At 40.0% G+C, this 115343-nt stretch carries 113 protein-coding genes and 2 tRNA genes (1 of these 115 running past the window's edge); 59 read left to right on the top strand and 56 right to left on the bottom strand.

Annotated features, from left to right (window positions below):
• The 3 genes in view from LPB86_RS20670 to LPB86_RS20660 are tightly spaced (at most 31 nt apart) and all read left to right on the top strand, a layout consistent with a single transcriptional unit that may run on beyond the window.
• On the top strand, positions 1-59 hold the final stretch of the coding sequence (locus LPB86_RS20670; RefSeq protein ID WP_230693328.1) for a PKD-like family lipoprotein. It extends 1474 nt beyond the left edge of the window; 59 of the gene's 1533 nt are visible here — the last part of the coding sequence; the start codon falls outside the window, past its left edge; it ends in the stop codon at positions 57-59.
• A 31-nt stretch (positions 60-90) separates the two neighbouring features.
• Positions 91-1395, top strand: a complete 1305-nt coding sequence (locus LPB86_RS20665; RefSeq protein ID WP_230693327.1) for a TlpA disulfide reductase family protein — start codon at positions 91-93, stop codon at positions 1393-1395.
• Positions 1396-3444 (top strand): TlpA disulfide reductase family protein, encoded by a 2049-nt coding sequence (locus LPB86_RS20660; protein ID WP_230693326.1) that lies wholly within the window; start codon positions 1396-1398, stop codon positions 3442-3444. It begins immediately after the preceding gene.
• Between the two features lie 84 nt (positions 3445-3528).
• Here LPB86_RS20660 and LPB86_RS20655 read toward each other — a convergent pair whose 3' ends face one another.
• Together LPB86_RS20655 and LPB86_RS20650 are read right to left on the bottom strand one after the other, a co-directional pair.
• Positions 3529-3954, bottom strand: a complete 426-nt coding sequence (locus LPB86_RS20655; RefSeq protein ID WP_230693325.1) for a thioesterase family protein — start codon at positions 3952-3954, stop codon at positions 3529-3531.
• Between the two features lie 98 nt (positions 3955-4052).
• Complete coding sequence (locus LPB86_RS20650) at positions 4053-5342, bottom strand: LruC domain-containing protein (RefSeq protein ID WP_230693324.1); 1290 nt, start codon at positions 5340-5342, stop codon at positions 4053-4055.
• Positions 5343-5574: 232 nt separating this feature from the next.
• Here LPB86_RS20650 and guaB point away from each other — a divergent pair, with 232 nt between their 5' ends.
• On the top strand, positions 5575-7044 hold the full coding sequence (gene guaB, locus LPB86_RS20645) for an IMP dehydrogenase (RefSeq protein WP_230693323.1): 1470 nt from the start codon (positions 5575-5577) through the stop codon (positions 7042-7044).
• Between the two features lie 49 nt (positions 7045-7093).
• Here the strand turns inward: guaB and LPB86_RS20640 are convergent, their stop codons facing one another.
• Complete coding sequence (locus LPB86_RS20640; protein WP_230693322.1) at positions 7094-7441, bottom strand: GNAT family N-acetyltransferase; 348 nt, start codon at positions 7439-7441, stop codon at positions 7094-7096.
• A gap of 87 nt (positions 7442-7528) precedes the next feature.
• Here LPB86_RS20640 and msrB point away from each other — a divergent pair, with 87 nt between their 5' ends.
• The 4 genes from msrB to LPB86_RS20620 all read left to right on the top strand — a co-directional run bounded on the left by msrB (position 7529) and on the right by LPB86_RS20620 (position 11451).
• Entirely contained in the window at positions 7529-7969 is a 441-nt protein-coding gene (gene msrB, locus LPB86_RS20635) for a peptide-methionine (R)-S-oxide reductase MsrB (RefSeq protein ID WP_230693321.1), read from the top strand.
• A 77-nt stretch (positions 7970-8046) separates the two neighbouring features.
• Positions 8047-9675: an acyl-CoA carboxylase subunit beta gene (locus LPB86_RS20630; protein WP_230693320.1), complete on the top strand. Its 1629-nt coding sequence runs from the start codon at positions 8047-8049 to the stop codon at positions 9673-9675.
• 67 nt (positions 9676-9742) lie between these two features.
• A complete protein-coding gene (trxB, locus tag LPB86_RS20625) occupies positions 9743-10705 on the top strand; it encodes a thioredoxin-disulfide reductase (RefSeq protein WP_230693319.1) in 963 nt (320 codons plus the stop codon).
• A gap of 128 nt (positions 10706-10833) precedes the next feature.
• Positions 10834-11451, top strand: a complete 618-nt coding sequence (locus LPB86_RS20620; protein WP_230693318.1) for a hypothetical protein — start codon at positions 10834-10836, stop codon at positions 11449-11451.
• Between the two features lies 1 nt (position 11452).
• Here the strand turns inward: LPB86_RS20620 and LPB86_RS20615 are convergent, their stop codons facing one another.
• Positions 11453-12052 (bottom strand): hypothetical protein, encoded by a 600-nt coding sequence (locus LPB86_RS20615; RefSeq protein WP_230693317.1) that lies wholly within the window; start codon positions 12050-12052, stop codon positions 11453-11455.
• A complete protein-coding gene (locus tag LPB86_RS20610) occupies positions 12039-12536 on the bottom strand; it encodes an RNA polymerase sigma factor (protein WP_230693316.1) in 498 nt (165 codons plus the stop codon). The genes LPB86_RS20615 and LPB86_RS20610 overlap by 14 nt, the downstream gene beginning before the upstream one ends.
• A gap of 143 nt (positions 12537-12679) precedes the next feature.
• Here LPB86_RS20610 and LPB86_RS20605 point away from each other — a divergent pair, with 143 nt between their 5' ends.
• The 4 genes from LPB86_RS20605 to rpmA all read left to right on the top strand — a co-directional run bounded on the left by LPB86_RS20605 (position 12680) and on the right by rpmA (position 15478).
• On the top strand, positions 12680-14065 hold the full coding sequence (locus LPB86_RS20605; protein WP_230693315.1) for a dicarboxylate/amino acid:cation symporter: 1386 nt from the start codon (positions 12680-12682) through the stop codon (positions 14063-14065).
• Between the two features lie 21 nt (positions 14066-14086).
• Positions 14087-14593 (top strand): hypothetical protein, encoded by a 507-nt coding sequence (locus tag LPB86_RS20600; RefSeq protein WP_230693314.1) that lies wholly within the window; start codon positions 14087-14089, stop codon positions 14591-14593.
• 107 nt (positions 14594-14700) lie between these two features.
• The gene (rplU, locus tag LPB86_RS20595) at positions 14701-15012 is read left to right on the top strand and encodes a 50S ribosomal protein L21 (RefSeq protein WP_230693313.1); all 312 of its coding nucleotides are present in this window, start codon (positions 14701-14703) and stop codon (positions 15010-15012) included.
• 55 nt (positions 15013-15067) lie between these two features.
• The gene (gene rpmA / locus LPB86_RS20590) at positions 15068-15478 is read left to right on the top strand and encodes a 50S ribosomal protein L27 (protein ID WP_230693312.1); all 411 of its coding nucleotides are present in this window, start codon (positions 15068-15070) and stop codon (positions 15476-15478) included.
• Positions 15479-15559: 81 nt separating this feature from the next.
• Here the strand turns inward: rpmA and LPB86_RS20585 are convergent, their stop codons facing one another.
• Positions 15560-16528, bottom strand: coding sequence for a polyprenyl synthetase family protein (locus tag LPB86_RS20585; RefSeq protein WP_230693311.1), 969 nt, complete (start codon positions 16526-16528; stop codon positions 15560-15562).
• A 42-nt stretch (positions 16529-16570) separates the two neighbouring features.
• Entirely contained in the window at positions 16571-18706 is a 2136-nt protein-coding gene (gene rnr / locus LPB86_RS20580) for a ribonuclease R (RefSeq protein ID WP_230693310.1), read from the bottom strand.
• A gap of 87 nt (positions 18707-18793) precedes the next feature.
• Between rnr and LPB86_RS20575 the strand changes: the two genes are divergently transcribed.
• A complete protein-coding gene (locus LPB86_RS20575; RefSeq protein WP_230693309.1) occupies positions 18794-19669 on the top strand; it encodes a mechanosensitive ion channel family protein in 876 nt (291 codons plus the stop codon).
• Between the two features lie 3 nt (positions 19670-19672).
• Here the strand turns inward: LPB86_RS20575 and LPB86_RS20570 are convergent, their stop codons facing one another.
• A complete protein-coding gene (locus tag LPB86_RS20570; RefSeq protein ID WP_230693308.1) occupies positions 19673-21388 on the bottom strand; it encodes an ABC transporter ATP-binding protein in 1716 nt (571 codons plus the stop codon).
• Between the two features lie 61 nt (positions 21389-21449).
• Between LPB86_RS20570 and LPB86_RS20565 the strand changes: the two genes are divergently transcribed.
• The gene (locus LPB86_RS20565; RefSeq protein ID WP_230693307.1) at positions 21450-22766 is read left to right on the top strand and encodes a nicotinamide mononucleotide adenylyltransferase; all 1317 of its coding nucleotides are present in this window, start codon (positions 21450-21452) and stop codon (positions 22764-22766) included.
• Positions 22767-23172: 406 nt separating this feature from the next.
• Here LPB86_RS20565 and LPB86_RS20560 read toward each other — a convergent pair whose 3' ends face one another.
• Complete coding sequence (locus LPB86_RS20560) at positions 23173-23664, bottom strand: YajQ family cyclic di-GMP-binding protein (protein WP_230693306.1); 492 nt, start codon at positions 23662-23664, stop codon at positions 23173-23175.
• A 48-nt stretch (positions 23665-23712) separates the two neighbouring features.
• Here LPB86_RS20560 and LPB86_RS20555 point away from each other — a divergent pair, with 48 nt between their 5' ends.
• From LPB86_RS20555 to LPB86_RS20545, 3 genes are all read left to right on the top strand, one after another.
• Complete coding sequence (locus tag LPB86_RS20555) at positions 23713-24168, top strand: hypothetical protein (protein WP_230693305.1); 456 nt, start codon at positions 23713-23715, stop codon at positions 24166-24168.
• 100 nt (positions 24169-24268) lie between these two features.
• Positions 24269-26326, top strand: coding sequence for a polyphosphate kinase 1 (gene ppk1 / locus LPB86_RS20550; protein WP_230693304.1), 2058 nt, complete (start codon positions 24269-24271; stop codon positions 26324-26326).
• Positions 26327-26332: 6 nt separating this feature from the next.
• On the top strand, positions 26333-27217 hold the full coding sequence (locus LPB86_RS20545) for an exopolyphosphatase (protein ID WP_230693303.1): 885 nt from the start codon (positions 26333-26335) through the stop codon (positions 27215-27217).
• Here the strand turns inward: LPB86_RS20545 and LPB86_RS20540 are convergent, their stop codons facing one another.
• From LPB86_RS20540 to LPB86_RS20465, 16 genes are all read right to left on the bottom strand, one after another.
• Positions 27218-27688 carry a 4'-phosphopantetheinyl transferase superfamily protein gene (locus LPB86_RS20540; RefSeq protein ID WP_230693302.1) on the bottom strand — a complete coding sequence of 157 codons (471 nt, stop codon included), beginning with the start codon at positions 27686-27688 and terminating at the stop codon, positions 27218-27220.
• Entirely contained in the window at positions 27685-27936 is a 252-nt protein-coding gene (locus LPB86_RS20535) for a phosphopantetheine-binding protein (RefSeq protein WP_230693301.1), read from the bottom strand. Before LPB86_RS20535 ends, LPB86_RS20540 begins: the two co-directional genes overlap by 4 nt.
• Complete coding sequence (locus tag LPB86_RS20530; RefSeq protein WP_230693300.1) at positions 27929-29206, bottom strand: beta-ketoacyl synthase; 1278 nt, start codon at positions 29204-29206, stop codon at positions 27929-27931. The genes LPB86_RS20535 and LPB86_RS20530 overlap by 8 nt, the downstream gene beginning before the upstream one ends.
• The gene (locus LPB86_RS20525; protein ID WP_230693299.1) at positions 29199-29648 is read right to left on the bottom strand and encodes a 3-hydroxyacyl-ACP dehydratase FabZ family protein; all 450 of its coding nucleotides are present in this window, start codon (positions 29646-29648) and stop codon (positions 29199-29201) included. The genes LPB86_RS20530 and LPB86_RS20525 overlap by 8 nt, the downstream gene beginning before the upstream one ends.
• Before the next feature lie 15 nt (positions 29649-29663).
• Positions 29664-30458 carry an enoyl-ACP reductase gene (locus LPB86_RS20520; protein WP_230693298.1) on the bottom strand — a complete coding sequence of 265 codons (795 nt, stop codon included), beginning with the start codon at positions 30456-30458 and terminating at the stop codon, positions 29664-29666.
• The gene (locus tag LPB86_RS20515) at positions 30452-31504 is read right to left on the bottom strand and encodes a type III polyketide synthase (RefSeq protein WP_230693297.1); all 1053 of its coding nucleotides are present in this window, start codon (positions 31502-31504) and stop codon (positions 30452-30454) included. The genes LPB86_RS20520 and LPB86_RS20515 overlap by 7 nt, the downstream gene beginning before the upstream one ends.
• The gene (locus LPB86_RS20510; RefSeq protein WP_230693296.1) at positions 31501-32235 is read right to left on the bottom strand and encodes a methyltransferase domain-containing protein; all 735 of its coding nucleotides are present in this window, start codon (positions 32233-32235) and stop codon (positions 31501-31503) included. The genes LPB86_RS20515 and LPB86_RS20510 overlap by 4 nt, the downstream gene beginning before the upstream one ends.
• A 4-nt stretch (positions 32236-32239) precedes the next feature.
• Positions 32240-33379 (bottom strand): NAD(P)/FAD-dependent oxidoreductase, encoded by a 1140-nt coding sequence (locus LPB86_RS20505; protein WP_230693295.1) that lies wholly within the window; start codon positions 33377-33379, stop codon positions 32240-32242.
• A 62-nt stretch (positions 33380-33441) separates the two neighbouring features.
• Entirely contained in the window at positions 33442-34422 is a 981-nt protein-coding gene (locus LPB86_RS20500; protein WP_230693294.1) for a type IX secretion system membrane protein PorP/SprF, read from the bottom strand.
• A gap of 17 nt (positions 34423-34439) precedes the next feature.
• On the bottom strand, positions 34440-35378 hold the full coding sequence (locus tag LPB86_RS20495) for a gliding motility-associated C-terminal domain-containing protein (protein ID WP_230693293.1): 939 nt from the start codon (positions 35376-35378) through the stop codon (positions 34440-34442).
• 38 nt (positions 35379-35416) lie between these two features.
• Positions 35417-36169: a hypothetical protein gene (locus tag LPB86_RS20490; protein ID WP_230693292.1), complete on the bottom strand. Its 753-nt coding sequence runs from the start codon at positions 36167-36169 to the stop codon at positions 35417-35419.
• 49 nt (positions 36170-36218) lie between these two features.
• Positions 36219-37871, bottom strand: a complete 1653-nt coding sequence (locus LPB86_RS21015) for a hypothetical protein (RefSeq protein ID WP_230693291.1) — start codon at positions 37869-37871, stop codon at positions 36219-36221.
• Between the two features lie 306 nt (positions 37872-38177).
• The gene (pgl, locus tag LPB86_RS20480) at positions 38178-38906 is read right to left on the bottom strand and encodes a 6-phosphogluconolactonase (protein ID WP_230693290.1); all 729 of its coding nucleotides are present in this window, start codon (positions 38904-38906) and stop codon (positions 38178-38180) included.
• Positions 38906-40417: a glucose-6-phosphate dehydrogenase gene (gene zwf, locus LPB86_RS20475; protein ID WP_230693289.1), complete on the bottom strand. Its 1512-nt coding sequence runs from the start codon at positions 40415-40417 to the stop codon at positions 38906-38908. Before zwf ends, pgl begins: the two co-directional genes overlap by 1 nt.
• An 86-nt stretch (positions 40418-40503) precedes the next feature.
• A complete protein-coding gene (gene gndA / locus LPB86_RS20470; protein WP_230693288.1) occupies positions 40504-41916 on the bottom strand; it encodes an NADP-dependent phosphogluconate dehydrogenase in 1413 nt (470 codons plus the stop codon).
• Positions 41917-41925: 9 nt separating this feature from the next.
• Positions 41926-42684 carry an ROK family protein gene (locus LPB86_RS20465; RefSeq protein ID WP_230693287.1) on the bottom strand — a complete coding sequence of 253 codons (759 nt, stop codon included), beginning with the start codon at positions 42682-42684 and terminating at the stop codon, positions 41926-41928.
• A 449-nt stretch (positions 42685-43133) separates the two neighbouring features.
• On the opposite strand from LPB86_RS20465, the gene LPB86_RS20460 reads away from it, so the two are divergent.
• Together LPB86_RS20460 and LPB86_RS20455 are read left to right on the top strand one after the other, a co-directional pair.
• A complete protein-coding gene (locus LPB86_RS20460) occupies positions 43134-43604 on the top strand; it encodes a TlpA disulfide reductase family protein (RefSeq protein WP_230693286.1) in 471 nt (156 codons plus the stop codon).
• Between the two features lie 18 nt (positions 43605-43622).
• A complete protein-coding gene (locus LPB86_RS20455) occupies positions 43623-44234 on the top strand; it encodes a thioredoxin family protein (RefSeq protein WP_230693285.1) in 612 nt (203 codons plus the stop codon).
• Positions 44235-44255: 21 nt separating this feature from the next.
• On the opposite strand, the gene LPB86_RS20450 is transcribed toward LPB86_RS20455, so the two are convergent.
• Complete coding sequence (locus LPB86_RS20450; protein WP_230693284.1) at positions 44256-45098, bottom strand: transglutaminase family protein; 843 nt, start codon at positions 45096-45098, stop codon at positions 44256-44258.
• The gene (locus LPB86_RS20445; protein ID WP_230693283.1) at positions 45095-45838 is read right to left on the bottom strand and encodes a peptidase; all 744 of its coding nucleotides are present in this window, start codon (positions 45836-45838) and stop codon (positions 45095-45097) included. Before LPB86_RS20445 ends, LPB86_RS20450 begins: the two co-directional genes overlap by 4 nt.
• A 301-nt stretch (positions 45839-46139) precedes the next feature.
• On the opposite strand from LPB86_RS20445, the gene LPB86_RS20440 reads away from it, so the two are divergent.
• From LPB86_RS20440 to LPB86_RS20430, 3 genes are read left to right on the top strand one after another with little or no spacing between them, the layout of a single operon-like run.
• Positions 46140-47588, top strand: coding sequence for a circularly permuted type 2 ATP-grasp protein (locus tag LPB86_RS20440; RefSeq protein WP_230693282.1), 1449 nt, complete (start codon positions 46140-46142; stop codon positions 47586-47588).
• A gap of 38 nt (positions 47589-47626) precedes the next feature.
• Positions 47627-48559 carry an alpha-E domain-containing protein gene (locus LPB86_RS20435; protein ID WP_230693281.1) on the top strand — a complete coding sequence of 311 codons (933 nt, stop codon included), beginning with the start codon at positions 47627-47629 and terminating at the stop codon, positions 48557-48559.
• The gene (locus LPB86_RS20430; RefSeq protein ID WP_230693280.1) at positions 48513-49553 is read left to right on the top strand and encodes a transglutaminase family protein; all 1041 of its coding nucleotides are present in this window, start codon (positions 48513-48515) and stop codon (positions 49551-49553) included. The genes LPB86_RS20435 and LPB86_RS20430 overlap by 47 nt, the downstream gene beginning before the upstream one ends.
• 2 nt (positions 49554-49555) lie before the next feature.
• Here the strand turns inward: LPB86_RS20430 and LPB86_RS20425 are convergent, their stop codons facing one another.
• The 3 genes from LPB86_RS20425 to LPB86_RS20415 form a co-directional block, all read right to left on the bottom strand.
• The gene (locus tag LPB86_RS20425) at positions 49556-50284 is read right to left on the bottom strand and encodes a superoxide dismutase (RefSeq protein ID WP_230693279.1); all 729 of its coding nucleotides are present in this window, start codon (positions 50282-50284) and stop codon (positions 49556-49558) included.
• A 50-nt stretch (positions 50285-50334) separates the two neighbouring features.
• Positions 50335-50829 carry a DUF892 family protein gene (locus LPB86_RS20420; protein WP_230693278.1) on the bottom strand — a complete coding sequence of 165 codons (495 nt, stop codon included), beginning with the start codon at positions 50827-50829 and terminating at the stop codon, positions 50335-50337.
• A 101-nt stretch (positions 50830-50930) separates the two neighbouring features.
• The gene (locus LPB86_RS20415; protein WP_230693277.1) at positions 50931-51485 is read right to left on the bottom strand and encodes a ferritin-like domain-containing protein; all 555 of its coding nucleotides are present in this window, start codon (positions 51483-51485) and stop codon (positions 50931-50933) included.
• 213 nt (positions 51486-51698) lie between these two features.
• Between LPB86_RS20415 and LPB86_RS20410 the strand changes: the two genes are divergently transcribed.
• Genes LPB86_RS20410 through LPB86_RS20400 form a run of 3 tightly spaced genes read left to right on the top strand, consistent with a single transcriptional unit; the run spans position 51699 to position 54231 of the window.
• On the top strand, positions 51699-52508 hold the full coding sequence (locus LPB86_RS20410; protein ID WP_230693276.1) for a mechanosensitive ion channel family protein: 810 nt from the start codon (positions 51699-51701) through the stop codon (positions 52506-52508).
• A 2-nt stretch (positions 52509-52510) separates the two neighbouring features.
• Positions 52511-53137, top strand: coding sequence for a hypothetical protein (locus LPB86_RS20405; protein WP_230693275.1), 627 nt, complete (start codon positions 52511-52513; stop codon positions 53135-53137).
• 32 nt (positions 53138-53169) lie between these two features.
• Positions 53170-54231, top strand: coding sequence for an AI-2E family transporter (locus tag LPB86_RS20400; RefSeq protein ID WP_230693274.1), 1062 nt, complete (start codon positions 53170-53172; stop codon positions 54229-54231).
• Between the two features lie 25 nt (positions 54232-54256).
• Here the strand turns inward: LPB86_RS20400 and LPB86_RS20395 are convergent, their stop codons facing one another.
• On the bottom strand, positions 54257-54919 hold the full coding sequence (locus LPB86_RS20395; RefSeq protein ID WP_230693273.1) for a hypothetical protein: 663 nt from the start codon (positions 54917-54919) through the stop codon (positions 54257-54259).
• Positions 54920-55126: 207 nt separating this feature from the next.
• On the opposite strand from LPB86_RS20395, the gene LPB86_RS20390 reads away from it, so the two are divergent.
• The 4 genes from LPB86_RS20390 to LPB86_RS20375 are packed head-to-tail and all read left to right on the top strand — an operon-like array spanning position 55127 to position 59563.
• Positions 55127-56599 carry an ankyrin repeat domain-containing protein gene (locus tag LPB86_RS20390; RefSeq protein WP_230693272.1) on the top strand — a complete coding sequence of 491 codons (1473 nt, stop codon included), beginning with the start codon at positions 55127-55129 and terminating at the stop codon, positions 56597-56599.
• Positions 56600-56615: 16 nt separating this feature from the next.
• On the top strand, positions 56616-57617 hold the full coding sequence (locus tag LPB86_RS21010; protein WP_370632874.1) for an ankyrin repeat domain-containing protein: 1002 nt from the start codon (positions 56616-56618) through the stop codon (positions 57615-57617).
• 15 nt (positions 57618-57632) lie between these two features.
• On the top strand, positions 57633-58130 hold the full coding sequence (locus LPB86_RS20380) for a hypothetical protein (protein WP_230693270.1): 498 nt from the start codon (positions 57633-57635) through the stop codon (positions 58128-58130).
• Positions 58127-59563 (top strand): ankyrin repeat domain-containing protein, encoded by a 1437-nt coding sequence (locus LPB86_RS20375; protein ID WP_230693269.1) that lies wholly within the window; start codon positions 58127-58129, stop codon positions 59561-59563. The genes LPB86_RS20380 and LPB86_RS20375 overlap by 4 nt, the downstream gene beginning before the upstream one ends.
• A 59-nt stretch (positions 59564-59622) precedes the next feature.
• On the opposite strand, the gene LPB86_RS20370 is transcribed toward LPB86_RS20375, so the two are convergent.
• Positions 59623-59928 carry a hypothetical protein gene (locus LPB86_RS20370; RefSeq protein WP_230693268.1) on the bottom strand — a complete coding sequence of 102 codons (306 nt, stop codon included), beginning with the start codon at positions 59926-59928 and terminating at the stop codon, positions 59623-59625.
• 134 nt (positions 59929-60062) lie between these two features.
• Here LPB86_RS20370 and LPB86_RS20365 point away from each other — a divergent pair, with 134 nt between their 5' ends.
• From LPB86_RS20365 to LPB86_RS20355, 3 genes are all read left to right on the top strand, one after another.
• Positions 60063-60410, top strand: a complete 348-nt coding sequence (locus tag LPB86_RS20365; protein WP_230693267.1) for a hypothetical protein — start codon at positions 60063-60065, stop codon at positions 60408-60410.
• A gap of 196 nt (positions 60411-60606) precedes the next feature.
• Positions 60607-60816 (top strand): hypothetical protein, encoded by a 210-nt coding sequence (locus LPB86_RS20360; RefSeq protein ID WP_230693266.1) that lies wholly within the window; start codon positions 60607-60609, stop codon positions 60814-60816.
• Positions 60817-60847: 31 nt separating this feature from the next.
• Positions 60848-61282, top strand: a complete 435-nt coding sequence (locus LPB86_RS20355; protein WP_230693265.1) for a VOC family protein — start codon at positions 60848-60850, stop codon at positions 61280-61282.
• Positions 61283-61462: 180 nt separating this feature from the next.
• On the opposite strand, the gene LPB86_RS20350 is transcribed toward LPB86_RS20355, so the two are convergent.
• Positions 61463-61549 (bottom strand) — tRNA-Ser (locus LPB86_RS20350).
• A 154-nt stretch (positions 61550-61703) separates the two neighbouring features.
• Positions 61704-62225 carry an antibiotic biosynthesis monooxygenase gene (locus LPB86_RS20345; protein WP_230693264.1) on the bottom strand — a complete coding sequence of 174 codons (522 nt, stop codon included), beginning with the start codon at positions 62223-62225 and terminating at the stop codon, positions 61704-61706.
• Between the two features lie 180 nt (positions 62226-62405).
• Between LPB86_RS20345 and LPB86_RS20340 the strand changes: the two genes are divergently transcribed.
• Both LPB86_RS20340 and LPB86_RS20335 read left to right on the top strand, forming a co-directional pair.
• Complete coding sequence (locus LPB86_RS20340) at positions 62406-62660, top strand: helix-turn-helix domain-containing protein (protein WP_230693263.1); 255 nt, start codon at positions 62406-62408, stop codon at positions 62658-62660.
• Between the two features lie 21 nt (positions 62661-62681).
• A complete protein-coding gene (locus tag LPB86_RS20335; RefSeq protein ID WP_230693262.1) occupies positions 62682-63431 on the top strand; it encodes a hypothetical protein in 750 nt (249 codons plus the stop codon).
• 536 nt (positions 63432-63967) lie between these two features.
• Here the strand turns inward: LPB86_RS20335 and LPB86_RS20330 are convergent.
• Both LPB86_RS20330 and LPB86_RS20325 read right to left on the bottom strand, forming a co-directional pair.
• A complete protein-coding gene (locus tag LPB86_RS20330; RefSeq protein ID WP_230693261.1) occupies positions 63968-64930 on the bottom strand; it encodes a retron St85 family RNA-directed DNA polymerase in 963 nt (320 codons plus the stop codon).
• A gap of 169 nt (positions 64931-65099) precedes the next feature.
• The gene (locus tag LPB86_RS20325; protein ID WP_230693260.1) at positions 65100-66068 is read right to left on the bottom strand and encodes a retron St85 family effector protein; all 969 of its coding nucleotides are present in this window, start codon (positions 66066-66068) and stop codon (positions 65100-65102) included.
• Between the two features lie 612 nt (positions 66069-66680).
• Here LPB86_RS20325 and LPB86_RS20320 point away from each other — a divergent pair.
• Genes LPB86_RS20320 through LPB86_RS20310 form a run of 3 tightly spaced genes read left to right on the top strand, consistent with a single transcriptional unit; the run spans position 66681 to position 70040 of the window.
• Positions 66681-67736, top strand: coding sequence for a DUF4917 family protein (locus LPB86_RS20320; protein WP_230693259.1), 1056 nt, complete (start codon positions 66681-66683; stop codon positions 67734-67736).
• Between the two features lie 49 nt (positions 67737-67785).
• Entirely contained in the window at positions 67786-69120 is a 1335-nt protein-coding gene (locus LPB86_RS20315) for an SIR2 family protein (RefSeq protein WP_230693258.1), read from the top strand.
• 35 nt (positions 69121-69155) lie between these two features.
• Complete coding sequence (locus LPB86_RS20310) at positions 69156-70040, top strand: SIR2 family protein (protein ID WP_230693257.1); 885 nt, start codon at positions 69156-69158, stop codon at positions 70038-70040.
• Positions 70041-70261: 221 nt separating this feature from the next.
• Here the strand turns inward: LPB86_RS20310 and LPB86_RS20305 are convergent, their stop codons facing one another.
• The gene (locus tag LPB86_RS20305; RefSeq protein ID WP_230693256.1) at positions 70262-71155 is read right to left on the bottom strand and encodes a hypothetical protein; all 894 of its coding nucleotides are present in this window, start codon (positions 71153-71155) and stop codon (positions 70262-70264) included.
• A 32-nt stretch (positions 71156-71187) separates the two neighbouring features.
• Positions 71188-71868 (bottom strand): hypothetical protein, encoded by a 681-nt coding sequence (locus tag LPB86_RS20300; protein ID WP_230693255.1) that lies wholly within the window; start codon positions 71866-71868, stop codon positions 71188-71190.
• 69 nt (positions 71869-71937) lie between these two features.
• Between LPB86_RS20300 and LPB86_RS20295 the strand changes: the two genes are divergently transcribed.
• Positions 71938-72336, top strand: coding sequence for a hypothetical protein (locus tag LPB86_RS20295; RefSeq protein WP_230693254.1), 399 nt, complete (start codon positions 71938-71940; stop codon positions 72334-72336).
• A gap of 126 nt (positions 72337-72462) precedes the next feature.
• Here LPB86_RS20295 and LPB86_RS20290 read toward each other — a convergent pair whose 3' ends face one another.
• From LPB86_RS20290 to LPB86_RS20280, 5 genes are all read right to left on the bottom strand, one after another.
• The gene (locus tag LPB86_RS20290) at positions 72463-72699 is read right to left on the bottom strand and encodes a hypothetical protein (protein WP_230693253.1); all 237 of its coding nucleotides are present in this window, start codon (positions 72697-72699) and stop codon (positions 72463-72465) included.
• A gap of 86 nt (positions 72700-72785) precedes the next feature.
• Positions 72786-72959: a tyrosine-type recombinase/integrase gene (locus LPB86_RS21005; protein ID WP_370632873.1), complete on the bottom strand. Its 174-nt coding sequence runs from the start codon at positions 72957-72959 to the stop codon at positions 72786-72788.
• A gap of 309 nt (positions 72960-73268) precedes the next feature.
• A complete protein-coding gene (locus LPB86_RS21000) occupies positions 73269-73580 on the bottom strand; it encodes a phage integrase SAM-like domain-containing protein (RefSeq protein ID WP_370632872.1) in 312 nt (103 codons plus the stop codon).
• Between the two features lie 47 nt (positions 73581-73627).
• The gene (locus tag LPB86_RS20995; protein WP_370632871.1) at positions 73628-73849 is read right to left on the bottom strand and encodes an Arm DNA-binding domain-containing protein; all 222 of its coding nucleotides are present in this window, start codon (positions 73847-73849) and stop codon (positions 73628-73630) included.
• A gap of 398 nt (positions 73850-74247) precedes the next feature.
• Positions 74248-74334 (bottom strand) — tRNA-Ser (locus tag LPB86_RS20280).
• A gap of 456 nt (positions 74335-74790) precedes the next feature.
• Between LPB86_RS20280 and LPB86_RS20275 the strand changes: the two genes are divergently transcribed.
• Entirely contained in the window at positions 74791-77370 is a 2580-nt protein-coding gene (locus LPB86_RS20275) for a TonB-dependent receptor (protein WP_230693252.1), read from the top strand.
• Between the two features lie 59 nt (positions 77371-77429).
• On the opposite strand, the gene LPB86_RS20270 is transcribed toward LPB86_RS20275, so the two are convergent.
• From LPB86_RS20270 to LPB86_RS20255, 4 genes are read right to left on the bottom strand one after another with little or no spacing between them, the layout of a single operon-like run.
• Positions 77430-78434: an SPFH domain-containing protein gene (locus tag LPB86_RS20270; RefSeq protein WP_230693251.1), complete on the bottom strand. Its 1005-nt coding sequence runs from the start codon at positions 78432-78434 to the stop codon at positions 77430-77432.
• Between the two features lie 2 nt (positions 78435-78436).
• The gene (locus tag LPB86_RS20265) at positions 78437-79792 is read right to left on the bottom strand and encodes a hypothetical protein (protein ID WP_230693250.1); all 1356 of its coding nucleotides are present in this window, start codon (positions 79790-79792) and stop codon (positions 78437-78439) included.
• Between the two features lie 57 nt (positions 79793-79849).
• The gene (locus LPB86_RS20260) at positions 79850-81430 is read right to left on the bottom strand and encodes a YgcG family protein (protein ID WP_230693249.1); all 1581 of its coding nucleotides are present in this window, start codon (positions 81428-81430) and stop codon (positions 79850-79852) included.
• Positions 81431-81461: 31 nt separating this feature from the next.
• Positions 81462-83756 (bottom strand): PAS domain-containing hybrid sensor histidine kinase/response regulator, encoded by a 2295-nt coding sequence (locus LPB86_RS20255; protein ID WP_230693248.1) that lies wholly within the window; start codon positions 83754-83756, stop codon positions 81462-81464.
• A gap of 159 nt (positions 83757-83915) precedes the next feature.
• On the opposite strand from LPB86_RS20255, the gene LPB86_RS20250 reads away from it, so the two are divergent.
• Positions 83916-84680, top strand: a complete 765-nt coding sequence (locus tag LPB86_RS20250; protein WP_230693247.1) for a DUF72 domain-containing protein — start codon at positions 83916-83918, stop codon at positions 84678-84680.
• Between the two features lie 19 nt (positions 84681-84699).
• On the opposite strand, the gene LPB86_RS20245 is transcribed toward LPB86_RS20250, so the two are convergent.
• The 8 genes from LPB86_RS20245 to LPB86_RS20210 form a co-directional block, all read right to left on the bottom strand.
• Positions 84700-85131 (bottom strand): hypothetical protein, encoded by a 432-nt coding sequence (locus tag LPB86_RS20245; protein WP_230693246.1) that lies wholly within the window; start codon positions 85129-85131, stop codon positions 84700-84702.
• Between the two features lie 169 nt (positions 85132-85300).
• Complete coding sequence (locus LPB86_RS20240) at positions 85301-86416, bottom strand: TlpA disulfide reductase family protein (protein ID WP_230693245.1); 1116 nt, start codon at positions 86414-86416, stop codon at positions 85301-85303.
• A gap of 111 nt (positions 86417-86527) precedes the next feature.
• On the bottom strand, positions 86528-88072 hold the full coding sequence (locus LPB86_RS20235) for a PKD-like family lipoprotein (protein WP_230693244.1): 1545 nt from the start codon (positions 88070-88072) through the stop codon (positions 86528-86530).
• Positions 88073-88112: 40 nt separating this feature from the next.
• Positions 88113-88967, bottom strand: a complete 855-nt coding sequence (locus LPB86_RS20230) for a DUF4843 domain-containing protein (RefSeq protein WP_230693243.1) — start codon at positions 88965-88967, stop codon at positions 88113-88115.
• Positions 88968-88986: 19 nt separating this feature from the next.
• Positions 88987-90453 carry a RagB/SusD family nutrient uptake outer membrane protein gene (locus LPB86_RS20225; RefSeq protein WP_230693242.1) on the bottom strand — a complete coding sequence of 489 codons (1467 nt, stop codon included), beginning with the start codon at positions 90451-90453 and terminating at the stop codon, positions 88987-88989.
• A gap of 17 nt (positions 90454-90470) precedes the next feature.
• Positions 90471-93815 carry a SusC/RagA family TonB-linked outer membrane protein gene (locus tag LPB86_RS20220; RefSeq protein ID WP_230693241.1) on the bottom strand — a complete coding sequence of 1115 codons (3345 nt, stop codon included), beginning with the start codon at positions 93813-93815 and terminating at the stop codon, positions 90471-90473.
• A gap of 161 nt (positions 93816-93976) precedes the next feature.
• Positions 93977-95152, bottom strand: a complete 1176-nt coding sequence (locus LPB86_RS20215; RefSeq protein ID WP_230693240.1) for a FecR family protein — start codon at positions 95150-95152, stop codon at positions 93977-93979.
• Positions 95153-95218: 66 nt separating this feature from the next.
• On the bottom strand, positions 95219-95800 hold the full coding sequence (locus LPB86_RS20210) for an RNA polymerase sigma factor (protein WP_230693239.1): 582 nt from the start codon (positions 95798-95800) through the stop codon (positions 95219-95221).
• Between the two features lie 26 nt (positions 95801-95826).
• Between LPB86_RS20210 and LPB86_RS20205 the strand changes: the two genes are divergently transcribed.
• The 6 genes from LPB86_RS20205 to LPB86_RS20180 all read left to right on the top strand — a co-directional run bounded on the left by LPB86_RS20205 (position 95827) and on the right by LPB86_RS20180 (position 101501).
• Entirely contained in the window at positions 95827-96204 is a 378-nt protein-coding gene (locus LPB86_RS20205) for a hypothetical protein (protein ID WP_230693238.1), read from the top strand.
• Between the two features lie 233 nt (positions 96205-96437).
• Positions 96438-96872 carry a hypothetical protein gene (locus LPB86_RS20200; RefSeq protein WP_230693237.1) on the top strand — a complete coding sequence of 145 codons (435 nt, stop codon included), beginning with the start codon at positions 96438-96440 and terminating at the stop codon, positions 96870-96872.
• Positions 96873-97458: 586 nt separating this feature from the next.
• Positions 97459-98091 (top strand): TetR/AcrR family transcriptional regulator, encoded by a 633-nt coding sequence (locus tag LPB86_RS20195; RefSeq protein WP_230693236.1) that lies wholly within the window; start codon positions 97459-97461, stop codon positions 98089-98091.
• A gap of 652 nt (positions 98092-98743) precedes the next feature.
• Positions 98744-99790, top strand: a complete 1047-nt coding sequence (locus LPB86_RS20190; protein WP_230693235.1) for a hypothetical protein — start codon at positions 98744-98746, stop codon at positions 99788-99790.
• A gap of 606 nt (positions 99791-100396) precedes the next feature.
• Entirely contained in the window at positions 100397-100987 is a 591-nt protein-coding gene (locus LPB86_RS20185; protein ID WP_230693234.1) for an RNA polymerase sigma factor, read from the top strand.
• A 133-nt stretch (positions 100988-101120) separates the two neighbouring features.
• Complete coding sequence (locus tag LPB86_RS20180) at positions 101121-101501, top strand: hypothetical protein (RefSeq protein WP_230693233.1); 381 nt, start codon at positions 101121-101123, stop codon at positions 101499-101501.
• Here the strand turns inward: LPB86_RS20180 and LPB86_RS20890 are convergent.
• Positions 101494-101622, bottom strand: coding sequence for a hypothetical protein (locus tag LPB86_RS20890; RefSeq protein WP_255695630.1), 129 nt, complete (start codon positions 101620-101622; stop codon positions 101494-101496). The genes LPB86_RS20180 and LPB86_RS20890 overlap by 8 nt on opposite strands.
• 114 nt (positions 101623-101736) lie before the next feature.
• On the opposite strand from LPB86_RS20890, the gene LPB86_RS20175 reads away from it, so the two are divergent.
• The 13 genes from LPB86_RS20175 to LPB86_RS20115 all read left to right on the top strand — a co-directional run bounded on the left by LPB86_RS20175 (position 101737) and on the right by LPB86_RS20115 (position 115005).
• Positions 101737-102918, top strand: coding sequence for a FecR family protein (locus LPB86_RS20175; RefSeq protein ID WP_230693232.1), 1182 nt, complete (start codon positions 101737-101739; stop codon positions 102916-102918).
• A gap of 248 nt (positions 102919-103166) precedes the next feature.
• The gene (locus LPB86_RS20170; RefSeq protein WP_230693231.1) at positions 103167-106574 is read left to right on the top strand and encodes a SusC/RagA family TonB-linked outer membrane protein; all 3408 of its coding nucleotides are present in this window, start codon (positions 103167-103169) and stop codon (positions 106572-106574) included.
• A 10-nt stretch (positions 106575-106584) separates the two neighbouring features.
• Positions 106585-107967 (top strand): RagB/SusD family nutrient uptake outer membrane protein, encoded by a 1383-nt coding sequence (locus LPB86_RS20165; protein WP_230693230.1) that lies wholly within the window; start codon positions 106585-106587, stop codon positions 107965-107967.
• A gap of 36 nt (positions 107968-108003) precedes the next feature.
• The gene (locus LPB86_RS20160; RefSeq protein WP_230693229.1) at positions 108004-109536 is read left to right on the top strand and encodes a TlpA disulfide reductase family protein; all 1533 of its coding nucleotides are present in this window, start codon (positions 108004-108006) and stop codon (positions 109534-109536) included.
• Between the two features lie 520 nt (positions 109537-110056).
• Entirely contained in the window at positions 110057-110626 is a 570-nt protein-coding gene (locus LPB86_RS20155) for a Crp/Fnr family transcriptional regulator (RefSeq protein ID WP_230693228.1), read from the top strand.
• A 197-nt stretch (positions 110627-110823) separates the two neighbouring features.
• Positions 110824-111156 carry a hypothetical protein gene (locus tag LPB86_RS20150; protein WP_230693227.1) on the top strand — a complete coding sequence of 111 codons (333 nt, stop codon included), beginning with the start codon at positions 110824-110826 and terminating at the stop codon, positions 111154-111156.
• A gap of 146 nt (positions 111157-111302) precedes the next feature.
• Positions 111303-111509 (top strand): hypothetical protein, encoded by a 207-nt coding sequence (locus LPB86_RS20145; protein WP_230693226.1) that lies wholly within the window; start codon positions 111303-111305, stop codon positions 111507-111509.
• A 177-nt stretch (positions 111510-111686) separates the two neighbouring features.
• Positions 111687-112331, top strand: a complete 645-nt coding sequence (locus LPB86_RS20140; RefSeq protein WP_230693225.1) for a DUF6266 family protein — start codon at positions 111687-111689, stop codon at positions 112329-112331.
• A gap of 47 nt (positions 112332-112378) precedes the next feature.
• Positions 112379-112759 (top strand): hypothetical protein, encoded by a 381-nt coding sequence (locus LPB86_RS20135; protein ID WP_230693224.1) that lies wholly within the window; start codon positions 112379-112381, stop codon positions 112757-112759.
• The gene (locus tag LPB86_RS20130; protein ID WP_230693223.1) at positions 112678-113238 is read left to right on the top strand and encodes a peptidoglycan-binding protein; all 561 of its coding nucleotides are present in this window, start codon (positions 112678-112680) and stop codon (positions 113236-113238) included. Before LPB86_RS20135 ends, LPB86_RS20130 begins: the two co-directional genes overlap by 82 nt.
• Positions 113239-113245: 7 nt before the next feature.
• Positions 113246-113869, top strand: a complete 624-nt coding sequence (locus LPB86_RS20125) for a DUF6266 family protein (RefSeq protein WP_230693222.1) — start codon at positions 113246-113248, stop codon at positions 113867-113869.
• A gap of 10 nt (positions 113870-113879) precedes the next feature.
• Positions 113880-114416, top strand: coding sequence for a hypothetical protein (locus LPB86_RS20120; RefSeq protein ID WP_230693221.1), 537 nt, complete (start codon positions 113880-113882; stop codon positions 114414-114416).
• The gene (locus tag LPB86_RS20115) at positions 114373-115005 is read left to right on the top strand and encodes a DUF6266 family protein (RefSeq protein ID WP_230693220.1); all 633 of its coding nucleotides are present in this window, start codon (positions 114373-114375) and stop codon (positions 115003-115005) included. Before LPB86_RS20120 ends, LPB86_RS20115 begins: the two co-directional genes overlap by 44 nt.
• The last annotated feature ends 338 nt before the right edge of the window (positions 115006-115343 follow it).

The raw sequence follows: 115343 nt of genomic DNA, 5'->3' as shown, positions 1-115343 counted from the left end.
ATTCAGGATTCGGTAGAATCAATGGCATGATGACAAAATTCCGTGGAACAGGAACCTAATCCAGCCAAATAAAAATCAACTCACAAAACAATGTATATTAAAAAAATCACAACAACACTGGCCCTTTTTTTAGGGGTCAGTGTCACCCTCTACGCCCAAAATCCAGAAAAAAGTGCCAAAGAGAAAGCTTTTCTGACCGCTTATCATGAAAGGGATTCCATAAAAGTCATCGAACTTGGTGAAGCCTTTTTAAAGGATTACCCAGAAAGTAAGGCCGATTTCAAAGCAGACAAAGCAGCTGGCATAAGCTATTCAAAGATATATATGAATCTGATTACAAGAGCTAAAGTTGGGGTGGACACCAAAATAAAGCATTATTATGATCAGCTTAATTACTTCACAACAGTAGAATTATATTATCGTCAGGTTTACCTTTTTCATCTCCACAAGCTTAAGCCTGCCGAGGTATTGTTGCCTCGTTCTGAAGTTCTGCTAAAAAAACTAAATTACTTTAGAGCGCATAAGCCAGTCGAAATGACAGATATTCCTGAAGATCAATGGTTAAAAACGAGTGAAAGTAATTATTTTGGCGATTTGCTTACGCATATAAGTCTACTAAGGGTAACAGGGCATACTCAGGAAGCATTGACTATTGCCGACGAAGCACTAAGTCACTACGGTTATACCATAGCTTCATTAAATGAAGATGTGGTCCTGCTTTTAAAAACAGCTGGCTTAGAGGAAAAATTGAAAAAAGCGCTGGAAAATTCTGTGCATGCTAATCAGGCAACGGTGCCAATGTTAGATATGCTTAGAGAAATCTATTTAGCTTCCAATAAAGATTCAAATGATTTCGAAGCCTATGTAGAATCTTTAAAAAGTCAGGAAGGTAAGGAAGATCAAGCTAAAGAAATTGCAGCTTCAATGATCAAAAAGAAGATTCCCACATTTGCGCTTAGTGATAGTAAAGGTCAACTTATTGATACAAAAAACTTAAAAGGAAAAATAGTAATACTGGACTTTTTTGCTTCGTGGTGCGTTCCATGCAAGGCGGCCTTTCCTGGAATGAAGATGGCAATGGAAAAACTTGCTGATCAGAAAGATGTAGTATTTTATTACATAGACAATCAGGAACATGGTGGAGATTATAAAACAACAGTTATGAAATATATGAAGGATAATAACTTTCCTTTCAATGTACTGTTTGATAACATCGGTACAAAAGGCATGAATAATGAAGTTGTAAATCTTTTGGGCATAACAGCCATCCCACGTAAAATGATACTTGACAAAAACGGATATGTTCGTTTTGATACGGATTCTTATTGGGGAAGTCCTTCTAAACTTGCAGATGAAATTAAAATTGTTGTGGATTTAATCAAGAAAGAAGGTTAAATGTATAAGTTAAAAACTAAAATTATAGTTCTGCTTGGATTAAGTTTAGCTATACCATTAATGTTAAATGCTCAACAGCATGTTGGTTCTTCTGTTAAGGCGAAAACAGTATTTCGATATTCTCCATCTATATTAACCAGTGGAGAAAAAGTAAACATAACTTATAACCCAGAAGTAGGTGCCGCTAAACCGCAAGTTCCGGTAAAAGGCTCTGTTTATATTTTTAAAAACTTTTCCTGGCATGGCTACGATCTTCCTTTAGTAAAAACTGATACTGGATATATCTCCTCTTACCTTTTACCAGAGGGCACGGCGATGGTTGCTTACCGCTTTGCTATTGGGGACAGTATAGATCGGGGTGCCAGATTTCCCCATGCCATGGTGGTATACGGACCGGGCCAGAAAATGAACCCCGGTGGATATGTTGAGTGGGGCTTATTCCGTTCAAGGAATTTTGAAGGCCTGATGTCTCCAATTGTTGCGCCAGAGGCGCTTATAGAGCCAAAAGTCTTAATGCAGCTTTGGATTCCCAGAGAATTTGGGAATCCGCTTGTTAAGCGAAATATGTTTTTTGAAATGGCAAATGGCATTAAGGTTTATTTGCCCAAACAAAAAGCCGATTCTATTTTATTTAAAGCAGGTGAAGAAATTGTCAATTTGCCAGACGTAACCGAAAAAGAAATGATTACTGTGCAACGGGTTTATGAAAGTATTTTACAAAGCCAATCCCTTACAGACTCTTTAAATCAATTAATTCTAAAAAAGTATCCCGATGGTCTCGCACACCGGTTAAAACTAATAAAAGCTATTTACTTAGAAATGAATGCGGAAAAAAGAGTGAAATTATGGGACGAGTTTATAGCAGCGTATCCTCCCGAAACTTTTCCTTTTAGTGATTATGTAAATCCAACGCTTAGCTTTCGTTCATTCTTTATGAATGCTTATTACGGCGTGGCAAACATCCGGTTTCAAAAACATGAATTGAAAAAAGTCGGAGAATTGGCCGCTAATGCTCCTTTCGGGATGGTAGGCTATTTTTATAATCACTATGTAACTTTTCCTTTCCGTGCACCAGTCCCTGTAATCACAGAAAAGGAAGCTTTAGTGTTGTCAAAATACATTACCGATGTTTTGTTGAAGCGTATTCAAAAAGCAGATTTGCTTGACAGGGGTATTCTTGCGCCTTCAGAATGGAGCGTTCAAGAAATGAAAGCTAATGCTTATGTGTTTATTCATCACTCTGAACTTTTAAGCAATGCCGGACAATTTGATAATGCTTTGAAGTTAATGGATCAGCTCAAACCCTTTGTTGGATATAAGAATATTGAATTCAATACCTTATATGCCAAATTATTGCATCATTTTGGTAAAACTGCAGAAGTTACTGGTTTTGTTACTGAAGCTGTAAAATTAAATACAGCCTCTCCCGAGATGGTAGAACTTTTAAAAATTAGTTACATCAAGAAAAAGGGTTCCGCAAATGGTTTCGATGCCTACTACACTGCAATGAGGCCAGTGCTGTCACTAAAGGAAAAGCAGGACAAGTTAAAGGCGGCCATGGTAAGGCTCCCCGCCATCAATTTTAGCCTTGAAAATTTAACCGGCAAAAAGGTTGACCTTAGAGAGCTAAAAGGTAAAATTGTGGTGCTTGATTTTTGGGCCAGCTGGTGTTTCCCCTGTAAAGAGGCCATGCCGGCCATGCAAATGCTGGTAAATAAATATGAACCTTCAGGAGATGTCTATTTTTTGTTTATCGCTACCTTAGAGCACTCGCCAAATTATAAAAAGTTAATCAACGACTTTTTAGCTGCTAAAAAATACAATTTTAATGTACTTTACGATAAAGAAGATCCCGCAATTAAGAGATTAGGGCTTACATTTAATCAATACGCAGCCCAATTGAAATTATCAGGTATTCCTCAAAAAGTAATTATTGACCAAAATGGTATGGTGCGTTGGGTTGCTGGTGGTTTTAGTGGCGATCTTATAGCGCTTACAGACGAAGTAAGCTATATTGTAGATGAACTGAAAAAAGAAAAACACAATTAAACGATTTCAGAATTTGAATCGTTAAAATACTAAACCCATCAGGTCTGATTAGGATTATTTCCGCAATTCTAATCAGATCTAATGTTAAATGAATTCGAATTCTTCAGATTTTGGGAAATTCTCCAGGCCCGAGAAAATTACTTCTGGTACAGGTCTGGAAAGTTTTCTTTTTATAATGTCAATCCAACTTCCTTCTACTTTAATAATTGCATGAAGTTTACCCTCTTCAGAAATGAAATCGTGTTGGATAATCCAGAATGAACCATCTCTCTTCATTTTTAATAATTTGGTTACGATGTAAATCTTAGAATTTAAATGAATTTCTCTTTTAAATTCGCATTGCTCCTTAAACAGTACAGGACCAACATGATGCTCCTTTAAGGTTTCTATAGTAATGCCATATTGATCTAGAATCTCTATACGGTGCTGTGCAGCAAGATCATAATAGCTACTGTGGCGAAGATGAAAATTCGGGTCAAGGTCTGACCATCTCAGGTTTAAGTAATCCATTTTACAAAGATACAGGACTTAGGCATATTATTAGCCGGGGATAAAAAAAGCAGCGGATCAGAACGACCCGCTGCTTTTTTTATTCAGAAAATGGATAACTAGTTACCGTAAAGTTTGCTGTTGTCCCGGTATCCAGGTAGTAAAATGTTGGCGTACCAGTCTCCAAATAAAAGTCCGCCGCTCTCAGCCCAGTTGGCAAACCTTAAATAGGCGTCATTAATAGAGGCACCTTCAATAGGATACTTGAAGTTTGCTGTAGGTACTTCTATAGCGAATGGAAGCCTGTTTGCTGTGACGTAGTATCTTGGTGCTACAGAGCGGTCATCTCTGGTGCCAAACAAAGAGACGTTGGCCAGTTTGGTAGGTGCATCGCCATATAAGTGCGTTTCATATCCACGTCCATAACCAGGTGTACCATTGTAAATGAAAGGATTGTACGTTGTTACTCCAAAAATGCTCAATAATGGTCCGTTTGTTACATTAAAGTTCACCGTGTAGGTTTTCGCAGCCGAGGCATTTTCTCCAGGTCTCGTATTATAGGTTGCCTGTTCATTTCGGCCATTTGTAAACAAGATGACAACTACACTATCTTGCCCGCTTTCAAGGAAAGCTCCCCCTGTGCTGGTAAATCCGGTCGCACTAGCCGCAGAAAGATTAAATTGTATACCTGCACCATTATTGAAGGTACCACCTGTTGCCTGTAGCACGTAGGTGGCTGATATAGCAGCGACCCTGTTGCTGGCATTCGTAATCACATTGTACTTGTAAGATAAAACAATGTCGTTTACATCATAGTCACCTTTAGCAGGAAAATTGTCTTCAAATGCTGCTGTGGAACCTCCTCCATTGTAATTGATGGAGTAATTGTTGTAAGCCTTCGACGCGTCATTTGGATAGGCATCAAGAAGATCGAGAACGCCATCGTTGTCGGCATCAAATAGTGCATTTACAGCAATGCCATCTACACTTTTTCTGATACCCTGGGTTCCTATAGAAGCTGAAATATTTGTAGTGTTTACCGTTATTTTTTGAGTAACTGAGGTATTATCTGGCGCGGTTTTCACTGCATAAACTTCCGTAATGGTATTTGGTAACGAAACCCTTGTATTAAATGGACTGAGAAATGTAGCAGAGCCCTGACTAATAAGGGCACCATTATTTGCCGGATCTCCGTTATAGACGCTAATTACAAAAATGCCATCAGCAAAACGATTGTCACTTACCCCGATGCTTAAATTGACGTCTCTGGAGGTCGCCCAGTTAAAGCCGGTAGGAACTACAATGTCGTCAATGGTTTTTACCTTGATTTCCTCTTCAGAAGAATTTTTTTTACAGGATAGAGCGACTGCGCTTAACCCCATAATAATCATGAATGATTTGATTTTCATATTAAGCAGATTAAATTTTGATTATTCAGAATTCAATACTTAATTTGACAATCCGCTAGTACAAGCTAATATACGTTTTGTTGTAAATAATTGTGTTGTTCATTTTGTTCATTATCTGATTATTAAGCTTAATTATGACACAAAATCTATACTCTTTTCTGTTGCTTAGTTGCAAAATACCATTTCTATTTGTAATTTTGCCCGGCAAATAATAACTCCTAATTATTTGTATATGCAACTTGATCCCAACAAATTTATATCAGAAGGACTAACTTACGATGACGTATTATTAGTGCCTGCTTATTCTGAAGTTTTGCCGCGTGATGTGGATACTTCCAGCTTTTTAACCAGAAAAATCCGTATTAATGTTCCTATTGTATCGGCTGCTATGGATACCGTTACCGAAGCTGGTTTGGCAATCGCCATCGCTCAGGCTGGTGGAATCGGTATTCTGCATAAAAATATGACTATAGAGCGGCAGGCTGAACAAGTAAGAAAAGTTAAACGTTCTGAAAGTGGCATGATTCAAGATCCCGTAACTTTAAGGGCAGACGCACTCGTTGCTGACGCTTTTAACATTATGAAAGAATTTAAAATCGGAGGCATTCCGGTTATTGATGCTGATCATAAACTTGTTGGAATTATTACCAACAGAGACCTTCGTTTTCAAAAAGACATGCAACGTCCGGTATTTGAAGTGATGACCAGTGAGAACCTGATCACAGCACCTGAAGGTACAACCTTGCTTCAGGCCGAGGAAATTTTGCAGGATTATAAAATCGAAAAACTTCCTGTAGTTGATAAAGATGGCTTCTTAGCCGGATTAATTACTTTTAAAGACATACAGAAATATAAAAACTTTCCTAAAGCCTGTAAAGATGAACATGGCAGATTGAGGGTTGGCGCAGCAGTAGGTGTGGCTGCAGATAATATAGATCGTGTAGCAGCTTTGGTACTTGCAGGAGTAGATGTAGTGACTGTTGATACCGCACATGGTCACTCTAAAGGCGTAATTGACATGGTGAAGGCTATAAAATCACGTTTTCCGGACCTGCAGGTTATTGCAGGTAACATCGCTACTGCAGATGCGGCTTTGGCATTGGCGGCGGCAGGTGCCGATGCGGTTAAAGTAGGTATAGGTCCTGGATCTATTTGTACAACAAGAATTATTGCAGGTGTAGGCGTTCCGCAACTTTATGCTGTGTTTGAATGTGCCCAGGCTTTAATTGGAACGGGAATTCCTGTAATTGCTGATGGAGGCATTAAACAGACAGGAGATATTGTTAAGGCAATCGCTGCTGGTGCAAGTGCAATTATGGCAGGTTCGCTGTTTGCCGGTGTTGAGGAGTCACCTGGAGAAACAATTATCTATGAAGGACGTAAATTCAAGTCATACAGGGGGATGGGATCTGTTGAAGCTATGCAACTCGGATCTAAAGACCGGTATTTTCAGGACGAAGAAGATGTGGTTACTAAACTTGTTCCTGAAGGTATTGTAGGTCGTGTACCTTATAAGGGAACGCTTTCTGAGGTGATTTATCAGTACGTAGGAGGTCTGAGAGCAGGTATGCACTACTGCGGAGCAGCGACAGTTGAAGATTTGCAAAAAGCTAAATTTGTCAGGATAACCGCCGCTGGTATGAGAGAGAGTCATCCACATGATATCTCAATCACTAAAGAAGCCCCAAATTATTCAAGATAATATATAAAGTTATTCTGTTAAAAGCCTCCTTCATTCCGGGAGGCTTTTTTTATGCTGTCACTATTTTGTTCCACTCCGGATGGCGTTTCAGATAATGCGCTACATAGGTACATAATGGCACTATTTTAAGCCCGTTTTCTTCGATGTATTGGAATGTTTTAGCTACAAGTGCTGCTGCGATACCTTGTCCTTCCTGCTCTTTCGGGACTTCAGTATGAATTAAGTACACTTTATTTCCTTTCTGTTTATAGTCGATAAAAGACTTCTTACCATTTACAGTCAGTTCAAAGTTGTGGGCCTGTACGTTGTTAACTACGGTTAAATCTTCATAATTCATGTCTAAATGTATTAATTTTTTAGATTCTTTATCTTCATTTGTGCTGAATTGACAGTACATTCGAAAATAAAATGCCATAGTAGCCGCATTTAGATTTGGTACGATAATTAATGTATGCCCGTATCGTATACAATTAATAACTATTTTATGCTAAAGTGGATAGATGTTATCAAATATGCTGATCATGGAAACCCAGAACCTGATCAGAAATTAGTAAAGTCAGATGAAGATTGGAGACTGCAATTGTCTGAAGAAGAATATAGAGTTACCAGGTTGAAAGGTACTGAAAGGGCGCATAGTTCTGAGATGTGCAGCCTGTTTGAGCCTGGCATTTACGCATGTATATGTTGCGGAACCTTACTTTTTGACGGCCAGGAAAAATTTGAATCAGGAACGGGCTGGCCTTCTTTCACACAGCCGCTTAAAGAAAATGCAGTGGCTTACCATGCTGATTATGCGTATGGAATGAAAAGAATAGAAGCACTTTGTAATACATGTGATGCCCATTTGGGCCATGTTTTCCCGGATGGACCAGCGCCAAGCGGATTGCGTTACTGCATGAATGCCGTTTCCCTAAAAAAAGCCTGATCATTCCGCTCCCAAATGCAGTATACCAAAGTCTAAATCAGACTATAGTATCAAAGAATTAAGATTTATCTTGCGCAATGAACTTAGAATTCAATAAAAACGAGGACCTGAATAAGCAAACAGTTTACGAACTGAAAACCAGGCTTAAGCAGATATATAAAGGGGGTGGGGAAAAAAATGCTGCGAAACAAAAAGAAAAAGGTAAACTACTTGCGAGGGAGAGAATTGCCTACCTTTTAGATGAGAATTCTGAATTTCTTGAAGTTGGTGCATTTGCTGCTGAGGGTATGTATGCAGAGCAGGGTGGATGTCCGAGTGCCGGTGTAGTGTGTGGAATAGGTTACGTATCTGGCAGACAATGTATGATTGTTGCCAATGACGCCACTGTTAAGGCAGGTGCATGGTTTCCTATGACCGCTAAGAAAAACTTACGAGCTCAGGAAATTGCTATGGAAAATCGTTTGCCGGTTATTTATTTAGTAGATAGTGCCGGCGTATATTTACCCATGCAGGATGAAATCTTTCCTGATAAAGAGCATTTTGGGCGGATGTTTCGAAATAATGCATTGATGTCTGCTGATGGAATTGTTCAGATTTCTGCAATTATGGGTTCTTGCGTTGCCGGGGGTGCTTACCTTCCCATCATGAGTGACGAGGCCATGATTGTAGAAGGTACTGGCTCAGTATTTTTGGCAGGATCTTATCTGGTTAAATCAGCCATTGGTGAAGAAGTAGACAATGAAACATTAGGAGGAGCAACTACTCATTCCGAAATTTCGGGGGTAACAGATTATAAGCATCCCAATGATCAGGCATGTCTGGATAGTATTAAAAATATTATGAGCATGCTTGGTGCTCCGGAAAATGCAGGTTATAGCCGTATTAAAGCTATGTCGCCAAAACATAATTCTGAAGAAATATATGGCTTACTACCTGAAAACAGAGAAAAGCAGTATGATATGCTTGATATTATTGAGCGTTTGGTAGACAATTCCGAACTGGAACAGTATAAAAAGGAATATGGACAAAGCATTATTTGTGGACTGGCTAGAATTGATGGTTGGGCAGTTGGTATTGTAGCTAACCAGCGTAAAGTTGTTAAATCAAAAAAAGGAGAAATGCAGTTTGGCGGTGTCATTTATTCAGACAGTGCCGATAAAGCGGCAAGATTTATCATGAATTGCAACCAGAAGAAAATACCATTGGTATTTTTACAGGATGTTACTGGTTTTATGGTAGGTAGTCGTTCTGAACAAGGTGGCATCATCAAAGACGGAGCTAAAATGGTTAATGCTGTAGCCAATTCTGTTGTACCAAAATTTACAATTGTAGTGGGTAACTCTTATGGTGCTGGAAATTATGCCATGTGTGGTAAAGCTTACGATCCACGATTAATATATGCCTGGCCAAGTGCAAAAATAGCCGTTATGGGAGGTGCCCAGGCAGGAAAAGTACTTCTTCAAATTCAGCAGGCATCACTTAAGGTAAAGGGAGAAGTAGCCTCAGCCGAAAAAGAAGCAGAATTACTAAAAGAGATTACAGAACGGTACGATAGCCAGACTACACCATATTATGCCGCTTCGCGACTTTGGGTAGATGGGATCATTGATCCTCTTGAAACCCGGAAGGTAATTTCAATGGGAATAGAGGCCGCAAACCAGTCACCAATAAAAAGACAATTCAATGTTGGGATAATACAAACCTAGTCCTTAAATTTGTACTTCCTAAACGGCAAAAAACTGCCATAAAAAATACCATTTAATTTATAATAATATGTCTCAAGAGATAGAACACGTTCAATGTTTAATTATAGGATCTGGTCCTGCCGGATATACCGCTGCTATTTATGCTGCTCGTGCAGATCTTAAACCTTTGATGTATACAGGGATGCAAGCCGGTGGGCAGTTAACGCAGACCACAGATGTTGATAATTTTCCGGGATACCCGCAGGGTATTATGGGACCGGAAATGATGGAAGATTTTCGCAAACAGGCTGAAAGATTTGGTACAGAAATACGTTTTGGTTATGTAAGTTCTGTAGATTTCTCTTCTATGCCGCACAAAGTGGTTATTGACGAAGTAAAAACAGTGACTGCAGATACCGTAATTATAGCTACAGGTGCAACAGCAAAGTGGTTGGGGCTTCCAAGTGAGCAGCATTATAATGGTTTTGGCGTTTCTGCATGTGCAGTATGTGATGGATTTTTCTTTAAAGGACAAGATGTAGCTATTGTTGGTGCGGGTGATACTGCTGCTGAAGAGGCTACGTATTTGGCTAAACTTTGTAAAAAAGTATATATGCTGGTTCGTCGTGATGAATTCAGGGCTTCAAAGGCTATGGTAAACAGGGTATTGAATACACCTAATATTGAGGTAATTTACAATAGTGAAGCAAAAGAGGTATTAGGAAATGGCAAAAATGTAACTGGTCTTAAAATAGTAAATAACCAAACACAGGAAGAAACAGATTTAGCAGTTGAAGGTTTTTTTGTGGCAATTGGGCATAAACCAAATACAGATATATTTAAAGGTTGGTTAGAAATGGACGAGACTGGCTATTTAAAGACTATACCTGGAAGTACTAAAACAAACAGGGAGGGTGTATTTGCTTGTGGTGATGTTCAGGATCATTATTACCGTCAGGCGGTTACTGCTGCCGGATCAGGATGTATGGCCGCATTAGATGCAGAACGTTATCTTGCAGCTAAAGAAGACCAGGTAAAAATACTATTTTAGTAAAATATCAATAGATACTATAAGGCGTTCCAACATCGGGGCGCCTTTTTTATTTATTTTGGATTTCCCTCTTGTCCTGCTTTAATTAAATCTCTAACTTGGGATTTTTAATTCACCTGGTAAAGCTAATGAAGAATTTAAATTACAAGATGGTAAACTCGGCCCTAGTAGGTGGCTTGCTTTTTTTATTTTCCTGCACCAATAATCCTGAGCAGATCGTACCACTTAACAATTCAAAGGTGGTGGCAGAACATCTTGCCGGCCCTTTTCCTTTTTATAAAAATATTGTAATCAGACCAGGACTTAATTTTGAAGTAGTGAGTTGGGGTAAGGGGGTAGATAGCATAGGCGGGTATTTGATCCTAATGTCGGACTCTACAAAAAATAAATTCAAGTCCCTGTCTGATGAACGGAATGGAATTGTTACGGATGCCTGGAATATGGATTTAGACAATGATGGCAATCCTGAGATATACGTGCAACTGAAAAGTAAAACTAACGTACTCGATTTAAATGTATTTGAATATGCAGGGGGAGGCTTTAATAAAATTAGTTTTCCTGGCTTAAGCAATTCTTTGAAAAAGAACTATGCAGGTAATGATGAGTTTACCATAAAAAGCGGCGATTTATTTCGTTCTTTTCCTGTAATCAATCCATCAGATAGCACCATAAAACCGGATTCAATTAAGACAATTCAGTACCGGTTAAGTGGCAATACCTTCTCCTCATCTGAAGTTAAAGAGTAATTTAGTTTTGTTCTTTAAATTGCGCGCTGATGCGTTCAAATTTATTAATTAATGTATCCAAACCCTCTTTTTCTCTTTTTAAATAAGCTTTTCTAACCATCGTTGCACAGAGTAAAATCCATAGGATGGAGAAAAGCAGTATTAAAATTTGTAGTAGTATATTTAAGCTTTGCAAGGCCCCATAAAAATAGAGCATTGTACCTGCAGATAGGGCCAGGGCATAAAACCAATATATAGTATGGTACAGGCCAAACCTGCTGTATTGATAGGCTTTCAGGTTTTGTAAAAATTTTTCCGGATGTACGGTAAAATCATGATCCGAAATTAAGCGGTGACTGCGGTAAAGCTTATATGTAGATACAGCAATGGCTGTAATCATCAAGGTAATGCCAATATGAGTAGTCCAGGATTTAAAATCAAAGAATACCCATAACGCCGCAATTGCTAAAAAAGATAAAATCATTCCAACCAGGTTCAGTGTTGATTTGCGACGAATGTTAAACACTTCCTTTTTAACCTGTGCCAGCATTTCATCAGATGAAATTTTCACTTCAATGGTGTGTGATTGCCAAAGGGACTGTATGTGATCAAATTCTTGCATGCTGGTTATATAAATCGGTCAGTTTTTGTTTAATACGGTGAATTTTCACCCTAAGGTTGCCCTCACTAATGCCAGAAATTTCGGCAATTTCATGATACGGTAATTCATCCAGTACCATGGTGATAATTAGTCTGTCATTCTCTTCCAGTTTGGCTATACTTTTATAAAGTAAGGCCACCTGTTCGTTCTTTTCTGAATGCTCTTCAATAGTATTTTCTACTATGTTTTCCGTCAGCTCATCTTTAGCTTGTCTTTTTTCAGATCTGAGGTAAGTTAAGCAGGTATTTACTGCAATTCTGTAGATCCAAGTGGAAATAAGCGATTTATTTCTGAATTTATCTAGATTTTGCCAAACCTTTAAGAAGGTTTCCTGCAACAAATCATTGGCCGCATCGGTATCGCCCGTGTAACCATAGCAAAGATGAAATATCTTTTTGGAGTTACTGTCAAAGATTTCTTTAAATAATTTCTCTTTTTGTTCCAAAATTGGCGTTTTATAGCGTTTTGATGCTTATAATGTGAAAATGTTACAGCTTGTAAATGTAATTGTATCACTTTTTTGCAAACTTTACAGAATAATATAATTATCGTAGTTTTACGGATTCAGAAATTATAATCAGGGGATAAATGACTAAAAACAATCGATTAACGTTTTTTATATTTCTTGCGTTGGTACTTGGCGTAGGGTTTGGCTATTATTTAAATGTAAAATCCTTTGATAGCTACAATCAGGCTATCGTTAATGCAGATCAGGAGATCGCTAAAGTTGATGCTGCGCTTTTAAAAGTTAAGGATACCGCAGATGTGAGTTATGCGCCATTAAATGCCGCAAAAAAACAGGCTTTAAAAACCAGGGTAGAGAATGAAAAGCTTCGTGAAAAAAAATTAGAGCCTTTAACATTATTAAGTGATATTTTTCTTCGCCTGATTAAAATGATTGTGGCACCACTTGTTTTTACTACACTTGTTGTAGGGGTAGCCAAAGTAGGCGACATCAAAGCAGTGGGTCGCATTGGAGGAAAAACAATGTTGTGGTTTGTCAGTGCATCTCTATTGTCTCTTGTCCTGGGGATGATTATGGTCAATATTTTCCGTCCCGGAGAAACAATGAATTTACCCCTGCCTCCAGAAAATATTGATACCGGGCTTCAAAAAGCCGCTTTTTCAATTAAAGATTTTATCTCTCATATTTTTCCTAAAAGCATGACTGAAGCAATGGCCACAAACGAAATATTACAGATTGTGGTATTCTCCCTGTTTTTTGGTGTAGCAACTGCTGCCATTGGTGAAAAAGGAAAAGTAGTGATAGAATTTTTTGATGCCGTGGCACATGTAATCTTAAAGGTTACCGGATACGTAATGAATTTTGCGCCTTTCGCAGTTTTTGGCGCTATGGCAGCTATTGTAGCAAAACAAGGTTTAAGCGTAATTTCCACCTACGCTTTGTTTATCGGGGAGTTTTATTCTACGATGCTGTTATTGTGGATTATCTTAATTTTTATCGGATTTGCTATTTTAAAAGGCAGGGTATTTAATTTGGTTAGCCGGATGAAAGAGCCTGTTCTTGTTGCTTTTAGTACAGCCAGCAGTGAAGCTGCATATCCAAGGACAATGTTGCAATTAGAACGTTTTGGATGCAAAGATAAAATTGTAAGTTTTGTCTTGCCGCTGGGATATTCTTTTAACCTGGACGGCTCCATGCTGTACATGACATTCGCTTCGTTATTTATTGCACAAGCCTATGGCATCCATTTGTCCTTTGAGCAGCAAATAACTATGCTGTTAATCTTAATGTTAACGAGTAAGGGCATAGCAGGAGTGCCAAGGGCATCGTTAGTTGTTATTGCAGGAACCATTGCTACCTTTAATATTCCAGAAGCCGGACTTGCGCTTTTAATTGGCATTGACCCATTGCTGGACATGGGACGTTCGGCAACAAACGTAATTGGGAACAGCCTGGCTACAGCGGTAGTTAGCAAATGGGAAGGGGAGCTTTCACCTGCACAGGATTAATCATCACAACTATAAAAATACATGACAAGCAGAACTAAAAAACTATTCATTTGGATGAGTGTTGTCGTCCCTTTCCTGGCTTATGCCATTGTTTATTACGCACCTATATTAAGAAATGCACCTTTTAAATCAGCAGATTTCGTTTCTTTTCAATACCAGTGGGGTGAAGGCCCAAACCTTCAAAATTCTTATGATTCTGCCACCGGTAGATATCAATACTTGAATAATAAAGATTCATTGATTATAACTCGTGTAAAATTGAAGAAAGATGACTTGCTGTACATTCATCATCAAGCTAGTGAATTGGGATTTTGGAATTTCCCATCCCTGGTAGCCAATAAAGGTACAGATCTAAAAACCACTAAAGTACTTAGATACCGTATTCAATTTAATTATAAAACTAAAACCAAGACTGTAGATTTTGTGAGTGATTTTGATGAAATCCCAAAATTACGGGACATCGCGATAAACATGAAGACGATGTTGGAGAAGTCAATTAATGATGCTGAGGACCGTTATAAGAAGTAGGTTTTTAACTGCAGGCAGATAATAGTTTAAAAACTTGTGATTTGATAAAAATAAGTTCTATATTTGCACCTCTAAAAATAAACAATTTAAAATATAATTATTTAACAATGTACGCAATAGTAAATATAGCAGGACAGCAATTCAAAGTTGCAAAAGACCAGCACCTTTTTGTACACCGTTTGCAAGGAGATGAAGGCGCTAGTATTGAATTTGACAATGTATTGTTGGTTGAAGATGGTGGTAAAATCTCTGTAGGAGCTCCTGCATTGAAAGGTGCAACTGTTTCAGCTAAAATCGTGTCTCATTTAAAAGGTGATAAAGTAATCGTTTTCAAAAAGAAACGTAGAAAAGGTTACAAAAAGAAAAATGGTCACCGTCAGTATTTCACTAAGATCCAAATTGAAGGTATCAGTTTGTAATTAATTATTCGTTAAATTAAAAGGTGGTTTTACCAACTTTATAAGATAAAATAGAATGGCACATAAAAAAGGAGCCGGTAGTTCCAGGAACGGACGTGAATCGCATAGCAAGCGCTTAGGTATTAAAATCTTCGGTGGTCAATCGGCTATCGCTGGAAACATTTTAGTGCGTCAGCGTGGTACAAAACACCATCCAGATAAAGGTGTAGGTATTGGTAAAGACCATACTTTATTCGCTTTAGTAGATGGTACAGTAATTTTCAAAAAGAAACAAGATAACAAATCATACGTTTCTATTTTACCTGCAGAAGTTGTTGCTGCAGTAGTGGAGAAAAAAGTTGAAGCAATTAAAGTTGCTGAAGCAGAAGAAGCTGCACCGGTAAAAAAAGCACCAGCAAAAAAAGCTGTTAAGGCTGAAGTAGCTGAGTCTACAGAAACTGAAACCGAAGCTGCTCCTGCAGAATGAGTTCAAAATAAGATACAAAAAAAGGGCCTTCGCATTTGCGAAGGCCCTTTTTTTGTATCTCTGATTTTTCAATCCTTTGGCTCAATGTTCTCTATTCATTAATTCATTTGAAAGTTGAATCAGGGTAGCTTTTTGCGTGGGTGCTACCTGGATTTTTTCCAATGCAGTAAATGCTTTATCCAAATACGTTTTCATTTCTTCTGCTGCAAGATCGCGAATCTTATAATGCTCATATAAAGCCGTAATTTGGCCTATTTTGTCTTTAAGGTCTGTATTTACAAATTGAAGCTTAAGTTTGTTTGCGTCCTTTTCATTAGCCAACTCTTGCAATTTTAAGAGCAAGAATGTTTTCTTATTCGCAATAATATCACCGGCAATTTGCTTTCCAAATTTCTCCGGATCACCAAAAACATCAAGTATATCATCCTGTAACTGAAAAGCAATGCCAAGATTTTCTCCAAACTGATAAATCAGTTCTCTTTCATACTCATCCGCACCCGCTATGATTGCGCCTAATTTCATCGCCCCACCAACAAGTACCGCGGTTTTTAAGCGGATCATTTCTATGTACGCACTGATGCTCACGTCATCTCTCGTTTCATATTCCATATCCAGCTGTTGTCCCTCACATACCCCCTGAGCTGTGGCATTAAAGGTATTTAACACGTCTTTAAGGAAAACACTATCAACTTTTGCCAGTTGCTTATTGGCTTCCACCATCATGACGTCGCCACTTAAAATCGCGTTATTTGTACCCCATTTTTCGTGTACAGTAGTTTTGCCTCGTCTAAGCGGAGCATTATCCATGATGTCGTCATGGATAAGCGTAAAATTATGAAAGGTCTCAATAGCTAACGCCGCTGGAAGCGCCTCATCAATGTCACCATTAAATAAATCGGCAGCAATAAGCACCAATGCGGGTCTTAGGCGTTTGCCACCCAAATTCATAATATAGGTAATCGGTTCGTATAAATCTTTTGGATGTTTAGGGTATTCAATTGCAGGAATTGCTTTTTCAATAATTTGCTGCAGCTCTGAAGTGGTATACATTCTTTGGCTAATATGCTTATCTTAATTTATCGTTTATAATTATTAGTCTTGTATCAATGAAAAGTCAATCTGACGTTTAGAAAGATCTACTTTTTTTACTTTAACCTTTACTTCATCACCAAGTTGGTATTTTTTGTGCTTACGCTGTCCAACAATGCAATAGTTTTTCTCGTCAAGCACATAGAAATCGTCCGCTATATCCCTCAACCTAATCATACCTTCACATTTGTTGTCTGTCAACTCCACATACATTCCCCACTCGGTTACCCCAGAGATGATGCCCATAAAGATATTCCCTACATTTTCTTCCAGGTATTCTACCTGTTTGTACTTAATTGAGGCACGTTCTGCATCTGCAGCACGTTTTTCCATCGCAGATGAATGTGTGGAGGCAATTTCATACTCTTCTTCATTTGCAGATTTTTCTTTGTTCAGATAAGCTGCAAGTAAACGGTGTACCATCACATCCGGGTAACGGCGGATGGGAGAGGTGAAGTGGGTATAATGATCAAAAGCCAGACCATAGTGACTGGTTTTTTTGGTGGTATAAACAGCTTTTGCCATTGAACGTATCGCTAGTTGCGTCAAAACGTTTTGCTCCTTTTTTCCCTCTACATCTTCCATTAAGAAATTAAGTGATTTGGCAATGTCTTTGTCTGACTTCATATTGATCTTATAGCCAAATCTGGCGGCAAAGAGTGCAAAATTCCCCAGATTTTCTAGGTTTGGAGAATCATGAGATCGGTATACAAATGTATATTTCTGTTTTCCTTTGCCTTTTTTGGCTACAAATTCTGCTACCTTTTTATTAGCTAGCAACATAAAATCTTCAATCAGCTTATGCGCATCTTTACGCTCTTTAACGTATACACCAATCGGTTTACCGTGTGCATCAAGTTTAAATTTTACTTCTGTACTTTCAAAACTAATGGCACCGTTTTTAAACTTTTTATCCCTCAGTATATAGGCAAGTTCATTCAGTTTTAACAGTTCTTCAGCGTAATCGCCAGCTTTGTTTTCGATAACTTCCTGCGCGTCTTCATAACTAAACCTATGGTTAGAATGAATTACCGTGCGCCCAAACCATTCGGTAATAATATTTGCCTTTTCATCCAATTCAAAAACAGCAGCAAAGCATAGTTTATCTTCATGCGGACGAAGTGAACAGACACCGTTACTCAACCGTTCAGGAAGCATCGGGATCACCCGGTCTACCAGGTAAACAGAGGTAGCCCTGGAATAGGCTTCCTTGTCTAAAGCGCTGTTAGGGGTTACATAATGAGACACATCTGCAATGTGTACGCCAATTTCATAATTGCCATTTTCCAGTTTCTTAAAAGAAATGGCGTCATCAAAATCTTTAGCATCAGCAGGATCTATGGTAAACGTAGTCGTGTCCCTGAAATCGCGACGGTTTTTTAAATCCAAATCGGAGATTTGCTCTGGAATAGCATTTGCCTCATGTTCAACTTCTTCAGGGAAAGACAATGGGAAGCCATACTGAGCCAGGATGGCATTCATCTCTGTATCATTTTCACCCTGTTCTCCTAAAATATTGCTGATCTTTCCAATGGGATTTTTTACACCCTCCGGCCAGTCTGTAATGGTTACCTGTACTTTCTGTCCATCTTTGGCACCACCTAAATCAGAGAGTGGTATAAATATGTCCTGCAGCATTTTGCGATCATCTACGTTCACAAAAGCAAAACGTTCGGAGATCTTTATCACACCAATAAAATCCATCTTATTGCGCTGAACAATTTCTACAACCTCACCCTCATTTTTTCGTCCACCACTCTTCTTCGCATAGATATATACCTTTACTTTATCACCATGCAGTGCGTTGTGTAATTTTCGGGCAGATACGTAAATGTCTTTTTCAAACTCGTCATCCGGAATAATAAAAGCAGAACCGTCTGCAGTCATGTCAACCTTTCCTAAAACAAAAGTTTTAAGATCCTTTAAACGATATTTTCCTTTCTCTGCTTCTACGAATACGCCCTTTTTAACTTGCTCTTTCAGCAGTTCAGAAATGGTTTCTCTGGCAGCAGCATCATTGATGTTTAAGGCTGCCGATACTTGTTTATAATTGAGTGCTTCCTTGGTGTTTTTCTGTAATACATCACTAATAAGTTGTATCAAAACAAGTTCCAGGTGAGCAGATTTCTTTTTTGCCATAATTTAACTATGAATCACCCGAAGGTAACAAATTGAACTCAAACATTGTTGTATTTTGTACCTTTGCAAGGACAATGTTGATTTAAAATGATAGAAAGTAACGAGAGAAAAACAGGAAAAGAGCTGCTAATGATTTTAGTGAAGGCTGTCCTTTGGGCGGTACTGGTTTACTTTAACATCAATAAACCTGCATTCTATCTGGAGTATCCACACCTTAGTAATGTATTTTATGGGTTATTGGTGTTTTTAGGCCCCAGTTTAACCTTATCCATTTTAAGGCTTGTAGTCATTTACTGGTACATCCGAAAACATCACTTCAAAAATAACATAAGGGATAATTTTATCCTGGGGATAAGCAGGATTGTTTCCATTTTAAACACCCTGGTATTTATCGTAGCATTGATGCTGTTTTTCGGCATTGATCCAAAGGAATTTATTACTGGCATATCCATCGTTGCGGCGGCAGTTGCACTCACTTTCAAAGACTATGTTACCAATATGATCAATGGATTGATCATTATGTTTTCTGATCGGCTTTCCCTGGGAGATCACATCAAAATGGGTGATCATGAAGGGAAAATACTTGACATCACCCTAATCAATATGATTTTACAGAATGACGATAGTGATATGGTCATTGTTCCAAATTCAGTAGCCTTCAGCTCCGTTATCATCAATCAAAGCAAGCAGAATACCAAAAAACTCAGTATAGAATTTGAGATGGGTTTGCACAATGGTTACACGCCAGAATACCTTGAAAACCATCTTAAAAAGGTAATGGAACAGTATGCTGCAAATGTTGTTTCAGGCGGATTAACCGTGAAAACCCTTTCTATTAATAAAGATGTGGTGGTATTTAAAGCGATGGTATTATTAAAACACTACGATAAAGTGAAAGAAAGAGAGATCAGAAGAACGGTAAATACAGAACTGATCCGATTATCAGCTTCTTTGAAATCCTAAAATTTAATTGCCGACAGGCTTTCCGGGGATGCTCGAAATCAGTTTTTTAGTATAGGCTGATTGTGGGTGCGCATAAACCTCATCTGCAAAGCCATGTTCTTCAATTTTGCCTTTATTCATGACCAGTATCCTGTCAGATATGTGTTTAACAACTGCTAGATCGTGCGAAATGAATATATAAGTTAATCCAAGCTCCTGTTGCAATTGCCTCAGTAAATTCAATACCTGTGCCTGTACTGATACATCCAGCGCTGATACTGACTCATCACAAATGATAAATTTTGGCTGTAGCGCCAATGCGCGGGCAATAACTATTCTTTGTCTCTGGCCGCCAGAAAACTCATTAGGATAGCGGTCAAAATGCTCAGCTTTAAGTTCCACTTTCTCCAGTAAATTAACCACATGGGCTTTTCTTTCCATATCGTTTTTAAACATCTTGTGCACCTTCAAAGGTTCTGTTAAAGAGCTTCCTATTGTCTTGCCTGGGTTAAGGGATGAATATGGATCCTGAAAGATGATCTGCACATCTCTTCTTATTTTTCTTAACTCCAAATCATCAAGTTTAGTCAGGTCCTCACCATCAAATATAATTTTTCCGGAAGTAGGTTCAACCAGCCTGAGTATACTTCTGCCAAGGGTAGTCTTCCCACAGCCTGATTCGCCAACCAGGCCCAAAGTCTCTCCGGGAAATACCTCAAAAGAAACGCCATTTACCGCTTTGTTAAAGCCTTTTTCTTTGGTAAACAGACCTTTTTTGTTTGGGAACCAGGTGTTCAGTTCTATTACCTTAAGTAAAGGCTGTTGCAGATACAGCGCGTTTCTACGTTCCATGATCTCAGCAGGGGTAAAGCTATTTGTGGCTAATAAATGCTTTGCGTCATCTTCGGCAGTATCATTTAAAAAATCGGCAACTGTAGGCAGCCATTTTAGCTGACGGTAAGGAGAAGGTCTGCAGGCCATTAAACCCATGGTATAAGGATGTTTCGGATGGTTAAAAAGTTGCTCAAGGCTTCCTTTCTCCACTATTTTACCTTTATACATTACTGCCACATCATCCGCAATTTCGCCAATTACAGCCAGGTCATGAGAAATAAAAATCATAGCCATCTGCCGTTCATTTTTAAGCTTACGTAAAAGTGTTAAAATGCTCTTTTGTACTGTAACGTCAAGTGCTGTAGTAGGTTCATCAGCAATAAGCAATTCCGGATTGCAGCTCAAAGCCATAGCTATCATCACCCGCTGTTTCTGTCCACCAGAAATTTGATGCGGGTATTTACCAAAGATCTGTTCCGGATCCGGTAGTTGAACTTCATTAAATAGCGCTATTGTTTTACGTTGGGCCTCTTTATTGTTCAATTGTTGGTGCAATATTATCGCCTCCATAACCTGCTCTCCACAAGTCAACACCGGGTTTAATGAGGTCATGGGTTCCTGAAAAATCATCGAAATCCTGTTCCCTCTGTATTTTTTCAGTTCCTCGGTGCTAAGACTTAAGAGATCGATGTTTTCAAACTCAATCTCGCCTTTAATCAGCGTGTTTAAAGGGTTGTGCAGGCGCATGATAGAAAAGGAAGTCACCGACTTACCAGAGCCGGATTCACCAACTATGCCCAGCACTTTTCCCTTTTCGATCTCAAAACTTACATTCTCTACCGCATTCAAAACTGAATGGTCATCCTGGTTTCGAAACTGTATATTTAGATTCTTTACATTTAGCATCAGATTACCAAGATAGGAATTTTATGGTCTCAATCCCGGTAGTTTCTCCTATTTTTGTCAAATGGAAAAAAGAGAAATTCTGGATACCAAACGTAAAGCACTGAAAATAAATCTTAATCCAAAGATTTATGGAACTTTTGCGGAAATTGGTGCAGGACAAGAGGTAGCCCGAAATTTTTTCACAGCTGGGGCAGCTTCCGGAACAGTTGCTAAAACCATGTCGGCTTACGATATGACATTTAGTGATGCCATCTACGGAGCAGAGCAGTCGGGTAGGTATGTAAGCCAGTCGCGCCTAATGAAAATGTTAAACCATGAGTATGGTTTGCTTAATGAACGGTTAAGTAGTGAAAAATATGATGAACGTACTTTTTTCGCTTTTGCAGATACAGTTACCACCTTAAATTTCAATAAATCCAATGATCCACATGGCTGGATTGGTCTTAAATTTCAGTCAGAACCAGATGGCGATGCCAATGAAATATTATTTCACGTTCGTTTGCTGGATACAGATGCCGCCTTACAGCAAAATGTATTGGGTACGCTGGGGGTAAATCTAATGTTTGCTGCCTTTTATTACCTTGATGATCCAAAAACTATGGTAGAATCTTTGGCAGATAACCTTACCATAGGCTCTGTAGAAATTGACCTGATTTCTGTTGATGGCCCCGCATTTAAGCACATCAATAATATTCTGCTTAATTTATATCTCATTGTTAAAGATTTTTCAAGCGCAGCTATTTTTGATTCTTCAGGAAAGCCTCGCTTGCCCAAAGACCTCTTATATAAAAAAGACATCATGATTCTGCGGACTAAATATGCTCAGAAGTCCAATCCAAACTTTAGCATGCTCAATAAAGCAGTTGATCAGTTTGTAAGGTCAGAAAATGTTAAGGAGGAAAACCTCAGTGTACTTATTGAAGTGCTATTAAGCAACGTGTTGACAGCGGATGACGAGGCTCCAGAAGATATAGATCTTGAAGCCGTTGCAAAAAGGGCACAAGAAATGTGTGATACAGGCAATCTGGTTATCGTCTCTAACTTTGCCCGGCACAATAAGCTGGCTAAATATCTCGACCGCTGTAAGCCTAAAAGCGTAGGGATCTCAACCAATATCAATAACCTCAAATTTGTGTTTAATTCGGGTAATTTCGGAGATAATTATTATAGCCAGCTGTTAAGTTATGTGAGCGATATGTTTAGCAAAAACGTGAAATTATTTGCGTATCCATATCTGGATAAAAAAACTCAGGAAGTTATTACTACTGTTAATATGCCGGTTACACAAGAAGCAAAGCCTTTGTTTGATTTTTTAATTATTAACGGGTATATTTCTGATATTGAAGAATATAGCGAAGGGGATGTGAAAACTGTGTAACCGCTCGTAATTTATTCGCCGGCTGCAGCTGCTTACCGCAGATTTTTGCTCCGGGAATAATTTTTTAAAGCGGTAACCAGCTAAGGCCGGCTCATTAAATCACTCGCTATTCCAGCAGATTGGCAGGGGAGAGGACCGGTAGGGAGCGCCTGTTAATAGTGTTTGCTGGCAAGGCACGCGAAGATGTGAAAAAGCGGAGTTTACGTTTTGTAAATGAGCATTTTTAAGATCGAGTGTAACGCCGGCAGCGAATTCTTTATATTGGGGTGCGGTAGATGAGTCTGTTAATAGCGTTTGTTGGCAAGGCACGCGAAGAGGTAAAAAAGCGGAGTTTACATGTTGTAAATGAGCATTTTTAAGATCGAGTGTAACGCCGGCAGCGAGCGCTATTAACAGACGTAGTTGGTTAGTTGCGCATGTTGATAAACTGAAGCGGCTGCCCAAAATCTTCAGTCCTGCACAAAGAAATTACCTTTTGCAGGTCATCAATGCTTTTGCTTTGCACACGAACCTGATCGTCCATTAAAGATGGTTGCACTTTAAGGCCGCTGGCTTTTATTTTTGCAATTACTTTTTTTGCGGTCTCTTTGTCAATTCCTTCTTTGATAGAAATTTCCTTTCTAATCATGTTTCCGGAAGCGTAAACTTCTTTACCAAAATCCAGACTTTTTGGATCCAGGTTTTGCTTCATCATTCTGGAGATAATTGAGTCTTCAATGGCTTTTAAGCGCATATCATCTTCAGTAACGATAGTGATCACATTTGTTTTTTTATCGTGGTCAATGGTGCTTTTAGAGGTATTGAAATCGTAACGGTTTAAGATTTCTTTTTTAGCATTGTTCATCGCGTTATCCAATGTTTGCGCGTCTACTTTGCTTACAATATCAAAAGTGGGCATGATTATTAGCTTTTAATTTGTTAGATTTAGTGATTAGAAAATAAATTCATGAAAGCGAAGAAAACAAAAGTGCAAAAAAAAGCTGTGAATAGGGACGTAAAAAATGAATTAGCACAAACACTTACGCAAAAGTTTTTGGAAGTCATAAAAAGTCTCGGACATGATGCAGAGCATCTCGCAGAAGATCTTGCTAAAGCAGGTAAAAAGGCGGCAAAGAAAATCACTAAAAAAGTTGCTGCCGCCGCAGAAGTTGTAAGCACAAAAATTGAAGATATTGCTGAAAAACCTACAGTGCAGGCACCTAAAAAGGCAGTTACCAAAGAAGTTAAAAAGGCACAGAAAACGGTTCAAAAAGCAGTTTCCAAAGCAAGACCTGTGGCAAATAGCGTTAAAGTTACAGCTATAGCATCAGAAGAAAAGGCTGCCAGGGTGTTGTCTGCCGTAACTAAGCCAGCGGTTAAAAAAACTGCCGTTAAAACAATTCCAGGTAAAGCAAAAGAATAAAATGATTTGATAATGTTTTATAATTAACATTTGCTTAACAATAGAATATGCATTTTTGACTCTTCCCGGATATAAGCCGGAATGTTTTTGATTTTTATAGATGACCAAGAAAAAAGTACCGTTTTTAAACAGAGAAATCAGTTGGCTGCATTTTAACGAACGTGTTTTGCAAGAAGCTGCTGATGAAACGGTTCCGTTAATTGAAAGGATTAAATTTCTTTCTATTTTTTCATCCAACCTTGAAGAATTTTACCGTGTAAGGGTGGCTACCATGACAAGGTTAGCCAACTTAAATGATAAATCTAAGGCCCTGTTGGGCTTTAATCCTAAAAAGGTATTAAATGAAATTAAAAATATTGTTGTTAAACAGGAGCGTAAGTTTGAGCAGCTTTTTCAGGCTACATTGCTAAATGAGCTAGCACAAAATCGAATCTTTATTTTAAATGATACCCAGTTAAACGTTTCCAGGGGAGAGTTTGTCCGCAATCATTTCAGAGACAAAATCCTTTCTAACCTGGTTCCAATCATGATTGACCCGGAAAAACCATTTCCGGAACTTAAAGACAGATACCTTTATTTTTTTGTACGACTTACTAAAATCAGTTCAAAAAGGTCTGAGAAGTTTGCCCTCATAGAACTTCCAAATGGACTTCCCCGCTTTCTGGTACTGCCAGAAACAAACGGACTAAAATTTATTATCCTCGTTGAAGACATTATCAAATACTGTTTAGATGATATTTTTTATGTCTTTAATTACGATGCTCTTGATGCTTATTCTATTCAGCTTACGCGGGATGCGGAACTGGATGTAGATAAAAACATTAGTGAAAAATTTATTGATGAGCTAAAGTCAAGTCTCGATAAGCGTAAAAAGGGCAAGCCAATGCGCTTACTCTACGATACAGAAATGCCTTTTGATATGCTTAGCGTACTGGTATCTAAAGTGAAAATAGAATCTGAGAGTCTCATTCCCGGAAATCGGTACCACCGCTTCGGAGATTTTATCCGCTTTCCAAATGTAGGTGCTGCCGAACTTGAATATGCGCCAACTGTCCCGCTAAAAGTTGCAGGATTGCACCGTACAGAGAGTATCTTTAACAAACTTGCCGAAAAAGATTACCTCGTTAACCTTCCATATCAATCTTATGATTATATCATTCTATTTTTAAGGGAAGCTGCAATAGATCCTAAGGTAACAGAAATCAACATTACGTTATACCGCCTTGCTGAAAATTCAAAGGTGATTCACGCATTGATCAACGCCGCTAAAAATGGAAAAAAAGTAACCTGCCTGGTAGAGTTAAAAGCACGATTTGATGAACAGGCAAATATTTCCTGGACAAAGCGTTTGGAAGAAGAAGGTGTACATGTAAATTATGGGCTGTCGGATTATAAAGTGCACTCTAAAATATGCCTTGTTAAACGTATAGAGCGGGGCAGAGCTGTATATTATGCAAACCTTGCTACAGGAAACTATAATGAAAAGACAGCCAGGTTGTATTGTGACCATAGCATCTTTACTGCAAAAAAAGAAATTACAACAGATTTAGTTAAGCTTTTTGCTGCACTAAACAAAAAAACCGTTACCAAAGGTTTTAAGCACCTCATTATTTCTCCGTTAGAGTCACGAAATAAGTTTTATGCCAATATAGACAGGGAAATAAAAATTGCCAAATCAGGCAAACCGGCTTATCTCATTTTTAAGGTAAATAGCCTGGCCGATGAAGGTATCGTAGATAAATTATACGAAGCCAGCAATGCTGGCGTAAAAATTAAACTCATTGTTCGTGGAATTTGCTGCCTTGTGCCCGGTATCCCTGGCTTTAGTGAAAATATCACCGCAATAAGTATTGTCGATAAATTCCTTGAGCATGCCCGGGTGTTTATCTACGGTAACAATGGTAAAGAAGAAATGTATTTATCCTCAGGCGACCTAATGAGCAGGAATTTTGAGCATAGGGTAGAAGTAGGCTTTCCTGTTCTCGATAAGGAAGTGAAGCAGGAAATCCGTGATATTATAGATTTTCAGCTGCAGGATAACGTAAAGGCCCGTGACATTACCAAATTGAATAATAACAAGTACCATAAAAATAAGCTTGACGTTAAAGTGCGGGCGCAAATCCACACATATAATTATTTAAAGAACAAACACCAGTAAAATTACATGCTAAGATACGCTGCCATTGATATTGGCTCTAATGCCGTTAGGTTACTCATTGCCGATATTTCTAAAACAAGTCGGGGTTACGAATATAAAAAAAATACGCTGGTCAGAGTTCCCTTGCGCCTGGGTGATGATGCTTTTCTGGATCAGAAAATCAGCGACCGTAAAATTGAGGATTTAATCAAAACAATGTCGGCCTTTAAAAACCTCATGGATGTTTATCATGTAACCACTTATCTTGCCTGTGCTACTTCGGCCATGCGCGAAGCAAAGAATGGGCTGGAGATTGTTAAAAAGATCAAAAAGATAGCCAATATAGATTTAGAGATCATAGAGGGGCAGCGTGAGGCAAATATCATTTATGCCAATCATATCGAAGAAACGCTTGACATCAGGAAAAGTTATCTTTATATAGATGTGGGTGGCGGTAGTACAGAACTCTCGGTATTTGTGAATAAGCTTCCGGTAGCGTCCAGATCTTTTGATATTGGCACCATCAGAATCTTAGATAATCAGGACAAAGACGAAACCTGGGAAGAAATGAGACTTTGGGTAAAGGAACAGACCAAACATTTAAAAAATCTTGCTGGTATAGGTACCGGGGGTAATATCAATAAGCTTTTCAAAATGTCTGGCGAAAAAGACGGACATCCATTGCCATTTTTAAAGCTTAGGAGTATGTTTAATGATTTAAACAGCCACTCTTTAAAGGAAAGAATCACTGTTTTTAGCCTAAAGCCAGACCGTGCAGATGTAATTATTCCTGCCTGTGAAATTTACCTCACCTTAATGAAGTGGACAGGGATAAAACAAATTTATGTGCCCAGCGTAGGCCTGGCAGATGGTATCATTAACCTGCTGATTGACGAAAATTTAGAAGATTAATTACCAGGCAAGCGCCAGGTATTTGCCATGGTGACTTACGGTAATAGCCTTATCTTTTGGATAAGGTTTTTCGTTACCGGTCCACTCCGTTATGCTTATTGTGGATTGTTCAAAAAGTTGTGGCTGTGAAGCAGACAACGTATAAATACAATCCGCTCTTAAGAAAGATCGGGTATGATATACCTGCCCCATATAAGTGACCAGGCCAGCCATACATTTCTGCTCCAGCTCCTCTACTACACAGGATATTTTGGTAGGTGCATAAACTCTTTGATTAGCATGCATTCTCGACCAAACCTTGTATGTGGCCTCCTTCATGCTCCAAAACAACCAAACCATAATTTCTGGTTCAACCGCATTTTTTATGGTCGCCTGTTCTGCCCCTGTAAAAATCTTTTCCAAATATCCTGTTCTGCGCCAATTGCTCTCGCTCTTTGCCACATGTAAATCAACCAGATCAATTCCTATCATTTCTGTTGTAACTTAGCTTCAATCACTTGTAAAGCTACCCTTACATTTAGCATTTGTTCCATGGAATCGTTGTCTATCTCAATGTCAAACTCTTCTTCAATATCCAGCACCACATCAACAAGGTTGGCAGAGTTAATTTTAAGGTCCCTTATAAAGTCGGTATCTTCCGTAATCGTTTCCAATGCCTCTTTATTTTGTGCATAGGTAGCAACAATGGGTCTCAATCTTTTTAATGTTTCATCATTCATGGCTATATTTTTTTAAGATGATACAAGCGTTCACGTCCCCAAAACCAAAGCTGGCCTTTGCAAGGATGTTTATATTTTTATGCAGTAGCTCACGTGGTATTTTTATAGGATCCACAATCTCCGTAATGTGTGGATTCAGGTCTTCACAATTGAGGTTTGGAAAAATAAATCCCTCCTTTATCTCCAATACTGCAGCCACAGTTTCTATACTCCCTGCTGCTGCAATACAATGTCCGGTCATTCCTTTTAAAGAATTTATATATGGAAAATCGGTGCCGCTTCGCTGAAGTGCAATACTCCAGTTTTCAATTTCTAAGGCATCCATGGCAGTTGCGGTTAAATGCGCATTAATCACGTCAACATCCTGCGTTTCAATGCCTGCATCCTTAATGGCATTTACAATGCACCTTTGTACAGCCACAGGGCCGGGGGCAGTCATCGTACCCTTACCTCGCTGCCCGCCACTATTCACATTCCCTCCCAGTAGTTCGGCATAAATTCGGGCACCTCTTTCCAGCGCACTATCCAAAGATTCTATCACCAATGCTCCGGCACCGCTTCCCGGTACAAAGCCACTTGCAGAGGCACTCATTGGTCTCGAACCCTTTTCCGGAAAATCGTTATGCTTAAACGTGCAAACTTTCATCGCATCAAAACCACCCCAAATGTAGGGGCCACTATCGCTTGTGCTGCCGGCCAGCATAATCCTTGCTTTTCCAGCGCAGATGCGCTCGTACGCCATCAAAATAGCTTCAGTACCTGTAGCACAAGCAGAAGAGTTTGTACTGATCTGGTTGCCAAGTCCTAATTTCGCGGCAATCCAGGCACTTATCCCACTTGCCATGGTTTGCTGTACCACTGTGCTGCCCAACCTGCGTACCAATTTTTCATCTATCTTGTAAATGGCCTCACGAAACCTGTCTATTCCCGAAGTCCCCGTTCCAAATATTGTCCCGCAATCCCAGTACGGCTCCGTACATTCGTTTATCAACAGTCCGGCATCCTTCCAGGCATCCACTGCCGCAATCACACCATATAAAATACCACTGCTGTTAAAGTTTTTAAGCTCCAACGGATTAAAGTACTGAGAAATTAACGCTTCAGAAAGGGGAGGTTTGCCCGCAATCTGGCAGGAAAATTCAAGATCCTGGAGCATAGGCTGATGTTTAATTCCGGACTTGCCCAGTTTAATGGCTTCAGAAAATTGAGCTAGCCCAATTCCGTTAGGCGCCACTACACCCAATCCGGTAATTACAACCCTGTTAGCCATTTAACTTGGTAGTAACCATGCCAGAAAGGCTTCCCTTACAAACTATTTCGCCGTTCCCGTTTTTCATCACTACATTACAATGCAGTTTTTTAAACCGGAAATATACTTTCTCGGATACTACCGTAACCTGCTCACCCGGAAAAACAGGTTTCATAAAATCAATTGCGGTAGATGTTAGCATAACATGGCCAGTCATTCCCGCTTCCAGGTCGCCCATTAAATAAATCCCCAAACAAACCAACCCAATTTGCGCCATCGTTTCTGTTAAAATTACCCCAGGAGTTACAGGATGGTCTTTAAAGTGTCCTTTATAAAAATCCAGCCCGCTGTTAAAAGTGTAGGTACCGGTAACACCATTTTCGTCAATCTCTTGCAGGTCATCTACAAATAAAAAGGGACTACTGTAAGGTAATTTTGCTAATATATCTTGTTCTTTCATCATAAAATAATTTAATCTCTAGCAGATGCCAGCTCCTCCATCCACAGGAATTATGGCGCCGTTTATCCATCCTGCCTCATCTTTGCAAAGCAGGTAAACTACATTTGCCACATCTTCAGCAGTTGTTAAACGTTTAAAAGGATTGTTCTCAATACTATGCTCCTTAAGCCGATCACTTCCAGGAATCATCCTAAAAGATCGGGTATCGGTTACACCAGCCTGCACACAATTGGCGCGTAGTCCATAAGGTGCAAATTCAAGTGCAATGCTTCTTGTTATTGCTTCTAAACTGGCCTTGGCCGCAGATACCGCTGCATAATGTTTCCATGCTTTGGCAGAGCCTTCGCTTGTAAATGCAAGCACACGGGCATCTTCAGCAAATAATTTTGCCTCAAATGTAACTTTAGTCCAGTCGTACAAGCTAATGGCCATGTGCTGCAAAGTAAGCACAAAATCGTCATTTTCCAATACCGCTGCTGTATCTGATACCATCGCTTTCAAATTGCCTTTTGCAATACTGTGCAATAAACAGCGTATTTTTCCTGCCGCCTGTTTTTCTAATAAAGCTTTAACAACCTCCGCCCGGCATGCTGGGTTTGTGATATCCATATTAAAAGTAAGTACCTCAATGCCGGGGACTTTAAGGGCTTCAAATAATGGATTTATGACCTTCATTTCCTCCCGCGTATTGCGGTGCACAATTAAAATATTCATCCCATGAGCGGCCAGTTTAGCAGCTGAAGCAAGACCAAGACCGCTGCTGCCGCCCAAAATAATGGCCCAATAGTTCTGCTTTTCAAACTCTCTTACCATCTTAATAATATTCTTTGCGCAGAAAAACCAGGTCCAAAGCTCAACATCAGTCCTGTTTCGCCTTTTTCATGAGGCGCATCCATAAATCTCTCCAAAACATATAAAACCGTGGCGCTAGACATGTTTCCGTACATGCGCAGTACTTCCCTGGTATCGTCAATATTTTTACCAAGTTTCCCGAATAACTCTTCAACTACCTGCACAATCTTTTTACCGCCGGGATGAAAAATTAAGTGATCTATGTCGGCTATGGTCAAATTTTCTTTTGCTAAAAAGGGGTAAATGATTTCCGGAAAATGGGTCGCAATTGTTTCAGGTACTTCAATATCCAATACCATTTGTAAACCGGTATTGGTCAGGTTAAAACCCATCATGTGTTCTGCATCATAAAAATGGTACATCTCTTCAGCTACCAGTTCCGGGCCTTCATCATCATCAAAAGATGAGAGTAATACACAGGCGGCACCATCACCAAATATCGCTGCACTAACAATATTGGCCATAGAAAAATCATCAAGTTGAAAAGTCGCAGCCGGAGATTCCATTGCAACTACTGCGGCACGTTTTCCAGGATTAGCTTTCAAAAAATTCTTTGCATAGATCATTCCCGATATCCCGGCAGCGCAGCCCATTTCAGTTACGGGCAGCCTTACCACATCCTGTCTCATTTTTAGTTTGTTAATTAGAAACGCATCCAGAGATGGGATCATAATTCCTGTGCAACTTACCGTAATCAAATAATCGATGTCGGCTGGCGCCCAGTTTGCTTTCTCTAATGCCCGCTCCAGGCATTCTGCCCCAAGCTTTATGCCCTCACGAATATAGATGTTGTTTTTTTCTTCGAAAGACGTATTGCTAAATACTTCTTCCGGTGACATTAGTGAATAACGTTTGTCCACTCCCGCATTTTCAAAGATCTTTTTTACCTTCCGTACAAAACGCTCGTCCTGTCCATGCAACCAGGTATCTAAAAAAGGAATAATTTCTTCCGTACTTCGCGAATAAGAAGGCAAAGCCTTAGCAACTGTTTTAATTTTTACACTCATTGATCCATAGGTTTTAATACGTTCTTTGTCGTTCTAACTACCCATTGGTATCTAAACGCCCACTTCCACCGCAATTTGTAATCATTCAGCCCAAGCTTTACAGAATAAGCAATCAAATCTTTCCTTTTAAATCCACGTAATATAGATACCAGACCATCCTTGCGCGACATGTAGTTTAAACCAAAAACAAAACACAAGGCCTCAAATAAGTAATAGGCCATTTTACTTCTATGCAGATCATTCACCACAAAACCCAAAGTAGCATGGCTTTTAAAAGTCCCCAGCAAGGAAATAATTTCATCGTCTTTAAAATGGTGCAGTGTCAGGGTACACAATATAATGTCGCATTCAGGAAGGGCATTTTCTTCAAAAATATCAACACACTTATAACTAATGTTCCTTACCCCAAAAGAAAGTTGTTCAGCATAGCCAATGGTAAAAGCATTAGCATCAATTCCAATTAACTTCAAAGTTAAGTTGTTTTGTGTCCCATAAACCGCTAGTGCCCTCAGCATGTCGCCATTTCCGCAACCTATATCCACAATGGTTATTTCCCTTTTCGTATGTCCGGTCAGTAACTTTGCAACGCCTTCAAGTGTAATTTTATTTCCGCCCAACAATTGGTTAATGCGGGCAATTTTATCCAGGGCATCCCTCAATATTTCTCCCTGCATGGAAAAATCATCCATAATCTCCTGTGCCTCGCTTCTATAAGTAGTATTTACAAGCATCTTGTTAAATTAGTGGTTTACCATGAGTTTGTCTAATAACTGCGGGTAGCAAATCCGGAAACTTAACAAAACCCCAAAATAGTTTGTCAGCTACATATTCTTTTCTCAGTATCGTCGCCAGCATGCGTCCCATCAGCATGCGCTTCCTAAAATTTTTGTGCCATAAAGTTTTGTAAGCATCTTCCAGGCCAGCCCTCAATTCCTTTCCCTGATTTTTGGTCGTTCCTCGCTCATAATATTGTACAATTAGCTCAGCACAAATTTTGGCACTATGAATGGCCATGCCCATACCATTTCCGCAAAGCGGGTGAATAAGGCCAGCTGTATCTCCAATCATTAAAACATGATCTTTCACAAGCTCCTTTCTTTCAAAAGATATTTGGCTGATGCTCAGTGGGCTGTCAAAATCCACAGTACAACTTTCAAAAACATTCTTAAGATTTTTATTTTTATACAATACGTTTTCCCGATGCTCATTGATGTTTTTATGCTTTTTAAAGTTTGCATAATCAGTGAGGTAACAAATATTTATCTTCTCCTCCTCAACGTTAGATACGCCACAATAGCCTCCTTTAAAATTATGCAAGCCCACAACATGCTTCGGATAGCTGCCTTTGTAATGCGCTTTTACAGCCAGCCATGGAGACTGATGTTTTATAAAATTACGTTTCAACTGCTGGTCAAGGCCGGCTCTTTTTCCATAAGCACCCAATACCAGCTTCGCTTTAAATTCATGTTCAATAGAATGTACTGAAAAGAAATAGTTTTCAAAATGGATTTCGGTTATCGTATCAATGATGATTTTTACACCAAATTCCACCGCCTTAAGCGATAAGTAATGATCCAGGGTATACCTGCTAAGACCAATGCCTCCTAGTGGTAACTTGGTCAGGATGTTTTCACCTGCGCAGGTAGAAAATTCAAGATCTGTAATTTGTATAGGATTCAGAAAAGAAGGATCAGCACCCAGTTGTTGTAAATAGGGCAGGACTTCATTCGAAATATATTCCCCGCAGACTTTATGCTTCGGGTAAGCATCTTTTTCAACTAATATTACGTTAAAACCGGCTCTGGATAAATGAATTGAACTGGTTAATCCAGCTAAACCCCCACCAACTATTAAAATATCGGTTTCGTAGCGCATATTTAAGTCATGTCAGCATTGTAAAGTTCAAAGATAACATTGCGCGCGGGGTTTTGTTTGGTCTAAAAATCGTAGCAGCGCAATCTTCCGTTGTCTGCCCTTTTGCTTTTTAGGTACAAGCCAATAGAAATCTCATGGCTCCCGTAATTAAAATTGCGGAGAGAATTTATCGAATAATCGTAAGAGTAACCTATTCTAAGATTAGGCGCAGCAAAAACTTCTATAATACCGCCCATTGCACTCTCTTTTGTCAAACCCCGCTGCAGATTGTTTTTTGGTACCAGGTTTACAGAAGTACGTGCAAAAGCACCCAACCATACCTGTTCCTTAAGTAGAAGAAAACCACTGATGTCTAATGAACCAGGTCCTTTAAAATCTTCTTTTAAAATCAACACAGGTTTAATTTTTATAGCATCATTTAAGCTAAACAAAGCTCCGCTGGTTACATACAAATGCGGTTGTGGCACCGGAACAAGAATTTGTGCCGTGGCGTTTCTGGACATGTATTTAGCCAGGATGTTGGTGGCCGAAGCACCAATATAGTAGTTGTTGTTTGAATAAAATATCCCGAACCTGGCGTCTGGTACCCTAATACTTTGAAAACCTGTAGGTACAATGATGTCGTTATCCTGAATTGTAGATAGTTCATTACCGTCAATTCCAAGTTGTGCAATCCCGAGGGCAATCCCAAAAGACAGTCTGGAAGATTCATCATAGCCTACTCTAAGTCTGTAAGCATAATTCGCAAATGCGGTTAAATAACGTTGCGCGCCAATTTTATCATTGGTAACAATCAGGCCCAGCCCAACATTACCCTCATTAGTGGCCACATCTGCAGATACCGTAAATGTTTTAGGCGCACCCTTAACACCTTCCCATTGCGAGCGGTAAAAAGACTGAACAAAAAGGTCTTCCTTGTATCCGGCATAAGCAGGATTGATATGCAGTCCATTGAACACATATTGTGTAAACTGTGCATCCTGTTGCGCCTTTGCAAAGCCAAAAAACAAGATAAACAGGAAAGGTAATACCATCTTTTTCATAAGCTGCCTGCTAAAGATTAATTTGTCTTGGTCCGTAAAAGGGTGATGTAGCCTTTATAAACATCCAGGCCACCTGCGGCATTTTTTAATTTTAGAATATAAAAATAAGTGCCTTCATTTAGCCCTTCGCCCGTCCAGTCATTTTTATAGTTTTTGCTTTCGTAAACATGACTTCCAAATCTGTTCAAAATCACAAGATTATTATCTGCGTAATTCTCAATCCCCGGAATTACAAACGTGTCATTTTTGCCATCCCCATTTGGTGTAAATGTATTGGCTATGATAATACCCGCAATCATTTTAGAATCAGCAGCACTATTGTTAGTTAAAACAGGGTCGGTTTCAAAAGAACTAACGGTGGCCGTATTTTTTACTATGCCCGGCTTAATTGCTTTAACCATCAACCTCAGCTCGGCAGTCTGCCCGTTGTACATTTGGTCTATGTTCCAGCTTACAGTTCTTGTTACCTGACTGTAATTTGCCGTTCCCACAGCAGGGCTTACTAAAGATTCAAAAACAAGTTCATCAGGCAGAACATCCTTAACCCTTACCTGCGTTGCCGTTCCGGCACCATTGTTCTTAATTTTTAATAAATATTCAAAGGGATCGTTTAGCGATACAGACCTGGATTCAGCACTTTTTGCAATCATTACATCAGCGCTAAGCACTGCGTTTGGCTCCACAATTACCGTAGTTGGATCAGAAGTTTCGGATGGACAGCCATGGACATTAAAAGCCTGCACAGTATAAACGCCACTGGTTGTTACCACATAATTCAGTTGTGTGGCACCCGGGATGATGTTTCCGTTTTTCATCCATTGATAAGAAGCTGCATTAACAGAATTGGCGTGTAGCGTACCCGATGTTCCATAAGGTATTTTGATCGGTTGCCCAGCAGAAGATTGCGCAAAGCATGCTGTTGCGGGAAGCAACAGCACACTAAGTGCAAAATTCATTTTTCTGTTAAACATCATCCTTTATTAATAATCTACCTTTAGGTAAATGAGATAACAGGTTTTCCTGGTTTTGCGGTAACTTTAACAGCAGTTGAGCTGCCGGAACTTTGTACGCAGCCAGCGCTGTCGCCAGATTTTAATACACCAGATGATACCGTATAGGCAATTGATGTTTTAACGGTATACTCTCCAACAGCTGTTGTATTTATTGTAAATACATTACTTGCAGCTGTACCTACTGTAGTTACGTCAGACACAGCAGCACCATCTTTAGTGGCAGTCCAGGTAAAAGCAAAACTTACATCAGTTAAAGACGAATCAAATGTTGATGGAGTGGCAGTAACCACAGATGAAGTAGCAGAACCTCCGGCCTCGCAATAATTAGCCACTGTTGGTGCACCTAAAGTAACACTGGATGTAGGCAATACATATAAGCTAAATGGATCAGAAACATCTCCAGAACAGGTGTTTGGAGCGGCCGAGATCACAAATACTTTATATACATGCGCACCTGTCGCCAGTCCGGAAGCTGTTGTATAGGCTGGAGCTGTGGCTGCGGTAGTCACGGCTATTTCTGTAACGGTCCCAATTGGTGTTGTTCCGTCAGCCTGAAATTCCTGCCACATAATTCTGTCTCCCGGAAGTAATGCCGCAGTAACCGTAGCATCGGGTCTTAAAGCAGCAGTAGCGCCACCACATAAGTACAAAGGATAGCTAACTGCAAAAGCGCTCATCTGAAGGGCAAATACACACAGTAGAGTTGCACCTAGTTTTGTCAATTTTGTTTTCATGATTTTTTTTGTTTAAGTGTTAATAATTGTTTGTTTAATATTCTGTTAATTACTGTATTGCTATGTGGGGGGTAAGGGGTTTGGGGTGTACAACCACATTAAAATTGTTAGTTGTGCTGGTACATCCATTCGCATTTTTTACGGTTAGTGTGCCTGAATATGTTGCAGCAGCCGCTGCGGAGGGTACACTAAGTGTTATAGGGGTAGTTACGAGCGCCTGATCGGTAACATTCAGAAAGCCAGCCGCAGTAGCTGCCCCATTCCAGGTAATGCTATAGGTTGTTGGTGTATTTGTTGCTGCCGAATAGGGTAAACTGGCCGTGGTAATTCCTTTGCAAACCGTGGTATTACCAGGGGTAATTGCGGGCAGCGGATTTACGGTCACTTTAACAGGTACGCGTTCCGATTCCGCGGTACAGCCTATCCTTGCAGCGGCTACGTAATAAGTGGTGGTGCTGGTCAAATTCCCTGTAGAATAGGTTGCAGCTACAGTAGCAGTTCCACCGGTTGGAACAGTGTACCAGTGTAGCTCATTACAAGTACCGGCAGTTGCACTCAGCGTAGTCGAGTTGTTGTAACAAATGGAAGGATTTTGAGCCGCTGGAGAAACAAATGTTGGGATCGGTGCTGTTCGTTGTACCTCATATAGATTCATTTGTGCTAAAACGCCCAACAATGAACTCATGGAAATTTCTATCCGGTCAAAAGTTGAACTGGGTACAATAGAAACGGTGGTTTTATTGTTTGCCCTTAATAGTGCCAACAGGTCTAAAGAGAGTAGAGAAGTTAAACTAACTGAAGTCCCTGCTACATTTCCATTATAAGGGGTAACGGATATATTATTCAATAGACTTAGGTCCAGTAATAAAGCGGGTGGAATGGAGAAGGTTATCGTGGCTGCATCACCCGTATTAGATGGCCCTGGAAAATAAATGGTTTCTTTTAAGGTAGTACCAACACCTGCCACCCCCATAGAAAATACGGTAGCGGTTGATTTGTCATTGTCAAAAGCATTATTAGGATTGGTAACTGCTCCGCCAAGTGTTAGCAAACCACTAACAGAAGGAGCCGATCCCGCTGCCGGGTCACAGCTGTAGCCTGCAGTCTGGAAATATGCGTGGTATATAAATAATTGCCCAGTGCCTACTATTACCGAAGCATTTATGGCAATTTTTACCGCATTATAGGCTAGAGCAGAAGTTATGGCGAGGTAAATAGAGCCATCAGCGGCTGAGAAGTTGCTAACTTTTACGCTGGCAGCAGCTATCTGTGTACCCTGACCTGCAATTGTCGTCGCAGAAGTAGCACCACTATACGCAGAGACTGGAGAACTTGCCCCACCTATCAGATTTAACACATTTAGAGCACTGCTACCACCAATTTTCACATAGGTAGTACTTCCGGCAGGTATCGTGCTCCCCACAAATTTGAGTTCTATCCAAGCCTCCGCGGCACCTAGGACAGTTACTACATTTAGAACAGCCGGTGTGTTAGTGGGATTTGCACCTACAGCACTTGACGTGGAAGATGTACTTGAAGAAGCGACTAATACGTGAGAATCTCCATGATCTTCATAATTTGCATAGGTCTTTACAGGGGCGGTACAGGTCTGTGCGTATCCCAATGTACTTCCCACAACCATTAACAATAATGTTAATGAGAGGATGGAGAGAATACTGAACACACTTACTTTGATGACCACTGAGCGTACTGTTGAATGTTGAATTTCAGGCAGTTTTGAAGGCGTTTTTAAATGCGCTTCGTAAGCCTTTTCCCGTTATTCAAAAATATCCAACACTAAGGATGAATTTATATTCATTGCATTCAGTTTAAGGTGCTTAGCAAGCCCAAAACAAGCTTAAAAATACAATGCATAAAAAAAGCCTTACAGAATATTGCTCTGTAAGGCTTTGGTAATCAGGTGTTATGCTGTGGTGCTTAGATGTTCATTTTATTCAGTCATAAGCTAAACACAATTAGCTGATTTTATAGTTTTGTTTATGGCCGCCTAATTGTCTAATAAACTGGCCGCATCTTCGTCCACAAACCAGGTCAGTCCACCCGCAATGGGCTTAATCAATTGTGAGGGATAAAGTGCTGTATGCTGTTCTTCATCTTCTATTACATGCTTCAAAGCTTCAGCCTTTCCTTTTCCAAAAACTAAAAATGCAATGTTCTTTGCTTTATTAATTAGTGGCGCAGTAAAACTAATTCTATGTGTAGCTAGCTTTTCTACAAATACACTGTCCACTTCCACATTATGATTTTCTAAAATGGAGGTTCCGGGAAATAATGAAGCTGTATGTGCATCATCGCCCATTCCAAGTAAAATCAGGTCAAAGCTCAGGTCAGCACCTTTAAAATGAGCAGAAATTGCTTTATGATATTCAATAGCAGCTTTTTCAGGAGCCAGTGTTGTGTCTACATAAAAGATATGATCTGAAGCAATATTTAAAGGCGAAAGTATACTTTCTTTAGCCATTAAGCCATTGTAATTCGCATCCTCAGCCAATACATTGCGCTCATCGCCAAAAAAGAAAAATACCTTATTCCAATCCAGGCTGTCTTTATAGGTTGTCGCCAGGTTATGGTACAGTTCTTTCGGAGAATTACCACCAGTCAGCACAAAATTAAAGCAATCGTTTTCTGCAATGGCCTTTTTACCGATGGCGATGATGTAGTTGGCGATATCTTTAAACAACTCATCTTTGGATTTATAGATCAGTAGATTTTCCATTAGTCCTTATTTAAAGGTAAAGTAAACCAGTGGAAGCCATCCCGCGCAATTAAGGCCTCAGCATCTTCAGGTCCCCATGAGTCTGCAGTGTAGTTAGGAAAACTTAGTGATTTTTTGCTTTCCCATGATTTAACTACCGGCATTAGCAATTCCCAGGCAATTTCTACCTGGTCAGCACGCATAAATTGCGTTTGGTCACCAGTCATCACATCTAAAAGCAAGGTTTCGTAAGCTTCAGGAGCAGCTGAGGTATAAGTACCTTTGTAATCAAAAACCATGTCTACAGGATTCAGTACCATATCCAGCCCAGGGCGTTTTCCCTGTACCTGCAAGCGGATGCTCATTTCCGGCTGGATGCTAATGATCAGCCTGTTTTGTTGCCAGTGTTCGGTAACCGCAGATGGGAAAATATGATGTGGAACATCTTTAAACTGAATGGTAATCAGAGAAGAAGTTTGGAACAGGCGTTTACCAGTACGTACATAAAAAGGGATGCCCTGCCATCTCCAGTTGTCAACAAAGAATTTAATTGCCGCAAAAGTTTCTGTATTGGAATCCGGATCTACCCCCGTTTCATGGCGGTAGCCAGGCACTTCCTTACCTTCCACCCAACCTTTAGCATATTGACCACGTACAGTGCTCATGCGGATATCGTCAGAACTGAAAGGACGCATTGCTTTTAACACATCTACTTTTTTATTCCTGATTTCATCAGCATCAAAGTTTACCGGTGTTTCCATGCCAATCAGGCAAAGCAATTGCAATAAATGGTTCTGAATCATATCCCTCAATGCGCCAGACCCGTCATAATAACCGCCACGGTCGCCAACACCCAGTTGCTCAGTAACAGAAATCTGAATGTGATCTATATATGTGCGGTTCCAAAGCGGTTCTAGAAACGAGTTCGCAAAACGGAAGGCCATAATGTTCTGTACCGTTTCTTTACCCAAATAATGGTCAATTCTGTAAATCTGTTTTTCGGTAAAAATGCCTGTAAGTAAAGCGTTTAATTCTTTCGCAGTTTCGAGGTCCCTGCCAAAAGGTTTTTCAATTACAATTCTAACAGATTCCTCATCACCTGTAAGGTCGTAAGTAGCCAGGCATTGCGCAATTAACGGGAATAGGTTAGGGGCAACGGCCAGGTAATACACTACCTGCGTATCTGCCCCAAATTCAGCTTTATGTTTTTCTATACTTGTTTTAAGGACACCAAAAGTTTCTGGCTCAGAAACATCTACCGGATTGTAGTAAACATTTGCTGCAAAACTGGCCCATTTATCATCCTTTACTTTACCAGATCTGGAAAAGCTGTTAATTCCTTCTTTAATGGTATCCTGAAATTTCTGATCATTAAGTTTCTTCCTCGCGGTACCAATAATGGCAAATTTCTTAGGCATAAAGCCGTCAGCATATAGATTATATAAAGCAGGCGCCAGTTTGCGCATGTTTAAGTCACCTGTACCACCAAAAATTACAAAGATAGTGGGCTTAAGATTAATTGATGTTTTCATTGAATTATCGTATTTATATCCGGGAACTTAACCAAGGTGCCGGTAAAATTCAGCACCCCCGTATCTTCCATTCTATTTTTATCAGTTTAAGATTTTAAAGCATTCCAGTTTGCATGAAAAATTCCTTCTTCATCTATACGCTCAAAAGTATGCGCACCAAAGAAATCACGCTGCGCCTGGATCAAATTCGCAGGCATCCTGGCTGTCTTTAAAGCATCAAAATATGTTAAAGCAGAAGCAAAAGCTGGAATAGCCATTCCGTTTTTAGCCGCATGCGTCACTACTGAACGCATTCCCGGAATAATTTCTTTGATCTTATCCTGAATACCTTTATCCGCAAACAAATGCTCCAGATCAGGCTGTTTTTTATAAGCCTGATAAATGTCTTCCAGAAACTCAGCCCTGATGATACAGCCACCACGCCAAATTTGCGCAATCTCGTGCAGGTTCAACTCATATTTGTACGTTGCAGAAGCTTGCCATAACAAATGAAGTCCTTGTGCATAAGAAGTGATCACCGCAAAATATAAAGCTTGTTCCAGCTCAACAACAAATTTTTCTTTATCGGCTACCAAAGGGGTAGCATCACCAAAAACATCAGCAAGTGCTACGCGTAGTGTTTTATATTTAGATAAATCTCTGGTGCTTACCGCTTCATTAATGGTTGGAATAGGCAATTGCAGATCCATAGAAACCTGTGATGTCCACTTTCCGGTTCCTTTAGATTTCGCCTCATCTTTAATCATGTCCAACAGGAAATTACCTGTTTTATCGTCTTTAAAAAGGAAAATATCTCTGGTTACTTCCATTAAGAAAGATTGCAGGCGCCCGTTGTTCCATTTTTCAAAAACAGCAAAAATCTCTTCATTGGTATATTCCAGCGCATTTTTCAGGATGCCATAAGTTTCAGCAAGCAATTGCATCATGCCATACTCAATCCCGTTATGTACCATTTTAACAAAATGACCAGAAGCTCCCGGACCAATGTAGGCCACACAAGGATCGCCATTTACTTTAGCAGAAACCGCTTCAAGAATAGCTTTCATAGAGCCATAAGCAACTTTGTCTCCTCCAGGCATAATGCTTGGGCCAAAACGCGCGCCTTCTTCACCTCCAGAAATACCCATTCCAAAAAAGTGGATTCCTTTTTCCTTAAGTTCAAGATCTCTTCTGTTGGTATCTGTAAAATGCGAGTTTCCGCTGTCTATAATCATATCTCCCTTGTCCAGTAAAGGAGATAATTCTTTAATTACACTGTCCACAATTTCACCTGCCGGTACCAAAAGCACAATTCTTCTTGGTAACTCTAAACTCTGAATAAAATCTTCCAGCACGCTAAAACCCTTTAAGTTGTGCGCTTTGCCATCCACTTCCAGTTTAGCCAGCATTTTCGGATCCTTATCATAACCTGTAACGGCAAAACCGTTATCTGCCATATTCAGCAATAAGTTGCGGCCCATGGTTCCAAGGCCTATCATTCCCAGTGTGTACTTGTTCATTGTTTTAATTTATTGTTTTGGATGCGTAGTAAATATGTGATATTTTTCCTGGGCCGCCCATAATTTGGCGCCGCCCTTTATACCATCCCGGTTAGAAAATTGTTTGATGTTTGGTTCTAGTTCAAAATCGATGTGTTTGGCATTACCACCACCTATATATAAGGTATCATAATTAAATACCGTTTTATAAATTTCTATGATCTTCTTTAAGCGGTTGTTCCAGCGTTTATCTCCAATCTTTTCAAACGCAGCATTGCCAATATAGTCGTCGTAATCTTTACTTTTGGTAATAGGCAAATGGGCAAGTTCCAAATGGGGCAACAGCTCGCCATCAAATAGCAGCGAAGTGCCAAATCCTGTGCCCACTGTAACTACAATCTCAAAACCTTTTCCTTCTGCAATACCCAAACCTTGTTGGTCTGCGTCATTAATCAGGCGTACGGGTTTGCCCAGCAAATCTGCAATCTGTTGCGCCAGGTTAATGTGGGTCCATTTGTTTTCGGCAAGATTGGGGGCGGTTTCAACCACTCCACACTTAACGTAGCCAGGAAAACCCACCGCAACTTTGTCGTATTCACCTAAGTCGCCTACCAGCTCTTTAATGGTTTCTAATACGGCCTCAGGTGTAGAATCCTCAGGGGTAGGTAACTTGGTATATTCTGTTAAAGGCTTTCCTGCCTCGTCCAGCATACAAGCTTTAATGCTTGTTCCGCCAATATCTATAGATAATATACGTGCGCTTTTATCTTGTTCCTTTTGATCTGACATGTCTGTTTACTGCTTAGTTATAAGCCAATAGCATAGCGCTCTGTTTTTGCATGTTACAACATATGCTGAATGACAGCGCCAAAATAACGGAATATTCATGAGTAAGCCTATTATTAGTTTATCTAATCTGTAAAATCACTTTAATTTAACAATTCAATACCTCATGCAGCCTGCTGCTTACAGATGCAGCGCTACCTGAATATAATGAACAATTAGGTTTTTATAGTTAAATGCTTACTAACAGTAATTTCAGGCAACTTCTGCGCTTGAACAAAGTGAACAACAAATCTGGACGCCTGCAGTGGTATATTTGTAGTGAAAGAACAATACCTAAATTTTCAATCCCTAGTATTAAAGCCCTGATGGATGTCAGGGCTTTTGTAATTTTAAGGCTTTTTATCTTGTATCTAAGCTCAAAACTAAAACGCAGGTTCCAGCGTTAATACTGCATGAAGAAATTTCTTTTATTGTTGCTCATCTCCCTGTCCTGTTTTTTTGCAAATGCCCAGGTTAAACTACTCAGTTTAGCGCAGCTCAATAAACGTGTGGCCAATACAGATACGCTGTACGTAGTAAATTTCTGGGCTACCTGGTGCGCCCCTTGTGTTGCTGAACTCCCCAATTTCGAAAAACTGCAGATGGTTTATAAAGATAAACCCTTAAAGGTATTATTAATAAGTATGGATTTTCAGTCCAAATTTAAACTTGTACAGCAATTTTCAGTCAAACATAAGTTGAAAGCAGAAGTGTATCTTGCAGAACGGAGCAGTGACCAGGAGCTGATTGATGGCATCGATAAAGATTGGGGAGGAGCTTTGCCCGGTACACTAATTGTGAACGCCAAAAAAGGCATCCGTAAGTTTTATGAACAAGAGTTTACTTATGCGGAACTCAATAAATTATACCTCAGTAGTCAATAAAAAACAAATTATAAAAATATGAAAACACTAATTACAGTTGCTATGATGGCTGTTGCAGGTCTGGCATTTAAAGTGGCAGACAACGGCTATGTTGTGGGAGATAAAGCCACAGATTTTAAATTGAAAAATGTAGATGGAAAAATGGTATCGCTGGCCAACTACAAAAGTGCAAAGGGCTATATCGTGGTTTTTACCTGTAACCATTGCCCGTATGCTAAGGCTTACGAAAGCAGGATCATGGCTTTAGATAAAGAGTATGCTGCAAAAGGCTACCCTGTAATTGCCATCAGCCCAAATGATCCTGTGGCCCTACCAGCCGATTCTTATGAAAATATGCAAAAATTAGCGGCTAAAAAATCCTACACCTTTCCTTATTTAATTGATGAAAGTCAGGCTGTTTCCCGTACCTACGGCGCTAAAGCTACACCGCATGTGTATGTTTTGCAAAAAACGGCAGCTGGAAATGTAGTTAAATACATTGGGGCCATTGATGATGATACAGAAGGTACTAAAACCGAAAAGGTAAAATATGTTGAGAATGCGGTTAATGCATTACTGGCCGGTAAAGAACCTGCAGTTACGGCCACTAAGGCCATTGGCTGCGGCATCAAATGGAAAAAAAGCGTCTAGTATATTTATGTATTGCAAGGATTAAACGTAAGAATATCCTTGCAATGTAGTATTGCTGTCAGCGTATTGAAATTCGTTTTCCAGTAAAGTGGTGCTGATCTCCATTTGCTGGAATTGTAAATTTCCGAAGATGCTGGCAAAGGCATTGTCCGTAGCATCCAGGCCGGTGGCAATTTTAACCAATCCATTTATAGGCACCAGTTTGGTAGCGTCAATGATTACCCAGTAGCCGCCAAGGTAAGCTTCAAAACAGGCATGAAAGTCCTGTGGATTCAGTTGATAGGCATAACCGGTAAAATATCTCGCCGGGATAGTTAAAGCCCTGCAGAGCGCTATGCCTAGATGTGCAAAATCGCGGCAGACACCAATTTGTTGCGTAATGGTGTCATAAGCAGATGTTTGTGGCGTAGTGTAACCCCCACTGTATTCTACATTCTTATTAATCCAATCCCTAATGGCCATCACCTTTTCAAAAGCATGTTCAATATTGCCGAATTTGTTGTAAGCAAATTTGTAAAGCTTGTCCGATTGACAATACCTGCTTGGGTTTAGGTAAGAAAGGGCTTCAACTGTCATCTCAGCAATCGGTACATCTTCCAATTGCCTGGACGGAACTATCTGTATACGCGTCTCCACTATGGCTTTATAATTCAGTGTAATGTTGCCTGGCTCGGGTATTTCAATAATGCTAAAGCGCTTTTCACCACCAACAGCATAACATTCCTTCATTTTTAAATCAGGTCCCGAAGTAAATTTTTCTTCAATAATATGTTGTCCTTCAGATTGAAAAGGCTGTATATTTAAGATCAGGGTGGAAGGAGCGAGGGCCTGGTACGCTATTTTTGCAGAGATTTCAAATTTCATGTTTTATCTTCATTAGGTAGCGGATCGTCATTAAACGCAATTTCCATCCAGTCATTAGGTATTCTATTCAGTGCGGCTTTCAGTTCCTCTGCCCATTGTTCTGAGATGCTTTCCAAATCTTTTTTAGTGTAGCGGTGTTCTATCATACCAAAACTGTTGTTTTTGTATAATACCACATCTATCGGGAAATCAACGTCATTTGCACTGGCCCTGGTAGAATCAAAAGATAGAAATCCTGTTTTTAAAGCTGTATGCAAAGTAGAGTCATTGGTAAGCGTCCTGTTCAGAATCGCTTTTCCGTGGCCTGCATTTCCAATAATCACATAGGGTGCGCCATTTCCAAGTTCTACCCAATTTCCTTCAGGGTACAGCAAAAACAGCTTGTGTTCCTCATCGTCTTTAAGCTGTCCGCCTATAATGGTGTGCAGGTTAAATCTAAAACCGGCCTGTTCCAGCGCCTCCTTATCTTCTTTAGCCACACGTTTTACCTGCTCGCCAAATGCATTAACGGCTTTATATAATTTGTTGTGCTCAGTTCCTTCATCAATCAGTTCCTTAAAATAAAGCACTGCCTTGTCCCTAACCGAGCGGAGTCCGCTGGTCATGATAAAAAGCGAGTAATTGTCTCTCTGCTGAAGGTAAATTTTCTTTTTTTCCGTAGTATCTGTCCCTGAGGTAATCCTTGTGTCAGCAAGTGCCACCAGCCCTTCTTTAACTTTAATACCTAAACAATATGTCATAGTGATTGTTGTTCAAATGCAAGACCAAATATATCAATCTCTGCCCGATTATAACAATTGTTTCCAGCTCGAAATTATACTTTCCGCCTTTATTTATTAACCGGTGTGTTGTTAACCTTTGTGGTGCTAAAATTGTTTTCGTGTTTTTTGTTTTATTTTTTCAAGTTAATTTTGGTAAAAATGATAACTTTTGATTTTTTAGGGGATGTAAAATGTGTTTTATTAGATTTTTATTGTAAAATCGACAATTCAATCAAACAATTTGCTATATTTCAATGAATTTTAAATTAAACGATCTGGTATGAGTAAAAACGAATACGCAAAACAGTATAATCTGCCTCATAATACCTGGGATGAGATGTTTGATGAAACGAAACAGGTAAGGGAAGAGTATAAAAGGGTAATGGAATACCTGGATTTAGAATCCGCAGAAGAGCTCAACAAAAAAGAAGAACTTTCAAAAGTGCTTTTCATGAGCCAGGGGATCACTTTTACCGTGTACAATAGTGGCGAAGGTGTAGAGAAGATCTTCCCTTTTGATATCATTCCCAGAATTATAAAAGCCGAAGAGTGGGAATACATCGAAAAAGGAATTAAGCAAAGGGTAACGGCCCTCAACCTCTTTTTAAAAGACGTTTATAGCGATCAGTTCATCATTAAAGATGGAATTGTTCCCATTGATATCATTTACTCCTGCCCGCATTTTTTAAGGGAAATGGTGAATGTAAAAGTACCGCATGACATCTATATTCATATTGCAGGCATAGACCTGATCCGCGACAATGATGGTACCTATTATATCTTGGAGGATAATGTACGGACCCCTTCGGGTGTAAGTTATATGCTGGAAAACCGGGAAATTACCAAACGTCTTTTTCCAGATCTGCTGCCCAAATGCAAGGTGAGGAGCGTTATTGAATATCCCAATGTTTTGTACAACAATCTGCTTTCACTGTCGCCCAGGCAAATTGCCAATCCAACCATTGTATTGTTGAGTCCGGGAAGTTTTAACTCTGCTTATTTTGAGCACACCACATTGGCCAGGTTAATGGGGATTGAACTGGTTGAAGGGCCGGACTTGGTGGTAGAAGACCATAAAGTTTTCATGAAAACTACAGCTGGCCTGCAGCAGGTAGATGTAATTTACCGCCGGGTAGATGACGACTACCTGGACCCGCTGGTATTCAATTCCAGCAGCTTGCTTGGGGTAGCTGGTTTAATGAATGCCTACAGAAAAGGAAATGTAACCATTGTAAATGCAGTAGGTAACGGCGTGGCAGATGATAAAGCTGTTTACGTTTACGTACCAGACATGATCAGGTACTACCTCAACGAAGAACCGCTGTTAAAAAATGTCCCCACTTATCAGCTCGGCAATAAAGAGGAGCGTGCGCATGTATTTGAGCACATCAATAAAATGGTGATCAAACAAACCAATGGAAGTGGCGGATATGGTATGTTAATGGGGCATGCGGCCACACCTGAAGAAATTGAAGCCTATAAGATTGAAGTGATGAAAGACCCCAGGGCTTTTATCGCCCAGCCTACCATTAGTTTATCTTCTGCACCATGCTACATGCAGGGCGTACTTCAGCCCAGACGGGTAGATTTTAGGCCTTTTGCCGTCTGCGGACCCAATGGAATTGACATTATTCCCGGCGGTTTAACAAGGGTAGCCTTAAAAGAAGGTTCACTGGTGGTCAACAGCTCTCAGGGTGGGGGTAGTAAAGACACCTGGGTGTTGTCTTAGTTATATTTTAAACATACAATCAAAATACATCATTATATATGTTAAGCAGGGTTGCAGAAAGTTTATATTGGATAAGCCGTTACATTGAAAGAACAGATGGTATGCTGCGCATGCTTAAAATCAATTATGCTGCTTCGCAGGATGCAATTTCAGATTTTTCCTGGAGTCCGGTAGCCCGGATCTTTTACGGCCCCGACGATGAGGGTTTTGAGGGCCTGGAGTTTAAAAGCCGTGCGGCACTTCAGTATATGGTAACGGACCGTGAAAATCCAAATTCAATTGTCAATATCATCACGCAAGTTAGAGAAAACGCACGCAGCGTGCAGGACCACATTACCAAAGATGTATGGCAATGCCTTAACGAATATTACCACACCATCAAAGATCCTAAGCTCAATAACATGCTTAAAAAAGATGATCCAATATCCGTGCTGGACATTCTCATTAAACAAGGGATGCTTTTTTACGGAACTACAGAAATTACCATGGCCAGAAATGAAGGAAGTAGCTTTATGCGCATTGGCAAATACCTGGAGCGGAGCATTCAATCTGTGAACATCCTGGACGTCAAATTTGGCTCAGTAGACCACAATCCGGATTTGCTCACCAATACCAGTTACTGGAAACACCTGCTGTTAAGTATTGGTGGTTATGAACTTTATCTTAAAACCTATCGCCAGGGTTTTGAAGCGGAGAACGTACTGGCACAAGTGGTGCTCAATAATGAATTTCCACGCTCGGTAATTTATTCACTTAACCAGCTGATCAAGTATTTTGACAGGCTTAAAAATGATGGTCATATCAATGCCGGCAACCTTTCTTTTTTGATCGGTCGTTTGCAGAGCAAGGTAAAATATAGCTCCATCAAAGGCTTGAAACAGGGCGATCTGCATTTGTACCTTGCCGAAATTAAATCAGAGTTGTATGGCATCGGTAATGCCTTCAATACTACTTGTTTCTCCTTATCTTAATACCACCGATATGCCAGAATTCAACATCAAACACATCACAAAATATACTTACGAATCCCTGGTTAGGGACAGCGTAAACCATATCATCTTGTATCCAATTGAAGATGATTATCAAACTGTACTGAAACATGACCTTAAAATATCCGGTAATCCGAAAGTAGATACCTTTTCAGATTATTACGGCAACCAGATTGGCTTTTTTACCTATAGTGAGCGCCACCGTGAACTGGAAATCTATTCGGAATTAACCGTTTCTACCAAACACCGGGAGTTGCCTGCTGAAACGATGTTTGGCAACTTGCAATGGGAAGAGTTAAAAAGTCTGCGGCATCATGTTCCCTATATCGACTATTTAAAATGGGAAGCATTTGATAGCCTGCCAGATTTAAAGGAAATGATGGGAGGGGAAGTTAAAACCGATGCTTCTCCATATCAAACAGCGCTGGATTATTGCAAGATGATTTTTGAAGAGTTTAAGTACATTCAGGGGGTAACCACCGTACAAACGCAGCTGGATGAAATCTGGCAGTTGAAAGCCGGCGTTTGCCAGGATTTTGCCCATTTGCTGTGTCAGATGCTGCGCATGGTTAACATTCCTGCCAAATATGTAAGCGGATACATCTGTCCCAATAAAAATGGCGTAAGGGGAGAAGGCGCTACCCATGCCTGGGTAGAGGCCTATATCCCTTCGTATGGCTGGCTTGGCCTGGATCCTACCAATAACTGCATTGCCAATGAAACCTATGTAAGATTGGCTTACGGGAGAAGTTTCAATGATTGTTCGCCTGTAAAAGGCGTTTATAAAGGCCCCTCCAACCATAAACTTGCTGTTCAGGTCACTGTAGGCTATGATAACGGTTTACTTGAGGTTCATGAGCCGGTTGTAGAACAAGTGGTACCAGAACCTGTAGTAGAAATGGTTAAAGGAAACAGTTACCGAAGAAACCTGGAGCTGATGCAGCAAATACAACAGCAGCAGCAACAGCAACAATAAATTTAGCCCATGCGCTGAGCCACTTTTTCCCAGTTTACCAGAGCCCACCAGGCATTGATATAATCAGCGCGTTTATTTTGATATTTCAAATAGTAGGCATGTTCCCATACATCAAGGGCGAGCAAAGGCTTGCCCTTTACAGTTGCGGTATCCATCAGGGGGTTGTCTTGATTTGGCGTGCTGCTGATTTTCAATTTGCCTTTTTCCAGGACCAGCCATGCCCAGCCCGAGCCAAATTGCGCAGCTGCGGCTTTGTTAAATTCTTCTTTAAAATTGCTTAGCGAGCCAAAAGATTTGTCAATTGCAGCTTTCAGTTTTCCTGTTGGGGCCGTTTCAGGAGAAGGATGCATGCTTTCCCAAAAGAAATTATGGTTCCATGCACCACCAGCATTGTTTTTTACCTTAGCAGAAAGCCGGGATGCATTTGCGAAAAATTCCATTTCGGTTTTATAAGGTAGGTTTTCTGCTTTTATAGCTTCATTTACATTCTTGATGTAAGTAGCATGGTGCTTCGTATAATGAATTTCCATCGTCTGCGCATCAATTGCCGGTTCAAGTGCCTTATAAGCGTAGGGTAATGGAATTTGTGTAAATGCAAATGCGTTAAAGGGTGTTGCGGCTTTTGATGATGCCAGGACGTCCAGTGGTGATCCGGTAATTCCAGCCAAAGCCACTGCGCCAGCCGCGGTTAAACTCAGGCCCAGAAACTTTCTTCTTTCTATTGGTTCCATATATTAAAGATTTATACTTTTCAATATAACAAACCAAATGACCATTTAGTTTAGGCGATTACGGCTTTAGGATAAATGATGTTGGCCGCAATTTGCAGCAAATAGGCATAGTTATTTTGATTGTCTTTAGCACACTGTTCCAGCAACTGCGCAGCCAGTTCCTGTTGCAAGGCAACTGCCATTTTATGTACTATTTCATACGATGCCTTCTTTGAATTGAAAACCGCTACAGCCCGCTGAAGTATCTGAATATCCATTGAAATTGCGTCCATTTTTTTCTCTTTAAGCGTTGCTTCAACTAAGCTTAGTAATGTGGTATCAAGCTCATCAATTAAACGTTCTGCCTTTAAATCTGCAAGCTGCAAACATTGCTTTAATCTCGCAATATGCTGTTCAGCCTCCGTTTTTTCAGGAATAATGGCACTTTTTAGTTCTTCAGTACTAGCCACCGAAGCTAATTTCTGAAAGACTTTACGGTATTTGTTTTCGGCAGCCAATAAACCGGATAAGCGTTTATGGTATTCTTTGTAGAGCAAGTCCTGCATTTTTTTAAATCAATTAATTTTAATGGCCTCCGGTAAGGGGATAATTTAATCCTAAAAATCCTCCGGCTTACACCGGAGGACTTGAAAAAAAATGTTTAATATTACTCTGCTGCTGCCTGCTCGTTTACAAAACTTTCGGCAATTTCAGTCAGCGCTACATCGGTTGCTTTTTCATTATCCAATGTAAATTGTAATAATTCAGCAACGTCGGTATGTCCCATGTTTTGGGCAAAAACTACAAGCGTACCATAAGTAGCAATTTCATAATGCTCCACTTTTTGGGCGGCAAGAATCAATCCTGCATCACGAATCAATGTACCCGAATCCGTATCTTCAATAATACCTTCACCTTCTTTCAGCAATCCTTCCATTGCATCACATTTTTTAGCCTGAGGTTTTTCATCCAGCAAAGCAAATACCTGCTCTAAGGTTGCAATGTGTGTGGTCGTTTCTTCTGTGTGTTTTTCAAAAGCTGCAGCCAGTTCAGGGCTTGTCGCTGCTTTTTTCATTTTAGGTAAGGCCTTAGCCAAATGCTTTTCTGCCCAATAGATGTCTTTTAATTCATCAACGAAAAATTCATGAAATTCAGAATTCTCCATCTTACCTGTTTTCGATTTCGCTGGCGCTTTTGTGCCTGCTTTTTTTGTAGTTGCCATAATTTTTTGTTTTTCGTTTAAGATGTTTTGTTAGAGCTCGTTATTGCTGATCTCCGGGCTGTACAACCGTACTGGATGAATTTTGTTTGTAAATTTTAAAATAAAAGATTTTACCTCTAAATTTTACCAGGCGGAGCTTCATGCTTGCTCAAACTTTTTCAATCCTGCTGCGTTTATAGCCTGTTAGGGTAAGTGTTATGTTAAAATTATAGTATGAAATTAACTCAGAATGTAGATAGCTATTACGACAAATTTTACGACTGGTTGCTGTTAAAAGGCCCCGATATTTTGCTGGCCATTGTGTTTTTGTTCGTCGGCCTTTGGCTCATCAGGATTTTCTCCCGATGGATGCAGGGTCGCATGCAGCACCATCAGGTAAACAGTTCATTGAAACCCTTTTTTCTAAACGTAACCATCGTTGTATTAAGGGCACTGCTGATCTTTCTGGTTATGCAAACCTTGGGTATCCCCCTCACTATTTTCGCGGCATTGGTAGGCGCCATTGGTGTGGCGGCAGGTTTAGCATTGTCTGGTACCATGCAAAACTTTGCTTCCGGCGTATTGATCCTGTTGTTGAGGCCTTTTAGTGTTTCTGATAATATTATAGCCCAGGGGCAGGAAGGAACAGTGACTTCCATAAAGCTATTTTATACCGTAGTGACCACGTTCGACAACCGCACCGTAATTATTCCAAACAGCAAGCTGTCTAATGAGGTCATCATCAACATCAGCGCGCTTGGCAGCAGACGCCTTGATCTGGAGCTGAAGTTCAGTTATGGGATTGACCTTGCCACTGTCAGAAAAGTAATTGATCAAACCATCGCTGAATCTACAGCCATTTTAAAAACTCCTGAAAAGCGGATAGGCATTTCTGCACTGGAAGAAAGCGGTTACAAAATAATGGTGAATGTATGGCTAAATGCGCATGGTTTTCACGATGCACGTTTGGTTTTTCAGGAAAACTTAATGCAAAATCTAAAAGGATCGGGGATAAAACTCCCTGGTATGGACGCTAAATCATAATTATGGAAACGAATAATCCCAATCCACAGCCAGGAGCGGCACAGGTGCCCGCTCAACAAGTAGGTACTGAAATGAATGCAGTAGAAAAGATTGAGTTGCCCACAGAAGGGGAGGCCATTCATTTTTTTAAAACGGTAAAAGATCGTTTGCTGGACGTTAACCGCTGGTCAGAGATTGCTGGCGTTGAAAAGGCTCATTTCTTTTTAACCGACGCCAGTGGAGGACTGGTTCAGCGTACGGCTTTAAGTGGTGATCATATCAGGATAGACATTCCGGGACCCGGCACAGCTGCTGGAGAAGGCTACGATTGGGTTGTTCTGGAAGAGGTTAACGCGCAACTTCTGGATGATGTGGAAGTAATCAGCATCACTGCCAGACCCTCCCGAAATCCCTTGAAGGCTGATCCTGCAATTGCCCATTTTTTAACGGATGAGGCAACCTCTACTTTTCAGGTAAAGCGCATTGGAAATGTCATTTTTGCAGAAGAACACGGAAGAAATGAGGTGGCCAACAATGATACCGGCAATGGGCTGGATAATCTTAGAAATACTTTGGTGGGCTGGGCGGCCAAAATTGGTTTTTCATATCCGCAATGGAAAGCTTTAGTAAAGGGTTTGCTGGTAAAATAAACTTTTAGGGAAAAGTATTGTTAAGCTTGGGTATGACCAAACTCCAACGATCGGTACATGTTTTACTGATATTTTTTCTGGCAATAGCAGGCCTTTATTTCGCAGCTCCTGTTTTAGTTCCGCTGGCCCTGGCGGCGGTATTTTCTATGCTTTTTATCAGTTTATGTAACTTCCTTGAGCACAAAGGAATGTCGAGGGGGCTGGCGACAGCAGTATGCATCTTCATTTTTGTTTTTACGGCTTTAGCTATTGTGTCACTTCTATATTGGCAACTGGGCAGTTTAACAGAAAACCTTGATGCCATGAAAGAGCGCCTAAGCGATATGTTTGCATCGCTCAGAAGCTGGATAGATCAAAAAGCCGGCATCACCAGGTCTCAGCAAAAAGAAATTCTAAAACAAGGCAACAGTCAATCGGGCGCAATGCTGGCCGGCTTTGCTTCCGGTATTCTAGGGATAGCGGTCAGTACGCTACTTGTAATCGTATATATGTATCTCTGCCTGTATTACCGTTCGCACATTAAAAAGTTCATCCTTAAAATCGTACCGCAAAACGAGGAAGAACGTGCTTCAATCATCGTTCACGAATCTGGTCTGGTGGCCCAAAAATACCTGGGTGGCCTGGCTGCCATGATTGGTGTTTTGTGGGTCATGTATGGGATTGGTTTTAGCCTTGTCGGCGTAGAGAGTGCAATCTTTTTTGCAGTCTTGTGTGGAACCTTAGAGATTATTCCCTTTGTAGGCAACTTAACAGGTACATCAGTTACCGTGTTGGCGGTAATTGCCCAGGGAGGCGATTCAAAGATGATTATCGGCGTGTTGGTGGTGTATGGTATCGTTCAGTTCGTTCAAACTTATATCCTGGAGCCGCTTATCGTAGGAGAACAGGTAAATATTAATCCACTCTTTACCATTCTGGCTATCGTTGTAGGAGAAACCGTTTGGGGTGTAGCGGGAATGATCCTTGCTGTTCCAATGCTGGGGATTGTGAAAATTATCTGTGATAGGATACCTGAATTAAAACCATATGGTTTTTTAATCGGGCCTGAAAAGCAAAAAACCAAAAGAGCAGGATTGTTTAGTAGAAAGAAATGAGATTGATTGTTACACGACTACGAAATTAGTAATAAAAGAAGCGCCTGGATTTAGGAATTCTAAGTTCTACTTTTCCAGGCTTAAACCCATCCATTTTCGGAATTGCTTTAAAGGGATATTTGAAATCAAAAAATTCGTCACTGGCTGCTGTTTTTCCTTCGTCACAATCTCCATACGTACAGGCTACGCTGACTTGTTTTGTCGAAAAATTGATATCATAAGTATCATCAAATTCACAAGTGTCGTATACATTGTAAGTTGAGCCAATTAGAAACCAGTCGCCATTTTGGTAACGGAAAATATTTTTATTGCTGCTGTAGTGCCGGGCATTATGCTGAAAATTTTGTTGAATGATGAGCGTATTGTTTTTGATGTTTATGCTCAGGTCAATGCCTTTATTCAGGCAAAAACCACAATCTTTACTGCTTCTTAAAACAGAGCTGTTCTGTTTCCAAAGCTTAGCCTTTCCATTAAATAGTTTGCAGATGTACAATATCCTGAAAAAGCCTGATGCGCCGTCGGGCTTATTGGTATTGTAAGCATAAACAACTTCCGCTATACCATCTTTATCCAGATCGCCTTTAACTTCCCATATTTTACTGTAGTTAGCGGGGACTTTAAAATCGGGTAACTCTTGCGCAGTTGCGGTAGTGGTTAAAAAGAAAAGAGAAATCAGGAGCAATCTCATAAATTATGATCTGTTTTGACTAATAATGGACGATGTAATTCTATACTAGTCAAATGTTTTATGACCACATTTTGTTTGCTTTTGTCTATTTATTAAAAGAAGACCATAAAACTAATACATCTGCTTTTTGTTAAAGATGAACACATAACCAGGTAGGCCTGATGCGCACAAATCACCAGGCCGATATTCCTTGTCTAAAAACAATTAATGAGCATGATAAATTTAAATGCGATACGAAATGCGTACCTGAATGCGGCGGAGCTTGACGAAGTCAACCAAATGTATAAGGAAGTTTTTTCAGAAATAACCGAAGAAGAACAACTGGCCGTTTGGAAACAGGTTTGCGCTTTCGCTAACTTCGGGATGATCGAATTTTTACTGTCACAAGGATGGAGGACTATGGGGGTAGAAGATCAATATGGCGATACACTTCTTCATTTTTTAGGGGAAGCAGAATTCGACAGGAGTTACGTTATACCTGAAGGCCGGGTTTACCAGACAACCAAAATTTTACTTGCCCATAAAGTTAGTCCGCTTAAAAAAAATACAGAGGGCAGGACAGCTTTGATGACCGGTGCCAAAGCGGGTTACGCAGAAATGCTCAGGGCCTATCAGGAAGCCGGTGCAAAGATAGATTGGTTGGATAGAGAGGGGAACACCTTAATCCACATTGCCGTGCGGAATTCAGCACAGCATAAGGATGCGAGGTTCAACGACTTTTCTGCCTTTATTACCATGTGTATAGAACTCGGCATAGACCCTAACCAGAAAAACAACATCGGAGAAACAGCCATAGATTTAGCCATAAAATATAAGGTTAAAAATATAGGCGCAATGCTTAAAGGTGTTGATCTTTCAAATACAGAAACAGCAGCTTTGCATTTACTCGCCGGGGGACAGGATCTTTACCAGGCCTGTATAAATCAAGATCTGGAAGCTATTGACGCCTTAATAACGCTTGGAGAAAATCTGAATGAAGCATACGATAAGGAAGGCGACCGTTATCATGGAATGTTGCCACTCGCCATTGCGGTAATTCTACATAATTTTGAAATTGTTGATTTGCTGCTTAAAAATGCCGCAGATCCCAATCTGCTGGATAGCAAATCCTGGCATCCTTTCCGTTATTTGTATATTCCAATTTCAAATATCAACACCAATTTCGATCAGTTGCAAAACAAGACATTTCAGAAAATGCTGCAATCCTTCGTTAAAGCAGGTTTTGACATCAACTCATTGATGGATGACGAGGAAAACACATTGTTGTCAGTTTCGGCCAAATTTGCGGACAGCCTTCAATTGTACAATGGTAATTCCGTTGCGAAGGCCGTTATTGAGGAAGCGGTCTATTCAAACGCCGATGTCAATAAAACCAATCGCGATGGGATTTCTGCCTTGATGTATTTGTGCCTTGCCGATCAACGGCGGGCAGAAAAAGAACTCCTTATCCTTTTGGAGCAGGGTGCTTCGACCATATTGAGAGATAAAAATGGTAAAACAGCGCTGATGTATGCAAGCAGCAATTCAGAGCAGTCAACTGCCAGGACCTACAGTGAATTATTGGAGCAATTTGGCGAACTACTGGTGTCCGTAAAAGACAATTCCGGGAAATCTGCGCTTGATTATGCTGCAGAAAAGAACAATGAACCTTTAGTGGCCTGGCTTTTAGAAAGAGCATAACCAGCATTCAGACAGCATATTTATTTTATTTAAACACTACCATATCATGGATACCATTTTTTTAAATGCATGTAAAAATAACCAGAAAGGAATTGTACAAACTTTTCTAAAAAAAGGAGGGATTAATCTGGATAAGCGTGACCCGATGGGGAACACCCCCTTGTTTTATGCCGCTCAAAAAGGCGCCAGAGATATTGTTAAATTACTAATAGAGGGCGGTGTGGATGTAAACTTAGCCAATAACAATAGTATGACACCCATACATATCGTTTCGCAAAGTGGGAATAAGGAAATCCTGAGTATTTTGCTGGATAACGGAGCAGATATCAATGCCACCGATAAGGAAGGAAAGACACCCCTGATTTACTCCCTGGCCATTGGGAGAACGGAGTTTACCAAGTTTTTGCTTTCTAAGGGGGCGGATAAAAGTATTAAGGATAACGATGGCCACAGCGCATTGGACTATGCTACAAGCAGGGGCTTAAGAGATACAGTAGCACTCCTTGCAACTGAGGCAGGCGATAAAAACAGTTCGGGGAATACGGCGCTTCACCAAGCCATTTGGAACAATGAGGCTGAAGTTGTAAATGAATTGTTGAAAACAGGATTCAGCGACCTCAATTCGCTAAACGATGATGGAGAAACTGCCCTGGTGATGGCCTGTATGAAAAACAACCTGAGGATCGTAGAACTATTGACAAATGCTGGCGCAGATTTATCTCTAAAAAGACTGGATGGAAACTCTGTCCTTCATTACGTTTGCGGCAGAGGAAACAAGGAGATTGCCAGATTATTGATTGATAAGGGAATAGATCTGGACGCTAAAAATAATGAGGGTGAAACGCCATTAATTGTTGCTGCCATGTGCGGTTATAATGATTTGACCGCGCTACTTATTGAGCGAGGGGCTAATGTTAATGAAAAGGACAATGATCAGCAATCTGCTTTACATTATGCATCCCAAAAAGGCTACACTGAAATTGCAGAACAACTGATCATGGCTGGTGCAGATTCATAATATCAAACAAGAGTTATGCTTATAAACCAAAAAGTAGACCTTCAATTGAATGCGTCAGAATTATTTTTAGAAGGAGTTTTGTTTGTTAATTCATCACAGTGGTTGCCTGCCTATTCTATTTTTAAACACTTGACCGAAGGAGCTCAGCATCCATCTACTGCCACACTTTACAACATGGCATTGTGTTATTTTTCTGCCAAAGAATACCTTCAAACCATTTCTAATTTAAACGAAGCGATCCTGAATATGGCTGGTAGTCCAAAACATCAGTTACGGATACCTCATGTGTTACTGTTATCTGAATACGAGCACAATGCTCATAAATTAGCGCTGACTGAAAGTGTAGTTCAACTTAATGCGTCAGTGGTGAAACTAAGGATCAGAAGACTTCTGGTAGATGCCAACCTGGAATTGGGAAACTGGGAAGAGGTGATCCGGCTTTCTACTTTACCCGAAATGGATCAGTGTAAAAATGTAATAGAAGCAGTTAATCTTGCAAAAATAAATCAATGATAGAACAATTTAACGGATTAAAGGATGCCTATCAGCGCAACCTATTTGCAGCGGAAGGTGATCAGGTTGACATAATCGGCTTGTTCAAGCAATTGCCTGAACTAGGGATTAAAAGTGAATATGAAGAAGACCTTTATCATTTGGCTGCCCGTTTTTCTGATGCAGCTGCCGTCAGGTTTTTGAAAGCGAACGGGATAAAGCCTGGTACAGACCGGTACGGTAATACCCCTTTGCATGCACTTACGGGCACCAGATTCGATTTCGTCGATCCTAAACTGGAAGAGGTAGCGGAAAAAATTTATCAGACGGCCCAGGCTTTGCTGGATGCCGGAGTCAATCCAAAAAAGAAGAATGATTCGGGAAAACTTGCGTATTTTGAAGCTGGCTTGCTTTATATGTATCCTTTTTTACAGGCTATGGGTGAAGCTGGTGTAAGGATGGATGCCACAGAATCTGGTGGAATGAACCTTCTGCACACCATTTGCGATAAGTTAGGCAACCGGAAAGATATTCGTGGCGCTGTAAGCGCAGTTATAAAGACAGTGCGAATACTGCTTGAAAAGGGAAGTATTGATATTGAAGATAAAGATGTTTTCGGTACAACACCATTGACATATGCTCAGCGCAGCGGTGTTAAAGAGGTAGCGGCTTTAATTTCGGGTGACGAAAGTGACGTGGCCACTGGTGGGATGACCATTCATGAGGCTGTATTAAACCGTGATGGTATTGCAGTAGAAGCCTTAATAAAGGCTGGGGTAGATTTAAATGAAATATCGGACCAGTACCGTAGAACGCCGCTGATGCTTGCATGCGAATATCCTTCCGAACCTTTGGTAAAGCTATTGGCCGAAGGTGGTGCAGACGTAAACTTCAGGGCTGGGACTGGCGAGACGACGGTTTACTACTTGTTGGCCAAATCAGTCAGCAACTTAGGTAGGGGAATGAGCCAGGAAATTAAGGATATCATTAAAATGTTACGCATTTTGATGGCAAACGGACTGGACTTAGATGCTGCTGTAGATAATGAAGGCAATACTGCCCTTAATCTTTTGTGTCAGGCCGGTTACCTCGCTGATCTTAATACCACATTAGCTGAAGAATTGATTGAAGCCGGTGCCGACATCAATAAGTCCAACCAATCTGGAAAAACACCATTGATGTCATTTGCTGAGCGGGGCAACGAAATGAAATATAATATTGCCGAATTGTTGCTTGATAACGGCGCTGACGTTACCAGTGTAGACAAATTTGGAAATACCGCATTAATTTACGCAGCTGGAAACTCGGATCAGATGTCGGGCAAAAGGATCGTTTCTCTAATTATGGAGAAAGACAAATCAACCCTTGAACGGGTAAACAATGCTGGTCAAACGGCTATGGATCTCGCTGTTCAACAAAATAATGAGGCTGTTGTTAAACTATTGCTGATGTAAAAGTAAAGAAGCATCGCTACATTGTTTTCAGTAGCGATGCTTAATTAATATCAGTTAAATTAGGTTGCCTGCTTATTTTTAAATTCTGCCAGCTTAGCAAGGAGAGGTCCTTTATTTTCCAGGGTATAAGAGACAAATTTATCTTCTTTTATTGCCAAACGGACTAACATGGGCAGCCATGGATAAATCTTACGCGCAAGAATTTCAAAAGTAGCGTCATCCTGAGCAGCGGCTAAAGCCTGGTCAGCATAAGGCTCAATTTTTGGCCAGTGTTCGGCAATTACTGGTCCCATGGAGTTCATGATTTTACTGTTAAGTTCGCTACTGTCAGCGTTATTGTCGTTGCTTTTAAAAGATGATAACATTCTGTTTTTGTTTTATATTTTAGTTTCAGTCTATGAACAAAAAGCTGATATATAAGTTTCAGTGATAAGCAAATATCTTTTTCCGCATGCAGAGCGAGAATTTAGTTACCTTAGAAACCTGTACTGATTAAAATATGAAACTTCTCAAGCCCTTTCTTAAACGATTTCTGTTAATTGCAGTTCCCCTTTTGGTGGTATTTATCTTTGCGAAAATGGCGATAAGGGAAAATAGGACCGATCATCATCCAACAGATGTTGGACTCGGCATTGCATTTTTGCTGGTTTTCATATTTATCGTCATGTTTATCGCTTTCCTTATAGACCTCATGATCAGAATATCTCGTAAGCAGGCATCGCTCGCCTGGATGGATGCCGGATTTCTCTTTTTCATCAGTATTCCAATAACCTATATCTGCTGTTTGATTGCCAGCAGGGAATGCTTTTGCGGCTGGCTGATTGACACCATAGATCTTGTTAGGTAAGCTCAATGATAAATAACTTATGAGCCTTAATTTCTGAAATTTATTAAGTTATCCTTTTCATCCGGTTTAGTTTCGGCAATCATCAAGATTAAGGCAGCTAAAGCATTATCAGCGACTGGTGAGCCAAGGTTTTAATATTTTGGTCACAAACGGCATAACTCTTAAAACCTAAATGTCTGTTTGTTGTTGTCATGGTATGGAATCATTTGAAATACAGTTGTTAGAAGATCAATTTAGAATAGAGCCTTTGGAAAATGGATTGTACCGGATTATGGAAGGTGAAAACAAAATTGGCGTAATCTTTCCGGAGCCCGATGGTAACCAGGTGAAGTGGACCACACAGGATGAGCTGGAGGATGGTTTCGTGCAGCAAGTGGGTGAACTGATTACCGAACACAATATGTGATGAAAGCTTAATCTATGACATCGAAGCCCATATGCAACAAAGAATTACGGTATTAACTATTGGCGCAAATGATCTGGCTGCAATGCAAGCCTTTTATCAGGATATACTGGGATGGAAACCTGTTGCAAAAAATGCGGATATTGTTTTTTATCAGATGAACGGCTTTCTGCTGAGTATCGCCAAAAAAGAGCGTCTTTCGGAGTTTCTCGGTGTTAAACTGGGTGAACGTGGCCCGATTACTATAGGTCACAATGTAGCTACTGAACAAGAAGTAACTGCGCTCTATGAGGAATTTATTGCCAAAGGTGTAACGATATTGAAAGAACCAACTACGCCACCTTTTGGAGGTTTATTTTTTTATTTTCAGGATGTTGAAGGGAATGTTCTAGAAGTTGCCTGTAACTCGTTTGTATTGCTTGATGATGTGAAAAACGTAGTCGGTCACAAGTCTATAAATGATCTTTAAAAGATTTGTTAGTCAGTATTCTATGTAGGCTTCGTGAGTCTTTTTGCTATTTTGACCTGACTCACGAAATTACTCCCGGGAGATAGGGTGTTTTATGCATATTTTGGTGCTCATAAAAAACAAAAAACCCTGCTAATGGTACATTAACAGGGTTTTTATGCATTTTGATATTGCTATCCGCGGAGAGTGGGGGATTCGAACCCGCGGACCCTTTGACAAGTCAACAGTTTTCAAGACTGCCGCAATCGACCACTCTGCCAACTCTCCGGCGCAAAAGTACGAATATCATTCGGTTTTGCAAATTCAAATTAATTTATTTTTTAAGTGTCAGTTAGTCAGGTTTATAGGATGTGAATACCTAGCTTAATAGTAAGTGATAACAGTTGAGAATATACTGATCAGCCTCTTTTTAGTTCAATTTTTATTTACTGGTGAGCCAAGGTTTTAATATTTTGGTCACAAATGGCATAACGACCCATGTTAAGATTCCGACCATCAGCGTGGCCGTAACAAGTAGTCTGAATGGGACGGGCAGGTGTATTAGAAACCGGCCGGTGGTGTAGTACAGGAAGATGCTTGTTGGAAATACGCCGCACAATGTGGCGATAGCCATTTTCCACCTGGGCGGTGGAGTTGAGGAACGAAACCAGGCTTCAAGGCCTGTTAGTTGTCGGTAAACCGCTGCTTCTGTCAGGTTGGAGGCATAGTTTTCCCATTGCCGGAACTGCTCAGAATTGTAAAAGACATCGCGTTCTTTTTCGTCTTTGAAGGTTCTTAAGATACCGATTTCATTACTGTCTGCTCCTGGAAAGGAAGAAATGATTGCCGCGCCGTGTACGCCGTCGTGGATAAATGACTGGCCAAGAAAATTGCGCAGGGATTCTTTAAATTCCTGTTCTTTTCCGGGAAGAATTTTGCGGGTGATTGCGACGTGTATGGCCATGTTTTTCGATAGGTTACTAATTTACAGAATTGCTTTCATTCTTGAAACCTAAATGTCCATTTGTTGTTTTCATCGTATGGAATGATTTGAAATACGATAACCAGATAATTTCAATACTCCAAATAAAAATACTCTTTTTATAGAGTGTGTAGAAATGGAGTATTTGCTTTACTTTATTTCATGGCAAATAAGGACCTTTTAACAAATGAAAAAGAGCTAAGGAAAATAGGTTTAAGGCTTAAAAGTCTCCGTAAGTCCAGCGGATATAGCAGCCCAGATAAGTTTTCCTATGACAATAATCTAAATCGCTCCCAGTATGGTAAATATGAGGCGGGGAGTGCTAACATAACGATTGGGACGTTGATTGGTATTCTTAATTGTTTCGGGGTGAGTTTAAGTGAGTTCTTCAACGAAGAATATAACCTAAATAAATAACGACCCCTATAAAAACTGAATATGCAAAGTGTTTACAAGATAAGAATTGTCAATCACATCCGGTCTTTAAAATACATTCTTATTGGCCTTTCTTTGGTAGTTCTGGTTTGTTATTTTATCCCATTTTATGAAAAAAATTACATCACCTCAGAAGGTCTGATGGTAGGAGCAATCCCTGTGTTGATATTTATTGCACCAGCAATTTTTCTTCATATTAGTTACTACATTAAAAATTCAGGACTTAAAATAGTAATTGATGAAAACCAAAGTACATTGATTGTTAGTAAATCTGGTAAAGAGCATTTTTACAATTTTTCAGATCTAATTTTAGTAGAGCAGCACTTGGCTATTTATCATAGAAACAGAATTGATCACATAAATAGGAAAATAGTCCCATGGGCGTCTTATGGTTACCTACTTCTAAAATTCAACGATGGTTTACAGCTCTATGTCACATCTTTAATGTTGGATGTTTTGAAACCACCTATCATTACAACCCATACATATTTTAGACTTTTCCCCTATATGAAATCTGGAATTGATTTTTCCAAAAAACGTGTTATTGTCAATGAAAATTATGAAAACAAAATTTCACAATACAAATTGACTTTTAAACATCATAGTGACCAGCAATTAAATGAAAAGATTATAAATAGGAAAACATACGACAAATCTGCAGTTGAGGCTGCTAGACTAGTGCTGGCTACTCGGGTGATCATCCAATTAAATAAGAAAGCGGAAATGATCTCCGACCATTCCCGCTTCATCTAAATTAACGCTCTCAAATATAAAGACGTTAATCAGGGCTAGATATTGTCTTACTCCATAAATTATGTTACATGCTTTTTTTTAAGTGCTGCCATATCTGCACCTACTTTAATATCAGGTATTTTAGCTTGTGTTGAAACTTTTAGCCGTTAAAATGCAAAAACCCACTAATCATACGATTTGCAGGGTTTTATGTTGGTTTTGACCCCATTTGGGCGGAGAGTGGGGGAATTGTACCCCAGCTTAAAATCCCGCTTTAATATGGTGCCTTGAAGGTTTTTAATTGTCGACTCACCGAATCACTCACCTTTCTTAATTCTTTTATAACTGCAAATGTTATATTACTAATTTACGCATTAATTTTGATTATGCACTAATACATTGTTAGCAATACGCTTGGATCCGTCTCTCTTAAATTAAAATATTCGAGAGATTTATGGTGAAAATGTGAGTATTATCCAAAAAAAAGAACTTTTACGAGTAGCCAAGCCTTCAAAGTATTCAGAAGATAATTTATGTTGTTGACACATAGTTGTTAACTATTTCCAATTGATTTTACTAACTAAGCTTTCTGGATATTTGTTTTTCAAGTTAGCAATATATTTCTTAGCCTTATTCAGCCTTTTTACATCCACGCTATGCAGGTAGGCTAGCCAACCATGCACCTCAGATAATAATTTTAAATTCGTTTGCTCAGTCTGCTTGGTTAGCCTGTGAATTTTAGCTCGAAACAGTTTATACTTTTCCCTACCAATTCCAACACCATCGTTTCCTACTACAAGCCCAGTCACGATCTTTGCTCGGGAAGGTCCAGCTATTCGGGTCTTTTTGTCATTAACTTCAAAACGTTCACTAGTAATGATACTTTTAATGAAAGGAAGTGAGCGAACTACTTTGGACGGCATCGGGCCAGAAAAAGATAAGTCATCAGCATATCGAGTGTAACTGATTCCTTTTTTTCCTACATAGCCCTGTAACCTGTTGTCCAGTCTCCATGCTACTAAGTTAGCTAGCTTTGGTGAACAAGGACCACCTTGAGGCAATTTATTTTCGAAAGTGCAGATCTTTGATAGTATGATCGAAATCAGGTTATTGTATCCAACAGCTCGAAAAATGTTAAAAACATGACGTTGGCTGATAGAAGGGAAAAAGTCTTGGATATCAACAGTTAATATCGCAGTAGCACCAATGTGTGCTTTTGCGTTTTGATAAGTTGAAGTTCCTTTTTCAAAACCCATGCAGGAAGGAGATACACTTAATTTGTTTAAAATATTTACCAAAATCCAAGCTTGAAGTGCTTTCAGCTTACGTGAAGGTTGAGAAATCGTTCTTTTTCCCCCTGTTTTTTTCGGGCGCTGGTATGTGATGTAGTATTCATTCGCAAATGATGACATCTGATAAATAATAGATCTGGAGAGTCTCGTTAACTCTGCAAAATCATCGACTTTCTCCATAACAGGTAAGCCTAGCATTTTCAGCCTAATAATATTGGACTTGTTCATGAAACAAAAATCAAGGGTAAGTGTTTTTACTCATAATACTAGACGGAAGTATGAAGATGTTGCGAGGAATCGAGTCAATAGCTTCATACTTTTGGAAGATAAAGCTAAGTTTAATTCTTGGACGCCGAAACAACGTCCCAATATTTGGTAAACCAAATGTCTAAAATCTCTATACCCTCAATTTTTTGTTTCTATATGTCAAATTTAATATTTCTAAGCGTAAATTATCAATATCTTTGGTTCTATTTGTAACATTAATGTTTTTATTGGCTTTATAACTCAAAAAGGCATTAACTCCACTGCTAGTTAGCCTATATCCCTCGGCGGTAGATTGCACCCAACGTTTTTTTATCAGCATGCTCAGTGCGGTTTCTGTAATACTAGAAGCAAAAATTTCATTTTCAGTAACAATAGCTGTCATATGGGTTAGGGTCATCTTACCAACAGGCTCTAGGAGGTAAATTGCGGGAAGCAGAAAGCGGTCGACACTTAATAAAGTGAGTTTTTTTTCAGATTTTGATATGTTCTTTTTGACGTTTCTAATAGCTGAAACTACTTTTTCTAGTTCAGGATTACGAGTAATGCTAGGAAATCCAATCAGCGTGGAGGTAGGTGTATTTAGTAGTTCTGGATCAACATGAACAACTGCTTTATGATTAGTTCTTTTGAGTAATTTAACCGGACCTTGGTTAATAAAACTTTTATCTTTATGATATTTTTTGTCCAGCACACAAACCATTTTCTTTCGGAGTTTTTCATTGTTAGCGAAAGCGCCTAGCTCCGCAAAAGAACCTGCGCTTTCGGGTATCACCACCACAACGTCAACACTATCTGCCAACAAGTTTTCCAAAGATAGTAAGTCTTCAGAATTTGATTTATATAGTAATGTTTCAAAAATATCTTCCGGATAGATAATATCATAATCTCCATACCATAGGATAGTACCCAAAAGATCTGAGATTTTATATCGGATACTACTTAGGTCAGATATATCTTTGCCACAGAGGAAGATAGTTGTTTTGGAATTGCGAGCAGGCTCAAATATGTACTTCATTATCCTGTCAGTGATGACCTTACATTCGGTGAGGGACAATTCATTTTTCTGCAACCGCAATTGTTCTGTATGCTTTTGACTCATTCAACCTCTAAAGTAAACAATTTATCAAACAATACTTTCAATTTGCATATCAAAATATACACAAACGAATTTAGCTTTGCGACGGTTAGCAGTTAAGCTTTATAAGCTGTTTGTGGTTATTTTTTTTAAGGTATTCGGTGAGTCGGTTTTATTTTGCTTTCTGAATCACGTCTGAATTAGTTGGGAATTTGGGGATATGAAAAAAATCCAGGCCTTAAATGAATAAGTCTGAGATGGCAAGATTACTGGCTTTTATTTGTTTCAAACGGAAAATTAAATTCATATAGCCTCAGGAAGGAATGATACAGTCAAGTTGGGCATTAAAAATATATCGATTGCTCATTTTCTCTGGAATTGAAGATCTCCACAATTGAAATATATTTGTAGTCAGCTTCAACCGCAATTTGTCTTTTTTAGTTGCTTGGTTGATTTTTCGATATTGGATAAGTATGAATCATTCTTAAAAAAAAACTATATTAGTTTCCTAAAATTATGTTTAATGTTCTCATTCATGTTAAAAAAATGCACTGGGTTGAATTGTCGTTTTTTATTTGTTGATGGAAACTGGCTAATTTGTTCATCAAGCGTTTTTGTTTTAAATAATCAAAGAAGATGCAGTTAAATGAATTAATTACCTACCAAGAGGTTGTCTCATCTCTTAATAAGAAAAGAAAAAAACATCTGCTATTCGGCAATGGCTTTAGCATGGCATATGACAGTAATATATTTTCATACAATGCTTTGAGTAAATTTATTGACGAGATAGGCGATCCAGTAGTTCAAAAATTATTTGAGAGTCTTAATACCAAAAATTTTGAACTAATAATGCAACAACTCGATAATTTTTGTGAGATAGCCAATATCTTTAGCGATGATGCTGAACTCGTTCCTAAAATTAAAGCAGTTATAGAAAAATTGAAAAACAGCCTCATAGATGCGGTCAAAGAACTTCATCCCGAACACGTTTTTAAGATGCCAATTGAAAAGGTACAATCTTGCCAAAAGTTCTTAAGTGAATACTTATCAAAAGACGGATTGGTATTTTCAACTAATTATGATTTACTAGTTTACTGGGTATTAATGCGAACTGGAACTGAAAACTCTATTGATGGCTTCGGTAGAGATTTAGAAACCGAAATAGAATCAGGGGTGTCTGTTCCACAAAATGAACTGCAATATTCTGAATTGCGATGGGGAAAGCATAAATCGTCTCAAACCATCAATTACCTTCATGGTTCACTTCCTATTTTCGATAATGGGATTGATATTATTAAGGTTGAATATGATACAGAACATTTCTTACTTGAGAATATTAAAGAAAGGATAAAAAAAAAGGAATACCCAATTTTTGTGACTGCGGGAAATGGACAAGAAAAATTGACCCACATTATGCATAACAAATATTTATCTTTTTGTTATGAAAAGTTATGCAACATTGAAGGTTCATTGGTAACATTTGGTTTTAATTTTGGCGAATACGATTCTCATATAATTGAGGCTATAAATATAGCGGCAAAAAGTGGCAGGAGGGTTAGGGAAAAGTTATGGAGTGTTTATATTGGAGTTTATTCTCAGGAAGGGCTAGATCATATTTTAAAAATTAAGTCGAAGTTTAAATGTAAAATTATTCCTTATAATGCAAAGACCGCGAATACTTGGAGTCAGTGAAATAATAAATAGAATTTATACATATTTCAATTCGTAAATAGTATCTCATATGAGTGATTACCTCGATATTGCAACATCTTTACATACGAATTCATTGACTCTTTTTGTTGGAACAGGGTTTAGTAAATACATAACTAATGGTAAGGCTCCAAGCTGGTTGGAGTTGCTTGTGGATTGCGCAAGAGCAATAGATAAAAATGACAAATTATTAAATCAATTATTTAATTCCAATTCTTCTGGAGAAATAAAAGAAGCGATTTATGACTTAACTATCTGTGCCCAGATTTTAGAAAGTGAATTTCTTCGAAAACGAAGAAGTATTAAAGAGGAAATCTCTAATATTATAAGAAAGAATATAAATGAAAAGACTATAGACAAAGATAAACTAAGCCATTTGCAATCTTTTTTTCAAGAACACCCTAATATCAATATAGTAACCACAAATTATGATACAATTTTTTCGGATTATATAATTCCCATTACAAGTAGAATAGTAATTGAAGGGAGTATCATTCCCCGAATTAATTCTGGCCAAAATATATATCACATACACGGTTGTGTAAATAAACCGGAAAGCATTATACTGACTATCAATGATTATTATAATTTTCAAAATTCAAACAATTACTTCTCAAGAAAATTTTTCACCTTACTTCAAGAAACTACAGTAGCCATCCTGGGCTATTCGTTAGGAGATTTCAATTTGAATTCTATTTTGAACGAAGTTAAAAATTCAAAAAATGAATCTTTTAGAAGAACTGAAATTTATTATGTGACAAAAGATTCAATTTCGGATGTTATTGAAAAATTTTATTCAATGACATACGGAATAAAGGTCATTCAGAATACTGATACTCACACGTTTTTTGATTTAATTGAAAGGAAGTATGATAAGGCTAAAGGTCTTATCGATTCTGTAGAGGATTTGAAAGACGTTATTGCAGGAACACATTATTACACAGATGAGTTTTTGAAATTGAAGTTATCATTGACCAATATTCTTCTTCAAGCATCTAGTTTAGGAATTGATAGTAGGGATATGAGTTTTCTTAAAACTTTGATTTTCTTATTAAAAAAGAAACGTCAGTTTACGAGAGAGAATAATGCTTGGACTCAATATGAACATCTTGCAGACTGGCTGATTGAGATTGCCTCGATTATCACCATTAAGGGGTCGGAGTTTGAAAAAGATTTTTGTGAGATAGCTAAGTATTCCTTAAGTAACGCGAGCAAGGAGTGGTACAAAGGTTATTCTTGGCATGCATGGCAAGCATGGCGCAGTCGTTGGCACGAAATGAAATTAGAGAATCAAATTATGGTTGAAGATATAATTGAAACTAATTCTTGGCCATCATGCTCTGAAATTCCAGCAATATTAGATTAGATATTTTTACAAAAAAACAAACAACATAATAACTAATGGAAAAAACGATTCTTTATGGAAATGGCTTAAATTATCTTAGTAAAGATGCGACAGGATGGACAGAGCTTTTGGATATTTTGATGAGAGATGACAAGTTTGATATGAGCTTTCTGCCAAATATAATGACCTATGAAAGAATTAGGTTAAATTGGAATAAATCGACTGATACAATACATTTAAAATCTAAGATTTCTGATCTCCTCAAAAATCAACCAACAAATGAATTTTATGGGAAGATTTTGAATTTGGGTGTCAAAAATTTTTTATCAACAAACTATGATTATGCCATAAATAAAGCTTGGGCTGATCTCACAGAGGTAAATAATAGTAGTGAAGACTTGTATAGTATAAGAAGAAATACTTCTCTTTTAAAAGATGGAAAAGAAATTGCTAAAATATGGAATATTCATGGAGAAATCCGCCAACCTAAGTCTATTATGCTTGGATTAAATCATTATTGTGGTTCTATTGGCAAGATTAATGGTTACTTAAAAGGGACATATGATTTTAGGGACAAGGGGCAAAAGCAAGACATATTGTCGATTGATGATAAATTGAAATCAAACACTTTTGATAAGTATTCTTGGATAGAACTATTTTTTAATACTAATGTACACATTGCAGGTTTTGGGCTTGATTTCAGTGAAATTGACCTGTGGTGGATTTTAAATAAGAGAGCTCGACTTAAAGAAGATAATTTAGTGAAAAATAAAGTGTTTTATTACACCAAGCCGATTGAAGAGGTTACTAAAGAAGTTGATGTAGAAATGCGAAGAAGGGAAATGTTGGAAGCGTTTGATGTAACAATATATACTATATCAACAAAAGAAGGTTATGAACATCAATGGAATAACATAATTGAGCACATTAAGTCTAGCTAATAATCAATGGGCCTTTTTAGGCTTTAACTGTTGATTCGGACTTTGAGTTTTGAAACGTTTTGCGCAATGTCTTGTCGTGAAAAAAAATATACTAAGTAAATGAAAAAAGGTAGTGTCTTGAATTTTGTGTAAAGTCGGATTAGACTAGGTCAAACGTATTGTATTTAAGGGAAGAAAATCAGAACTTTAAGTACAGTCATATGGAAGATAACAATTTAGGTTTACCAAAGGACTTTTTCAAGCAGTTTAAGTCCAATGGTCTCATCGATTTCAGATCTGCCTTGCAGGTTCTTGCTGAACACTATTTGTTTCCAGCGATTCATTCCTTCTAAATCTCCGTTAAACCGAAGCATGGTCGTCAACATTGCATATCGATACATGGTATGATGACGAAAGTGTCGTTTAAGTATTATAAATGCTGTCTCATAATGAATAAACATCGCTATACCATAAAGTAACGGCAAAAACAAAAGCGATAAAAATAACGGTATTAAAAACTGCATTAAAACTGTTCGGTTGACATACTCTTGGTAATGCTGAACCAAATGTAGCATGATGAAAAATACAGCGATCAGGCCTGAAAAGAATTGCGTTCCCTTAAGCAGTTTGTTTACCTGTGCATATTCAGATTTTCGTTCGCTGACGGCTAACATACCTCCTAACATAACAAGGGCAGGAACCATTAGTACTTCAATCCATAGTTTAAAGGTATAAAGGCCAAATATGTATTCAAATATAATGGAGAAAGCAATTAAGGGGGTGACGATCTCTTTTAGGAACTTCTGAAAGCTATCGATTTTTCCAGCCTGGAACATTAACGGCAATGCAACAAACAAGAACCACATTATGGTATCCTTGATGAGTGAGATATCCCAAATCTTTACCGCATGTAATAAAAAAATGGAACAGGAAATATAAGCAAGGGCAATGATATAGATATACACAAACTGCCTGCAAAACAACGCCTTTACAATACCGCCCGCAGATTTTCTCGTATTCCTGGGGGACAGCAACCATATCAAAAGGGGAATTCCCCAGAAAAGGTACGCCTGCTCACGCGTATTAAATATACCACTAAAATAGCTATAAAGGTTATCTAAACTTACGGAGTCCATCTAAAAAAACTTTTTACCACTCATCCACGGTTTCAGATTGTCGTAAAGCCCCATATTGATTTTACGGTACAAGCTAAACTCATCATTGATAAATCATATTTAGACCACTTGGAAAAATAGTCATCTAAAATGCGGTACAGCTGCGTGTCGATTTTCTTTAATTGACTAAGTTCATTTTGGTAATCAAAGGCAGGGTTCGGGTCGCACTTGAATGCAAAGTATTTGCCGATAAAAGTATTGATCGCTTCGACGTTATACTTGTTTCCTCGTTTATAAAGTTTACCGATCTGATTGATAAGGCCAGGCTCAGCTTTAAAATCCTCATAGTCTGACAGGAACTTCGCACGTTCAAAGCCCCGATCCAGGAAAATGGGCAACATCAGCGTATGTGCGATACAATTGGTCATGTGTTCGATCAATCTGGTATCGAATATTTTGGATAGCAGTTTGCTGCCCGAAATGGTGTTTTTTAGATTGCCAGTAATATTTATATCGCAGTAGTCCAAATAGCCATGTAAAAGTTCATGGCTGAAGGTATCCACACAGTAATCACCATCTGGGATATAAAAGGTAATGCGGTTTCCGATGGTATAGATCGAATGATGCCCGCTAAAGGAAGGCTCAAACGTGACCTCAAACTTGGAACAGACCATATCAAAAAGATCTTGGTTCCTGCTGTCCAGGAGTTTTGAAGAGTCGATTGCGTTATTCATTTAGATAGGATTATATTTGGAAGTACCAAGATAACTAAATCAATAACAAATTGCTAAAGAAGTCTCTCTATGATTGAAATCACCATCGGAATCTTAGGCCTGCTCATTGCCTGGTTCACCTACAAAAAGACCTTTCTGGATAAGCCAAAGGAAGAAATAGAACATCTGACCATACAATTCAAAGCAACACAGGCCACATCAATGAAAGTCCGGAACAACCTGATCAAACTCTCCACAGAATATGGCCTGGGTTCTAGCGAATTGTTCTCAGGAATGACAATAGATCACTATATAAAATTGATGACCGATAGTTACGAAAAAAGCCTCAATGATAAGCTATTAACAGAAATGCTTGCGCTAAAACCATCAAAATCAATGCTCAGATCCATGATCAGTAGCTTGGAAAAGCAACATGCTGAATTGATGACACTGGAAACAGGAACCAATGCCAGCTTATTATCAGTATGATAATTTTTAGTGTAAATATCTGTTATCATAAATCTTTTAACGGAACATTTAATTCTGCAATGTCAATTCCTGAAAGGTCGATTAGTTCCGGTAAGAGGGAATGATCTTCGACCATTCCCTTAATAATCAAGATGGATAAATCACCTCTAAAAAAACTATACGAGCATCGACGTCCCATAAATTGTAAAGGGCTTTATGGCCATGTGGCACAGTCTCTAGGTCATCTCTCATCTGTTTGAACTCTTTGTGCTCCAAATAATGCTTAAAAACGGTGACAATGCCATTGGAGTAGCAATCGTCATAATTGATTAACTTTTTGATGCAGTATTTTACATCACTTTCATTGATTTTAATAGTTTCCATAATCATTAAGGTTTAAATAAGTACTGTCTGCTCCATACTTGTTTTTAAGCGTTGCCATATCAGCTCCAACTTTAATATCCAATATTTTAGCGTAATGTTGTAGTCTGAATATTAGTATGCCCGAGCATTTTAGAAAGGCTTTCAATAGGAATCCCATTCAATAGCGTGACCGTTGTATCAAATGTATGCCTAGCAATATTGAAAGTGATCTGTTTCTGTCCGCCACTGAAGTCCGCAATCTCTTTTAGATAGCTATTCATCTTTCTGGTTAACTGATACTGGCAGTAACATTCCAGTATTTAAGCATATTCGATTATTCTGGTACTGATTTAATAGGATAGAGGCGGCAGGTAACAAAGGAATGGGGGAAGGCACATTTGTTTTTTGTCTATTTATAGAAATCCATTTTTCGCCATCAATGCCCGTTACAATATCACCTCGTTTTAAATTCTTAACATCCACATAGGCAGGCCAGTATAACAACAAAATAAAAAGATATCCCTTACTTGCGCTAATCTTTCAGAAGCCAGTGGCTTGTTGCCTATCAGCTTTATTTCTTCTTCAGTAAGCTACACCCGATCAACCTTGTTAATCTTGTTTTTGTAGTTTTGAAATGGTTCGGTAGCCAGTAACCCGTTGGTAAGGCAAATAAGAATAATCTTGCCGAAGTTCTTCAAGTATTTCACCGCAGAGTTATTGGCGCATTTTCGTACAGATCGTAAGTAAAAATCATATTCAGTTATAAAAGCATGGTCTACTTTTCTAATGTCTATATCACTAATGTTGTATTTCCATTGTAAAAACTCCACGGTATGCTTTAGAGAGGTTCTGTAACACTCCGCAGTCCTTTTAGAAAACTCAGATCCCACCAAAGTTTCCATTTTGTGGATATGGTCTTTAAATACGTCAATTAAGGTGCATTGCTTTTCTATCTTCCCTGAAACTGATCTCGTAATCTCTCGGCAGTGATGGGATCGTCTTTTTCTGTTAATTGCCGATGTGCTTCGAATACTTTGTTTTGTAGGTCGTCCAGATAAACGTTAAAAGACTTTACTTCTTCTTTTTTGCCATTACTACGACCTGATATCGTATTCCATTGTGAAGGTTCACAACTACGGCCAGTGGTAACTTCCGCACGGTTGCCGTTCACAGTAATGCGAATAGATAGGAGCAGTTCCTTTTTGATAGTTTTTTGGCTTCTTTATGTAGAAGAGCAAGCTGAAATTGGTTTTCATAATGTTTAACATTAATGGTGAACAACCCGAGCCCGCTTTTCGGGCAAGAGCTGCATCGCAGATAAAAAGCAATAAGAATCAACGATGCAAATTTAGCTTTGCAGTAATTAGAAATCAAGATTTGTGTATTTTCAACCTGTTTAATGTCTGGGTTTTATACGCTATTCTGTGAGTCTTTTGTATTTTTAAATTCACTCACCGAATCACTCACCTACAGGATCGGAATTCGTTCGAAAATTGTAACCCTTTAAAATGCAAAAAGCCTGCTATCTTACGATTTGCAGGCTTTTTGTTGGTTTTGATACCATTTCAGCGGAGAGTGGGGGATTCGAACCCGCGGACCCTTTGACAAGTCAACAGTTTTCAAGACTGCCGCAATCGACCACTCTGCCAACTCTCCGCGACAAAAGTACAAATACCACCCGAATCTGCAAATTGTCATTAACAAAAACTTGATAACATCTTAACACAGAGCCAAAGAATTTTTAAATCCTTTCCGGAATTCCTTACCTGAAGAGGATTTAAACCCTTAAAAAACCGATTTAAAAAATAAACTACTATTTCTATAGATTTTATTGCATTTAAAAAAAAAGACGCTATATTTGTAGAAATTAAAAAACTCTTCCAAACTATAGAACCAGATGAAAACTGATTTAAATTTAATCAACGCACTAAACACCCAAAGACTAATGGTCATGTCCATGACCTGTTGTTGTTGCTAGTTCATCAGCTGCAATTTCATCCCTAACATTAGCTATAGAGCTTAAAACATCAACTAAAGGATCATCAGGATGATCTTAAAGGCTCTGCCTTGAATTTTACGACTCAAAACCATCAAACTATTAATATCAAAATCATGAAAAAAAGTATACTAATTATCTTTTCATTTCTGCTTTCGGCAAGCTTTGCCTTCGCCCAAAGCAAAGTAACGGGGATTATAAAGCGTGCAAACGGTACTCCGCTACCTCGTGCCACCGTTAAAGTTAGGGGAACTAATGTCTCGGTAAGCGCAGACGACAATGGCGCATTTACCATCATCGCTAAACAGGAGCCTCCTTTTTACCTTCAGGTAAGTTCCGTGGGTTACAAACCGCAGGATTTTCAAGTGCTGAAGCTTCAGGACGCGCCGCTGGAGTTAACGCTTGTAGAAAGCGATCAACTGGATGAAATTGTGGTAACTTCCCGAAGACGTTCAGAGTCTTTACAGGATGTACCTATCGCCGTTACTGTGATCGGTGGACAAGCCGCAGAAAATGCCGGTGCTTTTAATGTGAACCGCTTAAAAGAATTGGTGCCATCAGTTCAGCTGTATGCATCTAATGCCAGAAATACCACCCTTAACATCAGGGGATTGGGCTCAACCTTTGGCTTAACGAACGACGGTATCGATCCTGGGGTAGGGTTTTACGTCGATGGGGTATACCATGCCCGTCCGGCCGCTACCTCTACAGATTTCCTTGACATTGAACAAATAGAAGTAATCCGCGGGCCTCAAGGTACTTTGTTCGGAAAAAATACCACTGCGGGAGCATTCAACATCACTACCACTAAACCTACGCAAACACCAACAGCAAAAGTTGAACTCAGTGCCGGAAATTATAATTTTATCCAGGCCAAAGCCTCTGTTTCAGGCGGGGTAGCTAAGGATCTCGCGGCAAAAATATCACTCTCCGGTACGCAAAGGGACGGTACGATCTGGAATACCAGAGAAGAACGCCGCTACAGTGGACAAAACAACCTTGGTTTAAAAGGTCAGTTATATTATACACCTTCTGATAAATTATCGGTCTTGCTAAGCGGCGATGTGAGCATCCAGCATCCTGCAGGTTACCCACTTGTTATTGCCGGCATCACTGCCACAGAAAGAAGTGCTTACCGTCAGTATGCACGTATTATATCCGATTTGGGTTATCAGCAGCCTAAAGTTGATCCGTTCTCACGGGAAATCAGTACCAATACACCCTGGAGGCACAACCAATCCATTGGCGGGATCTCTGTTAACGTAGATTATAAAATCGGTAATGGAACATTAACTTCTACCACGGCATGGAGATTCTGGAACTGGGACCCTACCAATGACAGGGATTTCTCTGAATTTTCTGCCCTTACCAAATCACAAGGTAACTCCCGCCACGACCAGTATTCACAAGAAGTTAGGTATGCGGGTAACATCGCAGAAAAAGTTAGTGGTGTAATTGGTGTATTTGCTTTGAGCCAAAACCTGAAAGGTTTAGCACAAACAGAAGAAGTTGGTAAAGATCAGTGGAGATTTGTGCAAACGGCTAATACGGGTTCGCAAGCTTTATATTCTACTCCAGGGTTGTTAGATGGTTTTGGGATCAAAACCAACTCCTCCATTAAATCTTTAAGTACAGCTGTATTTGCGCAGGCAGATTGGGAATTTGCGAAAAACCTGCATGTTTTACCAGGTTTAAGGTTTACCTATGATAAAAAGGATGTAGATTATGACAGGACCACCTACGGGGGCTTACAAACAAGCGATGCTGCTTTACTTGCACTTAAAGCTGCTGTTTACAGCAATCAGCAATTTAACATCAGCACCAATAACAACAACCTTTCTGGTAACCTTACCGTTTCTTACCGCCCTACAACCAGGCTAAACGTTTACGGAACATTTTCTACAGCTTACAAACCTGTTGGTGTTAACGTAGGTGGTTTACCTACCACCAGCACTGGAGATGCTGATTTGTCTGTTGCGGTAGTAAAACCTGAATACGTTCAGCACTATGAATTAGGTGTTAAATCAAAACCTGTTAAAGGTGGATTGTTGAATGTAACTGTCTTTAATACGGATATTAAAGACTACCAAACCAATGTGCAGTCTCCACAATTGGGGGTAAACAGGGGATACCTGGCCAATGCAGAAAAAGTGAAAGTAAAAGGTTTAGAGGTTGATGGAAGTTATCAGCTGGAAAGGTTCTTAACCTTAAACGCTGCGGTTGCCTACCTTGATGGTAAATATGTGAAATTCACAAATGCACCACTACCTTTAGAAGAAACAGGACATACAGAAATCATCAATAATGTATCTACCCAGGTTGCTTTTAAAGATGCTTCTGGTGGCAGGTTGCCTGGAATCTCTAAATGGAATATTTCTGGTGGGGCCGAGACAAGCACTGCTGGTAAATTGTCTACGCAGGAGGGAAGATATTTTATCGCTGGTGATGTAAGCTACCGTTCTGAGTATTCTTCAAATCCAACACCATCAAGTGTATTGAATGTGCAAGGATATGCGTTATTAAATGCCAGAATAGGTTTTAAATCAGATAAGTTTTCTTTCTTCTTCTGGAGCAGAAATATTGCCAACAAAAATTACTACGAGCAATTACAGGCTGCGGCGGGTAATTCAGGCTTATATGCAGGAGTATTGGGTGATCCAAGAACTTACGGAGGAACCTTGCGCTTCAACTTTTAATTGCAAAAAAAAATCATCAATACAAAGGGCTGCTCTTTTGAGCAGCCCTTTGTATTTAATCACATTTTGCTTAGAATTTCCTTCTTCTTCGCATCAAACTCCTCCTGGGTAAGGATTTGTTCGTCTAGTAAGAGTTTGAGCTTTTGCAACTGAACCACCGGGTCGGTTCCCGCACTATAACTGGTCAGTACTTCTTTCTTTTCATCCAAAACTTTCCCCATTTCCATGCCAAATCCCAATTGAAGTCCTGCTCCGGCCAGGCCACCTTCATTTCGGGCAGCATCCCTCAACGCCTTTAATTTTTCTATTTCCAGGTAACTTAAGCCTCCTTCTCCTGCGGCACGGCTCTCTGCGGTGATGTCCGCGATCTTGCCAATACGCTGTTGTGTATCCTTATCAAAAGCTGTACCCTCAATTCTAAAATCATCTAAGCTTAGGCCGAGCGTTGAAAAATCCGAATTCATTTTTTCTTTCAGGGCGGCAGACAAAATTTCTAAATTCGCATCTATTTCAAGGTAAGAAAGTTTAGATTGTGCTAAATGGCTCATTAAGGCCTGGGGAAGACGAGATAAGATCAATGCCTTCGCATCTGCAGTCGTATATTCATCTCTTGAACCTATAATGTCTTTAAAGAGCAGCAAAGGGTCTGAAATTTGCATGGAATAATTGCCGTACATGCCCAGCTCTACCGGGAGTTTGTATTCAGGATCCATGTATTTTACCGGTGAGGCCGTGCCCCAGGCTTGGTTTACTGTAACTGCCTTGCGGTAAAAATACACATGCGCCTTGTGCTCACTTTCAAAAAAGGTCCTGATCTTTAATAAGGATGTGATAAACGGATGGTTGTCTGTACTCAGGTTCCATAAACCCTCTTCGGTGATAACGGAGGTGATTTTCCCTTCGTATACCAAAATGCAGCCCTGTCCGGGGCTCACCAGTAGCTTGCTCGAATCTTTGATCTCCGAAGTAGGAACAGGAAATTTGTAAAGCAGCAGTTCTGGCTGCTGATTTTCCCATTCTATAACTGTACTGAGCTGTCTTTTTAAAAAATCACCTAGTCCCATAATTATTCTAATTTTTTAGTACTTGTCACTTTACCATTGGCATCCAATGTCATAAAGGTATTGCTGTTCATCACGGCTAAGTAGCCTCCTTTGTAGGCAAACATTTGATCCACACTTTCTCCTTTTTTCAAATCCGTTGTCCATTCAATGGCTCCTGTGCCACTATTTAGCTGTTGTATTTTAGCCGGACTCGCCGGGTTTGCATCTGCATTGATACTGATCAATACCGAATTTCCATTGTTCAGCAAAACCTTGGGTGCAAAATATTTTCTGCCTGGGGTAAGGTCTTTCCAGCTGATAATACGTCCATCTTGTTCGTCGTCATTGCCAATCAGCTCTTTTAAGAAAGGCGATCGGTCTGTAAAGATCCCGGAACCGCCATAATTTTTATGCCACCTTGCATTTTCTATGACATCCTTAGGCCCCGGGCCATTGTCCTTATAGGTAACCTGGATCAGTTGCCTCAACTCTCCAGGAAAATCATCACTGGCCGAAGTAAAAAGATGAATGGTTTTTGTTTTGGCTTCTTTCCCTAAGCTACCGGGACTAACAACAGCCTCGTAAAATGCATCTTTACTATAGAGTTTTTTTACCAGTGGGTAATAGTAAAGGGTTTGTCCGTCATTGGTAAATAAAACCAGTCCGTCGCCCTTCTCTTCGTAAACAAATTCCATAGTGGCTACCCCAACCTGTAGCTCGGGCATGGCGCTAAAAAATGCTTTGCCGGCATCACTTACTTTTAAAGTAGACTGATCCAGCTTCAACAACTTGGTTTTGTCGGCTACAATGTAAATGTTGCCATCACTAAAAGTCCTCCATTTAACGTCCGTTCCCGACATGTCGTCATCGCCAATTTTTTCTTCTCCAAGTTTTTTTAGTTCCACATCGTAAAAGGTAAGGTAGATCCCGTTTCTTGTTTTGGTTGGATCGGAATGGTAGCTGCGGTCTTCTACCACTAGAATGGTGGGCTTCGAATCTCCCGGTTTGAGAAAGGGGAGGGCATTGTACCTGCTGTTAGAGAAGATTTCCTCTTGTTTATCCTCCGATTCGCTTACCGTATTATTGGTAGAAACAGAAGGCCTAGAACTCAGCAGACCAGAAAGCACATTAAAAATAACGATGACCATGATGAAAACCCCGGCCAGCACTGAAACTATGCGTACAGTTTTCTTATTTCCCTCATCAAAAGCGGGCGTGTTCCTGTGGTTATAATTGTGGTTGTAGTTGATGGTTACATCATCATTATCCAGGTAATATTCAGTCTGACAGTTGTTGCAACGGAAAAAATCCGGCTTCAGTTCTGTTTTTGCGGTGCTTCCGCATTGCGGACATTTGAGTACTTTAATTTCTTTGGCCATGTAAGGTAGAGCAGGTTTTACTTAGTAACATCAATAATGGGTCAAATGTTTATACGCTTACCAGCTGCTGCCGGCACCACCTCCTCCGGAAGAACCACCGCTACTGCTGCTCCTGCTGCTGGATGAAGACGAGCTGCTACTGGATGAGGAGGAGCGACTGGAAGAAGATCCACCAGAGGAAGTCGAAATCCTCGCAATCGTAAATTCAGCTTTATCCCTAAAATTGCAATTGCTGCAAATAGAAAGCTTATAGCCAAGCCCCTCTGCTGATGTGGTGGCAGTCTTAACAATCTGACTGCTTTTAAATTTCATGGTTTGGAAATGGCATTCCGGACATTCAGTTGCTTTAGATTTTAAATTTCTGTAATCCAGTACCAGTTTCTCTGTACAATGTAAGCAAGTCCATACGTCGTAGTCTACAGATTCAATGCGTTCTTCAGCTTTTTGTCCGTTCGATAAATAGGCATCATCCTTATCTTCCGATAAACGCTGCATTTCTTTTTTACAGTCAATGCAGGTAACAGGTGTATCCCTTAACAATTGTTGTCGCATTGTATAGTTGTTCCAATAGGATTTAAAAAAGGGGTAAGGGAAAATGCGGTTTGCCCATTCCATATAAGCATGGGTTTCCTGCCATTTTAAGTACTGATCGTGGTTACTTTGGTCTTTTAAAGCGCTGGATAACCGCTTGTCCAGGATCCAGAAATGAACCTGGATATACACCAGCAAAAACAGGTACAGGATGATAATTTGTCTGATTTCAATCCAGGAGATGGGGAAATAAACATTTAGAAACGTAATGCCCGCTACGGGAACAACAATCAAAAACCAAAGCTGGGGGTTTGCCCATCCGTTTTTATACCGCCTGGCACTGAGGTCATTCGCAACTCTTTTGCTGATGGCATAATATAAAATGAAAATGATTAAAGTGATCCAGCCACCTATGCTTCCGCGGCGTTCTTCTACAGGAGCCTGAGCAACAGCCTGCTGCATCGTTTCCGGAGCTACAATCGGTGCTGAAACAACTTCCTGTGGAAGTGATGAATTTAAAGGAACTGTATCTGTGAATACAGGAATTGCTCCCGAATGGTTGTCTACTGAAGGGGCAGGGGGCGCCTGATCACCTTTTGTCCTAAGATGTTTGATGACGGCATCCACACCTTCCGTGATTGCCCGGTTATAATCTCCGTTTTTGGCATGTGGTACCATATATTGCTGCTGGATCTGGAAACAGGTTACATCGGGAAGCACGCCTTCCAGTCCGTAGCCGGTTTCAAATTCCATCCTTCGCTGGTCTTCCACCATCAAGATCAGCAGGCCGTTATCTTTCTCTTTATCGCCAATTTTCCAGGTATTGAACAGTTCATGTGCAAAGACCTTGGGCACGTTTTCCCCAATCGTCTTTACAAAAACCACATCAATATGGGCAATGCCTTCGTCATCCAGGGTTGCTAATTTTCCATTTAACGCAGCTACAGTAGCCGGTGTAAGTAAACTGTCCGGGTTACTTACATAACTTTCATTAAGTGTTTTGGGATCAGGAATGGCGCTTAAATAATCTGCTGGTTTTGGCGCTTGCCTGCAGCTAAACAGAAGGGTAAAGGCGAGTAAAAAAAATAGATACGTTGCTTTTTGCATGTACAAAAAACACCAGTATGTTAAACATTGTTTAAATATTATTCAGCCAGGTCTTAAACAATTGTACAATTGTTTCTTCAGAGAAAGGCTTGGTCACAAAATCGTCCATTCCTGCTTCCAGGCACTTTTCCTTTTCGCCCTTTACATTGCCGGCGGTCAATGCAATAATGGGGATATGCCTGTCGGTTTCCATGGCCCTGATAATTTTTGTGGCTTCATATCCATTCATCAGCGGCATTTGGATGTCCATTAAAATCAGGTCGGCCTGTTCATACAGCGCTAAGGCCTCTTCACCATTATTGGCTTCCAATACTGATCCATGAGGAATGATTCTTTTGATCATGGTTTTAGCCAGCAGTTTATTGATCATGTTGTCTTCCACAACGAGAATGGTGACTTCTTCAGACTGTATCTTAAAGCTGACCTGGTTCAGTTTTTGAGGCTTCAACACTTTATCGCCAGCCTCAGCAGGTAGTTTTATATCGAAAAAGAAGCAGCTTCCTTTATCCGGAGCACTTTCCAGTTGTAGTTTACTACCCATCAGGCTCAGCAACTTATTGGAAATGGTAAGTCCTAACCCTGTGCCACCATACTTCTTTGTCGTCGAGGCATCTTCCTGCGCAAAAGCATCGAAAATTTTAGCCTGTTTGTCTTTTTTAATCCCAATACCAGTATCCTTCACCTCAAACCTTAACAAGAGTTCTGCAGCGCTAATTTCGCTCAAGGCGCTTATTTTGAGTTCAATTTCACCCTTGGGTGTAAATTTAATGGCATTACCCAATAAATTAACCAGAATTTGCTTCAGTCTAACCGGGTCGGTATTCACAAAGCGGGGCAAATCTACCGGAATATTAAGCAGTACTTTCAAGTCTTTGGCCTGGGCCTGATAACTGAGCATATCTACAACCTCACTGCAGAGCTCAAATAAGTCAGCGCGTTCAATGTCAAGTTCCAGTTTCCCCGCTTCAATTTTAGAAAAATCAAGGATATCGTTTATGATGCTGAGTAACGTGCCGGCAGACTGGTTTACAATGGAGAGGTATTGGTGCTGTATGGCATTTAAGGTACTTTTAAGCAGCAGGTCGGTAAATCCGATAATTCCATTTAAGGGTGTGCGGATTTCATGGCTCATGTTGGCCAGGAATTCAGATTTCGCTACATTGGCTTGTTCAGCGTGTATTTTGGCACGCTGAAGTTCGTTCCGCCGTTGTACACTTTCATTAATGTCCTGGAATGTTCCGTAGATTTTTTTGCAAATGCCCTCTTTAAATTCAGGTGTACCTATTGTTCTTACCCAGGTCATGGTACCCTGGGCTGTTTGCAACTGCACCTCCATATCATAGGATTTTCCATGTTCCAGCGCCTCATTAATCGCATTGATGATCCTCACTTTATCTTCCGGAGGGTAGAATTCAATTGCTTTTTCAAAAACGGGCTTATAATCATCTTCAACACCATGGATCATTTTCGTCACAGAAGACCAAAAAATCTTCTGCCCTATCACATCAACTTCCCAGGTTCCTATACGGGCAATCTTATTGGTTACTTCCAGCATTTCCTGGGTATGCTTCAAATCTGTTTCCAGTCTGTGTCTCTCTGTTATGTCTACCGCATTTCCAATTACGTACTGATTTTTATAGGCATCTTTTTCCAGCACATTATTAAACAATAAGATCAGCAGTGATCCGTCCCTGCGCTGGGCGTGCATTAAACCACTGGCCTTTCCATCCCGTAGTAGCATGCTCATGTATTTTCTAAAGTCTTCTATATATGCCGGAAGGATGATGTCAGAAAGATTACGTCCAATCAGCTCCTGCGGTGCATAACCCAGCAGGGTTGCTCCGGAGGTATTCACGGTAATGAGTTTTCCACTGAGGTCATGGGTACACATCAGTCCCTGCGAATTTTCAAAAAATGCACGGAACCGGCTTTCAGAACTATAAAGTAAAGCCTCTCTTTCCTTCTCTGGTGTAACATCCCGTCCAATGCAGAATAAAAATCCAGTTTCCGGCTCCGGGGTAGTTACCCATTGGATAGATTTGTAAGTCCCGTCTTTGCACCTTGTTCTGAGCAAAAGGTTAATTGCGGGTGTTCCCTTTGCAAACTCTTCCAGTTGTGCTGCGGCGATAGCCACATCTTCCGGGTGCAGTAAGGTATGAAAGGTATTGTGAAGCAGAAATTCCTCGTCCCATCCCAGTATTTTCTCAAATGCCGGATTAATTTGCTTGAAAAAACCATCATTGGAAGCAACACATATCAGGTCATTTGAAAGCTGAAAAAGCTTTTCGAAATGTACCTGCGCTCCAGAAGCTGGCTGATTGTTCATAAGTTTGGTTAGAAAAGTTGATAATGCAATATACTAATTGTAAAGGATTTTGGTTTTATTTTTAGTGAAAGACATTCAGACAGATCTTTATCTTAAACATTCTGGTGATGGACTTGTTTAATAAATCTCAATAATTATTTAAACAGGAAGCTGCGCAATATGGAAATCAAGAATTACTATTCGGGGACAAGCGGTTTACTGCTCCCTGTAAGGAACAAACTTTCCTATCCGGAGGAATTTAAAGCTAAAAGCAGGTTATGTTTTTATAGTTCCATGATGAACAGTATCGAAATCAACAGTTCATTTTATAAAGTACCTATGGCTGCTACCGTAAAAAAATGGAGTGCCGAAGTACCAGTGGGTTTTAAGTTTACATTTAAACTTTTCAGAGAAATCACCCATAATAAAGGCCTTGCGTTTGATCCAGATTTGTTAAAAAACTTCATGGATGTCATTTCTAATGCGGCTGAAAAGAAAGGTTGCCTGCTCGTCCAGTTTCCGCCAAGTGTAAGGATTGGAAATATAAAACAACTGGCTTTCCTAATGGATAAGCTTGTTGAATTTGATCCGGAAAGGCAATGGAACGTAGCTATGGAATTTCGTCATGGCTCACTTTACCAGCAGGATGTGTACAATTTACTGGAAGAGCATCAAATAGGGATGGTTATTCAGGATAAGCCGCCTGCAATTACACCCATTATGGAGACTGAACTTCCCTTTGTTTATCTTCGTTTTCATGGCCCAGGCGGAAGTTACAGGGGAAGTTACGAAACGGAGTTGTTGGAAGAATATGCAGATTACATCAGGAATTGGCTGGATGATGGCAAAACGGTTTATACCTATTTTAACAATACGATGGGAGAGGCCGTATCAAACCTGTTTACCTTGCAGGATTTGTTAAGGGAAAAAAGCATTGCAGAATAGTGCAATGCTTTTTTTATAGCTAGTCGTCTTGTCGCAATTGTTTCGTGATGCCGATTATTTTTTGACCTTCTTCATCTACAAACACTTTAGCAGGACTGAGACTGACATATCTTCCATCTTCATGTGGACGGGCCTCACCAACTTGCAGGCCTACAACTTTTCCAGACTTGGTGTATCGGGCTTCGAGTTGCGTCGCACATCTTCCGTACTCACCCACAGGGATGGCCAGTATGCCTTCAAAATCATTGGCATCAAATAACCGAAGGAGCTCATCCTGATACTGGCGCTCAAAATAGCGGGTATAATATTCCTGAGATTCGCCTGTTTCTACCTGTTTGATAAACAAAAAGAGCTTGCGTTTAAAAAGCTTTAAGTCGTCTAATAAAAATTCGTGTAAGTTTTGGTATTCACCATCGGCAATTTCTTTGGAGAGAAAAATCTTGTCTTGCATAGCTTTAGATTAAGGTTTAATAGTCATATGATGAATAACCAACAGCGCTGTGAAATTGTTTTTTCTCGAGGTCAGATCTCTTCAGCCTACTTGTAATGCTATCCTTACATTGTTTGTATGTGTAAGAGATGGGATATCTTGTCAAAGATTATCTGATCCGCTTAAAGGCCTAATTTAAAAGTTCGTTGACTTTATTGTATAAAGTTTCACTTCGAAGGTTGGTGGCCACAACTTTGCCCCGGCTGTCTATCAATACATTTTGTGGAATGGCCCGGATGTCATAAAGTGCTGCAGCTGGTTCTTTCCAACCTTTCAGGCTCGAAACATGATGCCAGGGCATGCCGTCTTTCTCTATCGCGGTTTTCCATTTAACAGCGTCATCATCCAGGGAAACACTCAACACCGTAAATCCTTTGTCCTTAAATGCATTGAAGGCTTTCACAACATTGGGGTTTTCCTTTCTGCAAGGGCCGCACCAGCTCGCCCAAAAATCAACCAGCGTGTATTTGTTCTGACCGATTACTTCCTTCAAGCTGAGCTGTTTGCCCTCAGGAGTAGTGGAAACGAAATCTTTATAAAGCTGTCCCGTCATTTTACCCTTAGCCGCAAGGAGCCTTTCTCCAAGTTGCTTTCCCAGGGGACTTGCTTTAAGTTCCGGGCTCAATTTGGTGTAAAATGGATATGTCGCTTCATAATTGGCAAGTCTTCCGGGCGAATTTTTATCTAAATAATACAGTGAGACATACGATGCAGGATGTTCCGTCGCAAACTGGTGAATCGCTGTTCTCTTCGAAAGATTATAAGCATCAAATCCCGACATCAAACGGGTAAAGTAAGCTTTTTTTTCTTCACCCTCCGGCATGTTCTTAAAGGTAATTAGTCCGCCAAAGAACCTATCGTCCTCCGGTCTCAGCTTCTTTGCCAATTGTTCGTGCTCCAGAGACAATTTTGTGCCGCTGATAGCGGCATAACGCAGAGAATCTTTAGCCAGCACGCGAATTGTTCCCTCCGATAAGAAAACGTCGATTTTGTCACCTACATCTTCTGTTCCGAAGCTGATCTTAGCTACCGTTGGCGAACTGATTTGCCCCGCAAACCTGAAAGCCCCTTGTCGAATTGCGATGCTATCGGTTTTTTTTACCTCTGCATCAGTATAAAATAATTTCAGGAATTTGCCTTCTTGCCTGGCATTCACCTTACCTTCCAGGATAAAATTTTGTGATTGTGAGCGGCTTGCCAGGGGTAAGATCGACAAGCCCAGGATAACGATTTGTTTTAAATTCATCTTTTATTTTTTTATTTTCAATGGTCAGATGGAGCCTTTGATGATTAACATCATCATTGCCCTGTGTGCTTAATGATGATGTTAATCATGTCCTGTTCATATTTACTTGTTTTAGTTGACAGCGCGCCAGTTAAAGTCTTTCACTTTCAACAGGTCAGTCCAGGTGCTATTCTCTTGTAAAATCAGCTCTACGGTATTGGGATTGGTGCCCAAAGCAAACCTGCGTAAAGTTCCTTTTTTGGCAGTATTGTAGGTTGCTATATAGATGCTATTGGATATGGGGTCAATTTGCGTATCAAACTTGAGCATGGTAATTTGATCGTTGTCTGTAACCGTGAGGCGATAAAACCTTTCATTCCCCGGATTGTAATCATAAGCGTAAAGGTTGCTGCCTACAGCATAAATGATCACTGTTCGGTTAGAAGAGAAAGCATAGAAATTAGCTTTATCGAAATCAACCGCAATGGGTAATACCGTATAGGCATCACGTGTAACTGGTGCTGCGCCACTGGCGTAAAATTTATAAATATGGTGTACATTGGCACCATCTTTCATAATCGCGAAAGAATTGCCATTGGTAGAACCACCATCTGTATTCCGTGTGTTCTCTGCATAAACCAGTTGTCTTCCTGTAGCAGCCTGATTCCAGGAGAATTTGGCGCCCGCGGCATCTGCAAGTGCAACAGATGGCGTAGACAAACCAAAACTGCTATAATTCATAAAACGCTGGTTCTTTGTATCATACCACATCAGGGAAGTCATGTTAAGTGTTGAATACAATAAATATGGTGCCGCTGGCAGGCGTTCTCCCTGCACTGAGACCCTGTTTATAGGATTGTTATAAAAGTCTCCTCCGTTAATGATCAGGAAAGTAGTGAAGATGTCACCACCTTTAGTTAACATCGCACGATAAAGCGTGCTCCCTACCTGCCCGGCAGCATTACGTATTTGTGGCGCTACGGCAATGGGATGTAAAGTTTCAGCAGGGATGGATTCAGACATGTATAAGAGTCTGCTAAAATTATTGCCTGTAGTTGCCTTCATGGTAATGCGGTCAAAATAATACGATCCATCACCGGTAAATGCCCATAGCCTCATGTAAGCCGCGTCTCCACCGGTATGCAGAAAACTCAGGGGTTGACGCAATCGTGGCAATCCGCTGTCTGATAAAATATGTTTCAGGTGGAGGGTATCACTCAGCATAGACAGCATTTCTGCTTCTGCGTACCCCTGTTCATCTTCACCCATTAATAAAAGACCGCGTGAAAAAGCGGTACCAATTGTCAGTTTTGAATTGGCAACCCATACTACACCTGTTTTCTTGTCCAGTACACGATAATATAAGTCATGGGGAACAGGTTCCAGATGAACCGGGTATTCCAGGTTCCGGCTTCGGCCAATGGTGTCGGTAAAAACACTTCCATTGCGCAAAATCCAACGGTACTGGTAGCGTGAAGGATCCGACTCATCCAGGCTTGCTAAAATGTTCGGATTGATGCGTAAGGTGTCAATATCACGCAATAGGGTATAGGTTGTATTTACACCAGATATCTTTAATTCATTGATATCCTGATAATCATAGTTTCCGTCATCTTTTTTGCAGGAAAAGCTGCAGAAGAGGCTCAGCAAAACTAAAGTATATTGATAGATTTTCATAAGTTGCACAGTATTTTGGTAATGATTGATTTTTTGAAAATTAAGGAGCAGGAACATATGGTACGCCGATGTAAGAAGTCCATGGTACGGAACCCATCCACATCAAACGCCCATCTTTTTCGAGTACAGGATTTCCCGCATTGTAACGTTCAATCAGCACTTTTTCTCCATCCTTGTAGACCAGATTCATTCGGGCACTAGGCATGGTGGCGGTACTGGCAAAGTCTTCGTATTTTACACCCGTATACTGCTCCAAAAAGGCCATTTTTTCCTTGCTGAAAACACCTAAAAGGCCTGATTCCCGGTTTACGGGCTGAATGGAACCCGACCATACCGCAGGCTGCACCATAATGTCATTGATCCTCAAGGTATGCAGGCTCGCATCAAATTCAGGTACAATAGTTCCTGCAGCTAATGAAGGGATCGCATCCCATTCCGGAAAAGACAACTCGAACTGTGGTGTTGCGATTAGCCTGAGACCAAGGGTTTTTTCCACCAGTTCCAAATCAGGCGTACGTTTTAATTTAACGATCACATTGGTAGATACAGCGCCGGCCGGAATGGTCCACTCTTGCTGCACAGCATCATAATGCTGCCCTAAAATTGCCGTGGTCGAATCCGGATTAACTTCCACCCGAAATGTCCTGGGGTAATCTTTTACCGGACCTGTGATCATCACTTTCACGGAAAAATCAACTGCGCTTTTGTTGATGCGTATAAACTCTACTTTACTAAAAGGTTGGAAAGGCCAGTTCAGCACAGATCCATATGACAGGCCATCTTGTACCGCAAAGTATACCCCTTCGCGGCCTTCATATCCCATTATTTCTTTTTTGCAGCTCCATAAGCTAACTGTTAAGAAGGAAAGGGCGATAACTACTACTAATTTTTTCATACTACAATTGCTTAATTTTTTAATTTCTTTGTGAAGTTTCACTATCCGGCAGCGGAACGACATAATTATTTAAGGACATTGTTTTTGTTCCTGTTAATGCGGCATGATTGGGAATGGTTGTCTGGGCATTTCGCTTGTAAAAAAAGAACTGCTGGCCTTCTCCCATGGTCTCTTTTCTGAATTCATTGCCAATCGCCGTTTTTAATGCAGCATTATCCGCTGGATTCAGGCTTAAGCTATTGCGGCTCGTTCGCACCATATTCAGATAGCTAATTCCCTGTGCCAAATTAGGCTGCGCTTCGGCGGCAATGAGCAGTACTTCACTGAGGCGGATGAGGGGGATCATATACCTGCCTGGCGTGTTAATGATATCAAGGTATTTTATGTTGGTGAGCGCTGTAACCGTTCCGGATGACAAATTTTGCCAGGCTCTTCTCCTGTAATCATTGGCATCATCGTAAAGGGCGGTTAAGCGGGTAGCCGTTACATCTGCCCCGGTAAAGGACAATTTACTGGTTACCGCAAGATTTACATTAAACAAGTTGTTGTACATCTGCACACGGTTAATGTCGTATACGGCAAACATCACTTCTGTAGAAAAAAGCATGTCCGGCTTGTCGCCGCTCGTGGCGTTGGCAGCAGTTACATAGGGAAACACTATTTTTCCTGGCGCCTGTATTTCCGCCAGCAAAGTCTCTGCCTGAATCAATGCATTGGCCTTGTTGCCCTGCCAGAGGTAAGCACGTGCCAAAAGGGCCTTCGCCGCATAATAGTTCAGTCTGTACTGACGATAATAAAGGTCATTTTTACCAGCGGGGTTATTGGTATTCCTTACCCCATCAGTACGGATGGGATCGGTATTTTCCATCAAAGAAAGCGCAGCATTTAAGTCTGCTGTGATTTTTTGCATCACCTGTTCAGAATTTGAAAGCGGGGCAACGCCGAAGCCTGCTTCCGACATATAAGGAATGGCTGCCTTGAGCTTATTTTCTTCAGAATAAATGGGACCAAACAACCTAAGCATATCCAGGTGAAAGAATGCCCTAAGGGCAAGTGCTTCGCCTTTAACAATCCCATAATAAGGCTCAGGCAAGGTTTCACTGGGCGCGTTTCCGCATTTTTCCAGGATCACATTGCAGTTGGCAATCAACTCATAAGCTTTGCGCCAGGCATTGTCAAAGGTTGCTTTGGTATTTGCAGCGGTGTATACAAACGTAGTTCTTTCATAATAGACATGGGTAGTACCGGGTGTATAATAGTTTCCGGACATCGCATCTAATGTGCCGGCGGTCATCTCCTGTCCGTACAAGGCCCTGTTTGCCATTTCTACATATACACCGTTAAGTGCTTTAATATAGCCTTCCTTATCGGCAAAGAGCTGGTCTTCTCCTATGCGGTCATTGGGTTTTACTTCTACCCATTTGCTGCATGAAAGCGAAAGGAGGCTGAACAGGAAACAAAGGTGTATTTTATATATTGATTTCATAAAGGTATGGGGTTGAATTAAAAACGAACTGCTGCAGAGAAGGAAACCGATCGTGCGAAAGGATAATCAATACCCCGTTCGTTCTTGATCGTAGAAATGTTAAAAATGTCATTCATGTAAGCCCTGAACGTGATGGAAGATGCGCGGATGGTTTTTAGCCAGGCCGCACTGGTGGTTTCATAACCGAGGGAAAAAGATTCCCCGATCAGCGTATTGTTGTCTGCTACAAAGCGTGATGACATGGGCGTAAGCTCGGTGGTTGAGATCGCTTTAAACTTTGCGTTGTCTCCCGGCTGCTTCCAGCGGTCGTACAAAGCCCGGCGATCCTGGTTTAACATCACCCCGGTTGAGGAGATGTTTTCCACTTTTTCATAGAGGGTTTGCATAAAAGCCTGTCCACCTACACGGTACCTCAAACTCAGCTGTGCAGAGAAGCCCTTATAAAGGAAACTCGTTCCCAATACACCTTCCAGCTTTGGATCGCTATTCCCTACAATTACTTCATCCTGATAGTTGTGTACAAATGTTTGCTCCCCGTTTTTATTCAGGAAAATTTCACGTCCGGTAGCTGGATCGATGCCTTTTGAGCGCACTGCCCATAGATCTGAAGGACTTCCACCGTCGTAATAACGGAGCAGGTTCCTGCTTTTATTCGTGGTGTTGAAACTGTTCAGCTGGTTCCCGATTTTTCGATACTCCGCTTTCAGTTGACGCATATTCAGATTGACACGCCAGTTCAGTTGTTTGCCCCTCAACACTGCATAATCTGTAATTACAGTAAAACCTTTGGTGATCTGCTCGCCAAGGTTTTGCGCCACCCTGGTCACCCCGGTAGAAGAAGGCAGGGCTACATACACCAATAATGGATCTGTAGTTTTTACAAAATAATCTCCCGTAAACCGCAGTCGGTTATCAAGTATAGTCAGGTTTAAACCGACATTGCGGTCCAGCGTAGTTTGCCATTTCAGGTTTTTGTTACCCATATTACTGAGAATCGTGCTGGCACCAAAAGGGTTGCGGTTTTCATTGTTGTATTTGTAAACGCGCATGGAAATGTAATCGTTAAAATTTTGGTTGGCCGGATTACCTATGGATCCTCGTAATTTGAGCTCATTCAACCAGCTAAAGTTTCCATCTTTCAGGAAAGCTTCATTATGGATGTTCCAGCCTAGTCCGACAGACCAGATGTTTGAAAACTGCCTGGCAGAACCAAAGACAGATGAACCATCAGACCTTATTGTGGCATCCAGTAAAAAGCGCTGGTCATAAGCATACCCTGCATTCATGAAGAAACTGGCACCGCGGCGTTTAGACTCCACGTATTCAGCACGTCTGCCCACCACGTATCCAAGGGCGAAATTAGGATTGCTAAATTCGTCATCTGTGAAACCGCTAACCCCAAAGATGCTTTCCCGGCTGATTGCCTGTTCCATTCTGGTACCCAATACGGCATTTACCATGTGCTTTTCCGCGAAAAGTTTACCGAAAGTCAGGCTAAAGTCTCCATCATAATTCAGGTTTTTTCCATTGTATTCATAATAAGTCCCTTTCTGAAAGGCATCTACATTTTCAAATTCTGTATTAAATGGAGAACGGAAAAGAACATCCTGGTTGCTAAAACTACGGATACTGAAACGGCCGCGGGCACGTAGCGATTCTATGATACGCCACTCTAATTCCGTATTGTTGGTAAAGCCCAGTGTTCCTTCTTTGTTAATGTTAAGGTTGCTTTGGTTGTACAGCGGACTGTAGATTGGTGCCAGCGTGGGATTTGCGTAGTACTTAAAATCTTCAAGTACCTTGAGCACGTTGCCCTGTGCATCATATTTCCTGTAATAAGGATTGGCCCTTGAGAAAGTAGAGAAGGGGATGGCTTCCTGGTCGGACTGCGTATTGTCAATACTCAGGGAATTGTTTACCGAGATCTTTCCTTTTCTGTAGAGCAGGCGAATATTTCCGTTGGTGGCTTGCCTGTCCGATCCTTTCATTACCCCTTTAGTAATTCCATAATTAAAAGAGGTGCTATACCGAAGGCTGGCATCGCCACCTTCGGCAAAAATAGAATGTCTTTGAGATAACGCAACGCGCAATGGTTCTGATGTCCAGTCCGTGTTTACACCCCTGCGCACTTCTTTAAGGCGATTGAAGTAAACGGCCTCACTTTCGAGGTTATTTCCTAGAATGATGTTTCCGGCAGGGGTAAGCGCGCCATAAGAACGCGATAACAGTTCAAACTGTAACTTTTCTTCAGCATTCATCAGGTTGTAATCGGTAAGGTCTGCAAAGCTAACCGTAGAGTTGAGGGTATAGTTTAAGCGCAGCTGCCCTGGTGTAGGTCTTTTTGTTTCAATGACCACCACACCATTTGCCGCTTTAGATCCATAAATGGCAGTTGCCGACGCGTCTTTTAACACCGTAATGCTTTCCACACGGTCCATACTCAGGTCACTAATGAGCCTCAACGTGCTCTCAAAGCCATCCAGTATAAATAATGGCTGGTTTGGATTAGATGAGAATTCATCGGTCAATCCGATGACGCTGCTCTTTCCTCTTATTTCGATGTCGGGCAGGCGGTTAGGATTAGAGCCAAATTGGTTATTGTCAATGATCGCAAAAGAAGGGTCAAGTGTTTTAAGGCTCTGTAATATATTTTGGTTACCGATCATTTGTAAATCTTTTACCGTATACCTTGCCGAAGAACCTGTAAAATCTTTGCGTTCCCTTTGATAGATTCCTGTCACCACAAGTTCATCCATTCCTGCTTCATCCGGTTGTAGATCTACATCAATGCTCTCCTGCTTTTGGTAGGGGATTTCTAATGTTTTCATGCCCACGTAACTAAATACCAGAATTTGCTTTTTGGCAGAAAGGGGGATTGTGATACGGTATTGCCCTTTTGTATTGCTCCCGGCAGTTAAGGGAGTACCTTTCAGCCTAACCGTTGCGCCGATCAAAAGCTCCTTGGTTTCCGCATGACGGACTGTGCCCGAGATGACTTGTTGCTGGATTACGGCGGCAGGTTCGGGTGTAGTTTTGGCAGCTTTCCTGCTGGACAATGAAATGGTTTTGTCTTCTATCGCATATTCCAGGGGTTGGTTTTCTGTCACCTTCTCCAGAAACTGGGTTAAAGGCATATTTTGGGCGTCAATAGTAACGGGCTTGCTAGCCTCAAACAGTTTTTTTGTGCCGAAAACCGTATAGCCACTTTGTTTCCTAATGGCTTCTACAACTTTAGCAAAGGGTATATTTCGCCCCTTAAGTGTGATCTGTTGTGAATAGCTTGCTGCGCTTACGGACATAAATCCAGTAAGCATTAAGCATATGATGGTCTTCATCACTCTTGATAAGTAAATTTTAATCATTAATTTTAACGTTGGTTTGGTTGGTGCAATAAAGCTGATACAATTTTTTTGACTGCGGGCCAATCAGACTTTTTGGGGAGAGGATGGCAGTCCTTTCCCTTTTTTGTGCTGTCGCAGTGGGTTTAGGTTTAGTAGATTTTAGGGCATGTTTCTTTTCTGGTTTATGGGTTAGTATTCTGTTTTTTTTCTCCTTTTATAATGAGCTTCCTTCTGGAAATGTCCAGTTTGTAGTCAATTCCGGCAACATCCAGCAAACGCAGCACGAGGTTGATTTTTTGGTTTCGGTAGGCATCTCCGGTCAATTCTTCTTCCGGGATCCGACCTTCATAAACCACATCAAGGTCATACCATCTTCCAATGTCATTCATCGTTTCTTCAAATGTTTTACCATCGAAACTGAATTTTCCGTCGCGCCAGGCCGTATAATTACCTGCGGTTACCTGCAATACTTTTGTGCTGTTTTTTGAAGTCAGGGCTTGTTCATTTGGTGCCAGTATATATTTTTTGGTTTGATCAGTCACCAATACCTTGCCTTCTACAAGGGTAGTTTTACTGTCAGCTTGTTGCGGATAGGCATTCATGTTAAATTGGGTGCCCAAAACCTCTACCTGTTGCCTGCTTCCAGCTACCCTGAAAGGGATTTTTTTGCCTTTTTTATCGAAAGACGACTTGACGTGGAAATAAGCTTCGCCGGTAAGTTGGACAATCCTGGCATCCTCCGCAAATTTTGAAGGGTATTTTATAGTGGACTCGGCATTGAGCCAAACATCAGTGCCATCTGGCAGGGTAATGCTATACGTACCGCCCCTGGGGGTGTGTAGTGTAACTAAGGTGTTCGCGTCGCCCATTTCGGCCGGATCAATATTTTCTATGGGAACGCCATTGGCGTACGTGATCTTTTCTCCAGCTACTATGCCGGTTTGGGTATTGCTTAGATTGATGGTTCTTCCATCTGCTAAGGTAAGTGTGGCTTTATTTGTTCCAGGTTCAATACCGGTTTGTGTGAATTCAGAATGTTTAACTGTGCCTTTATTTTGGAGTGTTAGCCAGGCAGCAACTGCAATCATTACTACTGCGGCTATTGCCGCGGCCATCCGGAGGTTCCATCTAAACAATTTAGTACGGGCTGGCTGCGGTTCCGCAATTTTTAGCATTAGGCCAGTTAATATACGTGATTTAACTGCTTCATGCGTTTCTATTTCTTTTGTTGGGATTACTGCTTGCAGGTCATCATGGCCATTGTACCAATCCATTAAGCTTTGCATCTCCCCGGGAGAGATGGTGCCGTTATTAAATTTGTAGGTTAGATGTGCGATGTATTCGGAGTTCTCAGACATTATTATTCTTGTTCTATTGGTATAGACAGAGAAATTTCCGGTGAGGGTGAGTGTTGTTTGTTTTTTTTAGAAATTGTAAATAAAAAGCAGGATTGCCAGCATTTTTAGCTTGCCACCAAGATCTTTGTTGGCTTTTTTAAGGTGACTTTTAACAGTATTTTCTGATAAATTGAGTGTTTCGGCAATTTCTTTATTTGAAAGGCCTTCCTGACGGCTTAATTTAAAAACGATTTGGCATTGTTTAGGTAGTGCGTTGATGGATTGGTCAATTTGTTGTTGCAATTCACGAATAATGAACTGCCTTTCTGGGGAAAGGGTATTGATGTCTTCAACAGGCACAAAGGTTTCATATCTTATGCGCTCGCGATGGCGGCGGTCCAGTACATTAAATGCCTGGTTGCGTATGGCGCGTGCCAGGTAATTAGAGAGCTCAACTTTTGACAAAGAAAAATCCTGACGCAGTTTCCAAAGCTTGCAAAGCACATCCTGTACGCATTCTTCTGCTTCTTCCTGATTTCCTAAACGGTTAAAGGCCACCACCAGCATCTTGTCCCAGTAGCGCTCGTAAATTTCGGTCAATACCCGCTCGTCACCACTTTGCATCAGTTGGACTAGCGCCTGATCCCCATATGCCTTATACTGCTCCATACAAAAGGTCCCTCAAAGGCAAATATATGATAAACTATATAATTCCAGCATCCCTTTGCAGCACAAAGATACCAGCAAGACAGCAGCATAGTACCAGCTTTAAGTTGAAAGGTGTTTGTCAGCGGGTTGGTATAGTGTTGAATGGTGTACAAACCTCGCAATACCCAGCCAATCTAAAGCCAATAACTTTTAACCTGGATCCCAATTCATTTTGGGTAGGCAAGCGCTCTACTGGCGCGGCACTGCAGGTGCAAAATCCTCTCCCGACAGTGCCAGTTGGATACCTGCATCCTTGCAAAAATGACATCTCAAATTTGGCGAGGGTTCGGCATCTACTTCAAGGTTTCCTGCTGGAGGTTCGTGATCATATTTTGCCCATGCCTTCAGGTATTTACTTTGATTGAGATAAGCCTCGAATAATTCTCGAGATGGGAAATTTCCGAACCATAGATGTTTGCTTTTCATCGTTAGATAAAGTTGTGAGCTAAAATCAGGAATAATAAATCACGTTGTTGTGATATTTTTCAATAATAGTTAACTTCGCTTTGATTTAAATGGTTATGGCGAGTTTAATTAATGTTATCATCCCCTTAGAAATTTTTTTGATGAGTTTAATAGTCTGATTAACAAATCGGCAATGCATGTTTATATCAAAACAAGAGTTGGACAACGCGTTACCTTAAAGAAAGTCAAAAGGAGGGAAGATTTTTTGTTAGAGGCAGGTGAACGTTATTACTCGGCCTATATCACTTCGGTGGAATTTCTTAAGGAAAGGGATGGCGATATATTTGATGAGGAGTTTTGCGTTCATGCCATCGAATTGCGTGGCGGAAGGTCTACACCAGATGAAGTTGAAAACCTGAGCTTAAGGGTGATCTCAAAAACACCGGATAAGAACATTAAGAGTTTCGTGAATAAATTACAGCAGCACCTTAAAAAAAGCGGCGACTATGGGGTAGGTGTGGGAAGTGGAGGGTTATACAGCAAAACGTTTTATAATCGTGAACAAATAGTGGGCAAGACCTTGTGGTTCGATTTTGAAAGGAAATTCCGACCGTTACAGATTGATTAAAAGGAAAGCAGGCTATAACCTTTTTTGCAGACCTATGGCACAGGTACCTGTTTGATGATCGGCGGTTAGCTGGCTTTTTTTGATTTTATCTCGGCATCTAATGATTTGAACCTTAAGTAAATTGGGAGAAATCCGATAAAAACGGTAATAGAGGGAATAAACAAAGCTATGTTGTCTTTTTTGTAATAAAAATAAAATGCGGCTGCAAGTATAAATGGCCAAAGGATACAGACACCGATGAGCAGGCCTTTGAAAAAATCCCTTTGTTTGGTCAGTGTTTTCAGATCTTGTGAATTGGATAGGTTGTTGGATGTCATTTTCTTTCGGTTGGATTAGTGGTTGAAACTTGCTTGTCTGCTATAGTTACTCCACTAAGGTGTACGATGAGAACGAAAATAGTAAATATATTTTATATCACAAATATGTGATATAATTGTTTGGGATTTAATTTATGACAGCTCTTTATTTCTGTGCTTTAACTTTGGAAGGGTTTTATATTTTTATAGAATCTGTCCGGCCCATAGATATCAGAGGATATCTTTGACGGTGGCTGAAAAAATCGCAAATTGCAGCAAAGTTGATTCAAATGGCAAGAAAAGTTACAGATGGCCCGTTTAGGAACAAGGAGCGCACGAAGGCGAACCTGATCACTGCTCTGGGGAAAATCCTGAAAAAAGATGGTTTTTCCGGACTTAGCATCAGCAGGGTTGCTGATGTGGCAAAGGTAGATAGGAGGCTGATCTATGACTATTTCGGTAGCCTCGAGGGATTAGTTAAGGAGTATCTTAATGCCAACGACTATTGGAAGATCAGTCCCGAGGAAGTCGGAGATATGGTGGAGACCAGCAAAGCGGATGCTGGAAAGACGCTTGCCTACAATGTACTGGAGAACCAGTTTGACAGTCTGATCAACAATGAGGAGATGCGCCGGATCATTACCTGGGGGCTTAGCGAGAAGTTGCCGATTTTGAAAGAGCTTGATTTGAAACGTGAGGATATAGGTAATCAGGTGCTGAGCGAGGTCTTCGATAGGCATTTTGAAGGAAGCGATAAAAACTTCAGGGCGATGTATGCATTATTGATGGGAGGGGTGTATTACCTTACTCTCCATGCCAAGATGCAGGAGAACCCTTTTTGCGGAATAGACTTGCAGCAAGCTTCGGGTCAGGAAGAGATCAAAAAGGCGCTCAGGCAGTTTATTGAACTTGCCTACGCTTAATGGTGTATGAGGTTTGGTTTCCAGCTTATAGGCCTCGATTTGACTGGTTTTCTTATCAATATAGAATTTTACAAAGTTTGCCATGTAGGATGTATTGGGGCTATGGTCTATACTGCCATAAAGGGACTCGCCCTCAAAATAAAGGGCATCTTTTTCCATAGAGATATATTCATCCAGTCCAGCTGTCTGGAATTTTTGGTCTTCCAGCTGAAATTTAGAGGTGATGCTACTTTCCTTTACCGGAAGTACAATAGAGGACAGATCAAATTTTTGGGAATTACACGATTGTAAGAACATATTCATTACAAGGAAGGACAAAATGATTAGGGCTGATGGTCCGCTTTTTAACATTGAAATATTTTTAGGTTTTTGGGAACTTACCAATGGATGATAATGCTCCATAAATTAAAATTGTCAACCTGTTGCATGATGCAACTTAACTACACCTGCGAGCTACCCGGCAAATATATCACATATTTGTGATATTTGTCTATTTTGTTAGCTTTGCTTTAATGATAGCCAGGGCAACCGAAATTGATGCAGAGATGCGGCCTGCGCTTTCAATGAATAAAATTAACAAACCAATGAAAGGTTAGGGAATTGCATGTTATTGTGCTGCTCAAAATCCTGGAGGACATAGGAGATGAAAAAAATGTGGATATGGATTGGTATAGTGTTGCTGGTTGCTGTTGGAATATATGTTTTTTTTCCAGGTGACAAACTCATTTTAGAAAGGAATGATGAAGCTTTGTCCGCCAATTATTCAGCTTTCCAAGAAATTAATGAGCAATATAGATCGGATATCTTCGAAGTAAGTTTGGTTGCCAGGGTAGTGGTTTCCAGCGCTGCGTCTCCGAATCCTATTCGTATTTTTTCATCAGTCAATGACCAACTGATTCTAGATTGTGATGCAAACGTTGATGAAAATACAAAGTTTGATACCCGTTACTATAAAATTGATAAAGCAGGCACAGTCACTGATTCTCTTTATGTTGCTTACCAGGGTTATTCCGAACAGTTTATTGACGACTTCATGGTTTACACGAGTGAGAAGGACGCCTACTATAATACCTGGCCGCTTGACTGTGATACTACCCGTCATCAAGTGGTTGAGCTGAATGCCGATTTGAGCTGGGAGGATGGAAGGTTGGAAGCCAAGGTTAAAGCAGTAAAGGCAAGTGCGAAATATTTTTTTTTCAGCACAGCATTAAAAGAAGGTGTTTGGTACCGACAAGTTTACTTTTATGCTGATCAGAAATGGTATTTGCTATGGCAGAAAACGCCGGGTTACACTGAGGTGCTGGATGAGGATAATGCTCGTAGATACCGTAACGTTGTTTTTCGCAGTGGAGAGGTAAGTTTTGAAATTCCAAAAGATGTAAAGCTTCTGCATTTTCATCAGCAGGAAAAAATTAAATATTATCACGTGGTTGGCGGTGGACATGGTGGTTTCAGTGCATACAATTGGCGGGGACTGGGATTTTTTGAAACCAGTATTGCAGGCAGGGTTTTTGAATTTATGGTTCCTAAACTAGTGGTGGAAAAAGAGAAGCACAATGGGTATAAACCAAGCCTATACACTGTGAGTGAACCTGGTTCTTCCACTAAACTTTATCATCCTGCCTTCTATCACTCACCAAATGGTTTTTCATTCTATGCTCCAGAGGCGAAGGAGTTGTTTTTAATTCGGATAAAGTGATGGATATTGAAATCCCGCCTTTTATCAGATAGCAAAAATTGAACGCATCATAAGGGGAAGGTTTAGAACTGATTAGCTAATGTTGGTTAGTGCATATTACTGTCTATGGTGAGGCCTAACACGGGAACCACCAATGCATAAGATAAAGTTTTCCCTTCTTGAGGAACTGGATAAGGACATAAGCTTACCTACGTTTTGTAATGCCACCCAGACTGGTCGGGGTTTCTGGAGAGATTTGCTCAAAAAAGAAATGGCGTTAAGCATGATATCTAAAGGTTATCGGTTATAAGTTCCTTGTTGAATATGATGTTGACAACGCTAAGCCCAAAAGTTATCAGAACAGTCAAATATAACAATTTTTTATATCACGTTATTGTGATTAATTATCCCTAAATTTGATTTTTCCAAAAAAGGATGCTATGGGGAATTCTGGGTAAAAGCCCTGTTTTTTGCCATATTAACGCAGGAAACAAGAGGAGCTACTATGCTCATAACCCCTTTGGATTGCGCTATTTTGATCGGAAAAAATAATGGTGGGGAATTATCAAGGAAATATTTTTTAATATTGGCCTTGATCTTTAGTAAATTAGGATAGGATATTGGGATATGTCAGATTACAGCAAGCATACCGATCAGGAATTAGTGTCCCTTTTAAGGGATGGTAATTATGCTGCCTTTGAAATCATATATTCCAATCATAAAACAAAAATAGCCCAGCGCCTTTTCCGGTTACTTAAGTCATGGGACTTGGTGGAAGATGTTTTGCAGGAACTTTTCATCAGACTTTGGAAAAACAGGGAAATAATTGATGCTGAGAAATCAATTGAGGCTTACCTCTCCCGGATTGCGACAAATCTGGTTAATGATTATTTTCGGGGTATAGCCAAGGACCAAAAATTAGCAGAGGAATTGTGGCGTCGGGTTTCAGAACTCTACAATCCATTTGACGACATCCCCCAAACCAAAGCGGATCACGAGCTATTCCGTGTGATAGAGAAGCTTCCCGAGCAGCGAAAAAAAGTGTTTCTGCTGTGCAAGATGGAAAGAAAAAGTTACGCAGAGGTAAGCAAGCTTTTACAGATTTCCGAGGCTGCCGTAAATGATCATATTACCAAAGCCAACAGATTTTTAAAAGACAACTACGATAAAGCTATCCCATTTGCTGTCGTTTTATTCTTATATCATTTTCTCGATTAGATTTTATTCTACTGATAATAAGTTGATTATATTGTTTTTAAATTTTTATTCCTAAGTACAACTATTGGTTCTGTAACCAGTTGCGTAATACTATCAAAAACAATAATTTTTTACAATTTAATCAAAACCACGCATGACTAAACAACCAATGACACCAACGGGTGTAGAAGACAAAATCGAAGAAGTCTATCTTTTATCAGCACCAGATCTACTAGCAGAAGCTAATGCTATTCAAGCGGATTTTAAAGGATGGGTAGCAGACAACTTTATCTTAAGTTCCAGCCAGGAAGACTATCTAGACAATCTGAATGATAGGATTTCTACTTATTTTGGATCTCAATGTTCTATCTGCTTTACAAACAAGTTGCCAATCATATTAATTTATCCAGGACCACCATCAGGAGATTATTCGAAATGGACCGGATCATCAAATACGCTTGATGTAAAATCAGAGGGTGGTGCCGAACCTGTAGCTACGGGGACGCTCACGTTCGAGTTCACTTACACTACATAAAGTATAAGAGCAATTTCCAGGCCCGGTAAGTAAGCTCTTTACTTATCGGGCTTTGGTATAATGAGCCATCATCTTCAAAGGTGATTGTATCTACCTCAGTGTTTCTATAGGACCTCTTCATAGTTTTATGGATTTTATCTGTCTGTTAATGAACGAATTATTGAAATTTTGAATTTTTATTGTAAATTACAGCTATTGGTTTTGAGACCATCTGCGTAATACCAATAAAACAGCTGTGGAAAATTATCACGATATCAAGGAACTCTTTGCCAAGTACCTGGACAATAGTATTAGGAGGGAAGAGTATGACGCCCTGTTGCGGTACTTTGGAAAGCAAGAAGACGATGGGGAATTGCATAGGCTTGTTGTAGAGGCATTATCAACCAATACTCTGGAATATGATCGCGAACGATTAGCTGAAGTGGTGGATACGGTCCAGCTTCGATTGCGCGAAAAGCTACAGCCTGGAAAAACTACTCTTGTAAAATTATGGCCTCGCATTGCGGTCGCCGCTGCAATAGCGGTAGTGGTTTTCGGTGCGGGATTATTTTACATCAACCAAAAATCTCAGGATAAATCTAAAATAGCGGTTTACCAAAAGGACATTGAGCCTGCTGGTAATAAGGCGTATTTAACCCTTGCTAATGGAAAACGTATTGCGCTTGATGATGCGGCTAACGGCAGCATTGCCACCCAGTCCCATGTCCAGGTTTCTAAAACTGCAGATGGACAGCTGGTCTATACGTCGGGCAACGGTTCAACTACAAATCTACCTCTGGAATACAATACGCTTGAAACTCCAAATGGGGGAAAGTTTGAAATCATGCTCCCTGATGGAACCCATGTTTGGATGAATGCAGGTTCAAGACTGAAATATCCTGTTTCTTTTGCGTCTTTGAAAGAACGGAGGATTGAATTGCAGGGTGAAGCGTATTTTCAGGTAGCGCATAACAGGGCGATGCCGTTCCGGGTTTCTTCATCCGGTCAGACGGTTGAGGTATTGGGAACGCATTTTAATGTCAATGCTTATTCGGAAGAAAAAGTGGTGAAGACTACGCTCCTGGAAGGTTCGGTGAAGGTAAAGGATAACCATAGCCAAAACTTTAAAATATTAAAGCCTGGTGAGCAGGCATCATTGGTTGATGATAAGCTACAGGTTTCAAAGGCAGATACGGAGCAGGCAGTGGCATGGAAAAACGGGGACTTCGTTTTTGCGGGTGAAGATTTAAAAACGGTCATGCGTGAGGTGTCCAGGTGGTATGATGTGGATGTAGAATATAAGCGGAACGTGAATGTGAACGGTATTTTCAGTGCCTTTCCAAGGACGATGAAACTCTCTCAGCTGTTAAAGGCGCTGGAGGCGAACCAGGGGATTCACTTTAAGATGGAAGGAAGGAGGGTTTTGGTTATGCCTTAAAACTTTTTAAGGTTGGCCGGAACAAGAACGGAGGCGTTGGAAGCGCCCCCGATCGGATGTCTAGTCAATCGGAACATAATGCTACTAACACAATTTCAACAACTAAACTAAACAAACAAATGTATAAATTTTACTATACAAATGGGTATGGTGTAACCAACTATATCCGAAAGTCCATGGCTTGTCTGTGGCAGATAATGTGGAATCCCGGTATCAGAAAATGGCTTATGAGGGTAAACCTGACATGTTTGATCTTATTAATTGCATTTATGCAGATTTCCTTTGCGGCTAATGCGCAGAAGATTTCTTTGTTCAAAAAGAATGCACTGCTTACGGAGGTTTTTAGGGAACTGAAGAAACAGAGTGGTTACGGTTTCATGATCAATAGGGAACAAGTTAAGATGGCAAAGCCAGTGACCATTAATAGCAATGGCGATGACCTTGAAAAGGTCTTGGATAAGTGCTTTGAGGGGCAGCCGTTTACCTATAAGCTGGAAGGGAAGATGATTGTGGTGGTGGATACGAAGCCTGAACAGGTTAAAACAGAGAAGCTTAATATTGATGTTAAAGGACGTGCTTTTGATGAATACGGTAGGCCTTTGGTTGGCGCTACGGTAGTGATAAAGGGAACAGAGCGAAGAGTAACTACAAATGCAAATGGAGAGTTTACATTTAATAATGTAGATGAGAAAGCCATATTGGTTATTTCTTATGTCGGGTATGAGAGCAGAGAAATACTTGCTTCAACAGATTTGAGCAATATAAAACTGACTGTTAGTACCGATAAGCTCGAGGAGGTCTCGGTAGTTTCGACGGGATATCAAAGCATTCCCAAAGAAAGGGCGACAGGCGCCTTTACTCAAATTGACAATAAAACACTTAACCGAAATGTTGGTGTAAATATCTTAGACAGATTAGAAGGAGTTACGAGTGGGTTAATATTAAACAGAAATCTGCCAACGCAGGGAGGCGCAAACAATTCTAAAATTTCTATTCGTGGACGTAGTACCTTGTTTGCAACACCGGAACCGTTAATTATTTTGGATGGTTTTCCATATGAGGGCGGGATTGATCAGATCAATCCTGCCGATGTACAATCAATCACTGTACTAAAAGATGCGGCTGCAGCCTCCATTTGGGGAACCAGAGCGGGCAATGGTGTAATCGTCATCACTTCGAAAACAGGAAAGAAGAATCAACCACTTGCAATTGGCGTTTCATCAACCCTAACTGTTACGGATAAACCAGACTTATACTACCAGCCACAAATTTCATCTTCTGATTATATTGATTTAGAGCAATTTCTGTATGGAAAAGGTTATTATACAGGTACATTGAGTAATGTTTTCTCTCCTGTTTCGTCGGCGGTTGCTATTTTGAGTAAAGGACAAGCTGATGCTACTGCACAATTAAATGCACTAAAAGCGCACGATGTTCGGGCAGATTTGGAACGTTATGCTTACAGGCAAGCAGTGTATCAGCAATATCAGCTAAACTTAAGTGGAGGAAGCGAAAATCAATGGTATTATTTATCGGGAGGATATGATAAAAATCTGGAAAATTTAATAACAGACAGCTATGATCGATTAACCCTAAATGCAAGAAATACTTACGCTTTGCTAAAAGGCAGGTTGAAAATCTTTGGTGATATTGGATTTAATTCCAGTAAAACTTACAGTAAGGCAGATCCATATAATCCAAATACCCCTTATGATCGTTTAGCTGACGAAAATGGCAATGCTCTTTCAGTGATAAATATCTCAACTTTAAGTGATGCCTATACAGATGTAGCAGGCAATGGAAAACTTCTGGATTGGAAATATAGACCTAAAGACGAATTCATATCAAATACCCTCAACCAGGTGATGCAGTATAAAATCAATATGGGCGTAGATTTTGAGATCTTAAAGGGTTTAAATTTAGCAGGAAGCTATCAGTATTTAAGAGAGAACTCTGATTCTGATAGAGATTATCCGCTAAGTAGTTTTTATACAAGAAACTTAATCAACAGGTATTCTACAATTACAAACAACACCGTAAGCAGAGTTATAGAACTTGGTGATATTTTAGAGCAGGCCAATACCAAAACAATTTCCAAAATCGGAAGGGTACAATTAAATTTTAACAAGGTCATTGCCACTGACCATGAAATTAATGCTATTGCAGGTTTTGAAGGAGCGGATACCAGGAGTAACTATAGAACACAAACTTTGTATGGTTATGATCCAAGTACGCAATTAAACAATAATGGCAAAATAAACCCTTTAATGAGCTATCCGTATTTTTACGATCAAAGCTCAAGTTCTCAAATTTCTACAGCACCTGGTGCTGGGGGGCGTATAAATATAGCTGAATCGTTTTATACAAACGCTTCTTATTCCTTCAAAAAACGCTATATTTTATCCGGCAGTGCAAGGAGAGATCGCTCCAATCTCTTCGGTGTGAATACCAATCAGAAGGGTGTACCGTTATGGTCAGCTGGATTGGCTTGGATCATTAACAGTGAAAGTTTTTACAATATAAGCTGGCTTCCATCCTTAAAACTGCGTGGAACCTATGGTTATAGTGGGAATGTAGATAAATCTGTTTCTGGGTTACTCACTGCCAGAAAAATTGGATTAACCAACGAATGGGGAAGCCTATACTCAGATATACTAAATCCACCAAATCCAGATTTACGGTGGGAAAAAGTAAAAAATTGGAACGTTGGTATTGATTATGCTTTAAAAAGTAACAGGATAAATGGAAGTATCGATTTATATCAGAAGGACGCTTTTGATTTGATTGGCAATAGCCCAATAGCTATGCAATCTGGTATTACCCAATTTAGAGGTAATAGTGCAGATCTGAGAACAAAAGGCATAGATGTTTTATTAAACTCAAAAAATATCACAGGTGAATTTCAATGGGGATCAACTGTTCTTTTTAATTACAATACAGACAAAGTTACCAGCTACAAAGCTAAGCAAACCTCAAATAATACTATTGTAAGACAAAACTTTAATAATCCCTTGGAAGGTTACCCATATTATGCTGTTTATAGTTTCCCATCTGCGGGATTGGATGCTATCGGCGCGCCCCAGGGCTATTTGAATGGAACTATTAGCAAAAACTATACGGCAATATTGAATCTTCTAGACCCCAGCCAAATTATATACCACGGCTCTGCATCCCCGAAATATTTTGGTAGCCTCATCAATACCTTCAACTACAGAAATTTTGAGCTATCCATAAATTTAACATATAAATTTGATTATTATTTCAGAAGGACAAAGGTATTTTATGGCGCATTTAGTAATGACTATTCAGTGCTGGGTAGCTATGATCAACGATGGCAGAGTGCAGGTGACGAGTTAACAACCAAAATACCTGCCTTAGTGTATCCCGAAGTGCCTTCGTTGGGAACATTTTTCCAAAACAGTTCAGATTTAGTGGAAAGGGCAGATCAAATTCGATTGCAGGATATTCGACTTTCATACCAGCTGACAGGTCGCTTACTGTCTAAGCTTCCATTCAAAAGTATAAGCGCCTTTTCATACGTAAAAAATATTGGAATACTTTGGAGGAAAAATGATCTAGATATTGATCCAGACTATGGCACAAGTACCAACCCTCAGCCTTTAAGTGTTTCATTTGGTATTAACCTAAACCTTTAATGTAAAAGTCATGAATAAAATATATACAATATTAATTATATGCTCTCTTTTTGGTTGTACAAAAAAACTCGATCTAAAACCGGATAGTACTTTAGTAGTACCAAAAACAGTTGAAGACTTTGAGAATCTTCTGGATAATTCTACAATCATGAATGCGTCACCAGGTTTAGCTCAAATGTCAGCTGATGAATATTATATTCCAACATTAGCAAACTTTCAGTCACTTGGAAATCCAATTACTAGATCCACATACATTTGGCAAAAGGATATATTCGAAGGACAAAACAAGATTTCTGACTGGACTATTCCATATGCCCAGATTTTTTACGCCAATAGTGTGATTGATGAGTTGGATAGACAAGGGATTTCAGATGATATAGAAAAGCAACGTGTAAAGGGTTGGGGATTATTCGTGAGGGCTTATGCATTCTATACATTAGCAAGCATTTATTCAAAAGCTTATGATGCAGGATCAGCATCTACAGATGCCGGAATTCCACTAAAATTGACATCTGGCATTACACAGTTAGTTAATCGCAGCTCTGTGCAAGAAACATATAATCAGATTATCGCCGATGCTATAGCAGCAGGTGAACTTTTACAAAGAGATATTGTCACTAATAAAAGAAACCGCCCCTCTAAAGTGGCAGCTTATGGACTGTTAGCGAGAGTTTATCTTAGCATGAGAAAGTATGTTGAAGCAGAGGAATATGCAGATAAGGCAATGGCAATATATTCTAATTTGACAGATTATAATACCTTAATTATTAAAACAAGTACATCTTTTACGTATAATAGTGAAGAAGTTTTATACTTCTCTAACATGAGAATAACAACATATTCTCAAACTACATATTCTAGCGGAGCGTTGTACGGAATCGACCCAGTTTTGATTGGGACATATGGTCCAAATGACCTTCGAAAAAATGTATGGTTCCGTCAAAATGCAAATGGTAACTGGACAAGTAAAGGGATAAATAGCGCCGTTACATTTCCATTTACAGGGCTTGCGACTGATGAAGTTTACTTAATTAAAGCAGAATGTTTAGCAAGACGCAACCAAACGTTGGAATCAATGGATTATTTGAATCAATTATTAAAGAAGCGTTGGAATCCAAATGCTACAGGGACAAATATACCTTATCCGAACATCGTAGCGAGTAGTCCGTCAGATGCCCTAGATAGAGTTCTATTGGAACGTCGTAAAGAATTAATATGGAGAAGCATAAGATGGACTGATTTGAAGAGACTAAATTTAGAAGGTCGCAATATAACACTTACAAGAAATATAGGTGGTAACATCTATAGTTTGGAGCCAAATAGCGCCAGATATGTACTCCCAATTCCAGACGATGAAATTGCACTTAGTGGAATAGAGCAGAACGTTCGATAGGTTATTCTGGATCTCCTTTACAAATTAAAAAATATAATGAGAAAATCACATATAATTATAGCTACATTTTTGATGTCAATTATAGCGTCAAAACTTCATGCTCAAACAAACACTATTAAATTAACTGGCTTAATTGATACTTCTTTCATGCGTATGTACCAATGCAAAGAGTTAACCATAAAGATTAAAGAAACCGCTAACGAGAAAGGTGAAGGTGGTGAGGTATTTAAAGCCAAGGTTTCCCCTGACGGACGTTTTAATACTCAAATAAACTCAAAAGATTCATTGGTATATCTCTCATTTGAATTTCAGGATAATGTTGGTTCAGGAGGTTGGAAGGGCTATTATTTTAACATTACGAAAATGCAAGTCTCAACAGGACTAAGCGAACTTTATCTTTTTCAGGTTGGAGATAGTATTAATATCGATTTTAGAGAAAATGGATATATCTTGTTCTCTGGTAAGGGAAGTGAGAAATTAAATTGTCAATGGCAAGTATATAATACTAAAACTATTCAGAATTCTATTTCAATTAGAACATTAGATTTGGAACATGCTGGACACCTTGAACAGGCTACTCTTCTCGAAAATAAAGCTGTCAATATGCAAGTTGCTTTAAGACTAATGATAATAAAAAGCTATCAAGACAAACTTAGCGAGAGAGTTTACAAGCTTTTAAATTTGGATGCAATAGCTTCTGCACAACATAATATTTATCACAAACTTCCCTTTTATCTATGGATATATAAAGAGAAGCAAGACTCGGTAATAGTTAGAAATTACTACTCTTCAATTTTAAAAACAGATTATCCAAGTAATATTGATTCAGTGACTTTGGCACAATCTGGATACTATGCTAACGCAATGCTAAAAAAAGAAATTGCCAGATCAATGTTGTATGAGGATAGTAAAAGAAGTCTAAAGCATTTATCTTTTAACGTTTTGTATAATCGAATGAAGGATAATTATACGGGGCTTTTAAGAGATAAATTGATATACCTTTGTTACGAAACTTTAATAACGAAGTTTTCAGATGAATCTAAATTCTATTTAAAAGATGCATTGGAAACCATTAATAGTGCAAAATACAAACTATTGCTTTCTAAATTAGCTGATCGGCAATACATGGCATATCCTTTTGAATTTTATGATGCCAATGATAAAGTTCATCGGCTAAGCGATTATAAGGGTAAACTACTTATTATAGATTTTTGGTTCACGGGCTGTGTTCCTTGTCAAATGTTAGCGAAAGCAATGCACCCGATATATGAAAAATATAAATCTAATAGTGATATTGTTTTTCTTACGGTTAGTACTGATAAAAAGCCTTTATGGATGGAAAGCGTAAAATCAGGTCTATATACCGCTAAAGGCATGACTAATCTGCACACTAAAGGGCAAGGTTTTGCTAATCCACTAATAGTTAATTATAAATTTAATGGATTTCCAAGACAGCTAATAATAAGTAAAAATGGTGAGTTGATCACGAGTTCACCGCCAAGAGTCGATGTTGGTAAAATGCATGTACAGGCTTTTGAGAAAATTATTGAAGAAAATTTAGCCAAATAAATTTCACTTAATTTCCTAAGTACATAATTAGGGAGCGTGAAACGCTCCCTAACCAAAGTTGAATTTTATTCCTGCCAAGAACCCAGTTCGGAAGAAGAGGTTACAATGTAATTCGAAATACTTGGCTTGTTTCACTAAAAGAAGTAGGAAAACCTGTACCGATAAATATTAACCTACAAGCTCTATCGTCATCGTTTTGGTAACTAAGTATCTCAGGTTCAAAGGAAAGAGGAACGTAATCGTTTCCGATGTGATAATAGACCTGAGTTGCCAACGGTGTTTTATCACTTTACGTGTGCGAAAGCACTTGCTGTAACTAACATAAGAATAGCCACAAGCATTAATTTTAAATTTTTCAAATCTCCATGTGAGGTAAAATCCATACTCAATTGCTTGTAACTAAAGAGTACATTAAAAATATGTATAAACTTTTAAGGCTGTATCCTGCTGAATCCCTTCGGAGGCCTATACATCATAAAATATTAAAAAATCAATCCAAATTTCAATTAAATCTCTTTTAATGCCCATTGTAAAACTCTCAAATGCATTGAATACCTTGCATCCCATTTCTACTCCCTTAAAAAATGACCTTAAAAATATTGCGGTTCCTGTAACGGAAGAAAAAGCAGTTGATCTGTTAACTATAGGAAAGCCCTACGACCGTGTCCTCTTTTTGGCTGACGGCTTTGTTAAGGGTAAATTCTACGAAGAAAGCGGCAAAAAAATCATCGCTCGCATCTATCAGCCTGGGGCCATCTTTACCGACCTGCAAGCGTTTTTTTTACAGGATAAAACTTCCATTACCTTGACCACCATTACCAAATGTAATTTATTGGCGATTAAGCGCGACGATTTACGTAAGCTAACGCAATACCCTGAAATGGATACCCTAAAGAGTACTATTTTTTTACTTGAAAAAGGTATTGACTTTGAAAGAACTAAGATGCTAATGATGAAACCACCCGCCCGGTTTAAGTATTTTGCCGATGTCTATCCTTTTACAGTATTACCCAACAAAATTTGCGCAAATTTTCTGCATATGTACGAAGCGAATTATTGCCGGATCAAAGCCAACTATTTAAGGGGCTGAGGTTGTGCTCGTGGCCAGGCTCCTGAAAATGGAAACACTGGGCTATGATTGATATGCCTCTGTGATGTTTTTGATTAAAAAATTGTTACGTTGAGAAATTAGCTGTGACTAATGTTTTAAGATTTTGTAAGATTTACTTTTGTCCGTCGGGCAGTAGAGCCTTTATGACCCTAATTGTTTACTTAAAATTTTAAAAGATGAACAAAAGATTGCAACTTAACATTTACCTGAAAGGACGTAACCGTGCCTGTCTGGTGTTTAAACGAAATCCTTTTTTGTACAGGATTAACAATTTAATGTATGCGCTCCAGTTTGTGGCCAACATGGAACAGCTAAGTTTGATGATTGCCAGCGGCGCCAGGCAAAACTGTAGTTTTGTGCTGATAGATAGCCGTGGTAAAAAATGGATCCTCTATTTTGAGTTTGAGGCAGAACTGATCTCGTTGAAACTAAACACAGGCTTTGTCTGGAGCGGAGGCCCTGTTGAATTTAGACAGGCTGTGGCCAATTTGACAAAAATGACCGGGTAGCCTTCCGCTTAAACCCCAGGGGCAAATGCCCGGTCAATTACACGCAGCTCAAAACACCTTGCTTACATTTTTGCCGTGTTTTATTTGCTTGCACCTTGTTAGCGCTATTGAGCTGACCGTGCCTTTACAATTTAACATTTAATAAGATGAAGAAGATAACCAAACTGATCTTATCCAACAAGGATGTTCAGGAAATTCTGGGTAAAGGTGAAAGTACGGCCTACCTGCTCATTAGAGAGATAAGAATGAAACGTGGCTTAAAGCCTTACGCCAAAATTAATGTAGAAGAATTTTGCGAGCACACCAACATGAGCCTTGAGCTGGTATTGGAACAACTGCGAAAAATAACATAGCCTAATTCCTTATTTCCCTTTAAATTCATTGAAATCAATTGATTAGTTGTTGACAATTAGGTTGTTACGGATTTGTGATCTACTTTTGTTTCACCATCTGATAGCATCCGGGCTTTCCAGGAAGGAACGGAGATATGATGGAGAACTAACAGATTTATAAATTTAAACAATTGAATTATGGGAATTCAACATTGGGGTGCTTTTGGAGGTTTTGTAAAAAAAACCGGGGCACTAGTGGGGCATTACCTGAATGGACAGAATGTGATTACCGCAGTGCCCCATCCATCTCAGGAGCCACCCAGTACAAAACAACTTGCGCAGCGCGGCAAGTTTGGATTGGTAACGGGCTTTTTAAGTGACCTGAGCGATCTGGTTAAAATCGGTTTTAAAAATTCGCACAAGAGAAAGGAAACTGCCATGAACGCAGCAGTCTCTTACAACCTTAAAAATGCCGTAACTGGCGTAGCGCCGGATTTTGAAATGGATTATGCCAGGGTGGTGTACAGCAAAGGTAAAGTAGACAAGCCCGCAAGTTTTACAGTAGTAGCTGTTGCAAATTCGCGCTTAACCTTGTCCTGGACAGAAAGTGTATTGTCACCTTTTGGCAAATTAACAGATCTGGCCACGTTTGTGGTCTACAATCCGTTGAAAGACATGTTTATGATTGCCCCGGGCGTAGTAGCAAGATCTGTACTAACCTACAACATGGTTTTGCCGCATTCTTTTGCTGGGGCAGATGTGCATGTGTTTATGACATTTGCCGCTGCCGATGGCGAAAGCGTATCGGACAATGTTTACATGGGAACAGTAGAAGTACTGTAGTTTTTCAATTAGGCTGGCGGTTCTGCCAGCCTATTAATTTTATCGTAATGAAATATTTGAGATTAAAAAAGCCTGAGATGATGGCTGTTAAGCTGCCCGCATTACCAGAGGTATGGTTTTTTCTGGGCTTGTTACTCTTGCTTTGGCCTCTGGCGCAAAGCATGGTACAAATGAATGGGGAAATGGTTGGGATCATAGATCCAAACATCTATTTACTGATGATGCTGAGCCTGATGAACTTTCTGGGTTTACTGGGACTATGCTGGTGCTTGTTAAATTGGTGCTGGTCGGCTTTAAACTTAACCCCCTTGAGTCGTTTAGTTGTTCACTTTAAAACTATGGAGGTATGGCAGCAGCTAAGTTTTTATTTTGCATCGTTTGCGCTGCTGTTGCTGGTAGCGGTTGGATGCCTGATCGCAATTTGTTAATTGGCTCTTCAGCTCGAATCGCTTTAACGTCATCCCGAACCGAAGGGAGGGATCTAATAGTAAAACTGGCCTTAAATGAAATTGGTGTACATGAATACAGCAACCGTAACGATGGAAAGCGGGTTGCGGAGTACCAGCACGCAGGCAACTGCCGCAAAGGAGATCCCTGGTGTGCTTGTTTTTGCTCATGGGTATATCAGCAGGCAGGTTATCCTGGTCCAAGGACTGGTTGGTCGCCTGATTTATTTCCTGCCAGACGTTTGCGGAAAAAAGCTATGCCTGCTGATCTGTATGGAATTTATTTTCCTGCGCTGGGCCGAATTGCCCATTGCGGAATCCTGACAAAGCTGAGTGGTGATTGGTGTACAGGCATAGAGGGAAACACGAACCCTGGCGGAAGCAGGGAGGGTGATGGGGTTTATCGCCGGATGCGGCACAAAAGAAGTATCAGCAGGTTTGCTGACTGGACAATTAAATAGTATAGAGATGGCAATATTAAAAAATGGTTTGTTCGGAGAAACAAACGGAAAGCTTGGCGCTGTAGTCACCTATCAGTTGGGGAATAAGGTGGTGGCGCGTACCATTGGTACAACAACTAAGCCCCCAACGGCAAAACAGCTGGCCAACAGGCAGCGCTTCATACTGGTAAATAGGTTTTTGAAACCCATCTTCCCTTTTGTAAAGGTTGGGTTTTCAATGAAAGCTGCAGAGATGAATTTGCATCCCTACAATCTTGCGGTTTCCATGAACATGAAAAACGCCTTAACCGGTAATTATCCTGATGTGGCAATGGATTTTGCTAAAGTACAATTGGCGGCGGGTTTAGTTGGTGTTCCGGAGAACCCAAAGGTGGAGATGCTGGAAGATGCATTGAACTTTACATGGAAACCTGGCCGCACTGAGAGCGATCAGGTGATGCTAATGGCTTATTTTCCGGCCTTAGAAAAGGTGATTTATTTGATGTGGGGCGCCAAAAGGAGCGAAGGTCATCAGCTTTTACCGATACCCGCCCTGTTGATGCAGGAGTATATGGAAACCTATATGGTATTTATTAGGGCAGACAGGCGGGCCATATCAAACAGTATATATACAGGAAGTTTTAACAAGTAATTTACGCATCATGAAAATGTATTTGAAATTTGGGCTCTGGAGTTTGTTTTTCTGCTATGGCTGTGGCATGGTTAAGCGAAATAAAGAGAAAAATGTTTCGGCATCATCTGAGCAGGCAACTGTTAAATTTGAGCAGAAGGAGCAAAATCAGTCGAAAGTAGACTGGCAGCGCAATCTGTTGAATAGAGATTCTGCGGGAATTGAATTCTTAGTGGAGATTTTGCCCTCGGGTCCTTTCAATTATTCGCCTTATAAAGGCTTTGAAGGAACGGCACAGAAGATCATTTATTTCGGAAAAGCAAGCAATGTTTCGTCTTCCTTACTAAACGAGCAGGTTAAAGCGGACCAGAAGGGGAGTTCGCAAAGCCGCTTTCAGGAGAAAAAAGCAGTAAAACAATCAAGTAAAAGAACCGGCAAAGCAGTTGAAAGGACGTATTCCTGGAAATGGATACTTGCTTTACTGCTGCTCCTTGTTGGAATAAGTACATATATCTTTAAAAATTATGGCAATATTGGTAAAAGGAATTTTTGGACACGTAAAGAATAAGGCAGGTGCGCTGGTGGGCTACAGCAGGAATGGAAAAAATGTGATTAGGGCCCATGCGCGGAAGCAGCCTAAGTTAATGACCAGAAAGCAGGAGGTCCATCGCAGCAGGTTTGGGCTGATCCCTAAATTTTTGAGTCCGCTGAGCCAGTTAATTGCTGCGAATTTTAAAACCCGAAAAAAAGGAAGAACGCCGATGAATGCGGCGGTGGCGTATAATTATAAAAACGCAATGGTTTTGGAAGCTGAAAGGTATGCGATTGATTACGCAAAGGTAGTATATGCCAGGGGTACATTGGATGCCGGTTATGCCATAGCTGTAGAAGGGAAAGAAAATATGGCCATCTTTCACTGGCGTTCCGATTGCTGTGCTAAAGATGAGCGGGTAAATTTTGTGGTATACAATCCGGCTAAGGATCTGTTTATGGTAGATGCGGATGTTGTTTTAAAATCAGCTTATACCTATAGTATGCGAATTCCAGAATATTTTAACGGTGATGTGCTGTATTGTTACCTTAATTTTAAATGTGCTACCGGCGCTAAAGTTAGTGACAGCAGCTATGCCGGACAGTTTGTAGCAGGTACGTTTTGATCGGGATATTTTTTCATCTTGTTTTTCAGTAGTTTAACCTGTTTAAACAAGTATTTATGTGAAATTGTTTGCGGGGTGTATAAATTTTCCTACTTTTGCATCCCGCTTCGGAGGAAGGGAAATAGTGAAAGAGGTTAAAGAAGTTGTAATTTGAAAGGCGTGTAAAGAGAGGAACTAAGTTGAGGTTTTGATTTATGAAAGGGGTTTAAAAACGCCGGAAATAAAAAAGTAAAAAAAGCTTGACAGATTGAAAAAGATTCTTACCTTTGCAGTCCCAACAAAAAGGGAGCTAAACGGCGGATGTCGGGAGGCGGATAAAAAAAGATTGAAACGTTGAA

Source organism: Pedobacter sp. MC2016-14, from assembly GCF_020991475.1.
Lineage (GTDB): Bacteria > Bacteroidota > Bacteroidia > Sphingobacteriales > Sphingobacteriaceae > Pedobacter.
Note: the sequence above shows the minus strand (reverse complement) of the source record. Positions and strands in the feature narration are given on the sequence as shown.

What these genes read in the sequence shown, in the direction of transcription:
- LPB86_RS20240 (WP_230693245.1), bottom strand. Translation starts at nt 86,416, where the DNA reads ATGAATTTAAAACAAATCGTTATCCTGGGCTTGTCGATCTTACCCCTG.
- LPB86_RS20490 (WP_230693292.1), bottom strand. Translation starts at nt 36,169, where the DNA reads ATGAAAACAAAATTGACAAAACTAGGTGCAACTCTACTGTGTGTATTT.
- LPB86_RS20250 (WP_230693247.1), top strand. Translation starts at nt 83,916, where the DNA reads ATGGAAATCAAGAATTACTATTCGGGGACAAGCGGTTTACTGCTCCCT.
- LPB86_RS20155 (WP_230693228.1), top strand. Translation starts at nt 110,057, where the DNA reads ATGCCCATTGTAAAACTCTCAAATGCATTGAATACCTTGCATCCCATT.
- LPB86_RS20360 (WP_230693266.1), top strand. Translation starts at nt 60,607, where the DNA reads ATGGAATCATTTGAAATACAGTTGTTAGAAGATCAATTTAGAATAGAG.
- LPB86_RS20615 (WP_230693317.1), bottom strand. Translation starts at nt 12,052, where the DNA reads ATGCAAGAATTTGATCACATACAGTCCCTTTGGCAATCACACACCATT.
- LPB86_RS20400 (WP_230693274.1), top strand. Translation starts at nt 53,170, where the DNA reads ATGACCAAACTCCAACGATCGGTACATGTTTTACTGATATTTTTTCTG.
- LPB86_RS20375 (WP_230693269.1), top strand. Translation starts at nt 58,127, where the DNA reads ATGATAGAACAATTTAACGGATTAAAGGATGCCTATCAGCGCAACCTA.
- LPB86_RS20365 (WP_230693267.1), top strand. Translation starts at nt 60,063, where the DNA reads ATGAAACTTCTCAAGCCCTTTCTTAAACGATTTCTGTTAATTGCAGTT.
- LPB86_RS20305 (WP_230693256.1), bottom strand. Translation starts at nt 71,155, where the DNA reads ATGGACTCCGTAAGTTTAGATAACCTTTATAGCTATTTTAGTGGTATA.
- LPB86_RS20290 (WP_230693253.1), bottom strand. Translation starts at nt 72,699, where the DNA reads ATGGAAACTATTAAAATCAATGAAAGTGATGTAAAATACTGCATCAAA.
- LPB86_RS20465 (WP_230693287.1), bottom strand. Translation starts at nt 42,684, where the DNA reads ATGTCAGATCAAAAGGAACAAGATAAAAGCGCACGTATATTATCTATA.
- LPB86_RS20665 (WP_230693327.1), top strand. Translation starts at nt 91, where the DNA reads ATGTATATTAAAAAAATCACAACAACACTGGCCCTTTTTTTAGGGGTC.
- LPB86_RS20630 (WP_230693320.1), top strand. Translation starts at nt 8,047, where the DNA reads ATGAACTTAGAATTCAATAAAAACGAGGACCTGAATAAGCAAACAGTT.
- LPB86_RS20190 (WP_230693235.1), top strand. Translation starts at nt 98,744, where the DNA reads ATGTGGATATGGATTGGTATAGTGTTGCTGGTTGCTGTTGGAATATAT.
- LPB86_RS20215 (WP_230693240.1), bottom strand. Translation starts at nt 95,152, where the DNA reads ATGTCTGAGAACTCCGAATACATCGCACATCTAACCTACAAATTTAAT.
- LPB86_RS20520 (WP_230693298.1), bottom strand. Translation starts at nt 30,458, where the DNA reads ATGGTAAGAGAGTTTGAAAAGCAGAACTATTGGGCCATTATTTTGGGC.
- LPB86_RS20295 (WP_230693254.1), top strand. Translation starts at nt 71,938, where the DNA reads ATGATTGAAATCACCATCGGAATCTTAGGCCTGCTCATTGCCTGGTTC.
- LPB86_RS20260 (WP_230693249.1), bottom strand. Translation starts at nt 81,430, where the DNA reads ATGCAAAAAGCAACGTATCTATTTTTTTTACTCGCCTTTACCCTTCTG.
- LPB86_RS20560 (WP_230693306.1), bottom strand. Translation starts at nt 23,664, where the DNA reads ATGCCCACTTTTGATATTGTAAGCAAAGTAGACGCGCAAACATTGGAT.
- LPB86_RS20125 (WP_230693222.1), top strand. Translation starts at nt 113,246, where the DNA reads ATGGCAATATTAAAAAATGGTTTGTTCGGAGAAACAAACGGAAAGCTT.
- LPB86_RS20445 (WP_230693283.1), bottom strand. Translation starts at nt 45,838, where the DNA reads ATGACATATTGTTTAGGTATTAAAGTTAAAGAAGGGCTGGTGGCACTT.
- LPB86_RS20510 (WP_230693296.1), bottom strand. Translation starts at nt 32,235, where the DNA reads ATGCTTGTAAATACTACTTATAGAAGCGAGGCACAGGAGATTATGGAT.
- LPB86_RS20410 (WP_230693276.1), top strand. Translation starts at nt 51,699, where the DNA reads ATGAAATTAACTCAGAATGTAGATAGCTATTACGACAAATTTTACGAC.
- LPB86_RS20600 (WP_230693314.1), top strand. Translation starts at nt 14,087, where the DNA reads ATGACAAGCAGAACTAAAAAACTATTCATTTGGATGAGTGTTGTCGTC.
- LPB86_RS20130 (WP_230693223.1), top strand. Translation starts at nt 112,678, where the DNA reads ATGGCAGCAGCTAAGTTTTTATTTTGCATCGTTTGCGCTGCTGTTGCT.
- LPB86_RS20275 (WP_230693252.1), top strand. Translation starts at nt 74,791, where the DNA reads ATGAAAAAAAGTATACTAATTATCTTTTCATTTCTGCTTTCGGCAAGC.
- LPB86_RS20420 (WP_230693278.1), bottom strand. Translation starts at nt 50,829, where the DNA reads ATGCAGGACTTGCTCTACAAAGAATACCATAAACGCTTATCCGGTTTA.
- LPB86_RS20390 (WP_230693272.1), top strand. Translation starts at nt 55,127, where the DNA reads ATGAGCATGATAAATTTAAATGCGATACGAAATGCGTACCTGAATGCG.
- LPB86_RS20640 (WP_230693322.1), bottom strand. Translation starts at nt 7,441, where the DNA reads ATGTACTGTCAATTCAGCACAAATGAAGATAAAGAATCTAAAAAATTA.
- LPB86_RS20265 (WP_230693250.1), bottom strand. Translation starts at nt 79,792, where the DNA reads ATGGCCAAAGAAATTAAAGTACTCAAATGTCCGCAATGCGGAAGCACC.
- pgl (WP_230693290.1), bottom strand. Translation starts at nt 38,906, where the DNA reads ATGGAAAATCTACTGATCTATAAATCCAAAGATGAGTTGTTTAAAGAT.
- LPB86_RS20660 (WP_230693326.1), top strand. Translation starts at nt 1,396, where the DNA reads ATGTATAAGTTAAAAACTAAAATTATAGTTCTGCTTGGATTAAGTTTA.
- rnr (WP_230693310.1), bottom strand. Translation starts at nt 18,706, where the DNA reads ATGGCAAAAAAGAAATCTGCTCACCTGGAACTTGTTTTGATACAACTT.
- LPB86_RS20505 (WP_230693295.1), bottom strand. Translation starts at nt 33,379, where the DNA reads ATGCGCTACGAAACCGATATTTTAATAGTTGGTGGGGGTTTAGCTGGA.
- LPB86_RS20195 (WP_230693236.1), top strand. Translation starts at nt 97,459, where the DNA reads ATGGCAAGAAAAGTTACAGATGGCCCGTTTAGGAACAAGGAGCGCACG.
- LPB86_RS21005 (WP_370632873.1), bottom strand. Translation starts at nt 72,959, where the DNA reads ATGAATAGCTATCTAAAAGAGATTGCGGACTTCAGTGGCGGACAGAAA.
- LPB86_RS20515 (WP_230693297.1), bottom strand. Translation starts at nt 31,504, where the DNA reads ATGAGTGTAAAAATTAAAACAGTTGCTAAGGCTTTGCCTTCTTATTCG.
- LPB86_RS20160 (WP_230693229.1), top strand. Translation starts at nt 108,004, where the DNA reads ATGAGAAAATCACATATAATTATAGCTACATTTTTGATGTCAATTATA.
- LPB86_RS20180 (WP_230693233.1), top strand. Translation starts at nt 101,121, where the DNA reads ATGACTAAACAACCAATGACACCAACGGGTGTAGAAGACAAAATCGAA.
- LPB86_RS20535 (WP_230693301.1), bottom strand. Translation starts at nt 27,936, where the DNA reads ATGAATGATGAAACATTAAAAAGATTGAGACCCATTGTTGCTACCTAT.
- LPB86_RS20440 (WP_230693282.1), top strand. Translation starts at nt 46,140, where the DNA reads ATGAGTAAAAACGAATACGCAAAACAGTATAATCTGCCTCATAATACC.
- LPB86_RS20150 (WP_230693227.1), top strand. Translation starts at nt 110,824, where the DNA reads ATGAACAAAAGATTGCAACTTAACATTTACCTGAAAGGACGTAACCGT.
- trxB (WP_230693319.1), top strand. Translation starts at nt 9,743, where the DNA reads ATGTCTCAAGAGATAGAACACGTTCAATGTTTAATTATAGGATCTGGT.
- LPB86_RS20325 (WP_230693260.1), bottom strand. Translation starts at nt 66,068, where the DNA reads ATGAGTCAAAAGCATACAGAACAATTGCGGTTGCAGAAAAATGAATTG.
- LPB86_RS20135 (WP_230693224.1), top strand. Translation starts at nt 112,379, where the DNA reads ATGAAATATTTGAGATTAAAAAAGCCTGAGATGATGGCTGTTAAGCTG.
- LPB86_RS20430 (WP_230693280.1), top strand. Translation starts at nt 48,513, where the DNA reads ATGGCATCGGTAATGCCTTCAATACTACTTGTTTCTCCTTATCTTAAT.
- gndA (WP_230693288.1), bottom strand. Translation starts at nt 41,916, where the DNA reads ATGAACAAGTACACACTGGGAATGATAGGCCTTGGAACCATGGGCCGC.
- LPB86_RS20345 (WP_230693264.1), bottom strand. Translation starts at nt 62,225, where the DNA reads ATGGCCATACACGTCGCAATCACCCGCAAAATTCTTCCCGGAAAAGAA.
- LPB86_RS20165 (WP_230693230.1), top strand. Translation starts at nt 106,585, where the DNA reads ATGAATAAAATATATACAATATTAATTATATGCTCTCTTTTTGGTTGT.
- LPB86_RS21000 (WP_370632872.1), bottom strand. Translation starts at nt 73,580, where the DNA reads ATGGAAACTTTGGTGGGATCTGAGTTTTCTAAAAGGACTGCGGAGTGT.
- LPB86_RS20460 (WP_230693286.1), top strand. Translation starts at nt 43,134, where the DNA reads ATGAAGAAATTTCTTTTATTGTTGCTCATCTCCCTGTCCTGTTTTTTT.
- LPB86_RS20335 (WP_230693262.1), top strand. Translation starts at nt 62,682, where the DNA reads ATGCAAAGTGTTTACAAGATAAGAATTGTCAATCACATCCGGTCTTTA.
- LPB86_RS20545 (WP_230693303.1), top strand. Translation starts at nt 26,333, where the DNA reads ATGCTAAGATACGCTGCCATTGATATTGGCTCTAATGCCGTTAGGTTA.
- LPB86_RS20220 (WP_230693241.1), bottom strand. Translation starts at nt 93,815, where the DNA reads ATGATTAAAATTTACTTATCAAGAGTGATGAAGACCATCATATGCTTA.
- LPB86_RS20565 (WP_230693307.1), top strand. Translation starts at nt 21,450, where the DNA reads ATGGAAAAAAGAGAAATTCTGGATACCAAACGTAAAGCACTGAAAATA.
- LPB86_RS20270 (WP_230693251.1), bottom strand. Translation starts at nt 78,434, where the DNA reads ATGGGACTAGGTGATTTTTTAAAAAGACAGCTCAGTACAGTTATAGAA.
- LPB86_RS20405 (WP_230693275.1), top strand. Translation starts at nt 52,511, where the DNA reads ATGGAAACGAATAATCCCAATCCACAGCCAGGAGCGGCACAGGTGCCC.
- LPB86_RS20310 (WP_230693257.1), top strand. Translation starts at nt 69,156, where the DNA reads ATGGAAAAAACGATTCTTTATGGAAATGGCTTAAATTATCTTAGTAAA.
- LPB86_RS20340 (WP_230693263.1), top strand. Translation starts at nt 62,406, where the DNA reads ATGGCAAATAAGGACCTTTTAACAAATGAAAAAGAGCTAAGGAAAATA.
- ppk1 (WP_230693304.1), top strand. Translation starts at nt 24,269, where the DNA reads ATGACCAAGAAAAAAGTACCGTTTTTAAACAGAGAAATCAGTTGGCTG.
- LPB86_RS20225 (WP_230693242.1), bottom strand. Translation starts at nt 90,453, where the DNA reads ATGAAATCAATATATAAAATACACCTTTGTTTCCTGTTCAGCCTCCTT.
- LPB86_RS20245 (WP_230693246.1), bottom strand. Translation starts at nt 85,131, where the DNA reads ATGCAAGACAAGATTTTTCTCTCCAAAGAAATTGCCGATGGTGAATAC.
- LPB86_RS20655 (WP_230693325.1), bottom strand. Translation starts at nt 3,954, where the DNA reads ATGGATTACTTAAACCTGAGATGGTCAGACCTTGACCCGAATTTTCAT.
- LPB86_RS20415 (WP_230693277.1), bottom strand. Translation starts at nt 51,485, where the DNA reads ATGGCAACTACAAAAAAAGCAGGCACAAAAGCGCCAGCGAAATCGAAA.
- LPB86_RS20585 (WP_230693311.1), bottom strand. Translation starts at nt 16,528, where the DNA reads ATGTATACCACTTCAGAGCTGCAGCAAATTATTGAAAAAGCAATTCCT.
- LPB86_RS20525 (WP_230693299.1), bottom strand. Translation starts at nt 29,648, where the DNA reads ATGATGAAAGAACAAGATATATTAGCAAAATTACCTTACAGTAGTCCC.
- LPB86_RS20395 (WP_230693273.1), bottom strand. Translation starts at nt 54,919, where the DNA reads ATGAGATTGCTCCTGATTTCTCTTTTCTTTTTAACCACTACCGCAACT.
- LPB86_RS20620 (WP_230693318.1), top strand. Translation starts at nt 10,834, where the DNA reads ATGAAGAATTTAAATTACAAGATGGTAAACTCGGCCCTAGTAGGTGGC.
- LPB86_RS20120 (WP_230693221.1), top strand. Translation starts at nt 113,880, where the DNA reads ATGAAAATGTATTTGAAATTTGGGCTCTGGAGTTTGTTTTTCTGCTAT.
- LPB86_RS20650 (WP_230693324.1), bottom strand. Translation starts at nt 5,342, where the DNA reads ATGAAAATCAAATCATTCATGATTATTATGGGGTTAAGCGCAGTCGCT.
- LPB86_RS20320 (WP_230693259.1), top strand. Translation starts at nt 66,681, where the DNA reads ATGCAGTTAAATGAATTAATTACCTACCAAGAGGTTGTCTCATCTCTT.
- LPB86_RS20450 (WP_230693284.1), bottom strand. Translation starts at nt 45,098, where the DNA reads ATGAAATTTGAAATCTCTGCAAAAATAGCGTACCAGGCCCTCGCTCCT.
- LPB86_RS20380 (WP_230693270.1), top strand. Translation starts at nt 57,633, where the DNA reads ATGCTTATAAACCAAAAAGTAGACCTTCAATTGAATGCGTCAGAATTA.
- LPB86_RS20455 (WP_230693285.1), top strand. Translation starts at nt 43,623, where the DNA reads ATGAAAACACTAATTACAGTTGCTATGATGGCTGTTGCAGGTCTGGCA.
- LPB86_RS20235 (WP_230693244.1), bottom strand. Translation starts at nt 88,072, where the DNA reads ATGAAAATCTATCAATATACTTTAGTTTTGCTGAGCCTCTTCTGCAGC.
- LPB86_RS20495 (WP_230693293.1), bottom strand. Translation starts at nt 35,378, where the DNA reads ATGAATTTTGCACTTAGTGTGCTGTTGCTTCCCGCAACAGCATGCTTT.
- LPB86_RS20605 (WP_230693315.1), top strand. Translation starts at nt 12,680, where the DNA reads ATGACTAAAAACAATCGATTAACGTTTTTTATATTTCTTGCGTTGGTA.
- LPB86_RS20145 (WP_230693226.1), top strand. Translation starts at nt 111,303, where the DNA reads ATGAAGAAGATAACCAAACTGATCTTATCCAACAAGGATGTTCAGGAA.
- LPB86_RS20210 (WP_230693239.1), bottom strand. Translation starts at nt 95,800, where the DNA reads ATGGAGCAGTATAAGGCATATGGGGATCAGGCGCTAGTCCAACTGATG.
- rplU (WP_230693313.1), top strand. Translation starts at nt 14,701, where the DNA reads ATGTACGCAATAGTAAATATAGCAGGACAGCAATTCAAAGTTGCAAAA.
- LPB86_RS20185 (WP_230693234.1), top strand. Translation starts at nt 100,397, where the DNA reads ATGTCAGATTACAGCAAGCATACCGATCAGGAATTAGTGTCCCTTTTA.
- LPB86_RS20205 (WP_230693238.1), top strand. Translation starts at nt 95,827, where the DNA reads ATGATAAACTATATAATTCCAGCATCCCTTTGCAGCACAAAGATACCA.
- LPB86_RS20330 (WP_230693261.1), bottom strand. Translation starts at nt 64,930, where the DNA reads ATGAACAAGTCCAATATTATTAGGCTGAAAATGCTAGGCTTACCTGTT.
- LPB86_RS20425 (WP_230693279.1), bottom strand. Translation starts at nt 50,284, where the DNA reads ATGGAACCAATAGAAAGAAGAAAGTTTCTGGGCCTGAGTTTAACCGCG.
- LPB86_RS20540 (WP_230693302.1), bottom strand. Translation starts at nt 27,688, where the DNA reads ATGATAGGAATTGATCTGGTTGATTTACATGTGGCAAAGAGCGAGAGC.
- LPB86_RS20570 (WP_230693308.1), bottom strand. Translation starts at nt 21,388, where the DNA reads ATGCTAAATGTAAAGAATCTAAATATACAGTTTCGAAACCAGGATGAC.
- LPB86_RS20115 (WP_230693220.1), top strand. Translation starts at nt 114,373, where the DNA reads ATGGCAATATTGGTAAAAGGAATTTTTGGACACGTAAAGAATAAGGCA.
- LPB86_RS20890 (WP_255695630.1), bottom strand. Translation starts at nt 101,622, where the DNA reads ATGAAGAGGTCCTATAGAAACACTGAGGTAGATACAATCACCTTTGAA.
- LPB86_RS20530 (WP_230693300.1), bottom strand. Translation starts at nt 29,206, where the DNA reads ATGGCTAACAGGGTTGTAATTACCGGATTGGGTGTAGTGGCGCCTAAC.
- LPB86_RS20315 (WP_230693258.1), top strand. Translation starts at nt 67,786, where the DNA reads ATGAGTGATTACCTCGATATTGCAACATCTTTACATACGAATTCATTG.
- LPB86_RS20555 (WP_230693305.1), top strand. Translation starts at nt 23,713, where the DNA reads ATGAAAGCGAAGAAAACAAAAGTGCAAAAAAAAGCTGTGAATAGGGAC.
- LPB86_RS20435 (WP_230693281.1), top strand. Translation starts at nt 47,627, where the DNA reads ATGTTAAGCAGGGTTGCAGAAAGTTTATATTGGATAAGCCGTTACATT.
- LPB86_RS20500 (WP_230693294.1), bottom strand. Translation starts at nt 34,422, where the DNA reads ATGAAAAAGATGGTATTACCTTTCCTGTTTATCTTGTTTTTTGGCTTT.
- guaB (WP_230693323.1), top strand. Translation starts at nt 5,575, where the DNA reads ATGCAACTTGATCCCAACAAATTTATATCAGAAGGACTAACTTACGAT.
- LPB86_RS20200 (WP_230693237.1), top strand. Translation starts at nt 96,438, where the DNA reads ATGCATGTTTATATCAAAACAAGAGTTGGACAACGCGTTACCTTAAAG.
- zwf (WP_230693289.1), bottom strand. Translation starts at nt 40,417, where the DNA reads ATGAAAACATCAATTAATCTTAAGCCCACTATCTTTGTAATTTTTGGT.
- LPB86_RS20140 (WP_230693225.1), top strand. Translation starts at nt 111,687, where the DNA reads ATGGGAATTCAACATTGGGGTGCTTTTGGAGGTTTTGTAAAAAAAACC.
- LPB86_RS20230 (WP_230693243.1), bottom strand. Translation starts at nt 88,967, where the DNA reads ATGAAAAAATTAGTAGTAGTTATCGCCCTTTCCTTCTTAACAGTTAGC.
- rpmA (WP_230693312.1), top strand. Translation starts at nt 15,068, where the DNA reads ATGGCACATAAAAAAGGAGCCGGTAGTTCCAGGAACGGACGTGAATCG.
- LPB86_RS20355 (WP_230693265.1), top strand. Translation starts at nt 60,848, where the DNA reads ATGCAACAAAGAATTACGGTATTAACTATTGGCGCAAATGATCTGGCT.
- LPB86_RS20575 (WP_230693309.1), top strand. Translation starts at nt 18,794, where the DNA reads ATGATAGAAAGTAACGAGAGAAAAACAGGAAAAGAGCTGCTAATGATT.
- msrB (WP_230693321.1), top strand. Translation starts at nt 7,529, where the DNA reads ATGCTAAAGTGGATAGATGTTATCAAATATGCTGATCATGGAAACCCA.
- LPB86_RS20255 (WP_230693248.1), bottom strand. Translation starts at nt 83,756, where the DNA reads ATGAACAATCAGCCAGCTTCTGGAGCGCAGGTACATTTCGAAAAGCTT.
- LPB86_RS20300 (WP_230693255.1), bottom strand. Translation starts at nt 71,868, where the DNA reads ATGAATAACGCAATCGACTCTTCAAAACTCCTGGACAGCAGGAACCAA.
- LPB86_RS20370 (WP_230693268.1), bottom strand. Translation starts at nt 59,928, where the DNA reads ATGTTATCATCTTTTAAAAGCAACGACAATAACGCTGACAGTAGCGAA.